A 115343-nucleotide genomic window follows, 5' to 3' on the forward strand; every position below is an offset into this window, starting at 1 on the left:
GCCGCGCCGCGAGCAATGCGAAGAAGGACACGGGGGTGAAGGCATGAGCAAGGCAGGCCAGCAAACCGAAGCAGTGGACAACGGTCACCGGATGGGTGCGACCACAAAGGGAGCTGCCGCAGGCACCGGGGTGGGCGGCGCCATCGGCATCCTCGCCGCGTACGTGCTCATCAAGACAGGTGTCGAGGATGACCCCGCAACCGCGGCAACCATTGGGTCGGCCGTGGCCGTGCTGATCGCAGCGGTCGGTACCCTGATCGGTGGGAAGTTCACCCCGACCGACGCGAAACCGGTGCAGATCAACATCCCGGAGGTAGCCGGCCGCGGTGTGCTCGGGTTCCCGGGGATGCCAGACGGCACCGGGGAGCACCGCGCGCTCGCGCAGCCGGCGGACACGGACCCGCCGCGAGCAAACGCGCCAGAGGAGGATCTCGACCTCATCGATGAGGGGACCGCCCTCGCGGTCGAGAACTCCGAACGATTCGGGGACCCCATCGTGGAGCTCGAGGTCGAGCTCGCACAGCTCGACCGCAACCCCGCCGGCGGGTCCACTGCAGCCTGACCCCACTCAAGACAAAGCGCCCCACGCCATGATGGTGTGGGGCGCTTTTGTCATGTCCGGGTCTTCGTGTGCCGGTGGCTGTCCCGTGGTCGTGGGTAGACTCAGCACGCCCCCCAACTGTTCAGAGGAGAACACGATGCCGGCGATCCCCCCGGAAGATCTCGCCTTAGGTGGTCTGAACGCCCCCGTCAACGAGTGTGGCCTCCGCCCAGAGTTTGAGTGTAGCGGTGAACGTTCCGCAGCTCGGTACCGTCACACGCTCCCTGGTGGGCAGCATCTTGACGCGCTGCTGGTGAACAAAGAATCGGACACCATGGTCGTGGCTTTCCACGGTGCACTGGACAGGAAAACCCACGCGATCCCGCGGTTCGAGCGGCTCCGCACCCTGAACGAGCTCCCCGTCAGCACCCTGTATGTAGGAGACCCCACCTTGTGGATGGGGGAGCACCTGCGGCTGTCTTGGTATGTGGGGTGGCTCGAGTTCGACGCGCAGCGGGTCATCGCCGAGTGGGCGGTGGCGGCGGCTTTGAGGGTGGGCGCTTCACACGTCATCTTCACTGGTTCATCCGGAGGAGGGTTCGCCGCCCTGCAGGTTTCAGCCCTCGTGCCGGGGTCAATGGCGCTGCCATTTAACCCCCAGACAATGGTCTACCAGTACCGGCCCCATGGCAGGTTCTGGATCCAGCGCTCGCTGATGCGGGCGGCGTGGCCTCACCTCGCCCCTGAGGGCGTGGACAAGTTCGATTTCGCGACAGACTGGACAGCTCTGGCAGACGACCGCATGTCCGCCGTCCGCCGGTACTCGAAGCCCGTTCCCAACCAAACCCGGTTCGTGATCAACCGCAACGAGGACCACTACGAGTCGCACTACCTGCCGTGGCTCGAGGCGGCTCACACGGGCGGAAACCAGGACCGCATCGAAAGCGTCGTCTACGAAGGTGGGGAGCTCCACGGGCCACCTTCCCCGAAAGTCTTCCGGGAGCAGCTGAACGAAACCCTCGAGTACGCAGAAACGCTGCCGCCCGCGACGCTGACCAGCCACGAGTGAACCCCCGCCAGCTGCGCTCTCCAGCTACGGGGCGGCAACCGTGAGCGGCCACTGAGTCAGTCCAGCGCCGCAGCCGCGGCCTGGTCCGCGTCATCCGCCAGGTGCCCGTACGTGTCCGACGTCGTCTTGATGGACTCGTGACCGAGCCGCCGCTGGATCACGGTCAGCGGCACCCCGGCCGCGATCAGCCACGACGCGTGCGTGTGCCGCAGGTCGTGCACACGGGGCGTCCCGGGAAGCTGCTCACCGACCTCGGCCAGCGCCGGCTGCCACACGGCCTTGTGGAACTCGCCGTTCCAGATCCGGCCCCCGTGATACCCGGTGAACAGCAGCTCGTCCCGCCCGCGCCCCCTCGCGCGCTCTTTCACCAGCGAGGTGAGCGCCGCCGGCATCACCACGGTGCGCCGCCCGCGCGAGGTCTTGGGCGCCCCGATGACCCACCCGTCACCGTTCTCCTTCCACGCACGGGTCACATGCACCGTGCCGCGCTCGCTGGTGAGCTCGACGTCGCGGACGCGTAGCGCTGTGGCCTCGGACCAGCGCAGTCCGGTGCCGGCGAGGAAGTGGATGAAGGGGCGGTAGTGCTCGGGCATGGCCCCGGCGATTGCGTCTACCTGGTCGCGGGTGAGGAAGACGGGCTCGCGGCGGCTGTTGGACTTCGTGAAGCGGATGCCGTGCGCGACGTTCGTGGGGACGCGGCCGTCCCGCTGGGCATCGCCCAGGGCGGCTGACAGCAGGGAGTGGACGTTCTTCTTGCTCTTGGTGGCCAGGGGTAGCCCGTTGAGCCACCGGGAGACGTCGACGCGGGTGAGGGTGTCGATGGGGATCCCGCCGAGATCGGTCTGCGTGATGTGCCGGTCGGCGAGCAGCCGGTAGCGGTGCCGTGTGCCGGGGGTGACGCTCGTGAGGGTCTCGATGTGGTTGGCCACCGTCGCGGCCACGGTGGGCGCGGGGGAGCGGAGCCGAGCGGCAGCTTGGGCCGCGAGGGCGAAGCTCTGCCCGTTGGCGTTGAGGAAGTCCCGCAGCTCCACCGCGTCCCGCTCGGTGAGCATCGACCGGGACGTCTGCTTGCCGGTCTCGGCTTCGCGCCAGAGCACGGCCCACGTGATCGTCCCGTCCTTGCGCACGCGCTCTCGGATGCTTGCCATGGGGATGAGCATAGGGAGCGCGTCAACGAAAAACGGCCCCGTGTCAACGAGGCCGTTTCTATAGTGCTCTGACTTGGTGTTTCGTCGTGCCCAAGGTGGGACTCGAACCCACACATGTCTCCATACTGCATTTTGAGTGCAGCGCGTCTGCCAATTCCGCCACTTGGGCATGTCCGGGAAGGGGACCGTAGTGCGGGCCACCGCCGCCGGTGCGGATAACAGCATACATGATGGGTCTAGGCTGGAGACCGGTCCGCCCCTTCCGCGCCCGGGGGTGTGATGTGTCCCATGAGGCGCGTTCGCGGCACTCGTGGTTGGATGCCGTGTCGACACGACCAAGTTGTCCCCAAACCTAGGAGTCCCCGTGACGGATTCGTCGAACACCCCGGAGCCCACTGTGCCCGGGGCACAACGGTCGGGCGCCGCAGACCCTGACGCCGCGCAGCCCGACACCGCCCGCGCCGAGACGACCCACGTCGACGCCGCGCCCGCCCAGGACCACGCCGCCCGTTCCGAGGCGCAGGGTTCCGAAGCCAAGACGGTCGTCGTCGCGGAGGACGAGGCGCTGATCCGCATGGACATCGTCGAGATGCTCGAGGACGCCGGGTACCGCGTGGTGGCGCAGGCGGAGAACGGGGAGCGCGCCGTCGCCCTGGCCTCCGAGCACCGCCCGGACCTCGTGCTCATGGACGTGAAGATGCCCGTGATGGACGGGATTACCGCCGCGGAGCAGATCGCGCAGGACCGGATCGCGCCCGTGGTACTGCTCACCGCGTTCAGCCAGCGCGAGCTCGTGGAGCGTGCGCGGGAGGCCGGCGCCATGGCGTACGTGGTCAAGCCGTTCACCGTGGACGACGTGGTGCCCGCGATCGAGATCGCGATGTCTCGTTTTGAGGAGATCACGGCCCTCGAGAGCGAGGTCGCGGACATGAAGGAACAGTTCGCCACGCGCAAGCTCGTGGAACGCGCCAAGTCGCTGCTCCAGACCAAGATGGGTCTGTCCGAGCCCGAGGCGTTCCGCTGGATCCAGAAGACGTCCATGGATCGCAGGCTGTCGATGCGCGAGGTGGCCGAGGCGATCATCAGCCAGGTGGCCTGACGCCCCCGGGGCCCAGCTCGTCCCGGGCCGCACGCGGAACGCGCCCGAAGCTGTCCCTGGCCGTGCGGCGTCCCGCGTCCGAGCCCGTGTTCCGCCGGCGCCTGTGCCTGTCCGGGGGTGGCCCTAGGATGGAGCCGTGACTGAGACGAGCAAGCAGGCCAGCCAGGACGTCCCTGAGACCCGCACCGTGGTGATCGGCGAGAAGACCGAGCACCCGCAGGAGGTCTCGCTGCCCGTTCCGGTGTCCCGGCCCGAGAAGCGCTTGCTACTGATCGACGGCCACTCCCTGGCGTTCCGCGCATTCTTCGCGCTATCCCGCGCTGCCGAGTATGGTGGGGGCCCCGGTTTCGTGACGTCCGACGGCGTCCACACCGAGGGCGTCTACGGATTTGTGAACACCATGGTCAAGCTCGTGCGCGAGGAGAAGCCCACCCACCTGGTCGTCTCCTTCGACCTCGAGGGCCCTACCCTGCGCTCCCAGGAGTACGGGGAGTACAAGGGCGGCCGGGACGAGACCCCGGAGGAGTTCCACGGGCAGGTCCCCAACATCCGACGCATCCTCGAGGCTGTTGGCATTCCGATCGTCACGAGCGAGGGCCACGAGGCGGACGATGTCCTGGCCACGCTCGCCACCACGGCCGCCGCCGAGGACTTCGAGGTGCTCGTGTTCTCGGGTGACCGGGACGCGTTCCAGATGATCACGGACCACGTGACGGTGGTCTACCCGGGCCGCACGCCGTCGGACCTGCGCCGCATGGACGCGCAGGCGGTCTTCGAGAAGTACAAGGTCGCCCCGCAGAACTACCCGGACCTCGCCGCGCTGACGGGGGAGACCGCGGACAACCTACCGGGTGTGCCGGGCGTGGGTCCCGGCTTCGCGGCCAAGTGGATCACGTCCTACGGTCCCGTGGAATCGCTGCTCGAGCACGCGGACCGGATCACCGGCAAGAAGGGCGAGGCCCTGCGCGAGCACGAGGACCTCGTGCGGCGCAACCGCAAACTCAACCGCCTGGTCACGGACCTGCCCCTCGGCGTGGACCTGGATCACGCGGTACTGCCCGAGGCCGATCCCGAGCGGGTCGGCGTAGTCTTCGACGAGCTCGAGTTCGGTGCCCAGTTGCGCGGGCGTCTGCTCGAGGCCTTCGGTTCCCAAGCTTCCGACGACGCCGCCGCCACGGTTCCCGAGGTCACCGACGTCACCCGGGTGCGCACCGCCCAGGAGTTCAGCGATTGGCTGGACGCGGGGGAGAAGGACGTGCCCATCGTCGTCCGCCGCTTGGCGCACGACCCCAAGGCGCCCTCCGGCGCGGAGGTGACCACCCTCATGCTCATGAACCAGGGCGGTGCCGCCGTGGACCTCGTGACCGCGGACCAGGAGCTGACCATCGCCGTCGAGGCATGGCTCGCAGACCCGGCGGCGCCCAAGATCGTGGACGGCCTCAAGGACCTGTACCACGGTCTGATCCAGCGCGGGATCGAGCTCGCCGGTGTCGTGGACGACGTCCAGCTCTCCGGCTACCTCGTGCGGCCCGCGCTGCGTTCCTACGAGCTGGACGCCCAACTGAGCCACCACCTGGAGGTGGAGGTGCCCCGCGCGGACGAGTCCGCGGCGTCGGAGAAAAACGGACAGACCGAACTCGCGCTGGACGCGTCGGACGAACAGGACGAGCTGGCCGGTGTGAGCGACGCCGAACTGCGTCGCCAGGCCACGCTCGGTTCCGCGTGCCGGCAGTTGAGCGAACACCTGCGCGGGCTGCTCGAGGCCGACGGCCAACTGGGGCTGCTCACGGATCTGGAGATGCCCCTCGCCGTGATCCTCGCCCGGATGGAGGCCACGGGGATCGCGATGGACCGCCCAGGTATCGACCGGTTGTTCGACGACCTCCAGCAACCGATCGACCAGGCCTTCGAGCAGGCGCAGGCGCAGATCGACCACGAGATCAACCTGGGTTCCACCAAGCAACTGCAGGCCGTGATGTTCGAGGAACTCGGCCTGCCCAAGACCAAGAAGACCAAGACCGGGTACACCACGGACGCCGCGGCGGTCGCGGACCTGCTCGGACGCGTGGACCCCGAGACCCAGGGTTCGCGGTTCCTCGTGGCGCTCATGAACTGGCGCGAGTACTCCAAGCTCAAGCAGATCGTGGCCGGATTGCGGGACGCGATCGCCGAGGACGGGCGCATCCACACCACGTACCAGCAGACCGTGGCGGCCACCGGACGGCTGTCCTCCACGGGTCCCAACCTGCAGAACATCCCCGTGCGCACCGAGCAGGGCCAGCGCATCCGCGACGTGTTCGTGGTGGGGGAGGACTCCCAGGGCCCGTTCGAATGCCTCATGACCGCGGACTACTCCCAGATCGAGATGCGGATCATGGCCCACCTGTCCGGGGACGAGGGCCTGATCGAGGCGTTCCGTGGCGGGGAGGACCTGCATCGGTTCGTGGGCTCGCGCGTGTTCGACGTGGCCCCGGAGGACGTCACCCCTCAGATGCGTTCCAAGGTCAAGGCCATGAGTTACGGCCTCGTCTACGGGCTGAGCTCCTACGGCCTGTCCCAGCAGCTGAACATCGGCGTGGACGAGGCCCGCACCATGATGAGCGGCTACTTCGAACGCTTCGGCGGCGTGCGGGACTTCCTGCGCGGCGTCGTCGAGGAAGCCCGTTCCAAGGGCTACACCGAAACGATCGACGGGCGACGCCGCTACCTCCCGGACCTCACGAGCGACAACCGCCAGGCCCGCCAGGCCGCCGAGCGCATGGCCCTGAACGCACCCATCCAGGGCTCCGCCGCGGACATCATCAAGAAGGCCATGATCGGCGTGGACCGGGCCCTGCGCGAGGACGACCTGCGCTCGCGGGTGCTGCTGCAGGTCCACGACGAACTCATCGTGGAGGTCGCCCCGGGGGAGACGGAGCGGGTCGAGGAGATCCTGCGCACCGAGATGGCCGGGGCCGCGGAACTGACCGTGCCCCTGGACGTCAACGTGGGCACGGGGCGGACATGGCACCAGGCCGCCCACTGACCGCCTGAGTGCACGGACCACTCAGCCCGCCGCTCGGCTCCGCAGCAGGCCGCGCACCCAGCACGACACCCGCCACCGCGCGGCGGGCCACGGCACACCCGAACCGCCCGAGTCACGACGAGGAGCATCATGAACGCGACACCCCGGCACGAGCAGACCCGCGAGAGCGAGTACAGCGCCCGCGGGAACGACTACGTCCTGCGCCGCTTTCTCGCGAACGAGGGTGGCACGGACGCGAACCCCGAGTTCGTGGAGTGGAACCGGGCGGTCGCCCAGGGGTTCCACGGCCGTGAACCGGGGCAGGAGGCCACCGAGCGCAACCTGCGATCGATGCGCGCCGCTGGCACCCGCTTCCGCGCCGCATACACCGCGGACCCCGTGCCCACAGCCGCGCTGGGGGCCGAGCGACCCGTGGCCACGTTCTGCTCGTGGGACTCGGAGCTGACGCTCGGGGAAGGGCGCAGCGTGCCCGCGTGGTTGGTCTCTGAGGTCACGGTGCGCCCAACCCATGCCCGGCGAGGACTGTTGCGCCGGCTCATGACCACCGACCTGACCGAGGCCCACGAGGCGGGGTTCCCGATCGCGGCGCTCACCGCCTCCGAGGCCACGATCTACGGTCGCTTCGGTTTCGGTGCGGGCACGTTCAACTCCGAGATCACGGTGGACGCGCACACGCGGTTGCAGTTGAAGGCCCCGACCGTGGGCACGGTGGAAATGGCCGACAACCACGCCGTGGCCGAGCTGGCGCCGAGCATCTTCGATCGCTTCCACCGCGTGACGGCGGGCTCCCTCACGCGCACTCAGAAGTGGTGGGACATTACCTCCGGTCGGTGGAACTGGGACCAGGAGGGCGCGGATCCTGAGATCCGCACCGCGGTGCACTACGACGCCCGGGGTGAGGCGGACGGCTACGTGAGCTACAAGTTCGTCTCCACCCAGGGGTTCCAGGGGTACCTGAAGGTCGTGGACCTCGTGTCCCCGAGCTCGCAGGTGCGCATCGCCCTGTGGGAGTACCTGTGCAACCTGGACCTCGTCACGGAGGTGCGCTACAACAGCGCCCAGATGGAGGACCCGCTCATGTGGGGCATGGTGGACATGTCCGCCTACACCGTGCGCAAGCGCTACGAGCGACTGTGGTTGCGCGTCCTGGACCCGGTGGCAGCCCTGTCCGCCCGGCACTACACGTCCCACCGCAAGGTCAGGATGTCGGTCGTGGACTCCATGGGCTTCGCGGACGGGATCTACGAGATCGACACCACCGGTGATGCCCCCCGCGTGGAACGCGTAGCGGACCGCCCGCGCACACAGGACGATCTCGCGGGGAAGTCCATGCCCGCCGTGGAACTGCCCGACGGCGCGGACGTCGCCCTGAACGTCGATTCGCTCGGCTCGCTGTACCTTGGGGCGGTCAAGGCGTCCACGCTGCATTACGCGGGCCTGCTGCGCGTGCGCGACGACGCCGCCCTGCGGGACATCCAGGCGCTCATGTCCACGCCCACCCACCCGTACTGCATCTCCCCGTTCTGAGCGCGGCTCGCGCAGCGCGCGGACGCACCCTCCAGGCTTGAACCGGCACGGTTTCGGGCCTAGACTGGAGCGGTGCGTGTATTCGCACGCCCACATCAAGCGTGACGTCGCCAATCCGGTGCGCCCCACAGGGCGGGGTCGGTGACACCAAACCATCACATCAATTTCATCGGAGTCCCTACTACATGACCACCACCACCCAGCAGGTCGCCGTCAACGACATCGGAACCGAAGAGGATTTCCTCGCCGCTGTCGACGCGACCATCAAGTACTTCAACGACGGCGACCTCGTGGAAGGCACCGTCGTCAAGGTCGACCGCGACGAGGTCCTCCTGGACATCGGGTACAAGACCGAAGGTGTCATCCCCTCTCGTGAGTTGTCCATCAAGCACGACATCAACCCCGATGACGTCGTGGCTGTGGGTGACGAGGTGGAGGCTCTGGTCCTCACCAAGGAGGACAAGGAAGGTCGCCTGATCCTCTCCAAGAAGCGCGCTCAGTACGAGCGCGCCTGGGGCGATATCGAGAAGGTCAAGGACGAGGACGGCGTCGTCACCGGCACCGTCATCGAGGTCGTCAAGGGCGGCCTCATCCTGGACATCGGCCTGCGTGGCTTCCTGCCCGCCTCCCTCGTGGAGATGCGCCGCGTCCGCGACCTCGCTCCGTACATCGGTCAGCAGCTCGAGGCCAAGATCATCGAGCTGGACAAGAACCGCAACAACGTGGTGCTCTCCCGCCGTGCATGGCTCGAGCAGACCCAGTCCGAGGTGCGCGCCAACTTCCTGCAGCAGCTGCAGAAGGGCCAGGTCCGCACGGGCACCGTGTCCTCGATCGTCAACTTCGGTGCGTTCGTGGACCTCGGCGGTGTTGACGGTCTGGTGCACGTCTCCGAGCTGTCCTGGAAGCACATCGACCACCCCTCCGAGGTCGTCGAGGTCGGTCAGGAAGTCACCGTCGAGGTGCTGGACGTGGACATGGATCGCGAGCGTGTGTCGCTCTCGCTCAAGGCCACCCAGGAAGATCCGTGGCAGCTGTTCGCCCGCACCCACGCTCTGGGTCAGGTCGTCCCCGGCAAGGTCACCAAGCTGGTTCCCTTCGGTGCGTTTGTTCGCGTCGAGGACGGCATCGAGGGCCTCGTGCACATCTCCGAGCTGGCGCAGCGTCACGTGGACATGGCCGAGCAGGTCGTCTCCGTGAACGAGGAGCTGTTCGTCAAGGTCATCGACATCGACTTGGACCGCCGCCGGATCTCGTTGTCCCTCAAGCAGGCCAACGAGGGTGTGGACCCGGACTCCACCGAGTTCGATCCCGCCCAGTACGGCATGGCCGCCGAGTACGACGAGCAGGGCAACTACAAGTACCCCGAGGGCTTCGATCCCGAGACCAACGAGTGGATCGAGGGTTACGAGGAACAGCGCGCCGCGTGGGAGGAGCAGTACGCTCAGGCCCAGGCCCGCTGGGAGGCTCACAAGGAGCAGGTGCGCAAGCACCTGCAGGAAGACCAGGATGCGGCGACCACCTCGTCCTCCTCGTCCTCCCCGAGCCACTCCTCCGGCCCCACGAGCTACTCCTCCGAGGCTCCGGCCGAGGACGCCGGGACGCTCGCGTCCGACGAGGCCCTCGCCGCTCTGCGCGAGAAGCTCACCGGTCACTGAGTCGCACGCGGCGGCACGTCGGCCCGTGAGCTCGCCGTGAGGTGAATCCGAAAGGTCCCGCTCCCCGTCACGGGGAGCGGGACCTTTCACATGTCGGGGACGTCCTCCCACCGGGCGGGTCCCTCGTGGACGCTCGCGTGGCCCGCGGTGATGCTCGCAAGGGCTGCCCGGGCGTCGTCGATGGCGCCGGGGAGGTCCGCCACGAGCAGGCGCAGGGTCGCGTCCGCGGAGCCGTAACCGGTGGGCAGGACCGTGAACCCGCGGGCGCGCATCTGGGACTCCACGCGGCCGGCCTCGGCGTAGGGGAGCGGCAGGGTCAGTTCGCGGCAGCGCATCCTGCGCACCAGCGGGGCGGTGTCCAGCGCGGCGGTCACGGCACCGGAGTAGGCGCGCACGAGCCCGCCGGCCCCGAGCTTGACCCCGCCGAACCACCGCACGACCACGCCACACACGTCCGAGAGGTCACCGGCCTCGTCCGCGGTGCGTTGCCGGGTCGTGGCGTGCGCGGTCAGCGCCTGCAGCATGGGCGTGCCCGCGGTACCCGCCGGTTCGCCGTCGTCGGACGAGCGCGTCGTGGCGCGCGTGGGTCCGAGCACGAACGCCGAGCAGTGGTGACGGGCGTCCCGGTGCTCGGCGGCCACACGGGAGATGAACTCGCGGGCTTCCGCTTCCGTGTCCACGCGGGTGAGTAGTGCCAGGAACCGCGACTTCTTGATCTCGAGCTCCGCGCTGTGCACGATGCCCCGGCGCGGGACGGTGTAGGACACGCGCGAGTCCGCGGCGTCGTGGGAGAGGGATTCGGCGGGCACACCACCAGTGTAGGGACGCGCCGATCCGGGGGCTCGTGGCCGCGCGGGGGGCCCGGGACGGTCCCGGGGCGCCCGCTCTGAGCACGGGAGGGCCACTACAGTGAGACCTGCCGCGCCGATGCGGCCACGTGCCACCGCCTCCCATCGGAAAGCTGACCTGTGCTCAATCGTCTTCACGACCGACTGGGGTTGCGCACGACCCCGTCCATCTTCTTCGTCTCGGCCGCGCTGGTCGTCGTCTTCACGCTCGGCATGAGTCTGTTCCCGGGGCCCGTGCAATCGGTCTTCGGCGTGGTCTCCCATGCGTTGCGCTACCAGACGGGATGGTTCTACACCTTCAGCGTGACCGCTCTCGTGATCTTCGCGATCGGTCTCGCACTGAGCCGCTACGGTCGCGTGAAGATCGGCGACGACGATTCCGTCCCGGAGTACTCCGGGATCGCGTGGTTCGGGATGCTCTTCGCGGCGGGCGTGGGCGCCGTGCTGATGTTCTGGGGTGTGGCTGAACCCATCAACCACTACGCGAACCCACCCATGTACGGCACCGAACCCGCCTCGGACCGCGCCGCGGTGGAGGCCCTGAACATCGCCAACTTCCACTTCGGCGTGCACATGTGGGCGATCCTCGCCGTACCCGGTCTGACGTTCGGGTACTTCACGTACAAGCGCAAACTGCCCCCGCGCGTCTCGTCCGCGTTCCACCCGGTGCTCGGGGACGGGATCCACGGCCCGTGGGGAAAAGCGATCGACGTGCTCTCGATCGTCGCGACCGTGTTCGGGCTCGCGGTGTCCGTGGGGCTCGGGGCGCTGCAGATCAACAGCGGCCTCACGTACGTCTACGGCATCCCGATGGAGGGGTGGATCCAGGCGGCCATCATCGCGCTGATCACGGCGGTGGGCCTGGCTTCCGTGCTCGCGGGCATGGAGAAGGGCGTCAAGCGACTGTCGTACGCGAACATCGTCCTGGCCGTGGCCCTGTTGTTGTTCGTGCTCATGGCCGGGGCCACAATGGACACGATGCGCAGCATCGTGGAGTCCGTGGGTGGCTACGTGAACCAGTTGCCCACGCTCGCGTTCTTCAACGACACGTTCGGCGGCGGCACGTGGTCCGGTGACTGGACGGTGTTCTACTGGGCCTGGACCGTCACATGGGCGCCGTTCGTGGGGATGTTCGTGGCCAAGATCTCGCGCGGGCGCACGATCCGCCAGTTCGTGGTGGGGGTGCTCGGCGTCCCGTCGTCGTTCGTGGCGGTGTGGATGGCCATCTACGGCTACAGCGCGATCCGCATCGACCGCGCTCCCGAGACGCAGGGCAGTCTCACGGACACCATCGTCACGCAGGGCAACGTGGAGGCCGCTCTGTTCCAGTTGCTCGGGTCCATGCCGTGGTTCGCGGTCACCGCGCTCGTGGCGCTCGTGGTCATCACGATCTTCTTCATCACCTCGATCGACTCTGGCGCGCTCGTGATGGACGCGATGGCCAATGGGCACGAGGACGAAGGCCCGCGCCGGCAGCGGATCTTCTGGACGCTCGCCGTGGGCGCGGTGTGTGCGGCGATCATCACGACCTCCGGCGAGAACGGGCTCAACGCCCTGCAGGAGGTCATCATCGTGATCGGTGCTCCCGTGATGGTCCTGGAGGTCATGCAGGCCGGGATGCTGTTGCGGGCGTTACGCCAAGATGCCGGTACCGCGCGTCCCATGCGCACGCGGCAGTGGAAGAAGGTGCTGCCCGCGGAGGAGTACCACCGCAGGGCGCAGCAGGACACCGCCGCGATCGAGGACTACGTCATCCGTCCCGAGTACGAGGTGGGCACCGAACCCGATCACGACACCCATCAGCCCCGCACGTGGCACTGGCAGCGGGAGCAGGAGGGCCGGCCGGTGTTCCAGCTCGCGCTCACCGGTGGGCCGTCGGCGGGCAAGCACACCGTGGCCCGCGAGTTCGAGGCGCTGGGCGCCGTCGTCGTGGACAGCTCAGCGCTGTGGGGCGAGCTCCTGAGCCCGGGCACGGACACGCGCGCGGACGTCGAGCGCGTCTTCGGGGAGCAGTTGCGCGCCCGGGGGGGGTCTCTTCGCAGGACAACGCCGCTGCGGCCGAGGCGCTCGACGACCTGATGACTCACAACGACGCCGCCAGGGCCCGCGCCCACGAACTGTTGCTCCCCGCGCTGCGGGAGGCGGCGCGGCGTCGAGCCCGGGACGCGGGACCCGACAGCGTGGTCGTGCAGGTGATCAGGGACCCGCTCGAGGCGGACCAGGGGGACCGGTTCGACCTCGTCGTGGCCGTCGACGCACCCGTGGAGGACCGGGTGCGGAGGTTGCGCGCGGGTAAGGGCCTGCCCGCCGAGGACGCGTGGGACCGGGTGGACGTGGCCGCCGGGCCGGAGGAGATCCGGGCGGTCGCGGACGAGGTGATCGTCAACGACGGTGACCTCCACGGTCTGCGGGAGCGCTCCCGCGAGATCTGGCGCGACCACGTGCTCCCGGCACTGGGCCGGGACCAGGACACGGAAGGACACCGTCATGACTGAGCTGTTGCGCAGACCCGGCCACACCGAGACCCTGCGGGTCGGGCTGACGGGCGGGATCGCCTCGGGCAAGTCCACCGTCTCGCGGCGGCTGAGCGAGCTCGGGGCGCTCGTCGTGGACGCGGACGCGATCGCCCGGGCCCTGCAGGAACCGGGGGAACCAGGCTACGAGGCCATGGTGGCCCACTTCGGTGAGCGGATCGTGCAGCCGGACTCGGGCGCACTGGACCGCGCGGCGGTCGCGACCATCGTGTTCGAAGACCCCGAGCAGCTCGCAGCCCTGAACGGGATCATCCACCCGCTCGTGCGGCGCGAGACCGCGCGGCTCGTGAGTGAGCTCCCGCCGGGGGGAGTGGTGGTCCACGATATCCCGCTGCTCGTGGAGACCGGTCAGTACGGGACGATGGACGAGGTGCTCGTGGTACAGGCCCCCGAGGACGAGCGGGTGCGGCGGATGGTCGAGGACCGCGGGATGAGCCCGGAGGACGCCCGCCGCCGGATCGCGGCCCAGGCCACCGACGAGCAGCGCCGGGCGGTGGCCACGGCAGTCCTCGACAATTCCACGACCATCGAGGACCTGCTCGCGCAGGTGGACGAGTGGTGGCGCACGCGGGTCCTGTGAGCAGTTCCGGAGCGATGCGAGCCGCCCGGATCCGTGTCTGAGTCGGCGCGTACGCTGGGTCCATGTCGCTCGCGCAGAAGATCAATCGTGTGGTCGCCCCGTTCGAGGTCGTGTCTGAGTACCAGCCCGCCGGTGACCAGCCCAAGGCCATCGCGGACCTGTCCCGCCGGATCGAGGGCGGGGAGAAGGACGTGGTACTCATGGGCGCCACGGGCACGGGTAAGTCCGCGACCGCCGCGTGGCTCATCGAGGCCGTCCAGCGGCCCACGCTGTTGCTCGTGCAGAACAAGACCCTGGCCGCCCAGCTGGCCAACGAGCTGCGCGAACTGCTGCCCCACAACGCCGTTGAGTACTTCGTCTCCTACTACGACTACTACCAGCCGGAGGCCTACGTCCCCCAGACGGACACCTTCATCGAGAAGGACTCCTCGATCAACGAGGAGGTCGAGCGGTTGCGACACTCCGCCACCAATGCCCTGCTGACCCGCCGCGACACCGTGGTGGTCTCCACCGTGTCCTGCATCTACGGTCTGGGCACCCCGGAGGAGTACGTCAAGCAAATGGTCACCCTGGCCGTGGGCCAGGAGATGGACAGGGACACCCTGCTGCGTCAGTTCGTGAACATGCAATATGTGCGCAACGACGTGGACTTCCACCGCGGGACGTTCCGCGTGCGCGGGGACACCGTGGAGATCATCCCCATGTACGAGGAACTCGCGGTGCGCATCGAGTTCTTCGGGGACGAGATCGAGGCGATCTACACGCTGCACCCGCTCACGGGGGAGATCGTAAACGAGGAGCAGGAGATGTACGTCTTCCCCGCCTCGCACTACGTGGCCGGTGCGGAACGCATGGCCTCGGCGATCGAGTCCATCCAGAAGGAGCTGCAGGAGCGGCTGCAGGAGCTCGAGTCGCAGAACAAGCTCGTGGAGGCCCAGCGGTTGCGCATGCGCACCACCTACGACCTCGAGATGATGGAACAAATGGGCTACTGCAACGGGATCGAGAACTACTCGCTGCACATCGACGGCCGCCCGCGCGGTTCCGCTCCCCACTGTCTGCTGGACTACTTCCCGGACGACTTCCTGCTCATCATCGACGAGTCCCACGTGACCGTGCCGCAGATCGGTGGCATGTACGAGGGGGACATGTCCCGCAAGCGCACGCTGGTGGAACACGCCTTCCGGTTGCCGTCCGCCATGGACAACCGCCCCCTGAAATGGGACGAGTTCCTGGAACGAATCGGGCAGACCATGTACATGTCCGCGACCCCGGGGCCGTACGAGATGTCCAAGGTGGACTCCGTGGTGGAGCAGATCATCCGCCCCACGGGACTCGTGGACCCCCAGGTGATCGTCAAACCCACCAAGGGTCAGATCGACGACCTGCTGGAACAGATCGAGTTGCGCGTGGAACGCGACGAACGCGTCCTGGTGACCACGCTGACCAAGCGCATGGCGGAGGACCTCACCGAGTACCTCATGGAACACGGTGTGCGGGTCCAGTACCTGCACTCGGACGTGGACACCCTCAAGCGCGTGGAACTGCTGCGGGACCTGCGCATGGGCACGTTCGACGTCCTCGTGGGCATCAACCTGTTGCGCGAGGGCCTGGACCTGCCCGAGGTCTCCCTCGTGGCCATCCTGGACGCGGACAAGGAAGGCTTCCTGCGTTCCACCACGTCCCTGATCCAGACGATCGGTCGCGCCGCCCGTAACGTCTCGGGTGAGGTCCACATGTACGCGGACAAGATCACCAATTCCATGAACGTTGCGATCGAGGAGACCAACCGCCGCCGGGAGATCCAGGTCGCGTACAACGAGGAACACGGGATCGATCCGCAACCGCTGCGCAAGCGGATCGCGGACATCACCGATCAGTTGGCACGCGAGGACGAGGACACCCGCACCCTGCTGGCCCAGCGCGCCGCCGCCAACAATCACACCGCTCCCGTCAAGGGCGGTAAGGGCAAGGCCACAGGCAAGGCCACGGGCAAGGATCAGGCCGCGGCCGCCGCGGAGTCCAAACTGCTGCGCGACGGTGTCGCGGCCGCACCCGCCGAGGACCTCGTGGATCTGATCGAGGACCTCAGTGAGCAGATGCGCAACGCCGCCGCCGAGCTGAAGTTCGAGCTGGCCGGGCGGCTGCGGGACGAGATCGCGGACCTCAAGAAGGAACTGCGGCGCATGAAGGACGCCGGCCACGCGTAAGCCGATCGCACCCCTCACGGCGAGTTGTTAGTCAGGTAAACTTCCCGAGTTACCCAGCCCGTTCCCGGGCTGCTGCATACGTCGTTCTCGCCTAAGGGGTGCTCGTGGAGGTTTCCGGTCTGCAATGGGGGGTCACCATCGCGGTGATCGTGGGGTTGCTCGCGTACGACTTCATCTTCCACGCGCGCAAACCGCACGAACCCAGCATCAAGGAAGCGGCGCTGTGGACCAGCCTGTATGTGTCCCTGGCCCTGATCTTCGGCCTGCTGATCCTGTTCTGGGACGGCCCGGGCTTCGCGGCGCAGTACTACGCGGGCTTCGTGACCGAGCAGGCCCTGTCCGTGGACAATCTGTTCGTGTTCCTGATCATCATGGCGTCCTTCAAGGTGCCCCGGGCGGACCAGCAAAAGGTGCTCCTGTTCGGCATCGTGGTGGCTCTGATCGCCCGCACGGTGTTCATCTTCATCGGCGCGGCCGCGATCAACCGGTGGTCCGCGCTGTTCTACGTGTTCGGTCTGTTCCTGCTCTACACCGCGGGCAACCTGGTCAAGGGTGAGGTCACGGACAAGGACGAGGGAGACGAGGCCAACAACGTGATGGTTCGTCTGGCCAAGCGCTTCCTCAAGACCACGGACGAGTACGACGGCGACAAGCTGTTCACCGAGGTCGACGGCAAGCGCGTGATGACCCCCATGCTGCTGGTCATGGTGGCCATCGGGCTCACGGACATCATGTTCGCCCTGGACTCCATTCCCGCGATCTTCGGTCTCACCCAGGAGACCTACATCGTGTTTACGGCCACCGCGTTCTCCCTCATGGGCCTGCGCCAGTTGTACTTCCTGATCGACGGTCTGCTGGACCGGTTGATCTACCTCTCGTGGGGTCTCGCGATCATCCTGGGCTTCATCGGCGTGAAGCTCATCCTGCACGCCCTGCACGAGAACACCCTGCCGTTCATCAACGACGGCGAGCCCGTGCACGTGGTCGAGGTGACCACCGGGTTCTCACTGGCTGTGATCCTGGGGGTGTTGATCGTGACCGTGCTCGCATCGCTGTTCAGCCCCAAGGGCCGCGCGGTGCGCATCGTCAACGGCGCGCGCGACTGGGCCGAACGCTACCTGGACCTGCCCGAGGACGCGCCCCGGGACGAGCGGGTCAAGGCCGCGGAGAAGATGACCAAGTACCGGGAACTGCTGCCCACCGTGAAGGAGAAGTACCGGGACGAGCTCATCGAGTCCGAGGCCCGCTACCACGACCTGCTCGAACGGGCCCACGGATTGCGTCAGCACCGGCTCGCCCGGACCGAGAACCGCTGAGTTCGCGTCTCGCCCGAGGGCCCGTCCAGGGCCCGCCACCGTGGCCCGCTCACGGATCCGCCACGAGGCCCCGCCGGTGCACCGGCGGGGCCTCGCCCGTCACCGCGTGCCTCCACGCAGGGAACCCGGTACACTCTTACCTGATCAAGGGAGTATCCCATCATTTCCGTGCACGTCAGTACGTCGGGCGCCGTCGCCGGGCCGGGCACGGACCACGCCGCACCCCGTCCTCCGCGTGAGGGCCGGCGCGTGGGGGAGAGACTTGTGCAGTACACCTCACCCACAAGGAGACCCTCCGTGGAGATCACATCCTTCCAATGGGGCATCACGATCGCCCTGATCGTGGGCCTGCTGGCCTACGACTTCATCTTCCACGTGCGTAAGGCGCACGAACCGTCGATCAAGGAAGCGGCCATCTGGTCCGCGGCGTACGTGGGCATCGCGTTGCTGTTCGGCTTCGTGATCCTGTGGCTGGACGGCCCCACGCTCATGGCCGAGTACTACGGCGGCTACGTCACGGAGAAGGCGTTGTCGGTGGACAACCTCTTCGTGTTCCTGATCATCATCGGCTCGTTCGCGGTGCCCCGGGCGGACCAGCAGAAGGTGCTGCTGTTCGGCATCATCTTCGCGTTGATCGCCCGCACGGTGTTCATCTTCATCGGCGCGGCCGCGATCAACACCTTCGCCTGGGTCTTCTACCTCTTCGGCCTGATCCTGATCTTCACCGCGGGCAACCTGATCAAGGGCGAGGTCACGGACGACAAGTCGGACGAGGCCAACAACATCGTGGTGCGCCTGGCCAAGAAGGTCTTCCACACCACGGACTACTACGACGGCGACAAGCTGTTCACGAGGCACAACGGCAAGCGCGCGCTGACCCCCATGCTGCTCGTGATGGTTGCGATCGCTGGCACGGACATCCTCTTTGCCCTGGACTCGATCCCCGCGATCTTCGGCCTCACGCAGGAGCCGTACATCGTGTTCACGGCCACCGCGTTCTCGCTCATGGGTCTGCGCCAGTTGTACTTCCTGATCGACGGTCTGCTGGACCGGTTGATCTACCTCTCGTGGGGCCTGTCCATCATCCTCGCGTTCATCGGTGTGAAGCTCATCCTGCACGCGCTGCACGAGAACACCCTGCCGTTCATCAACGACGGCGAGCACGTGGCCGTCGCCGAGATTGGGATCGGCACGTCCCTCACGGTGATCATCTCCGTGCTCGTGCTCACCGTCCTCATCTCGCTGTACAGCCCCAAGGGCCGCGCGCTGCGTACCATCCAGAAGACGCAGGACCTCACCGAGAAGTACCTGGCTCTCCCGCAGGACGCGGACGCCGAGGAGCGTCACAAGATCGCCGGGGAGCTCGCGCGGCTGCAGAAGCGTTTCCCGCGGATCTCGGAGAAGCACAAGAACGAGCTGATCGATTCCCGCGCTCGGTTCCGTAAGATGCTCGAGACCGCCCGGGGTCAGCACCGCGAGTTCGAGGAGACCGGCCGGGTGCAGACCCCTTCCCCGGACTTTGCCGAAGAGAGCCACCGCGACGACACCGCCTCCCCGGCCGCCCCGGGGGCCAACACGGGCAAGGCCGCTCCGGCGGGTGAAGCGGCCGCGGACGCCACGCCGGGTGCGGGGACCGCCCGCGGCGACTCCTCGGGCGGGGGCTCCACCGCGGCGCGGTAGCCACCCGGCTGCCCGAGGCGTACGACGACGCCGCTCGAACCGGTCCGCGGGGCCCGTTCCCTATCCTGGGAACGGGCCCCGCGGCGTCGTGCACCACAGCGCAGCACCGGCGAACAACGCGGCCCATAGCAGGGACACGAGGGTGCCGATGATGAACTGTTCGCGCTGCTGGGCGTTGGTGAACTCGCCGTAGCGGGCCAGGCCCTTGATCGCCACGACCACGCCGATCCCGGCGACCATGCCCGTGAGCAGCGAGACGATGGCGCCGGCGCGTTCCAGCGCACCGATGACCAGACCTCCGCGCAGCGGCGGGTCCACGGGTTCCGCCGTGGCCTCGGAGTCGTCCCACGGGCTCTTCGCCGGACGCAGGCGTTCGTGGGAGACGTCCGCGAAGCGGAAGACCCCGCGCACCACAGGGTCGCCGGACAGGGCCCCGGCGATCAGCAGCGCGGGATAGGCCCATTCCCGGGGCACGGTCCCCGCGAACACGGTCCAGATCGCGGTGGTCAGCACCAGGGCTGCGGGGAGGACCGCGGTGGTGAGCGGGCGCAGGAAGCTCACGCGTCACCGCCCGAGGTGGTGTCGCCACTCGAGGCGACATCCTCCGGCGAGGAGACGTCCTTCAATGGGTGGGCGTCCTTCGAGGAGGTGGCGTCCTGCGCTGAGGGGGCCGCGGCGTCCGGAGCGTGGCCAGAGGGGGAGTGCTCGTCCGCGAGTCGGAACAACGCCTCGAGGGTCTCGTGGACCGTGTGTTCCTCGTGCCACAGCGCTGCGCTGAGCCGCCGGGACACCGAGGACTGGGTGATCCCGAGCCCCTCGGCGATCTCCTGTTGCGTGAGCCCCCGGTCGGCGAGTTCCGTGGCCTGCGCCCCGGCCTCGGAACGCCGGGCCCGCACGGCGCACACCAGATCCACCACGCTGCCCGCGCGCCGCGCCCACTCGTTGCCGGCCACGACCGGACGGCCGCGCTCCTTCGCGGCGTTCACGGCATCCCGCGCGGCCACGAAGGCCTCGCCCGTAGCTTCGCGCACGGACGACGGCAGGGGGTCGTCCACCGCGCCGATGCCCACGCCCACGTGCCAGTGCCCGGCGTCGGCGAGCGCGAGGACCGCGCGGACGATCGCGGCGGCGTCGTCGTAGAGCGCCTGCAGCTCATCGCCCGCGCTGATCTCCCAATCGAGGACCGGGCGGGGGAGTTCCTCCTGCAGAGCCGTGCGCTGCCGTCCCATGTGCAGCTCGGCGGCGCGGCCGCGGGAATCGCGGCGGTCGATCGTCAGGGCGAACACGAACTCCTCCTCACCCCATGCATCCTAAAGTGCATATTATCCGATGATGCGTCTCCACATGCATGGCTTCCGGGATAACCGGTGCTCAGCGTCTCGTGTCGGTGATGGGACCCACGTTGTCCACGAGGACCACGGGGAAGCCGTCCTCGTCCGACGCCGCGAGGTCGACGCGCGCGTTGATACCCCAGTCGTGTTGCCCGTCCGGATCGTCGAAGACCTGCGTGACGGTCCAGAACCCGGTCATTCCCTCGGGGTCCTCGGTGATGCGGATCAGAGACGGCCCGCGGGACTGGGCGTCCGTGTAGATGTCCTCGTACTCGTCGAAGTACGTGTCCATCGCGTCCGCCCAGCGGTCGCGGTCCCACCCGGTTCTCTCGTCCAGGGCCCCGAGCACCTTGTCCTTCTCCTGCGCGAACAGTTCCACGCGCTGGAACAGGGCATTACGCACCATCACGCGGAACGCACGGGGGTTCGCGGTGACGCCTTCCGGCTGTTCGGCCACGAGTTCCTTGAGGGAGTCCGCGCCCGTGCCCATGGGGGATTCCTCCCCGGAGGCCAGCTTCTCCCATTCGTCCAGCAGGGAGTTGTCGGTCTGGCGGATGCTCTCCCCGAGCCATTCCACCAGGTCGGTGAGCGACTCGGTCGTGGCGTCCACCGGGACCGTCTGGCGCAGGGCCTTGTACGCGTCCGAGAGGTAGCGCAGCAGGATGCCCTCGGAGCGGGCGAGACCGTAGAACTGCACGTAGTCCCCGAACGTCATGGCGCGCTCGTACATGTCCCGCACCACGGACTTGGGAGAAAGCTCGAACTGTGCGACCCACGGGGCGGAGGTTCGGTAGGTCTCGAACGACTGCTCGAGCAGTTCCCGCAACGGCTGGGGGTACGTGATCTCGTCCAACTCGCGCATGCGTTCCATGTACTCGAGGCCGTCGGCCTTCATGGTCGCGAGCGCCTCGCCCTTGACCTTCTTCTCCTGCAGGTTCAGCACCTGGCGCGGTTTCTCCAGCGTGGCCTCGATGACAGAGACGACATCGAGCGCGTACGTCTCCGACTCCGGGTCCAGCAGGGTGAGCGCGGCCAGCGCGAACGGGGACAGCGGCTGGTTCAGCGCGAAGTTCTCCTGCAGCTCGACTGTGAGCCGGTAGCGGCGCCCGGTCTCGTCCGGCTCAGGCAGGCGTACGACGACGCCCGCGCGCAGCAGTTCCTTGAGGATCGCGAGCGCCTGGCGCAGCAGCAGGCGTTGGCGCGGCCGTGGTTCGTCCACGCTCGTGAGCAAGCGGTACCCGGCGCCGATGTTGTCCCCGGGCCGCTGCAGCATGTTCAGGACCATGGAGTGGGTGATCGCGAAGGAGGACGTGAGCTGTTCGGGCTGGGCGGCCACGAGCGACTCGAACGTCTTGCGGCTCCAGGACACGAAGCCCTCCGGCGGCTTCTTCTTGGGCACCTGACGCAGTTTCTTCTGATCGTCCCCGTGCTTGGCCCGGGCCTTGGCCATGGCGCGTTCGTTCTCGATGACGTGCTCGGGGGCCTGGACCACCACGGTCCCCGCGGTGTCGTAGCCGGCGCGGCCCGCGCGGCCCGCGATCTGGTGGAACTCGCGGGCGCTGAGCCGGCGGGTGCGGCGACCGTCGAACTTGGACAGCGCCGTGATCAGCACGGTGCGGATGGGCACGTTGATCCCCACGCCTAGGGTGTCCGTCCCGCAGATCACCTTGAGCAGCCCGGTCTGGGCGAGCTGCTCCACGAGGCGGCGGTACTTGGGCAGCATGCCCGCGTGGTGCACCCCGATCCCGTGCCGCACGAGCCGGTTGAGCGTCTTGCCGAAGCCCGCGGAGAAGCGGAAGTCCTTGATCAGCTCCGCCACGCGCTGCTTTTCGTCCTTGCTGAGGACGTCCACGGACATCAGGTTCTGGGCCTGTTCCGCGGCCTGCAGCTGCGAGAAGTGCACCACGTACACCGGGGCCTGGTGGGTGCTGAGCAGTTCCTCGAGCTCCTCGTGGACGGGGCGCTCGGAGTAGTAGTGGTGCAGGGGGATGGGGCGTTCCGCGGAGGAGACGAGCGCGGTGGAACGGCCCGTGGTCTCGTTCAGGCGGTTCTCGATGCGGGTGACGTCCCCGAGGGTCGCGCTCATGAGCAGGAACTGCGCCTGGGGCAGTTCGATGAGCGGCACCTGCCACGCCCAGCCGCGCTGGGGATCGGAGTAGAAGTGGAACTCGTCCATGATCACCACGCCGAGGTCCGCGTCCGCACCCTCACGCAGGGCCACGTTCGCGAGGATCTCCGCGGTGCAGCACACGATCGGGGCGTTCTGGTTGACCGCGGAATCACCCGTGACCATGCCGACGTTCTCGGCGCCGAAGATCTCGCACAGGTCGAAGAACTTCTCGGACACCAGGGCCTTGATGGGCGCGGTGTAGTACGAGCGAGCCCCGCGAGCGAGCCCCGCGAAGTGCGCGGCCACGGCCACGGTGGACTTACCCGATCCCGTGGGGGTCGCGAGGATCACGTTGGACCCGTTGGCGACCTCCAGCACGGCTTCGTCCTGGGCGGGGTACAGCTCCATGTCCCGTGAGGCGATCCAGCCGAGGAACCCCTCGTAGATCTCGTCCTCGCTCAGGGGGTTGGACGCGAAATCACCGCGCAGGTACCGGTGCCCGGGGGCGGAGAGATCGGGGGCCAGGGAATCGAGGAGTTTCATCCCCGTCAGCCTATCGGCACCCGCGGACACGCATACGGGCGTGTCCTGTGGAGATGCACGGGAACGACGTCGCGACGTCGTCAGATGTTCGCGCGCCGCGCCGCGGCCGAATCCGCCCGGCGGCACAGCAGCGCGAAGACCGCGCCGGAGAGGTTGTGCCACACCGAGAACACCGCGCCGGGCAGGGCCGCGAGCGGGGACATGTACTGCGCCGCGAGACCCGCGGCGAGTCCGGAGTTCTGCATGCCGACCTCCACCGCGGTGGTCCGGCGCACGGGAGCCGGCTGTCCGGTTACTCGGCCGACCGCGTAGCCCAGCAAATACCCGAGCACGTTGTGGATCGCGACGGCGGCGAGCACGAGCAGTCCCGCCTGGATGATCTTGTCCGCCGAGCCAGAGACCACGACCGCCACGATCACGGCGATGCCGAGTACCGAGACCCACGGCAGCACGGGTAGCAAACGCTCGACCACGCGGGGTAGCGTGAGGCGCACCACGAGTCCCGCGAGCACGGGCAGGAGGACGATCAGGGCGATCGACGTGGCCATGGCGGCGCCGTCGAGCGGCATATACGCGCCCGCGAGCCACAGCGTGAGGAACGGGGTGAGCAGCGGGGCGAGCAGCGTGGAGATGGACGTCATGGTCACGGACACGGCCACGTCACCGCGGGCCAGGTAGGACACCACGTTGGAGGACGTGCCGCCCGGGGCGCAGCCCACGAGGATCACGCCGGCCGCGATCTCCGGGGGCAGTTGCAGCAGCCAGGTCACGAGCAGCGCGATGATCGGCATGAGGACGTACTGGGCCAACACACCCACGACGATCGGGACCGGGCGCTTGGCCACGAGCGCGAAGTCCACGGGACGCAGAGTGAGTCCCATCCCGAACATCACGAGACCCAGCAGGGGATTCGTCCAGCCCGCGGCCTGGTGCACCGTGGGGGCGAACGCGTATCCGACCACCCCGCCCGCGAGCACCAACAGGGGGAAGGCCAAGACGGCGACGTACGCGGCCCGGTCCGCCGTGTTACGCGCCGCGGCCCCGGACGAGGCGGCGCTCACCAGCCGCGTTCTTTCCACTCCTGCAGGTGCGGGCGTTCGGCGCCCAGGGTCGTGGGGTCGCCGTGGCCCGGGTGGATCACGGTGTCGTCCGGGAACTCGTCGAAGATCCGCTCGGTGACGTCCTGGTAGAGCTGCTGGAAGTCATCGGGGGAGTTGGTCTTGCCGAGACCGCCGGGGAAGAGGGAGTCACCCGAGAAGATGTGGGCGGGCCCGGACGGGTCCCGGTACACCACCGCGATGGAGCCTGGGGTGTGCCCGCGCAGCTCGATGATGTCCAGCTCGAAACCGTCGAGTTCGGCGGTGTCCCCGTTCTCGAACGTGAGGTCCATGGGCACCGAGATGTCGTTCTCGTCCGCGGCACCGCACGCCGTCATGGCCTCCGAATGCGAGGCCACGGACTCCAGCGCGCGCACGTGGTCCCAGTGCGAGTGGGTCGTGATGATCAACTGCAGGTTCCCCCAGTCGGAGCAGTCCCCGGACCCGGCGGCCACGAGACCGGCGATGGCGCGGGCGTCGTCCGCGGCGTCGATGAGCACCTGCGTGCCGTGCTCCTTGGAGGTGAGGAGGTACACGTTGTTGTCCATCTCGCTCACCGAAATGCGGCGGATGGTGATGTCGGCGAGTTCCGTGATCTCGGTCTGGGTAGCGATCATGCCCACGATTCTAGGCCGCCGAGTCACGCCGGGCTAATACGCGGCCGCGCGTGGGGAGGTGCATGTAGTGCAGACGACACGCCCGGTGATGGACTACCGGAGCGTAAAGATATATAGTTGCGCGAAGCAAATAAATAAGCTGGCGGCGTCCGAGCGCCGCGTACTCGCCCGACCGAGCGGCGTCGACCGCCGAGTCCTGCGAACCCAGCGGATCGCCCGGGTGGGCAGCAACGAACTCATGACCACCCGGACCGGGTGCGGACCGCGCGCTACGGACCCGGCACCCGAGGAACGGGGGAGTGGATGGGCGTGTCACACGCGACCGCCGAGGAGCTCGTGCGCGACTTGTTCGAGCTGCAACGCGTGACCCGCAAGGTGCTCAAGGCAGCGGCGCTGCACCGGGAACTGTCCATGGTGCACACCAACATCCTGAGCTATCTCGCGTGCGTGCCCGGACGCCGGGCAAAGGACATCGTGGCCGAGTCCGGCCTCGGGGCCTCAGGGATGAGCCGACACCTGAGCGCCCTCGAACACCTCGGGTACGTGACCCGCACACGGGATCTCGAGGACGGACGCGCGCAGATCGTGGAGATCACCGCCGAGGGTCGCAAGGCCCTCGAGGCGAACCTGCGCGCGGACGCCGAGACCCTCGTCGCCCGTCTGGGCGACCTGGGCGAGGAGGAGGCAGAACGCACACGCGTGGACCTCAACCGGCTCACCGAACTCTTACTGACATCACTGGGCATGTCCCGGGTCACGGCGGCCACGATCGCGCCGGAGCCCGGGGCGCAGCCCGGATCCCCGCACCCCACGGCGTCCGGTGACCCCGGTCGCGGAAAGGAGAACAGCCCGTGACGGCAGCCCAGGACACGCGCGGTAAGGCGCGTACTACGCGAACGAGCGACCAGGAGCATCGGGACGTCCTGCGGGCGTTGACCGGCATCCTGGCCGCGTTCTTCATGGCCATGGTCACCCTGACCATCATCGGCACGGCACTGCCCGTCATCATGGCGGACCTGGGCGGAGACCAGACGGCACTGTCCTGGACGGTCACGGGCACCCTGTTGGCCAACGCCGTCACGACCCCCATGTGGGGCAAACTCGCGGACCTTTTCGACAAGAAAAAGCTGCTGCTCATGGCCATCGCGATCTTCGTGATCGGTTCCGCCGCCGCGGGTCTCGCGGGATCCATCACCGTGCTCGTGGTGGCACGCGTGATCCAGGGCGTGGGCATGGGCGGCCTGATGGCGCTGGCCCAGACGATCCTGGGCACGATCATCCCGCCGCGCGAGCGCGGCCGGTACGCCGGGTACATGGGCGCGGTCATGGCCGTGGCCACATCGGTGGGCCCGCTCCTGGGCGGGCTCATCGTGGACGCGTTCGGGTGGCGCTGGTGCTTCCTGATCCCCGTGCCGCTGTCGATCCTCGCGGCCGTGCTGATCGTGCGCACGCTGCACCTGCCCGAGACCACGCGTGAGACGGCGCCCACAGTGGACTTCCTGGGTATGGCCCTGCTCGCGGTGGCCACGTCCTCCCTGCTGTTGTGGGTGTCCTTCGCGGGCAAGCTCTTCGACTGGGGTTCGTGGGAGTCCATCCTGCTGATCGTGGTGGGCGTGCTCAGCACCTTGGCGTTCATCCTGGTGGAGCGGCGCGCGAGCGAACCGACCATGCCCCTGCACGTGGTCACCGAGCGCACCACCGTGCTCGCGATCATCGCGGCGATCGCCACGGGTGGCGCCATGTTCGCGTCCACGACGTACCTGGGTCAGTACTTCCAGCTGGGCCAGGGCTACACGCCCACCGAATCCGGGCTGCTCATGCTCCCGCAGGTCGTGGGATCGTTCCTGGGCTCCATGATCGCAGGCCAGCTCATCACGCGCTTCGGCCGGTGGAAGCGGGTGTTGATCGCGGGCGCGGTAATCCTCGCGATCGGTCTGTTCCTGGCGTCCCAGCTGACCCACGCGACGCCCGCGTGGCTCGTGGGCATCTTCATCTGCCTCGTGGGTCTGGGCGTGGGCACGCTGAACCAGAACCTCGTGCTCGCCGTGCAGAACACCGTGGGCCTGAAGGACATGGGTTCCGCGTCCTCCGCGGTCGCATTCTTCCGCACCGTGGGTGGCGCCGTGGCGGTGTCTCTGTTCGGGGCGCTGCTCACGCGTCACCTCTCGAGCGAGATGTCCCAGTTTGCCGCGGACCACGGTCTGGATGCCCACCAAACGCCCGACGCCGCGTCGATCGACCTCGCGGGGCTGCCCCCGGCAGTGTTGGAGGCCATTCGTGAGGCGTACGGCACCGGGACCGGGTTGCTCTTCCTCGTGGCCGGGATCGCATCGCTGGTGACCCTGGTGTGCGTGCTGCTCATGAAGGAGGTGCCGCTGCGCACCACGGTGGACGTCGCGGAGGTGGACCCGGAGACGGGTGAGATCACCATGGTGACCAAGCGCGTCAACCCCGTGGAAGCGGCCGGGCTGCGCATGCAGCACGCGGAGACCGGTGAGCTGCCCGTGGTCGATCCCAAGGCCTCCGGGCTGCGGCGCTCCCACGGCGAGCGCGCCGAGGAGACGGCGCGTTCGGTCCGCGGGGCCCACGCCGCGCCGGTCGAGCCCGACTCCGCGGGGACCGCGCACCCGCATCCCCACCCTAGGCACCGGGCCGAGTAGGGTGCCCCGCTGCCGAGTGAGTTGCCCACTCGCAGGGGACACGACGGACGACGGCGCAGCGCGCGATCCGGCCGGGAGGTCGCATTGCGCGCTGCGCTGATTCGTCCCTGGACCCGCTCGTCGTGTCGGCGGCTAGTAATAGAGTGACTGCCGTGTCTGAGCAAACCCGCCGAACCCCCAGTGACCGTTCGTCGAGCTCCGTGCTCGCGGAACGAGTGGCCCACGACCGTGCCCCGCGCACCCGCGCCTCCGGTGTCTCGGACCTGACCGAGATCGTGGTGCAGGGTGCCCGCGAGCACAACCTCAAGAATGTGGATCTAACCATCCCCCGCGATTCCATGGTCGTGTTCACGGGGCTGTCCGGGTCCGGGAAGTCCTCCCTGGCCTTCGACACCATCTTCGCCGAGGGTCAGCGCCGCTACGTGGAGTCGCTGTCCTCCTACGCCCGGATGTTCCTGGGCCGCGTGGATAAGCCTGACGTGGACTTCATCGAGGGGCTGTCCCCGGCGGTGTCCATCGACCAGAAGTCCACCTCGCGCAACCCGCGCTCCACGGTGGGCACGATCACCGAGATCTACGACTACATGCGTCTGCTGTGGGCGCGGATCGGCCACCCGCACTGCCCGGTGTGCGGTGAGCCCATCACCAAGCAGACGCCCCAGCAGATCGTGGACCAGCTGCTCGAGCTGCCCGAGCGCACCCGGTTCATGGTCCTCGCCCCCGTGGTCAAGGGCCGCAAGGGCGAGTTCCAGGACCTGTTCCAGCAGCTGAGCACCCAGGGATACGCGCGCGCCGTCGTGGACGGCGAGACCGTTCAGCTCGAGAACGCACCCAAGCTCAAGAAGCAGTACAAGCACACGATCGACGTGGTCGTGGACCGCCTCACGGCCAAGCCGGACGCCCGGCAGCGGCTCACCGACTCGGTCGAGACCGCCCTGAACCTCGCGGACGGACGCGTGGTCATCGAGCTCGTGACCCGTGAGGGCGAGCAGTCCCCGTGGCACGAGACCCGCCGCACGTTTTCCGAGAACCTCGCGTGCCCCAACGAGCACGAGCTGCAGACGGACGAGATCGAGCCGCGCTCGTTCTCTTTCAACGCCCCGTTCGGCGCGTGCCCCGAGTGCGACGGCATCGGTTCGCGTCTCGAGGTGGACGAGGACCTCGTGGTTCCCAACCCGGACCTGTCCCTCGTGGAGGGCGCCATCGCGCCGTGGTCCCTGGGCAAAGCCACGAGTGATTACTGGAACCGCTTGCTCGCCGGACTCGGGGAGGAGGCCGGATTCGACCTCGTGACCCCGTGGAAGGACCTGCCGGCCAAGGCACGCAAGGCCATCCTGCACGGCAAGGACTACAAGGTCACCGTGGCCTACCGCAACCGGTGGGGCCGCGAGCGCCGGTATACGCAGGGCTTCGAGGGCGTGTTCGGCTATATCAAGCGCAAGCACGAGGAGACCGAGTCCGATCACGCCAAGGACCGCTACGAGCAGTACATGCGCCAGGTGGCGTGCCCCGAGTGCGGGGGAGCGCGGCTGAACCCCACGATCCTGGGGGTCACCGTGGGCGGGAAGAACATCGCCGAGGCCACCCGCCTGCCCATGCGCGATTCCCTCGCGTTCTTCCAGCAGTTGGATCTTGACACCCGCGAGGCCAGGATCGGTGACCAGGTGCTCAAGGAGATCATCGCGCGCCTGACGTTCCTGATCGACGTCGGGTTGGACTACCTCAACCTGGAGCGGGCCGCGGCCACGCTGTCCGGCGGGGAGGCACAACGCATCCGGCTCGCCACCCAGATCGGTGCGGGGCTCGTGGGCGTGCTCTACGTCCTGGACGAGCCGTCCATCGGGCTGCACCAGCGCGACAACCGCCGACTCATCGACACCCTGCTGCGCTTGCGGGACATGGGGAACACCCTCATCGTGGTCGAGCACGACGAGGACACCATGCGCGAGGCCGACTGGATCGTGGACGTGGGCCCGGGCGCGGGCGTGCACGGTGGGGACGTGGTCCACTCCGGGACCTACGACCAGCTGCTCGAGAACCGCCGGTCCATCACGGCCGACTACCTCACCGGCCGCAAGCTGATCGAAGTCCCCACGACGCGGCGTCCCGTGGACAAGAAGCGGCAGCTCACGGTCGTGGGTGCGCGGGAGAACAACCTGCAGAACCTCACGGTGGACTTCCCGCTCGGGGTCTTCGTGGCCGTCACGGGCGTCTCCGGTTCGGGGAAGTCCACGCTCGTCAACGACATCCTCTACACGAGCCTGGCCAATCAGCTCAACGGCGCCAAGCAGGTGCCCGGTCGGCACAGGCGCATCGACGGTCTGGAGCACCTGGACAAGGTCGTGCACGTGGACCAGAGCCCCATCGGGCGCACCCCGCGCTCCAACCCGGCCACGTACACGGGCGTGTTCGACCGGATCCGCAAGCTGTTTGCGGAGACTCAGGAGGCCAAGGTCCGTGGCTACCAGCAAGGCCGGTTCTCGTTCAACGTCAAGGGCGGGCGCTGCGAGGCATGCTCGGGTGACGGGACGCTGAAGATCGAGATGAACTTCCTGCCGGACGTCTACGTCCCGTGCGAGGTGTGCAAGGGCGCGCGATACAACCGCGAGACCCTCGAGGTGCACTACAAGGGCAAGAACATCGCGGAGGTCCTGGACATGCCCATCGAGGAGGCGGCGGAGTTCTTCGCGCCGTTCACCGCGATCGCGCGCTACCTCACCACGCTCGTGGAGGTGGGCCTCGGGTACGTGCGGCTGGGTCAGCCCGCCACCACGCTCTCCGGCGGTGAGGCTCAGCGCGTCAAGCTCGCCGCGGAACTGCAGAAGCGTTCCAACGGGCGCACGATCTACGTCCTGGACGAGCCCACCACGGGTCTGCACTTCGAGGACATCCGCAAGCTGCTCATGGTGCTGCAGAGCCTGGTCGACAAGGGCAACAGCGTCATGACCATCGAGCACAACCTGGACGTCGTGAAGTCGGCGGACTGGATCGTGGACCTGGGCCCCAACGGGGGATCCGGCGGTGGCACGGTCGTGGCACAGGGCACCCCGGAGCAGGTCGCTCGCAACAAGGACAGCTTCACGGGGCAGTTCGTACGCGAGGTGCTCGAGCACTCCGCCACCCGGGAGGCCGCCCACCGCAGCGACGCGGACGGCACTGCGAGTTCCGGCGAGGCCGCGCGCCCGGGGGACGCTGCCGACCCGGGCAACACCGCGGACGGCGCGGAGGCCCCGGGAGACGCGGAACCGGCCGACGGGACGCAGGAGAACCGGCAGCGCGCCGAGGCCGCGGTGGGGGACCGGGCATGAGCGTCCAGAGCCCCATCGTCCTGTGGGACCTGGACGGCACGGTCCTGGATCCCGCCGGGGCCATCACGGACGGGATCGCCGGCGCCCTGCGCTCGTGCGGTTTCGCCGTGCCCGAGAACCTCGGGCGCTTCGTGGGACCGCCGATCGGGGAGTCCCTGCGCCGGTTCACGGACGTCCCCGAGGACCGGATCGCGGAGGTCGCCGCGGTGTACCGCGCCGGGTACCTCGCGGAGGGCCTGGACCGCTCGCGCGTCTATCCGGGTGTCCGCGAGGTGCTGGGGTCGCTGCGCGAGCGCGGCGTGCGTCAGGCCGTGGCCACCCAGAAGCCCGAACACATCGCCGTGGAGGTCGTGTCGCGTTTCGGACTGGACGAGTACTTCGAGACCGTGAGCGGCGCCGCGGACGATCTCGCGCAACCGAGCGGGTCCGGGCGGCTGCACGACAAGCCCGCGATCATCGGGGAGGCACTGCGGCGCATGGGTGCGCTGCCACCGGACCCCGCACGCACCGTGATGATCGGGGACCGCAGCTACGACGCCGACGGTGCCCGCAGCCACGGCATCGACTGCCTGGGCGCAGGATGGGGCTTCGCGCAACCCGGGGAACTGCGGGACGTGTGTGCCGCTGTCGCTCGTGAGCCCGGGGATTTGGCACACTTGCTCCAGCAATATACGGACCGGTAGGGGAGCGAGCAGTGATCACGAAATACGACCTGACCAAGGCCTCGGTGGCGCGCGCCCTGAGGCTGCTGTGTCGTCCCGTGATCACGGGTCTGGAGAACCTCCCGCAGGACGGCCCCGTGATCATCGCGTCCAACCACCTGTCCTTCCTGGACTCGGTCATCATCTCCGCGTTCATGCCCCGCCGGGTCAAGTTCATCGCCAAGGCGGAGTACGTCAACAGCCCCGGGATCAAGGGCAAGCTCATGCGCGAGGCCTTCGAGTTCATCGACATCATCCCCGTGACCCGCGGTCAGCAGAGCGAGTCCGTGGCGGCCCTGGATCCCGCCGTGGAACACCTCAAGCAGGGCAACGTGTTCGGGATCTACCCGGAGGGCACGCGCTCCCGGGACGGTTACCTGTACCGCGGGCACTCCGGCGTGGCCTACCTGGCCTACGTCACGGGCGCCCCGGTGGTGCCCGTGGGGCTGATCGGCACCCAGCGGTTGCAACCGCCCGGGGCTACCATGATCCGCCCCGCCAAGTTCGAGATGCACGTGGGGGAGCCCATCCCCACACCGGAGTCCCACGGGCACCAGACGGGCAAGCTGCGCAAGATTTACGTGGAGCAGATCATGACCACGATCGCGGGACTATCCGGGCAACCGCGCAAGGACGTGTACAACGTGTCCCCGTCCGTGCAGAGGGACGCCGGGCGTGGCTGACCCGGCGAGCTACAGACCGGCCCGACAGGACATCCCCACCAATCCGGGGGTCTACCGGTTCCGGGACGAACACGGCCGTGTGATCTACGTGGGCAAGGCCAAGAACCTGCGCAACCGGCTCTCGTCCTACTTCGCGCCCCTGCACCAGCTCGCGCCCAAGACCCGCACCATGGTCACCACGGCCGCGGCGGTGCAGTGGACCGTGGTGGGCTCGGAGTTCGAGTCCCTGCAGCTCGAGTACACGTGGATCAAAGAGTTCGCGCCCCGGTTCAACATCGCCTACCGGGACGACAAGTCCTATCCGTACCTGGCGGTCACGATGTCCGAGGACGTCCCGCGGGCCATGGTCACACGCGGGGAGAAGAAACCGGGCAACCGCTACTTCGGCCCCTATTCTCAGGCGTGGGCCATCCGGGACACCCTGGACGCCCTGTTGCGGGTCTTCCCCGTGCGCACGTGCACCAAGGGTGTGTTCCAGCGCGCCGAGCGCAGTGGCCGACCGTGCCTGCTGGGTTACATCGACAAGTGCTCGGCGCCGTGCGTGGGGGAGATCTCCCGCGAGGACCACCGCCGGCTCGCCGACGACCTGTGCCGCTTCATGGCCGGACACGCCAAGCCGTACATCCGGGAGCTCACGCGGCAAATGAACGAGGCCGCCGAGCGTATGGACTTCGAGACCGCTGCGGCACGCCGCGACGACGTCGGCGCGCTCGAGCGGGCTTTCGAGCGCAACACGGTGGTGCTCGCGGACACCACGGACGCGGACTTCTTCGCGATCGCCGAGGACGAGCTCGAGGCCGCGGTCCAGGTGTTCTACGTGCGTGGTGGCCGGATCCGGGGTCAGCGCGGGTGGATCACCGAGAAGGTCGAGGACGTCACGACCGCCCAGCTCATGACCCACCTGTTGCAACAGGTCTACGGCGAGGCGCAATCGGAACTGGCCCCCGCGCCGTCGGCCCGCAGGAAACAGACCGCAGGCGGGAGCACGGACGTGGTCGCCAAGCACCGCCGCACGTCCGAGCTCGCGTACCGTCAGGACACGATCCCGCGCACGGTGTACGTGTCCGCGGAACCGGACGAGGCGGACGAGCTGCGCAACTGGCTCAGTGAGCTGCGCGGTTCCCAGGTGGCCATCCAACGGCCCCAGCGCGGTGACAAGGCGCAGCTGCTCGAGACCGTCGCGGAGAATGCGCGCCAGGCGCTGGCCCTGCACAAGTCCCGCCGCGCGGGGGACCTGACCACGCGCTCGGCGTCCCTGCAGCAGTTGCAGGAGGCCCTGGACCTCCCGGACGCCCTCATGCGCATCGAGTGCTACGACATCTCCCACGTCCAGGGCACCAACGTGGTCGCGTCCATGGTCGTGTTCGAGGACGGTCTGCCGCGCAAGTCGGAGTACCGCAAGTTCTCGATCACTGGCGACGCCGCACGGGACGACACCGCGTCCATGTACGACGTCATCCACCGCCGGTTCTCCCGCCACCTCGAACAGCAGCGCCGCGCCGCGGAGAAGGGCGTGCACAGCGGGGAGGTGGCCCCGGACGCCGACGACGCGCCCGCGCGCGCCTTCGCGTATCCCCCCAATCTCGTGATCGTGGACGGCGGCCCGCCCCAGGTCGCGGCGGCCCAGCGCGCCCTGGACGACCTCGGCGTGGACGACGTCCACGTGGTGGGTCTGGCCAAGCGGCTCGAGGAGGTGTGGGTGCCCGACGACGAGTTCCCGGTCATCCTGCCCCGCGCCTCGGAAGGGTTGTTCCTCATGCAGCGCGTGCGCGACGAGGCCCACCGTTTCGCGATCACGTTCCACCGGCAGAAGCGCTCCAAAGCCATGACGGTCTCCGCGCTCGACGACGTGCCTGGGCTGGGCCCGGCCAAGCAGAAGGCCCTGCTCAAGCACTTCGGCTCGGTCAAGAAACTGCGCGCCGCGACCGCGGAGGAGATCCTCGAGGTCAAGGGCTTCGGGCCCGCGTTGGCCACCAAGGTCGCGCAGACCCTCGGGGGCGGCACCGAGGCCCGGGAGCCCGCTGTGGATACCGAGACGGGCGAACTGCTCGACTGAAACTGGTCTACCCTGGAAACGAACCCTGCAGTCGGAAGATCAGGCGGTCCGTGACCACATGAGCAGCCCACCCCCGGAAGCCACGCCCTCCACCCTGGAACCGGTGAAGCCCCCCACGGCGGAGTTGCTGATCGTGACCGGGATGTCCGGGGCGGGTCGCTCCACGGCGGCCAACGCGCTCGAGGACCTCGGGTGGTACGTCGTGGACAACCTGCCCCCGCAGATGCTCGGGACGCTGGCGGACCTCGTGTCGCGGACCCCGCAGACCCTGCCCAAGCTCGCCGTGGTGATCGACGTGCGTGGCAAGGCACTGTTCAACGACATGCGTGAGACCCTCGCCGCGCTCGAACGCTCGGGCGTGGAGTTCTCGGTGCTGTTCCTCGAGGCCTCGGACGAGGTGCTCGTCTCGCGCTACGAGCTCCAGCGCCGCCCCCACCCCCTGCAGGCGGGCGGCCGGATCCTGGACGGGATCCGCGCCGAGCGCGAGCTGTTGCGCGATCTGCGCGAGACCGCCGACTCCGTGCTGGACACCTCGTCCTTCAACGTGCACGCGCTGACCAAGGCCGTCGCGGACATGTTCTCCACGAGCGGTCCGGTGGTGCTGCGGCTCACGGTCATGAGCTTCGGGTTCAAGTACGGCGTGCCCGCGGACGCGAACTTCCTCGCGGACGTGCGTTTCATCCCCAATCCCCACTGGGTCCCCGCGTTGCGCCCGCGCACGGGCAAGGACCCCGAGGTGCGGGACTACGTCTTCGGCCACCACGGCACGCCGACCTTCGTGGACCGCTTCGTGGCCATGCTCGAACCGGTGTTCGCCGGCTACCGCACCGAGAACAAGCACTACGCGAGCATCGCCATCGGGTGCACGGGAGGCAAGCACCGTTCCGTGGCGATCACCGAGGAGGTCGCGCGGCGGCTCAGCAAGTCCCCCCGCGTGACCGTCAACATCCAGCACCGGGACCTGGGCCGCGAGTAGTCCCGCCCCCCAGAAATTACGGATTCCATGACTAACTTTCCTACGACGGGTGCGTTGCCCCGGTTGCCGCTGAGCAGCCGACGCGACGTGGACCCCTACCACTCGTTGGACGCCTCCGCGCGTGCGTCCCTGACGGATGCCGATTCCGTGGTCGCCCTGGGTGGCGGTCACGGGTTGTCCGCGAGCCTGTCCGCCTTGCGTCTGTTAGCACCGGCCCTCACGGCCGTGGTCACGGTCGCGGACGACGGCGGATCGTCCGGTCGACTGCGCAACGACCTGGGCGTCCTGCCGCCCGGCGATCTGCGGATGGCGCTGGCGGCGCTGTGCGACGACTCCCAATGGGGTCGCACGTGGAGCGACGTGATGCAGCACCGGTTCAGCATCAAGACCCACCCGGACGAGGGTCTGGACAACCATGCCCTGGGGAACCTGCTGATCGTGACGTTGTGGGAGCTGCTCGGCGACCCCGTGGAGGGACTGCGCTGGGCCGGTGCGCTGCTGGGTGCGCGCGGCCAGGTGCTACCCATGAGTTGCCTCCCGCTCGTGATCGAGGGGGATGTCTCGCCCGGGAGCAATCCCACGCAGGAGTGCCCCCCGGAGAAGATTACGCGCACCGTCACGGGCCAGTCACGGCTCGCCAAGGAGGCGGACGTGTGCAACGTGCGCCTGTCCCCGGCGGACGCCCCCGCGTGCCCGGAGGCCGTCACCGCGATCGAGGAGGCCGCGTGGGTCGTGCTCGGTCCCGGGTCGTGGCACACCTCCGTACTGCCGCACCTGTTGCTGTCCGAACTGCGGGACGCGATTTGTCGGTCCCCGGCCAAGCGTCTCGTCACGCTGAACCTCTCCCGGGATTCCGAGACCCTCAGCATGGGATCGGGGGACCAGTTGCGCGTGCTCAAGCGCTACGCCCCGGACCTGCGCCTGGACGTGGTGCTCGCGGACCCGTCCGCCGCGGAGTCCCCCAAGGACGTCGAGGCGGCGGCCGCCCAGCTCGGCGCCGTCGTGCACTGGGACTCGCTGCGGGACACGAGCGGCAGTTCGGTGCACAACCCCTTCAAACTGGCCGCGGCCTATCAACAGATCATGAACGCGCAGCGCTGAGCGGGAGCCCCCGCCGCGCAGCACACGTACTCGGCAAGGAGATCGACAACCATGGCATTGACCGCTTCGGTCAAGGAAGAACTCTCGCACCTGCAGGTGCGCAAGTCCGCGGTGCGCGCGGCGGAGCTCTCGGCGCTGTTGCGCTTCGCGGGCGGGCTGCACATCGTGGGCGGGCGGATCGTGGTGCAGGCGGAGCTGGACACCGAATCTGTCGCGCGCCGCGCGGCACGCGCCGTGGGGGAGGTCTTCGGCCACGAGTGCGAGCTCGGGGTGATCAGCGGCGGTGGTCTGCGCCGGGACCGTACGTGGGTCGTGCGGGTTGCCCGCGACGGTGAGGCGCTGGCCCGGCGCACCGGGTTGCTGGACGCCCACGGTCGTCCCGTGCGCGGTCTGCCGCCCACCGTAGTCAACGGCAGCGTCGAGGAGTCCGCCGCCGTGATCCGAGGTGCCTTCCTGGCCCACGGTTCGCTCACCGAACCGGGGCGGGCCGCGGCGATGGAATTCACGTGCCCCGGTCCCGAGGCGGCGCTCGCGCTCGTGGGTTCCGCGCGTCGGCTGGACGTGCTCGCCAAGGCGCGGCAGGTGCGCGGGGCGGACCGCGTCGTCGTGCGCGACGGGGACACGATCGCCACGCTGCTCACGCGCCTGGGCGCGCACCGCGCTCTGCTGCAGTGGGAGGACCGCCGGATGCGCAAGGAGGTGCGCGCCACGGCCAACCGGCTCGCGAACTTCGACGACGCCAACCTGCGCCGCTCCGCGCAGGCCGCGGTCACGGCGGGGGCCAAGGTCGAGCGTGCCCTGGACCTGCTCGGGGACGACGCCCCGGAGCATCTGCGGGCCGCCGGCCGGCTCCGGGTCGCCAACAAGCAGGCGAGCCTGGATGAGCTGGGTCGGTTGTCGGACCCGCCCCTGACCAAGGACGCGATCGCCGGGCGGATCCGCCGACTGCTCGCCATGGCGGACCGCCGTGCCGAGGAACTGGGTGTGGCCACGACCTCCGAGTTCGCCGCGCACGCTGGGTCGGAACAGCAGCGCGCATAGTAGCACCCGCGGACAACACGCCGGTGCTGTGGGTTTGTGTGGGGTTTACGGGAGAGTCGCCTGAATGTGCGTCGAGCCCCTGTCGGACCGCGTGAATTCTCGGTAGAATAGGACCGGAAGACCCGGCGGGCCTCGAACGACGTCGAGAACAGAGTGTGGGAGTTCTACCGTTTGGTTTGGATCCCACATCTCGACGGACCGGTACCCGCCAACCCCCGACAGACAGAGGAGATCGCAGTGACAGTAAAGGTTGGCATCAACGGTTTCGGACGGATCGGACGCTGCTTCGCGCGGGCCCTGTACACCGAGCACGGCCACGACATCGAGTTGGTCGCGGTGAACGACCTCACGGATCCGGAGACCTTGAAGCACCTGTTCGAGTTCGACTCCGTCATGGGCCGGCTCGGCGCGGACGTCACCCTGGACGGTGACATGATGACCGTGAACGGCCACCAGGTGAAGTTCCTGGCCGAGGCCGATCCCTCCAAGCTGCCCTGGGGCGAGCTCGGCGTGGACATTGTGATCGAGTGCACGGGCAGGTTCACGACCGGCCCCAAGATGCAGGCGCACCTGGACGCCGGTGCCAAGAAGGTCGTGCTCTCCGCACCGGGCAAGGAAGTGGACGGCACGTTCGTCTACGGCGTGAACCACGAATCCTACGACTCGGCCAGCATGAACCTGGTCTCCGCCGCGTCCTGCACCACCAACTGCCTCGCGCCGCTGGCCAAGGTCATCAACGACGAGTTCGGCATCGAGCGCGGTCTCATGACCACGATCCACGCCTACACGGGTGACCAGCGCCTGCACGACGCCCCGCACAAGGACCTGCGCCGCGCCCGCGCCGCCGCGCTGAGCATGATCCCCACGACCACCGGTGCCGCCGCCGCCGTGGGCCTCGTGCTGCCCGAGCTCAAGGGCAAGCTGGACGGCTTCGCCGTGCGCGTCCCGGTTCCCACCGGCTCGCTCGTGGACCTCACCGTGGACGTGGAGAAGGACGTCACGGTCGAGTCCGTGAACGCCGCGATCAAGCAGGCCGCCGAGGGCCCCTTCAAGGGCATCATCGAGTACTCCGAGGAAGCGCTCGTCTCCAAGGACATCGAGGGCTACGACGTCTCCACCGTGTTCGACGCGCCCCTGACCAAGGTCATCGACAACCAGGTCAAGGTCATCGCGTGGTACGACAACGAGTGGGGCTACACCCTGCGTCTCGTGGACTTCGTCTCCTACGTAGCGGATAAGCTCTGAGTCAGACCGCTCAGTGGCGCCGGTGCCCGCGGGTACCGGCGCCATTGTCATCAGTACGGCATCACCACAGGAAGGGATGACGGATATGGCCAAGTCACTGGACGATCTCATGGCGGAGGGGGTCGCGGGTCGCCGCGTGCTCGTGCGCTCGGACCTCAACGTTCCGCTTGACGGTTCCACCGTGACCGACGACGGTCGCGTGCGCGCGTCCTTACCGGTGCTCACCAAGCTCGCCGACGCCGGCGCACGCCTGATCGTCATGGCGCACCTCGGGCGCCCCAAGGGCACCGTGGATCCCAAGTACTCGATCGAGCCGGCCGCCGCGCGCCTGGCCGAGCTCGCGGACGCGGACGTCGTCGTCGCCTCGGACGTGGTGGGTCAGGACGCCCACGAGAAGGCCGAGGCCTTGCAGGACGGACAGATCCTCGTGCTCGAGAATGTGCGCTTCGACCCGCGCGAGACGTCCAAGGACGACGCCGAGCGGGAGGAGTTCGCGGCCGAGCTCGCGTCCCTGACGGGGGAGAACGGTGCGTACGTGGATGACGCCTTCGGGGCCGTGCACCGCAAGCACGCCTCCGTGTACGACATCGCCCGCGCGCTGCCCGGTTACCTGGGTGACCTGGTCAAGACCGAGGTGGACGTCCTGCGCAAGGTTATCTCCGATCCCGAGCGCCCGTTCGTGGTGGTCATGGGTGGGTCCAAGGTCTCCGACAAGCTGGCCGTGATCGACAACCTGATCGGTAAGGCGGACTCGCTGCTCATCGGCGGCGGCATGGTCTTCACGTTCCTCGCGGCCCAGGGTCACGCGGTGGGTTCGTCCCTGCTCGAGAAGGACCAGATCGACACCGTCAAGGGTTACCTGGACCGCGCCGCCGAGGCGGGCACCGAGATCGTGCTGCCCGTGGACGTTGTGTACGCCTCCGAGTTCTCCAAGGACGCCGAGCACGAGGTCCGCCCGGTCTCGGACATCGAGGGTGGGAAGATCGGTGACTCCGGCTTGGGCCTGGACATCGGCCCCGAGTCCGCCGAACTGTTCGCGCGCACGATCGCCGAGGCGAAGACCGTGTTCTGGAACGGTCCTGTGGGCGTGTTCGAGATGCCGGCGTTCGCCAACGGCACCAAGACCGTGGCGCAGGCCCTCGTGGACTCCGACGCCATGAGCGTGATCGGCGGCGGCGACTCCGCCTCCGCCGTGCGCAACCTGGGATACCGGGACGACCAGTTCGGCCACATCTCTACGGGGGGTGGCGCGTCGCTCGAGTACATCGAGGGTAAGGAATTGCCGGGCCTCGTGGCGCTGGGCGCCTGAGCCGCCACACACCGTGATGCGTGGGGCCCGCCGCCGCGGGCCCCACGCGCCCGCCCCCGTCCACAGCCACGCCGCACGACCGAAGGAGATCCAGCCATGACCACCCAGACCAACGGTGTCTTCGACCGCACGCCCCTGATCGCGGGCAACTGGAAGATGAACATGGACCACACGCAGGGCATCGCCCTGCTGCAGAAGCTCGCGTGGACGCTCAAGGACGCCAAGCACGACTTCTCCCGCGTGGAGGTCGCGGTGTTCCCCCCGTTCACCGACCTGCGCTCCGTGCAGTCCCTAGTGGACGGTGACGGACTGCAGATCGCCTACGGCGCCCAGGACCTCTCCGACCAGGATTCCGGGGCGTACACGGGAGACGTCTCGGGCCAGTTCCTGGCCAAGCTCGGCTGCCGTTACGCGCTCGTGGGGCACTCCGAACGGCGCAGCATCCACTCGGAATCCGATGAGCAGTGCCGCGACAAGGTCCGCGCTGCGATCCGTCACGGCCTGACCCCCATGCTGTGCATCGGCGAGGGTCTCGAGCAGCGCCAGGCGGGTGAGCACGTGCAGTACACGCTCGAGCAGTTGCGCGGGAGCCTCGCGGAGCTCAACGCCGGCGAGCTCGAGGGCCTCGTGGTGGCCTACGAACCCGTGTGGGCCATCGGCACGGGTGAGGTGGCCGGGCCCGAGGACGCCCAGGAGATGGCGCACGCCATCCGGGCGGAGCTCGAGTCGCTGTACGGCGAGGACTTCGCGAAGGCCACGCGGGTGCTCTACGGCGGTTCGGTGAAGTCCTCGAACGTCGCGAACATCCTCGGGGGAGCGGACGTGGACGGTGCCCTGGTGGGCGGTGCCAGTCTGGACGCGGAGGAATTTGCTAAGATTGCCCGGTTCGAGCAGCACCTGGTCACCGACCAGTGATCCCCTCCGGTCGCTGAAAGTCGACCCGCCCCCGAGATTCGTGAATCGAGGCTATTCGTGGAGATCCTCCAGATCGCCCTCCAGGTGATCATCGTGGTCACCGGCATCCTGTGCATCATGTTCGTCCTGCTCAACAAGGGCAAGGGCGGCGGTCTGTCGGACATGTTCGGTGGCGGGATGACCCAGTCGCTGAACACCTCCGGCGCTGCGCAGAAGAACGTGGTGCGGATCACCACCGTGCTGGCGATCGTGTGGGTCCTGGCCATCGTGAGCTACGGCCTGCTGATGCGCTTTAACGGCCCGGGGGTCTGAGACCCGCCGGACGCGCACCGGCTGTTCCGGTCGCCTCGACTCGGCGCAGCACAAGAACTCGGCACAGCAGAAGAACTCAGTAGAGCAGACGACGTCGGCCCGGACCGTGAAGGTCCGGGCCGACGTCGTCGTATCCGGGTTGCGATGTCGTCCCGTCCGTACCGGGCGATGGGCCGGATCCGGGGGCGGGATCATGGGCTCAGCCCGCCGTCCCGCCCCCGGGGCCGTGGGCTCAGCCCGCGGTGCCGCCCGCCGGGTCGGGGTCCTCGGGCACGCCCGGGAGGGCGTCCTCCGTGACGAGCCACAGGGTCTCCCGGGTCCCGCGCACCGCGCTGGCCGGGGCCTCGGTCGCGGTGATCCCCGGCCGTCGGATCGTGGCGAGGGCCTCGGCCTTCGCGGCCCCGGCGACCAGCAACCAGACCCGCTGCGCGGAATTGATCGCGGGTAGTGACATGGTGACGCGGGTGGGCGGCGGTTTGGGGGAGTCCTCCACCGCGAACACCGGGGCGTCCGTGCGCAGGACGTCCTCGCGGCCCGGGAACAGGGACGCCACGTGGGTGTCCGGGCCCAGGCTCAGCAGGGCCAGGTCGAAGACCGGCAGGCCCGTGTCGGATCCCTCGTGCTCGGCCGCGGCGGCGAGTTCCTCGGCGTAGTCCTCGGCCGCGGCATCGGCCGAGGCGATCTCGTCCGAACCCGCCACGGGGTGCACGCGGTCCCACGTCAGCTCGTGGGTCTCGTCCCACGCGTCCGCGGCCTGGACACCGTTGCGTTCGCCGTCCGCGCCAGGCAGGAACCGCTCGTCCGACCACCACACGTTCACGCGCGACCAGTCGATCACGGCGGCGTCCGGGTTGCCGGCCAGCTCACCGATCACGCGGGTCCCCATGCTCCCGCCGGTCAGCACGAGGGTGGCCTCCCCGCGTTCGTCCTGGGCGTGCTCGAGCACCTCGAGGACGCGCCGGGCGGTGTCCCGGGCAAGGCGTTCGTCACCCTCGTGCGGGACGAGTCGCGGTTCCGGGCGGGACGGCTCACTCATCGCCGGCCCCCTGGGTCGATGCGGAAACCGAGGCATCGTCGCCCTGCACCGTGGTGTTCTCGGAAGACTCTGGGGCCTCCTCACCGACGGTGCGGGTCGTGATCCGGGCACTCGCGAGCCCCGAGGTGATGACCTCGCCGTAGACCTCGTCCGCGTCCAACCGCCGCAGTTCCTCCGCGAGGCACGCGTTGAGATCCCGCACGGGCATCGCGATTTGCTGATCCGGCTGGCCCGGCTGGGAGAGCACGGCCACGGTGCGGCCGGGGCGGTGCAGCTGCACCGATCCGTCGTCGGTGACCATGCACACGCGGTCGAGACCGCGCCGGGTGTCGTCGGTGATGATGGTCGCCGGGGCATCGAGCTTGCTGGACAGCCACACCCCCAACAGCACCATGGACGGCGCCACCGTGGACCCCTCGAGCACGATCTCACGCACCTTCACGGGCCCCACCTGGTCCAGGACCGCCGCGAGCTGAATGCGCCAGTTGGTGATCCGTGTCCAGGACAGGTCCGTGTCCCCGGGGCGGTACTGCTGGGACAGTTGTGCCAGGGACTCGAAGGGTGCGGGCGCGCGCGAGGAGTCGGTGATCCTGCGGTGGGCGATGCACCCGATCGAGCTCGTGCCGGGATTCTCCGGGAAGTCGTGCGGCCACCACGCCACGATGGGCGCATCCGGCAGCAACAGCGCGGAGACCAGGGTCTCGGTGGGTTCGGCGAGCTCGCCGTAGCCGTGCAGCAGGATCACCTCGGACGCACCGGCGTCCCCGCCCACGCGCAATTGCGCGTCCAAGCGGGTCTCGTCGGTGCGGGAGTGCGCTACGTGCACGATGATCCGGCACGGGTGCTCGTGACTCGCGTAGTTCGCGGCCTCGACCGCGACCTCCGAGTGACCGGCCTGCGCCAGGACCACGAGCGTCAGAACGCGGCCCAGCGTCACCACGCCGTTCTCGTCCCGCAACTGATTGAGTTTCTTCTCAATCTTCGCCGCGGTGGTGTTCTCCATCTGAACGATCACGGTCGCCTCCAAACTCGCCCGTCACGGGCCATCAACTCGTGCGCCGAGTCCGGTCCCCACGAACCCGGTGCGTACGGCTCGGGCATGACGCGCTGCTCGGCCCAGTGCTCCTCGAACGGGTCCAGGATCTTCCAGGACAGCTCCACCTCGGAGTGGTCCGGGAACAGCGGGGGCTCGCCCAGCAGGACGTCGAAGATCAACCGCTCGTAGGCCTCGGGGCTCGACTCCGTGAACGCGTGGCCGTAACCGAAGTCCATGGTCACGTCCCGGATCTCGGACTGGGTGCCCGGGACCTTGGAGCCGAAGCGGATGGTCACGCCCTCGTCCGGTTGGATCCGGATCACGATCGCGTTCTGACCGAACTCGTCGTTGTCCATGTCCCGGAACAGCAGGTTGGGCGACTTCTTGAACGCCACCGCGATCTCGGTGACCCGCCGGCCCAGCCGCTTCCCCGCGCGCAGGTAGAACGGCACGCCCGCCCAGCGGCGGTTGTTGATGTCCACGCGCAGTGCGGCGAAGGTCTCCGTGCGGGAATCCGCGGGGATGTCCTTCTCCTCGTGGAAGCCCTTGACGTAGTCCCCGCCCTGCAGCCCGGACGTGTACTGGCCCAGCGCGGAATGCTTCCCGAGGTCCTCGGGCAGCACCACGGATTCGAGTACCTTGGCCTTCTCGCGGCGCAGGTTGTGCGCCGTGAAGGACGCGGGTTCCTCCATGGCGGTGAACGCGAGCAACTGCAGCAAGTGGTTCTGGATCACGTCCCGGGCCGCGCCCACGCCGTCGTAGTAGCCGGCGCGCGAACCGATCCCGATCTCCTCGGCCATGGTGATCTGCACGTGGTCCACGTAGCGGGCGTCCCACAAGGGCTCGAACATCTGGTTCGCGAAGCGCAGCGCCAGGATGTTCTGCACCGTCTCCTTGCCCAGGTAGTGGTCGATGCGGAACACGCTGTCCGCGCGGAACACGCGTTCCACGATCGCGTTGAGCTCCCGTGCGGATTCAAGGTCATGCCCAAAGGGCTTCTCGATGACCACGCGTCGCCAGCCCGTGCTGTCCTCGCTGTCGGCGAGGTCGTGGTCCGCGAGCTGTTGGCACACCACCTCGAACGTCTTGGGCGGGATCGAGAGGTAGAACGCGTGGTTGCCGCGGGTGCCCCGGTCCCGGTCGAGCTCGTCGAGGGTCTGCGCGAGCCGGTGGTACGCGTCGTCGTCGTCGAACTCGCCGTGGACGAAACGCAGACCCGAGGCGAACTGGTTCCAGAGGTCCTCGTTGTAGGGCGTGCGCGCGTGCTCGGCGACGTGTTCCTTGACGTACTCGGCGAACTGGGCGTCGTCCCAGTCCCGCCGGCCGAACCCCACGAGGGAGAAGGCCGGCGGGAGCAGGCTACGGTTGGCCAGGTCGTACATGGCCGGCAGCAGCTTCTTCTTGGCGAGGTCACCCGTGACGCCGAACAACACGAGGGCCGACGGCGCGGCGACCCGGGTCAGGCGCCGGTCGCGGGGATCGCGTAGCGGGTTGCAGTTCTTGTTGTCAGGCACGCGTGTTCCTGTTCGTTAGCGGTTGGTGGCGGGTCACAGCTCCGATGCCACCCTGAGCAGCTGTGCGACACCCTCGGCCCGGTCCGTGAGCCGCAGCCGCACGACGGGACGGTGGTGATCGCTCAGCACACCAGCGTCGCCGTCGGCCTGCGCGCCGATGAGCTCACCGAACGTGAACGGGATCCCGGGGATGTCCACGTCAGTGCCCGTGGCCGCAGTGATCTGCAGGTAGACACCCTGCTCGGGGCCGCCCTTGTGGTACTGACCCGTGGAGTGCAGGAACCGGGGTCCCCAACCGAAGGTCACGGGACGGCCCGTGTGCCGTGCGAGCAGATCGCGGATCGACTCGAGCTGCGCCCACTCGAGACGGTCGAAGTACGCCTGCACGCTCACGTAGCCGTTCTCGGGCAGCTGGGCGAGCAGAGCGGCGAGCGCCTCGGGCACGGTCGTGGCGCCGTCGAGTAGCTGTTCACTGCCACGGATCTCGATCGCGCCGTCCGTGGCGGCGGCGGGGGAGGGCTCGGGCTTGGCGGCCAGCAGCTCGCGAGTGGCCGCCTTGGCGGATTCCACGTCCGGCTGGTTGAACGGGTCGATGCGCAGCAACTGTCCCACCACAGCGATCGCGACCTCGAACGCCATCATGAGCCCGGCCAGCGAACCGGCCACGCGCACGCCCTCGCCCTGCTCCTCCGTGACGGCCTCGTCGTCCACGAGCGAGACCACCAGGACGTCGGGGGCGCCCGACGTCACTTCGGGAGCGGCGTCGTTCACGACCACGGGCAGCACACCGGTTCCGGACTTGCCCGTGGACTCGGCGATCAGCTGCTCGGCCCAGTCCGCGAAGCCCACGAACGGCGCGCCCTGGTTCACGAGCACGATCTTGTCGCGCAGCGGGGACGTCCCGCCCAGGGCCGCGCCGAGCTGCAGACCGATGTTGTTCTCGTCGTCCTCGCGCAGCATCTCGGTGGACTCTTCGGCGTCGTCGAGCAGCGCTGCGACGTCCACGCCGGCGAGCCCCGACGGCACGAGGCCGAACGCGGTGAGCGCCGAGAAGCGTCCGCCCACGTTCGGGTCCGCGGTGAAGACCTTGCGGTAGCCCGCCTCACGGGACGCGGAGTCCATGGGGGAACCGGGATCCGTCACGACCACCACGCGCGACGGCGCGTCGATGCCCGCGCGCTCGAACGCGTCCACGAACACGCGCCGGGCGGAGTCCGTCTCGACCGTGGACCCGGACTTGGAGGAGACCACGAGCGCGGTGTGCTCGAGGTCCTCGAGCGCCTTGGTGACCATCTCCGGGTCGGTGGAGTCCAGCACGAACAGGTCCACCCCCGCGCTGCGCGTGATCACCTCTGGGGCCAGGGACGAACCGCCCATGCCCGCGAGCACGAAACGGGTCACGCCCTCCCGGGCGAAGTCGTGGCGCAACTGCTCGATCTCGGGCACCAGGGGGCGCGAGACGCGCACGGCGTCGGTCCACCCGAGCCGGATCGCGGCCTCCTCCTGCGCGGCGGAGCCCCACAGCGCGGGGTTCTGGTCGAAGAGTTCGGACGCGAAGTTCTCGGCGACCAGACGCGGGACGTGCGTATCGATCGCCTCACGCGCGGCGCCGGCCGCCTGCAATGACAATGAGCTCACGGGGAGCCTCCTCGGAACTGGGTTTTCGGACAACGACGCCGCGGCGCGGCTCCGACCCGACGCTCACCGGGCGGGTGCCCGGCGCGGGATCGCAGCCGCGACGCAGTGGCTGGGTTCGGCTCAGCGGGCCTCGTCGAGGGCGGTGCGCACCGTGGCGAGCAGCTCGTCCCAGGACTTGTCGAACTTCTTCAGCCCCTCGGTCTCGAGCTGGTCCACGACCTCCTCGTAGGAGATCCCCTGCTCGGCCACGGCGTTGAGCACGTCCGTGGCCTGCTGGTAGGTCCCGGTCACGGTGTCACCGGTGATCTCGGCGTGGTCGTAGGTCGCGTCCAGGGTCTTCTCCGGCATGGTGTTCACGGTGTTCGGGGCCACGAGTTCGCTCACGTACAGCGTGTCCGGCAGGGACGGGTCCTTGACACCCGTGGACGCCCACAGGGGACGCTGCGGGTTGGCCCCGGCCGCGGCCAGGCGCTTCCAGCGCTCGGTCTCGAGCTGCTCCTCGTAGACCTGGTACGCCAGGCGCGCGTTGGCGAGACCCGCCTTGCCCTTCAGGGCCTTGGCCTCGTCCGTGCCCACGGCGTCCAGACGCTTGTCGATCTCGGTGTCCACGCGGGAGACGAAGAAGGACGCGACCGAGTGGATCGTGGAGAGGTCCTTGCCGTTCTCGAGCGCTTCCTCGAGGCCCTGCATGTACGCGTTGATGACCCCGCGGTAGCGGTCCAGGGAGAAGATCAGGGTCACGTTCACGGAGATGCCCTCCGCGATCGTGGCCGCGATCGAGGGCAGGCCCTTCTCGGTGGCGGGGATCTTGATGAGCGCATTGGGCCGGTCGATGGTCTGCGAGAGCTTCTGGGCCATGGCGGACGTGGCATCGGCGTCCTGGGCCAGGCGGGGGTCCACCTCGATGGACACGCGGCCGTCCACGCCCTGGGTGGCCTGGGCGATCGGGGTGAACAGGTCGCACGCGTCGCGCACGTCGTCGGTGGTGATGCGGAAGACGGCGTCGTCCACGGACGTGCCGGCCTTGGCCAACTCGGAGACCTGTTCGCGGTAGGACTCACCGTCCGCGAGTGCCGCGGCGAAGATCGTGGGGTTGGTGGTCACGCCCACCACGTTCTTGGTGTCGATCAGTTCCTGGAGGTTCCCGCTCGTCAGGCGCTGGCGGGAGAGGTCGTCGAGCCAGATGGAGACGCCGGCGTCGGAGAGTTTCTGGGTGGGAGTCGTCATGATGTCCTCACTTCACGTCGAAGGGTTCTGGGGCGTCGCAGGCGGCCCGAGCGGACCGCCTGCGACGTGGGACGGGGTTCACCGAGCGGCGGCGATGGACTCCTCGGCGGCCTGGGCCACGGCCTCGGCGGTGATGCCGAACTCGCGGTACAGGGTCTGGTAGTCGGCGGACTCGCCGAAGTGCTCGAGGGACACGGCGCGTCCGGCATCGCCCAGCAAGTCGTTCCAGGACATCCGGATCCCGGCCTCCACGCTCACGCGGGCCTTGACGTCGGACGGGATCACGGAGTTGCGGTAGTCCTCGTCCTGGGCGTCGAACCACTCGCGGCACGGCATGGACACCACGCGGGCGGCCACGCCCTTGGCCTTGAGCTGTTCACGGGCCTCGACGGCGAGCTGGACCTCGGAACCGGTGCCGATGAGCACTACGTCCGGGGCGCCCTCGGTGTCCGCGAGGACGTATCCACCGCGGGCCACGCCTTCGGCGGAGGCGAACTTCTCGCCGTCGTGATCCGGGTGAAGGTCCTCCCGCGCGAACGTGGGCAGGTCCTGGCGTGTGAGGGCGATCCCGGCCGGGTGCTCGTGGTGCTCGAGGATGGTTCGCCACGCCACGGAGGTCTCGTTGGCGTCCGCGGGGCGCACGACGTCGAGCCCCGGGATCGCGCGCAGCGCGGAGAGCTGCTCCACGGGCTGGTGCGTGGGACCGTCCTCACCCAGGCCGATCGAGTCGTGCGTCCACACGTAGATCGAGGGCACGCGCATGAGCGCACCCAGGCGCACGGCGGGACGCTGGTAGTCCGAGAAGATCAGGAACGTGCCGGAGTAGGCGCGCGTCTGGCTGCTCATCACGATGCCATTGACGATCGCTGCGGCAGCGTGCTCACGGATGCCGAAGTGCAGCACCCGGCCGTACGGGGAACCGGACCACTGGGCCGTGGAGCGTGCCTCGGGGATGAAGGACTTGGCGTCGTCGATCGTGGTGTTGTTCGACCCCGCGAGGTCCGCCGAACCGCCCCACAGCTCGGGGAAGGTGTCCGCGATGGCGTTGATGACCTGACCGGAGGCCTTGCGGGAGGCCACGGCCTTGCCCGCCGGGAACGTGGGGAACGCGTCCTCGTAGTTCTCGGGCAGTTCCTCGTTCTTGATCCGGTCGTACAGCGCGGCCTTGTCCGGGTGGGCCTTACGCCATTCGGCGAAGGACTTCTCCCATTGCGCGCGCTCCTGCTTGCCGCGTTCGCCGACCTCGCGCACGTGCTCGAAGATCTCGGGCTCGATCTGGAAGGACTTCTCCGGGTCGAAGCCCAGGATCTTCTTGGTCGCGGCGACCTCGTCCTCGCCCAGCGCGGAACCGTGCACGCCACCGGTGTTCTGCTTGGTGGGGGCGGGCCAGCCGATGATGGTGTTCAGGGCGATGATCGAGGGCTTGTCCGTGACGTTGGTGGCCGCGACGATCGCGTCGTACAGCCCCTGCACGTCCTCCTGGTACTCGCCGCCGTTGCGCCAGTCCACGCGCGTGGTGTCCCAGCCGTAGGCCTCGTAGCGCTTGAGGACGTCCTCGTTGAACGCCACGTTGGTGTCGTCCTCGATGGAGATCTTGTTGTCGTCGTAGATCACCACGAGGTTGCCGAGCTCCTGGGTGCCCGCCAGCGACGACGCCTCGGAGGTGATGCCCTCCTGCAGGTCACCGTCGGAGGCGATCACGAACACGGTGTGGTCGAACGGGGAGGTGCCCTGAGCGGCGTCGGCGTCGAACAGACCGCGCGTGTAGCGCTGCGCGTACGCGAAACCCACGGAGGACGCGAGCCCCTGGCCCAGCGGACCCGTGGTGATCTCGACACCCGTGGTGTGGCGGTACTCGGGGTGACCCGGGACCTTGGAACCCCACGTGCGCAGGGACTCGAGATCCTCCATCTCCAGGCCGTAGCCGGAGAAGTACAGCTGCAAGTACAGGGTCAGGGACGTGTGACCGGGGGAGAGGATGAACCGGTCACGCCCGGTCCAGCGGTCGTCGGAGGGGTCGTGCCGCATGATCTTCTGGAACAACAGGTACGCGACCGGGGCCAGGGACATGGCGGTGCCGGGGTGGCCGTTGCCCACCTTCTGCACGGCGTCCGCGGCGAGCACACGCGCGGTGTCCACCGCACGGGCGTCCTTCTCGGTCCAGTTCAACGGTTGATCGAGGTTCGGCACGGTGACGCGCCCCTTTCCTAGACGGGTTGTGCGGTCACGATCCGGAACACTCCGCCGCGGACTCGGCCGCGACGATCGGCCCGGAACGCATGTTCCGGGATCAACCTTAGTCCGGTGGGACGCTGCGTGGCAGGGACGACCGCGGCCCGCGCCACGGGCACAAGCGCGTGCCGGACATCACCCCGGCGTGGGCCGGGACCGGCGGCTATACTGATGACCGGGTATCGGTGCGCGTGCGGCGCGCCCGCCCCAGGCACTCCCGGCGCACGGCCGGGCCACCCACGTTCTTTGGAGCATTGATTCCGTGAATCACCTTGACACCGCGACGCACCCGGAATCCCACGGATCCCACGCGCCGCACGGACACGGAGTGACCGGGACCCGCATCGGGACCGTGGAGCCCGTGGGGTATCAGGGCCGGATGACCTTGGGTCGTAAGCTCAAAGCGTACGTGGCGCTCACGAAGCCCCGGATCATCGAACTGCTCCTCGTGGCCACCGTGCCCACCATGTTCTTCGCCCAGCAGGGCGTCCCCGATTTCTTGCTCGTGCTCAACACCCTGATCGGCGGCGCGCTCGCGGCCGGTGCGGCGGGTGCGTTCAACTGTTACATCGACCGCAACGAGGACCGGCTCATGCGGCGCACCGCCAAGCGCCCACTCGTGACCGGTGAGGTGGGGGAGCGTGAGGCCCTGATCTTCGCGTGGGTGCTTTCGGTCGTGTCCGTCGCGTGGCTGACCCTGGGGGTCAGCGTCTTGTGCGGTGTGCTCGGCGTGGTGGCCATCGCCCTGTACGCGGTGTTCTACTCGATCGTGCTCAAGCGCCGCACCGCGCAGAACATCGTGTGGGGCGGGATCGCCGGGTGCATGCCCGTACTGATCGGCTGGGCCGCGGTGCGCGGGACCCTTGAGTGGCCCGCATTCGTGCTCTTCGCGTTCATCTTCCTGTGGACCCCGCCGCACTACTGGCCGCTGTCCATGAAGTACGCGGAGGACTATTCCCGCGCCGGCGTGCCCATGCTCGGTGCGGTGGACACCGCGCGCACCGTGGGCGCCCAGGTGGTGCTCTACGCGTGGGCCACCGTGATCTGCTCGCTGCTGTTGATCCCCGTGGGTGACGCCGGGTGGGTCTACGGTGTGATCGCCCTGATCTCCGGCGGCTGGTTCACGTACCACTGCCACAAGCTCTACGGCCTGGCCCGCGTCGGCAAGCCCACGCTCAAGCAGGCCATGTACGTGTTCCACGGCTCGATCGCCTACATCACCTTCGTGTTCGTGGGCGTGGCCCTGGACCCGTTCGTGGGTGGGCCCATTTTCTGACCCGGGCCGTTACCGTCGGAGCCCTTCGGGCTTGCGTCTCGCCCGGCCCGCTCCAGCGCGCGGGATCCCGTCCGGGCGTTACCACGGACGACGACGCCGTCCGCCCTTCGTTCTCGACGTCACGCACGGGCTGGGTGTCCTGGAAAGCTGGTTAGGGTCACCTAAAATGGGTCCATGTTCTCGATGACCTTCTCCGGTGTGATCGCCTACCCCGTGACCCCCTTGCTCCCCGGTGGCGGGCTGGACCTGGATTCCCTCGAACGTAGTGTCGCGCGGCTCGCGCGCAGCGGAGTGTCCGGGATCGTGGTACTCGGGACCTCCGGTCTGTTCGCCTACCTGGGCCCCCAGGAACGGGCGCAGGTGGTCCGCACGGCCGTGGACGCGGCGTCGGGCTCGGGGACGCCCGTGGGCGTGGGGATCTCCGCTATCACCACGCGGGAGGTCATGCAGTTCGCGTACTCCGCCGAGAACAACGGTGCCGACGGCCTGGTGTTGAGCCCCGTGAGTTACATCCCGTTGGTATCCCAGGAGATCGCGGACCAGGTGGAGACGGTCGCCTCCGCTATGTCCCTGCCGTTGTGCCTGTACAACAACCCGACCACCACCGGGTTCACCTACCCCGTGGAACTGGCCTCGGAGCTGTCGTGGCTGGACAACGTGGTCGCGTTCAAGGACACCGCGGCGTCCGGTCGGCTCTTCCACTCCCGCCAGCTGCTCTTCGCGCAGCAGGCCGAACCGGGCACCGTACACGGTGTGAGCCGCGATCAACTCATCGTGGACGAGTACCCGAGCGCGGCGTGGCACAGCGGCATGGCGGCGTTGCTCGCGCCCGAGTTCGTGGCCTTCCACCGCGCCGTCGCGGAGGGCCGCGCGGACGACGCCGCAGCCTGGAGCGCCGCGCTGCATCCCCTCATGCACCTCATGAGTCAGGAACGGCCCCTGTCGGTGCTCTACGCGTTGGCGGAGGTGTGCGGCGTGCGAACGAGCGCTCCCCGCCGTCCCCTGCTGCCCATCCCGTCCCACAGCAAGCGGCTGCTCTCGGACGCCGTGGAGCGGCTGCGCTCGTCCGCACCCTCGGCGACCTTCGTCGCAGAATAAGCTTGGTGCCTCGCGATCAGCGCACGGTGTGCGCGGGTGTGGCGCGAGCGGCGTCGTCGGCGGGCTCGTCGATGGGTGCCGCGTACTCGTGGGTGTCCTGTGCGAGGTAGACGCTGAACGAGACCACCCGCGTGGCCGCCCAGATCAGCACGGCCGAGAGCACCATGTGCAGGGCCACGGCGGGAACCGGGACCCCGTTGAAGTACTGGTAGTACCCCAGCAGCGCCTGGGCCACGATGACGACCGCCATGATGAGGTACGCGTTACGCAGGATCCGCGGCAGGGACTTCACGACGGTGAGGGCGATGCCCGCGATCACCGTGAACGTCAGGAGGTAGACGGGGATGGCGTGCGCCCGGGCGATCATCACGGAGTCGAACGCGAGCCGCGCACTGTCCTCGTCCCCGGCGTGGGGGCCTGTGCCCGTGACGAGCGTCCCGAGGTAGAGGATCACGGCGGTGAGCACACCGGTCAGCGCCCCCAGCACGCGTGCGGCGGAGCGGGAGCCGTGCAACTGCCCCGGTCGCTGCTCGTATGCGACCACCGACAACCCGTCTCGGCGGGTGTTGAGCACGAGCAGAGTGGCCAGGCTGATCATGATGGCCGAGATCAGGTAGTGCACCCCCACCACGAGCGGGTGCAGGTCCGCGTGGACGGTGATGCCGCCGATCGCGGCCTGTAGGGGAATGCCGATCAGCAGGAACAGCGCCAGGCGGAAGAGCTTGGGGTGCTCGTGACGCAGTTTGAGCACCGAGAGGAACGTGAGCACCGCGACCACGGTGAGCACGAACGTCAGCAGGCGGTTACCGAACTCGATCAGCCCGTGCACGCCCATCTCCTGGGTGCTGGTCCACGAGTCGGCGGTGCAGCGCGGCCACGTGGGGCAGCCCAACCCGGAACCCGTCAGGCGCACGAGCCCGCCCGTGAGGATCAACAGCGAGTTGGTCAGCAGGGATGCGACCGCGAGTCCCCGCACCCACGGGGTCACGGTGGCGGGCCACCAGAACGAATCGGTGGCGGTGCGGCGGGCGACATCAGACATGACGGAGCATCCAAGGGCAGAGGGGATGGGACCCCTCCAGTGTAGCGAGAACACCGTGGGAAACCCCTGGGCGCAGCGGGCTCACGCGGGTGAGCTCACACCCACTTGAACCAGGCGACCGTGGCCGCCCAGCTGAGCGCGGCCCACGCGGCGAGCACGAGCAGCGGCACGGGGGAGACAATACCCATCAGGAAGCATTCCCGCAGCGCCTCACCGGCCGCGGAGGACGGCAGCCACGCCACGAGCCACGAGAGCCACCCGGGCAGCACGCTCACCGGGAAGAGGACGCCGCCGGCGGCCGCGAGCGCGACCCATACGACGTTGAGCACGGCCAGGGTCGCCTCGGCCCGCAGGGTCCCCGCAATCAGCATGCCGAGCCCGGTGAACGCGAGTGCCACGAGGATCAGCAGGGGAACGGACCCCAGCACGGCCTCCCAGGACGGCCGCCAGCCCAGGGGCACGGCCACGGCCGCAATCACCGCGTACTGCACCGCGAGCACGGCCAGGATGGCCAGTAGCTTGCCCGCGATCAGCCCGGCGCGACCCAGGGGAGTGGTCGAGAGGTAGCGCAGCACCCCGTAGCGACGGTCGAAACCGGTCTGGATCCCCTGTCCGGAGAACGCGCTCGAGATCACGCACAGCACCAGGATCCCGGGCACGGCCACGTCCACGCGGGATGCGTCCCCCACGCGGTAGCCGTCCAACAGGTCGGTCACGGTCAGGGCCACGAGTGCCATGACGGGCAGGATCAGCAGAAGCAGCAACTGTTCGCCGTTGCGGATCATGGTCATGGTCTCGAAGCGCGCCTGAGCGAGCACGCGCCGGGGCAGGGATGCGGCCCCGGCGGGGGACGACGGCGCTGCGGTCACCGAGGACTCGTGGGTCGAGGTGCTCACGAGGCATTCCCCCCGGAGACTTCCAGGAAGACGTCTTCGAGGGATCGGGGTTGCACGCTCAGCGCCTCCGGCAAGGTGTCGTTCTGTGTGGCCCACGCAGTCAGTTCGCGGATCCGTGGCGCGTCCAGCGGGCCCGTCAGCGTCACGGTGCGGTCCTGGACGCTCCATTCGACGTCGTCGAACCGCGGGGTGCGCCACGGCGGGTCCGCGCGCAGCAGACCGGCGTGCTCCTTGGCGAGCGTGATGCTCATCACGAGCGGTGCGTGGCGTTCGGCGCTGACCAGTTCCGCAACGGTTCCCTGCGCGGCGATCGTGCCCCGGTCCACGATGTAGACGTAGTCGGCCAGGCGGGCGGCGTCGTCCATGAGGTGCGTGGTCAGGATGATGCACACCCCGCTGTCCCGCAGGCGCCGGATCAGGTCGAAGACGATGTGGCGCGAGCGGGGGTCCAACCCCGCCGAAGGTTCGTCCAGGAACAGCACGTCCGGGCGGCCCACGAGGGCCGCGGCCAGGGCCACGCGTTGCTTCTGCCCGCCGGACAGGCGCCGGATCCCCGTGGTCAGGAACGATTCGATGCCCAGCAGCTCCACGAGTTCGGCCACGGGCACGGGGTCCGCGTAGAGCCGGCTGACGTGGCGCAACAGTTCCCCGGGGCGCACTGACGGCGGTAGACCCCCGTCCTGGAGCATCACGCCCACGCGCGCCCGCAATGCGGGGGAGGCGTGCCACGGGTCCTCCCCGAGCAACCGGACGCTGCCCGAGGTGGGGCGCTGCAGTCCCTGGGCGCACTGCAGTGTGGTGGTCTTGCCGGCCCCGTTGGCCCCGAGCAGGGCGGTGATCTTCCCGTGCTCCGCGGCCAGGCTCAGCCCGCGCACGGCCCGGACGGGCTCACCCCGGCCCTCGAAGGTCTTCACGAGGTTCTCGATGTGCAGGGCGGGACCGGTGTCGGTCGCGGTCGCCGGGGACGTGGGAGCGGGGTCGGGGTGGATCTGCACCCGGACAGTCTAGAACGTCCGTCCCGGTACTGGCTGGAGGGTTCGCCGAAGGGTCTTGGACCCCGGTTCCCCTATCGGAGCCGTTTGGCCGGGAATGGATTAGAACATACCCTCGTTATGTATTGCGTGTCCCACCACGAGGGTTTTTACGCTGCACGGCGCTCACCCGGTGGGATCGACGCGGACGCCGCGCCCCGAGCCAACCGTCATCACTCGAAGGATGTTGCACCGAGAATGAGTTCACCTGCCACGGACCGCGGTGCGGTCCGCACGGACCAGGATGACACCACCCGTTCCCGGGTGCTCTCGTTGGTGCTCGCCCACGGTCCCATCTCCGCCGCCCAGATCGCCAAGGACCTGGGGTTGACCCCCGCCGCCGTCCGGCGCCATCTGGACGCGCTCGAGGCCGAACAGTTCATCGAGGTCTCCGCCCTACGCAGCGCGCAATCGGGCGCGGGGCGCCCGGCCCGGCGCTACGTCGTCGCCCCCGGAGGCCACGAACAGCTCGGCCACGACTACCTCGGACTCGCACACCGTGCGCTGGAGACCATGCAGCGCGTGGGCGGTGAGGAGCTCGTGCGAGCGTTTGTCGCCGAGCAGATCGAGCGCATGCGCGAACGCTACCGCCCGCAGGTCGAGGCGGCCGGGCCCGACGTCGACGACCGCCTCAACGCCCTGACCGCGGCCATGAGCCGCGACGGCTTCGTGGCCTCGCACACCACCGTGACCCCGCGGGGACCCAAGGGCGTTACGCTGCGCTCGGCGCAACTGTGCCAGGGCCACTGCCCCATCCAGGACATCGCGAGCGAGTACCCCGAGTTCTGCGAACAGGAAACCGCACTGATCTCCGAACTGTTGGACGTGGACGTCCGCAGGCTGTCCACCATGGCGGCCGGCGCCCACGTCTGCACCACACACGTCCCGCTGCAACTGCGCACTGCGGGTCACTCGAATTCCACCAACCACACAACCGCACGACAGGGAGGGTTGTCATGACCGAGCGCATTGTGCCCGCGGAGACCGCGGGCAACACGTCAGGTGACACCACGATTTCCGAGATCCTGGAGATGAACCCGGAGCTCGAGGGGATCGGTCAGTACCAGTACGGCTGGGCCGACAAGAACGACGCCGGTGCCTCCGCGCGCCGCGGCGTCAACGAAGAAGTGGTCCGGGACATCTCGGCCAAGAAGAGCGAACCGGACTGGATGACCCAGCTGCGGCTCAAGGGTCTGAAGTTCTTCGACCGCAAGCCCATGCCCACGTGGGGTGCGGACCTGTCCGGGATCGACTTCGACAACATCAAGTACTTCGTGCGCTCCACCGAGCAGCAGGCGGGCTCCTGGGAGGAGCTGCCCGATGACATCCGCAACACGTACGAAAGGCTCGGCATCCCCGAGGCGGAGCGCAACCGTCTGGTGGCCGGTGTGGCCGCGCAGTACGAGTCCGAGGTCGTGTACCACCAGATCCGCGAGGACCTGGAGCGCCAGGGCGTGATCTTCATGGACACGGACACCGCGCTGAAGGAGCACCCCGAGTTCTTCGAGGAGTACTTCGGCACCGTGATCCCGGTGGGCGACAACAAGTTCGCCGCACTGAACACGGCCGTGTGGTCCGGCGGGTCGTTCGTGTACGTGCCCAAGGGCGTGCACGTGGACATCCCGCTGCAGGCCTACTTCCGCATCAACACGGAGAACATGGGCCAGTTCGAGCGCACGCTGATCATCGCGGACGAGGACTCCTACGTCCACTACATCGAGGGTTGCACCGCGCCGATCTACAAGACGGACTCGCTGCACTCCGCCGTGGTCGAGATCATCTGCAAGAAGAACGCCCGGGTGCGCTACACGACCATCCAGAACTGGTCGAACAACGTGTACAACCTGGTGACCAAGCGCGCGATCGCCCACGAGGGCGCCACCATGGAATGGGTGGACGGCAACATCGGCTCCAAGGTCACCCAGAAGTACCCCGCGGTCTACATGACCGGTGAGCACGCCCGCGGTGAGACGCTGTCGATCGCGTTCGCGGGTGAGGGCCAGCATCAGGACACCGGCTCCAAGATGGTGCACATCGCCCCGAACACGTCCTCGTCGATCGTGTCCAAGTCCGTGGCCCGTAACGGCGGTCGTTCCGCGTACCGCGGTCTGGTGCAGGTGCGCGAGGGCGCCAAGCACTCCAAGTCCAACGTGGTGTGCGACGCCCTGCTCGTGGACACGATCTCCCGCTCGGACACCTACCCGTACGTGGACATCCGCGAGGACGACGTCACCATGGGTCACGAGGCCACGGTCTCCCGGGTCTCCGAGGAGCAGCTGTTCTACCTCATGCAGCGCGGTCTGCCCGAGGACGAGGCCATGGCCATGATCGTGCGCGGCTTCGTGGAGCCGATCGCCCGCGAGCTGCCCATGGAGTACGCGCTCGAGCTGAACCGTCTCATCGAACTGCAAATGGAAGGATCCGTTGGCTGATATGTCCACCACTGATCAGACCGCCCAGGACACCACCGAACAGGTGAACGGGGTCCCCACCGGTGAGGACCGCGTGGCGATTCCCGGGATGAGCCAGGAGGGCGAGACACTCCAGGAGGGTCGTAACCAGGCCGGTGAGCCCGAGATCAGGCACACGGAGCACGGTGACATCTCCGGTGTCCCGGATTCCTCGCGCGCGGGTCGTTTCACCTCCTACGACGTCGCGGACTTCCCGCCGCTGAGCACCAAGCTCGAGGACTGGCGATTCACCCCGATCAAGCGCCTGCGCGGGCTCGACGACTCCGCCCTGGACGGGCCCGCCCCGGCCGTGTCGGTCTCCGGCGGCGATGGTGTGGAGCTCACCACGGTCTCCCGCGAGGACTCCCGCATCGGCTCGGTGGGCATCCCCGAGGACCGGGTCTCCGCCAACGCGTGGTCCAACTTCCGCGAGGCCACCGTGCTCAGCGTCCCGCGCGACGCGCAGATCACCGAGCCGGTCATCGTCACGATCACGGGTGAGTCGGCCGAGCCCTCAGCTCAGCACATCGTGATCGAGGCCGGGACGAACTCCCGCGCGCTCGTGGTGCTGCGCCACGTGGGCTCCGCCGTGCTGTCCCAGAACGTGGAGTTCTCGGTCGCGGACGGTGCCAACCTCACGGTCGTCTCGCTCCAGGAATGGGACGACGACTCCGTGCATGCCTCTTCGCAGCAAGCGAGCCTGGGTCGCGACGCGACCTTCAAGCACGTGCTCGTGAGCCTCGGTGGGGACCTCGTGCGGGTCACCCCGTCCACCCGCTTCACCGCTCCCGGTGGTGACGTGGAGATGTACGGTCTCACGTTCGTGGACGACGGCCAGCACCTGGAATCCCGGTTGTTCGTGGACCACTCCGTGCCCCGGTGCCGTTCCCGCGTCACCTACAAGTCCGCGCTGCAGGGCGAGAACGCCCACGGCGTGTGGGTCGGGGACGTGCTGATCCGCGCGGAAGCGGAGGGCACGGACACCTACGAGCTCAACCGCAACCTGATCCTCAACGACGGCCCCCGCATGGACTCCGTGCCGAACCTCGAGATCGAGACCGGCCTGATCGCCGGCGCCGGTCACGCCTCGACCACGGGCCAGCTGGACGACGAGCACCTGTACTACCTGATGTCCCGCGGGATCCCCGAGCAGGACGCGCGGCGCCTCGTGGTGCGCGGGTTCCTGTTCGAGATCATCCAGCAGGTGGGCGTCGAGTCCCTCGAGGAACAGCTGCGCGCGTCCCTCGAGGACGAGCTGGCCCGCACCGAGAACTGAGCGCCCGGCCCACGCGCCGCGGCAGTTCCCATCCACGACCTTCCCGCATCCGGCTCGCGAACCGATCGGGTGCGCACGAACACTAGGAGAATCGCTTCATGTCAACTCTGGAGATCAAGGACCTCCACGCGTCCGTCATCCTGGACGACGAGACCACCAAGCCCATCCTCAAGGGCGTGAACCTGACCATCAATTCCGGTGAGGTGCACGCGATCATGGGCCCCAACGGTTCCGGGAAGTCCACGCTCGCCTCCACGATCGCCGGTCACCCCAAGTACCAGGTGGACTCCGGTTCCGTGACCCTGGACGGTCAGGACGTGCTGGAGATGTCCGTGGACGAGCGCGCCCGCGCCGGGCTCTTCCTGGCCATGCAGTACCCCGTGGAGATCCCGGGTGTGACCACCTCCAACTTCCTGCGTTCGGCCAAGACGGCGATCGAGGGCGAGGCCCCGTCCCTGCGCACGTGGACCAAGGACGTGCGCACCGCCATGGACAAGCTGAAGATCGACAACGACATGTTGCAGCGCAACGTGAACGAGGGCTTCTCCGGTGGCGAGAAGAAGCGTCACGAGATCCTGCAACTCGAGATCCTCAAGCCCAAGATCGCGCTGCTGGACGAGACCGACTCCGGTCTGGACGTGGACGCCCTGAAGATCGTCTCCGAGGGTGTCAACCGCGCCCTGCAGGAGGACAACACGGGCATCATGCTCATCACCCACTACACGCGGATCCTGCGCTACATCAAGCCGCAGTTCGTGCACGTGTTCTCGGACGGGCGCGTGGTGGACCAGGGTGGTCCCGAGCTCGCTGACCAGCTCGAGAACGAGGGCTACGACCGCTACGTGCGGGCCCCCGCCAAGTAAGTCCCCGCACACCACTTCAGAGGAGGTCGCGATGAGCGATTCCACCGAGACCGTCACGGCGGAGACCCCCGGTCCCAATGGCCAGGCGTCGCTTGCCGAGATCACGGATCTGTTGAAGAACGTGATCGACCCCGAGCTGGGTGTCAACATCGTCGACCTGGGGCTGCTCTACGGGCTGGCCTACCAGGATGACGACTCCCTGCGTCTGGACATGACGCTCACCACGGCTGCGTGCCCGCTGCAGGACGTGATCGAGGAACAGGTTGCCCAGAACCTGGCCCCCACCGTGGACGAGTGGCACGTGAACTGGATCTGGATGCCCCCGTGGGGTCCCGAGCGGATCACGGAGGACGGACGCGATCAGATGCGGGCCCTGGGCTTCAACATCTGAGTCGATGCGTGTCGTGAGGGCGCGGGGTGAACCACCCCGCGCCCTCACGCGTACCCGGACCCCTCCCGCATGACTCGGATGCGCAGAGCCCCGGGCAGCCATGTGCTCGGCCCCCATCCGAGGGTTTCATGGCGCGGGCGGTGAGACCGGGGGCGTGCTCACCGCCGACGCCGCCCGCCGGGCCCTGAGCGTGGGCGCCGACGTTCTGGTGGTCTCGAACCACGGCGACCGGCACCTGGGCCGGGCCCCGGTGTCCCTGACCGCGCTGGCCGAGGTACGCGACGAAGTGGGCCCGGACGTGCCGCACCGGATGACGATGTGTGAACGGTTACGTCAGGGCCGCAGGACGGTTCAGGTCCGAGGCGGTGAACGTGTTGCACGCGCGGATGTCCCCGGTCTGGTAGCCGGTGAGGAACCACGCCTGGCGCTGCGTCGAGGTGCCGTGGGTGAAGGACTCCGGGTTCGCGCGACCCTGGGTGGTCTCCTGGATCCGGTCGTCACCGATCGCCCCGGCCGCCTCGATCGCGTCGGCGAGCTGCGTGCGCGTGATCGGTTCCAGCTGGACGGCCCCGCCGGGCTCGGTCGCGTGATGCGCCCACATCCCCGCATAGCAGTCGGCCTGCAGCTCGGTGCGCACGGCGGCCGACGTCGCTCCGTGCGGGTCCTGCTGCGCCCGGCCCAGGGTGCCCTGCAGGTTCTGCACGTGGTGCCCCACCTCGTGCGCCATGACGTACTCCTGGGCCAGGGCGTCGGCGTCCGCGCCGAACTGGCTGCGCATCTGGTCGAAGAAGCCGGTGTCCAGGTAGACCGTGGAGTCCGGCGGGCAGTAGAACGGGCCGGTCGCGGAGGACGCCTGGCCGCAGGACGTGGAATCGGTCCCGCGGAACAGTTCCACCTGCGGCAACGAGTACTTCTTGCCCGTGGCCTCGGGGAAGTACCCTCCCCAGAACTGGTCCAGGGACTGGACCGTGGCCACCATGCGGCACTCGGTGTCCCGGTTGGCGTCCTCGCCCGTTCGGCAGCGGTCCGCGAGCCCGGAGTCCACCTGTTGCGTGCTCTGGGTGTCGTCCTGATTGCCGCCAGTGAGCGCATCGATGCCGTCCTGGCCGAAGAACAGTCCTGCGAGCAGCAGCAGGACGGCGCCGCCCAGCCCGCCTCCCACGGCGATCCCGCGGCCACCGCCGCCCGAACCCACGCGGCCGCCGTTGAGCTGGGAGTTGTCATTGAAACTCATGGGGGAAGCATAGGGCCCCACCGGGGCAACCGCATGGTACGGGGCCGTGGTGCCGCGTCGTGGCGCGTCGGACGGCCTCCGCGTCGCGTGCGCGGGGGCTCACTCGAGTCCGCGCGCGGCGAGCGCCTCCCCGGTGCGGTGCGCGTAGTCCACGGTCGCGATCACGGCCGGTGTCACGAGCTGCACGGGGGACGGGCGCACGGTGCGTGCCGCGGCGGCGTCGCGCAGCCCGGAGAGCACGCCGAACAACCAGGGCACCGAACGGATCATGAGTGAGACCGCGAGCCCCACCCGCTCGGGGTCCACACCCAGCCGGCGCAGCGGTGCGCACAGGGTGACCAGGCCGTCGATGAGTCGGGGCAGCGGTGTGGTGGTGATGAGCAACCGGGTGATCCCCACGACGGCCAGCAGGGAGAGCACGACGTCCGCCGCGCGGGCCGGACCGTTGGCCACGAGGTGGTAGAGACTCAGCACGCCCACGAGCAGCAGGAGTGGGCGCAGGGAGCGGGCCCACCGCCGTAACCCCAAACCACAGACCGCGGACACCACCGCGCTGAGCGCGAATGCCGCGAGGGACACCGGCCACGCGCGCACGGCCATGATCGCCACGCACGCGCCGAGCAGCACCACGGTCTTGAGCCACAGGGGACTGCGATGCAGGATCGAGGTCCCGGGGACGTACGTGCCCAGCAGGTCGTCGGCGCGCGACCTCCTCACGCAGTCTCCCCGGGGAAACCGTGCGCGCACCACGCGCGGTACCGGGGGAGCACGAGCTCGGGCGGACCCTGATCGAGGATCCGCGCCTCGTGGACCACGACCACGTGCTCGGCGCTCTCGGCGAGGTCGAGGTCGTGAGTGCTCACAAGTTGCTGCTGGGGTAATCCGTCCAGCAGCTCTCGCAGCTTGAGGCGATTGCGCAGGTCCAGCAACGTGGTGGGTTCGTCCAGGATGAGCACCCGGGGTTCCACGGCGAGCACGGCGGCCAGCGCCACGAGCTGGCGTTCCCCGCCGGAGAGGTCGAACACGCTGTGGTGTGCGCGGTGCTCAAGCCCCATGCGGCGCAGCCAAGACAGGGCCTGCTCAGCGCGTTGCACCCGGTCCGGGACGCGACGCCGCAGGGACAGTTCGATGTCCTCGAGCGGTGTGGGCATCAGGATCTGGGAGGCCGGATCGGTGAACACGAACCCCACGAGCGAGCGGGCCTCCCGGGGGAAGGCCACGGGGTCCACGCTGCCCGTGAGCACCACGCCCGAGGTGGGTGTCACGAGCCCGTTGAACAGCCGCAGCAGCGTGGACTTGCCGGAGCCGTTGAGCCCGACCACCGCGGTGCGCGGCGCGGTGAACTCACACGTGACCCGGTCCAGGACGGTCACGGGACCCGCGGGTCCCTCCGCCGTGACGGTGACGTCCGCGCAGTACAGGGGCTCGGAGGAGCCCGGTCGTCGTGCGGGCTGCACTCAGAGGACCGCCCCGGCCATCCGGGGGAAGGCACGGTGCACGGCCACCGCGATCAGGGCCGCCACGAGTGCCTTAACCAGGTCACCGGGGACGAACGCGAGATCGGTGAGCAGCGCCGCCCGAAGGGACAGTCCCGCGGTGAGCATCATGCCCACGATGCCCATGACGTGGGAGAGCACGAGACCAGCGAGCGCCGCACCGAAGAGCGTGATCACCAGCCCGCCACGGCGTTCGGGGGCGGCGGAGGTGGAGCCGGCGCGGCGTCGTACGCGTTCGGCGCGCACGCTGCGGTGGGCGAGTGCACCCACGAGGGCGGCGGCGAACGGGAAGGAGAGCAGATAGCCCACGCTGGGCCCGCCCAGGACGGCCGGTCCGCCCACGAAGCCGGCGAACACCGGGACGCCGAGCAGACCCACGATCACGTACAGCGCCAGGGCGGCGAAGCCGCGGCGGCTCCCGAGGATCATGCCGGTCAGGTACACCCCGAGGGTCTGCAGTGTGATGGGCACCCCGAGCGCACCCACGGGGATGGCGGGAGCGAGCGCGAGCACGCACGTCAGCGCGGCGAACACGGCGATGTTGGCCAGGTCGAACGAGGTTACGGTGCGGGTGTCGCGCGCGGGTGCTGTCATGGCCCGCAGTCTAGTGGAGCCCGGTGGTGCGGGCCGACGGCGCCCGCCCACCCTCGCTCGCCCGACCGCTCCTGCTCATCCGGCGGATCACACGGCCCGTGCACCGCGCCGGCACCTCACGGCACGACGTCGCACGGGTCGCGGGTGCCCCGCGCGCCGGCAGCGCCCGCTCGTCGAGTGGATTTGCGACCGCGAGTAGACTGGTGCAGGACCCCGCAGCCACGGGGTTTCTGTCTGTCCCGGGCGCCTCCATCCAGCGCGATCCACGAAGCGCCGCACGCCGAGCACGGTGTGCGGCGTCGTCCCGGGAGCACTCGCTCGACCGCCCCACGAAAGGCCCTGCACCGTTGATCACCGTCACGAACCTCGAACTGCGCGCCGGCGCGCGATTGCTCATGGACGAGGTGAACTTCCGGGTGGACAAGGGCGACAAGGTGGGCCTGGTCGGGCGCAACGGGGCTGGCAAGACCACCATGACCAAGGTGCTCGCGGGGCTCACGCTCCCCGCCGCGGGTGAGGTCACGCGGTCGGGATCGATCGGGTATCTGCCGCAGGACCCCAAGGTCGATGACATGGACCAGCTGGCCCGGGACCGCATCCTGTCCGCGCGTAACCTCGCCGGTGTGATCACCAAGCTGCGCCGCGCGGAGGAGGAGATGGCCTCCGAGGACGACGCCGTGCGGGCCAAGGCCATGCGCCGCTACGACCGCCTTGAGTCCGAGTTCCTGGCCGGCGGCGGCTACGCCGCGGAGTCCGAGGCCGCGACCATCACGAGCAACCTCAACCTGCCCCAGCGCGTGCTTGACCAGCCCCTGCACACGCTCTCCGGTGGGCAGCGTCGCCGTGTGGAGCTCGCCCGGATCCTGTTCTCGGACGCGGACACCATGCTCCTGGACGAGCCCACCAACCACCTGGACCACGACTCGATCGTGTGGCTGCGCGAGTTCCTGCGTTCCTACCAGGGCGGGGTCCTCATGATCTCCCACGACGTGGACCTCATGGAAATGGTCGTGAACAAGGTGTTGTACCTGGACGCCAACCGCTGCGTGGTGGATGTGTACAACATGACATGGAAGAACTACCTCCAGCAGCGCGACCAGGACCAGGCCCGCCGCAAGCGTGAACGCGCCAACGCGGAGAAGAAGGCCGGGGTGCTCATGGACCAGGCCAACAAGATGCGCGCCAAGGCCACCAAGGCCGTGGCCGCCCAGCAGATGATCCGCCGAGCCGAACGGCTCATGGCCGGGATCGAGGGTGAACGCGTGCAGGACAAGGTCGCGGCCATCCGCTTCCCCAAGCCCGCCGATTGCGGCAAGACCCCGCTCATGGCCAAGGGCCTGTCCAAGTCCTACGGCTCACTCGAGATTTTCACCGATGTAGACCTCGCGATCGACCGCGGTTCCCGCGTGGTCGTGCTCGGGCTCAACGGCGCGGGCAAGACCACGCTGCTCCGCATGCTCGCGGGCCAGGCGGACCCGGACACCGGCGAGGTGGTCGCGGGTCACGGCCTGAAACTCGGCTACTTCGCGCAGGAACACGACACCCTGGACACCGAGCGCACCGTCCTCGAGAACATGAAGAGCGCCGCACCGGACCTGCAGGACACCCAGGTGCGCACGATCCTCGGCTCCTTCCTGTTCCAGGGCGACGACGTGGACAAGCCCGCCGGGGTGCTCTCCGGCGGCGAGAAGACGCGACTCGCACTCGCGACGCTCGTAGCGTCGTCGGCGAACGTGCTGCTGCTGGACGAGCCCACCAACAACCTGGACCCCGCGTCCCGGCGGGAGATCCTCAACGCGCTGCACAGTTACGAAGGCGCCGTGGTCCTGGTCTCCCACGACGAGGGCGCCGTGGAGGCGCTCGAACCCGAGCGCGTGGTCATGCTCCCGGACGGCGTGGAGGACCTCTGGAGCCAGGACTACCAGGACCTCATCACCCTCGCGTAGCACGGGCGTCCTGCCGCGGCCGCTGGAGGACCAACGGGCCTGGCGCGCCGCGGGACTTTCCGCGGCGCGTACGGTGCGGGGACGTACGCCGCTCCCGCACCCGGCGCGGCGGGGCTCAGTTCTCGAACAGTACGACCTGGCGCACTGCCCGGCCCTCGGCGAGGGCGTCGAGACCCTCGTTGATCTGCTCGAAACCGATCCGCTGGGAGATCAGCTCCTCGATGGGTAGCTTCCCCTCCCGCCACAGTCCCAGGTACACGGGGATATCCCGCGCGGGGACCGCCGAACCCAGGTAGGAACCCACGATCGTGCGCGCCTGCGCGGTGAGCCCCAGCGGGGAGATCGTGGACCGGGCGTCCGGCGAGGGCAACCCCACCGTCACCGTGATGCCCCCGGGCGAGGTCGCCGCGACCGCCGTCTCGAACGCGCGGGGGTGGCCCGCGGCCTCGATCACCACGGCCGCCGTCACCCCCTGCTCGGCGAGCTCCTCGGGGGAGTACACCGCGCTCGCTCCGAGTTCGACGGCGCGCGCGAGCTTCTCCGGGTTCGCGTCCACCCCGATCACCGGGCCCTTCTCGAGCGAGACCGCGGTCAGCAGCGCAGCCATGCCCACGCCGCCCAGACCCACGATGAGCACCGTGTCACCGTCGTTGGGACGGCCCGCATTGATCACGGCGCCGCCGCCCGTGAGCACCGCGCAGCCCACCACGGCGGCGATCTCCGGGGGCACGTCCTTGTCCACGGGCACGACCGATTGGCGGTTGACCACCGCGTGGCTCGCGAAACCCGAAACCCCCAGGTGGTGGAACAGCTCCTCCTCACCGCGGTGCAATCGGCGCTCACCACCGGGCAACAGCCCGGCGTCGTTGCTGCGAGAACCGGGACCGCACGGCAGCTTCCCGTCCGTGGCGCATTGGTCGCACTCCTCGCAGCGGGGCAAGAACACGGTCGTGACCTGGTCACCCACGGCGATGTCCGTGACACCCTCACCCACCGCCTCCACGATCCCGGAGGCCTCGTGTCCCAGCACCATGGGCGTGGGACGCACCCGGTTGCCGTCCACCACGGACAGGTCCGAGTGACACAGTCCCGCCGCCCGGACCTGGATCAGCAGCTCTCCCGGACCGGGGTCCGCGAGCTCCACCTCCTGGAGGCGCAGCGGATGGGACTCGGCGTACGGGCGCGGCAGCCCGATCTCCTCGAGCACGGCGGCGGTGATCTTCACGGCGACTCCTTCATCACGGGTGACCCGTCCGACAAGGCAACGTCCGCTCGGGCGGACCGCCCGCCTGGACGGCTCCCTCGGGTGCCGTAAGCGGGCGCGGGTCTGCGTCTCAGTGTCGCCTGTCGGCCTCGAGGGCGTCCAGTAGGGCGTCCTCCTCGTCTTCGTTGCTCACGCCGGTGGAGGCCCGACGGCGCTTGGGTCGGTACAGCGACTTCAGATGCGCGGGCATGTCGTCGGCCATCTGCAACTGACGGATGATCAGCGACTCGTCCATCTCCCCGATGTAGTTGCCCTCGGCGTCGTAGTACTGCGCCAACCGGCGTTCCACCTCCGCGGCGTACGCGCGATCCCACTCGAGGTTCTTCACGTGCTGGCGCGCCGAGTACCCGTAGGCCACGAACACCAGCACCGCGAACGCGTACCACTGCAGCGAGTAGGACAGGTGCGGACCGTACTCGATGACCGGTCGTTCACCGGCCTGCGGGGTCACGCTCGAGGGCGGGTCCTCGGAGACCAGTTCTCCGTACCCGCCCGTGGCCAGCGCGCCACCCCAGCGTTCGGCGAACGCGGGCAGGTCGATCGAGGCGGACTGACCCTCGGGTGCCCCGCGGTCCACGGTGCCCTCGGTGGGGCGCAGCCGGGCGGTCACGGTCACGGTCCCGGACCGGGGAGGGGGCACCGCGGACGGCATCCCGTTCGCGGAGTCGTCCGTGGGGATCCAGCCGCGGTCGATCGCGATCACGGGTCCCTCCACGGTGCGGAACGGGACCAGGACGTCGTACCCCACGCGCCCGTCGTGCGGACGGTTGCGGATCAGCACGGTCTCCTCGGGCACATACGTGCCGCGCAGTTCCACGGGGTGCCAGGTCTGCGAGTCGTCGTAGTCCTGGAACAGGGGGATGCCACGGGCGGAGTCATAGGCCGGGGCGTCGTAGTTCTTGCTGATCTTGGCGTTCTCCGCGACCAGGTAGTCGTTGCGGGACATCTGCCAGTGGGCCAGGTAGAGGCACAGCACCGCAGCTACGCAGCACAGCGCGAACCAGCCGAGCCACGTGGGGGTGCCCAGGAACTTGTACTTGCGCATCAGGGTGTGCGCCCCGATTCCTCGGGTCGGACGACGCCGCCGTCCCCGACCTCGGCGCGGCCGTCACCCGCGCCGGGCTCGTGCGGGATGTCCTGGCTCGCAGCGGCGTCGGGCGTCGCGTCCTCGGGGGCCTCGAACGGTGTGATGGTCTTGAGGAAGCCACGCTGGCCCAGGAAGTCGGCCAGGTGCTCCCGGTGCTCGTCGCACGCGAGCCACGCCTTGCGGCGCTCGGGGGTGTGCACGCGGGGGTTGTTCCACAGCAGGGTCCACTGCGCGGGACGCGAACAGCCCCGGCGAGAGCACACGGCCTCGGGTGCCGCCGCGCGGGGTCGGGGTGCGGCGTCGTCGGGCGCGGGGCGTTGCGGGTCCAGAGAGCCGAGCAGATCGAATCCCACGGTGAAAAATCCTCCCAGAAATCGTGCGGTGCGGTGGGCGCGGGGGCGGACCCGCTTCAGTTGCGGCGCGTGACCGCGCGGGGCGGGGGCAGTTCGCGCTGCGGGGGCGGGGCGGTGTACTCCCCGTCCACGACCACGGTCTCCGGATCCGGTGCCCGCTCCTGCGACTCGGCGCTCGTGGGCAACTCGGTGCGGGTGGGCGGGCGGTACGCGGAACCCGAGCGTTCGGAGCGGTCCGCGCCGCGGTTGGCCATCATGACCGCGAGCCACGGCAGGATCGCAGCGCCCAGCACGAGCAGGATCCGCGCGATCAGGTTGTCGATCAGCACCACTCCGATGATGCACACCACGCGCAGCGCCATCTGGAAGGAATAGACCTTCATGCGGTGTGCCATGTCGGTGGTGTGCGGATCCGCCGCCGAGGTGATCGAATGAACCTCGGTGGAACCATGCGACTGCGGCTGGGAACGTGAGATGGGAACCGGTCCTTCGGCGAACGATCTGGGGGTGTACCCGCGGGGCAACACTGCCACGGCTGACTGTGAGCGTTCTGAGCATTGTCTCACCGTTGTGTGTGGCGCCCAAGCGGGGGATGTCCGCCGGTCAGAGGCCGGTTAGGATGCTGTGAGGTCTTGATACGAGGGTGGGCTTCCCCGCCGCGCCCGCCCCTCCACGGAAGGTTCCATCATGTCTGACCAGTCCTCCGCCGCTCGCACCGTGCTCGTCACCGGAGGCAATCGAGGTATCGGCCGCGCGATCGCGGAACGGTTCATCGCCGCCGGGGACAACGTGGTGGTCACCTCGCGCTCCGGTGGGGACGGGCCCGACGGTGCGTACACCGTGCAGGCGGACGTCACCGACACCGCCTCCGTGAACGCGGCCTTCCGGGAGATCGAGGGGAAGTTCGGTCCCGTGGAGGTACTCGTGGCGAACGCCGGGGTCACCAAGGACACCCTGTTGGTGCGCATGAAGGAAGCCGATTTCCAGGACGTGATCGACACCAACCTCACCGGCGCGTTCCGGGTGGTGCAGCGCGCGACCAAGGGGTTCATGCGACTGAAGCATGGCCGGATCATCTTCATCTCGTCCGTGGTGGGGTACACGGGCGCGCCTGGTCAGGTGAACTACGCGTCCTCCAAGGCCGGCCTGGTCGGCATGGCCCGCGCCATCACCCGCGAACTCGGTTCCCGCGGGATCACCGCCAACGTGGTGGCCCCCGGCTACATCGACACCGCCATGACCCATGAGCTCTCCGACGAGGTCAAGGACAACTACCTCTCCATGATCCCGGCCCAGCGTTTCGGGCACGTGGAAGAGGTCGCCGGAGCGGTGGAATACCTTGCCTCCGACGCCGCGGCCTACGTCTCCGGCGCTATCATCCCCGTAGACGGCGGGTTGGGCCTGGGGCACTGATACCGCCGATTCCCGCACCCCTCGAAGGAGAAACCGCATGAGTTCAGTGGCAGGCAAGACCGTGGTCATCACCGGATCCTCGCGAGGCGTGGGCGCGGACACCGCCAAGATCCTCGCCGGTGAGGGCGCCAACGTGGTGGTCAACTACCGTCAGAAGGCCCCCCGGGCCAACAAGGTGGTCAAGGAGATCAGGGAGGCCGGCGGCCACGCGATCGCCGTGCAGGCGGACATCACGGACGCCGAGTCTCGCGCGGGTCTGTTCCGTGCCGCCGTGGACGAGTTCGGTGGCGTGGACGTGCTGATCCTCAACGCCTCCGGGGGCATGGAGACCGAGATGGGTGAGGACTACGCCCTGCGGTTGAACCGTGACGCCCAGAACGACACCCTGACCGAGGCCCTGCGGACGCTTCCCCAGGGTGGCCGCGTGGTGTTCGTCACGAGCCACCAGGCACACTTCATCAACGACGTGGAGACGATGCCCGAGTACGAGGCCGTGGCCAAGTCCAAGCGCGCCGGGGAAGACACCCTGACGGCTCGCGTGCCCGAGCTGCAGGACAAGGGCATCGGCTTCGTGGTGGTCTCCGCGGACATGATCGAGGGCACCGTCACGGCCACGCTGCTCAACCGGGCCCGCCCGGGAGCACTCGATGAGCGCCGCGAGGCCGCCGGGAAGCTCTACACCGTTAATGAGTTCGCCCAGGAGATCGCCGCGATGGTCACTGCGGACGTCCCCACCGGTCACGTGGAACTCGTGGGTGGCGCGGAGGACTTCCTGGCGCAGGCAGGTCGGTAGCACCTGCACCGGGCCGTGCTCCCGCGGAGTGCGCGGTCCGGCCCCGGTCGAGTTCGAACGGACCGCGCAACTGTGGTAGGTTTCTTGTCGTTGCCACGGGCCGAGAAGGTTTCCGGGAGATCGGAAACGCCGCGGTTCGGACACCTGCGCGGGTGGCGGAATAGGCAGACGCGCTAGCTTGAGGTGCTAGTCCTCGTATTAGAGGGTGGGGGTTCAAGTCCCCCCTCGCGCACACGATTCGGGAAGCCCCCAATCCGGAGACATGAGTTCCGGGTCGGGGGTTTTTCGCATGCCCGCCCGAACGCCCGGGGCGGGATGCGTCTCGGGGGCGGGGTGCGCTAAGTACATCTGAGGCCCGAAACCGCACCAGATCAGCCGTGGAACCTGCCGTATCGAGGCGCAGATGTATGTGGGCCGGGGCGGACCCGGTCAGGCGTCGGCGGTGCCCTCCGCCGGCTAGTGCCCTCTGCGGTTCTGCGCGGCCACCGAGCGCCAGCGGCGAAACGCGATGATCGTTGCCACGACACTCACCAGGCACGCCACACCGAACACGATCAGGTGTGCCCACGTGGGATCCGTGGCCAGCGCCCCCAGCCCCACGAGGGCCACCTGTCCGGGGATCACGGTCAGGGCACTCGCGGAGAGGAACACGCTCTGGGGGATTCCCAACGCGCCGCATCCGTAATTGACCGGCCAATAGGGGATCCCGGGGGCCAATCGCAGCGTGGCCACAGCCTCGAAGCCCGCCCCGGTGAGGTAGTTCTCCACGGTGTCCGCGTGCTTGCCCATGATCTTGCGGGTCGTCTGCTTCCCGAGTCCCCGCGCGAGCCAATAGCCACCCCAGCCGCCGATCAGCGCGGCCACGACGGAGAACACGCTGCCCAGGGTCGCACCGAAGAGCACGCCGGCCGTGACCGCCATGATCGTCACGGGGATCGGGGTCATCGCCACGATCGCGTAGATGAGGATGAACACGAGCCAGCCGGCCCAGCCGTAGCCGTCAATCGTGGCCTCGAGTTCGGCCTGGCTCGGCAGGTGCACGGTGAACGCGAGCCACACCATGAGCACGAGCACCAGGATCAGTGCGGCGTTACGGGCCCACGTGACCCAGCTGCTCATCGAGTCGCCGTCGTCCGGGCCGGAGGATGCGCTCGACGCCTCCCCGGTCGAGGAGTCATCCGGGGAGGGTTCGGGCTGGAAACGGGTGGCCACGGGCACCCACTGTACGACCAGCATCCACGGGCGGGCGTTTGTGGCCCCCGATGACCGCGAAGGTGACGGGTGTAACCCCTACGATGGGAGCAGCTGCCCGCAGCGCAGCGTCGTCGGAGTCGGCCCCGCGGGGGCACGACCGGTGACCACCCCCGCGCCGAGACCCCACAGGTGAGACATGCCCAGTAGCCCCACCCGCCCCGTCCCCGAGCACGCGGAGGACACCAAGAGCGCCGGACCGGACGCGGGCGGAAAGCGGCCGGGGTGGGTGCGCAGGCTGATCCCCGTGGTGCTCGTGCTTGCGTGGCTGGGGGTCATGGGCGTGGGCGGACCCACGTTCGGCAAGCTCTCGGACGTGGTGTCCAACTCGCAGACGGACTTCCTGCCCGTGGACTCGCAGGCCACACAGGTCCAGGACCGGCTCGGGGAGTTCCAGGATTCGGACGGTGTGCCGGCCATCGTGGTCATGGAGTCCGAGAACGAGATCACGCCGCGGCAACTACGCGCGATCGGGACGAACGTGCAGGCCCTGGGTGAGATCCAGGACGTCCTGGAGGTCTCCCCGCCCATCCCGAGCGAGGACGGCAAGGCCGTGGAGATCATCGCCCTGGTGAGCTCGGAGGCGGACACCGGCACCGTGGTCGAACACCTGCGCGAGCGACTGGCCGAGGACACCCCCGAGGGACTGTCGGTGGCCGTGACCGGTCCGGCGGGACTCGTGGCGGACCTCTCGGCGGCGTTCGCGGGTATCGACGGGCTGCTGCTGATCGTGGCCCTCGTGGCGGTGCTCGTGATCCTGGTGATCGTCTACCGCTCGCCGCTGTTGCCGTTCCTAGTATTGCTCACGAGCGTGGGCGCGCTGTGCGGGGCGATCATCACCGTCTACTTCCTGGCCCAGCAGGGCTGGATCGATCTCAGCGGGCAGACGCAGGGGATCATGTCGATCGTGGTGATCGGTGCGGCCACCGACTACGGGCTGCTCTACACCGCGCGGTTCCGCGAGGCCCTGCACCACACGCCGTCGCGCTGGACCGCGACCCGTATGGCCTGGAAGGGCACCGTGCCCGCCGTGCTGGCGTCCGGGACCACGGTCATCGCGGGTCTGTTGTGCCTGCTGTTCTCCGCCCTGACCTCCAACCGCGGCGTGGGTCCGGCCACCGCCATGGGCGTGGTCTTCGCGATCCTCGCCGGTCTCACGCTGCTGCCAGCGCTGCTCGCCCTGTTCGGTCGGGTGGCCCTGTGGCCCCAGATGCCGCGCGTGGACGAGAACCCCGAGACCCACGAGCAGGCCATGAACCCCTACGACCACAAGGGGCTGTGGCCCTCCGTGGCGCGCCTCGTGGACCGGAGGTCGCGCGCGGTGTGGCTCGTGTGCGCCGTCGTGCTGGGCGCCGCCGCCGTGGGCGCGAGCCAGCTCGACGCGGACGGCGTCCCGCAGTCCGAATTCGTGCTGGGGGAGTCCGAGGCCCGCGACGGTCTGGCGGTCATCGAGCGTCACTTCCCGGGCGGCGCGGGGGATCCCGTGTACGTCCTGGCCCCGCAGGAGGACGCCCAGGCGGTTGCCGAGCGGTTGTCCCAGGACGACGACGTCGCGTCCGTCGCGTTCACCGCCCAGGACTCCCCGAACGGGACCCTGCCGTATCCCACGCCGCAGGGCGGACCCCTGGCGAACGCGGAACCCACCGTGAGCAACGGGGACGTGCTGATCCAGGCGACCCTCACCTACGCGTCCGACTCCGAGGAGGCCCAGGCCACGGTCACCCGCTTACGCGATGATCTCGCCGGGATCACCCCCGACGCGAAGATCGGCGGGACCACCGCCGTGCAGGTGGACACGATCGCCGCGTCCGAACGTGACCGCGCGCTGATCATCCCCATCATCCTGGCGGTGATCCTGCTCATCCTCATGGTGTTGCTGCGCAGCATCCTGATGCCCGTGCTGTTGATCGCCACCACCGTGCTGTCCTTCTTCTCCGCGCTCGGCGTGGCCACCCTGGTCTTCCACCTCATGGACATCAACCAGGCAGACCCCACCGTGCCACTGTTCAGCTTCGTGTTCCTCGTGGCGCTGGGGATCGACTACAACATCTTCCTCATGAGCCGCGTGCGCGAGGAAGTCGTCACCGCGGGCCACCGCAAGGGCGTGCTGGCCGGACTCATCACCACCGGCGGGGTCATCACCTCCGCGGGCATCGTGCTGGCCGCGACGTTCGCCGCGCTGGCCGTGCTGCCCATCCTGTTCCTGGTGCAGCTGGCCATCATCGTGACGATCGGGGTGCTCATGGACACGATCATCGTGCGCTCGCTGCTGGTGCCCGCCCTGGCCCTGGACCTCGGCCCCCGCTCGTGGTGGCCCTCGCGCGTGGGCACCCCCGGGAAGCACCGCGCCCTGCCGACGACGCCGCGCTGAGCCTTCCTAACGCCGCAAGGCTACGTGCCCTCGGCCCGGGAACGGGCCGAGCGGCGTCGTGCCGGTGCCTTCTTTGTGCGCGCTTCCGCGGGGCCGATAAACTGCGACCATGTCCCTGAACTGTGCTGTCGTCGCCCTGGCCGTGTCCCCGGAGGACGGTGCCACCGAAGCCGTCCTCGACGCCGTGGAACGTGCCGGTGCCGTGGTCGAGACGCACAACTGGGTGCGGGTCACGGGGACCGCGTCGGACGGGCAGGCTGCGGACGTGGAGGGCTACAACGCCCTGACCGTGCGCGTGCAGACCGAGGACCCGCAACAGTTGCGCCGCGCCTTGCAACCGGACCCGCAGCGGCAGTTGCTGCCGGGGATCGACCTCAACGTGGTGCCGCACACCTGGTTCGACCAGTCCCGCAAGAAGCTCGTGGTGCTGGACGTGGATTCCACGCTCATCCGCCAGGAGGTCATCGAACTGCTCGCCGCCCACGTGGGCCGCGAGGCGGAGGTCGCCGCGGTCACGGAACGCGCGATGCGCGGTGAGATCGACTTCGCGGCGTCCCTGCGCGAGCGCGTGGCCGTCCTGGAGGGACTGCCCGCCTCGGCGATCGACGACGTCGCTGCCGCCGTACGGCTCTCGCCCGGAGCCAAGGTGCTCGTGCAGACCCTGCTGCGCGAGGGACACGCGGTGGCCGCGGTCTCGGGCGGCTTCAGCCAGGTGCTGGACCCGCTCGCGGCGCACCTGGAACTCACCCGCGCGGCCGCCAACGAGCTCGAGATCCAGGACGGCGTGCTCACGGGACGCGTGGCTGGGCGCATCGTGGACCGCGCCATGAAGGCGGAGGTCATGGGGCAATGGGCCCAGGAATTGGGCGTGGCACCGGAGGACGTCATGGCCGTGGGGGACGGCGCCAACGACATCGACATGGCCCGCGCAGCCGGGCTGTCCGTGGCGTACCGGGCCAAGCCCGCGCTGCGGGAGGTCGCGGACACCCAGGTGAGCATCCCCAACCTGGACGCCCTGCGCTTCTTCCTGGATCTGTGACCGGGCCGGGTTGCCACGGAGCGCCGGACCGCGAACCGGCGCGCGCGGGGCACTAGAGTTGCCGTCATGAGTTCAGTGCTTGATCTGGTGGACGTCACGGTGGTCCGCGGCGAGAAGACCCTGTTGGACGGCGTGAACTGGACCGTGCGGGACGGGGAACGGTGGGTCATCCTGGGCCCCAACGGCGCGGGTAAGTCCACGCTGTTGTCGATCGCCGCCGCCCGGTTGCACCCCACGCGCGGCATGGTGGACATCCTCGACGAGATCCTCGGCGCGGTGGACGTCTTCGAGCTGCGCCCGCGGATCGGTGTGAGCTCCGCACCCCTGGCCGGTCAGATCCCGCATGCGGAGACCGTGGCCAATGTGGTGCTCACCGCGGCCTACGGCGTCACGGGGCGCTGGCGTGAGGAGTACGACGACGCCGACATCCAGCGCAGTGAGGAACTGCTCGAGGCCTGGGGCTTGGGGGCCCTGCGCGAGCGCACGTACGGCACCTTGTCCGAGGGCGAGCGCAAGCGTGTTCTGATCGCCCGCGCCCTGATGACCGACCCCGAACTGTTGTTGCTCGACGAACCCGCCGCCGGTCTGGATGTGGGCGGGCGCGAGAAGCTCGTGCAGCGCCTCGATGAACTCGCCCGGGACGAGGCCGCCCCGGCCACGGTCATGGTGACCCACCACCTCGAGGAGGTCCCGGACGGGTTCACCCACGCGCTGTTGCTGCGTGAGGGTGCCATCGTGGCAGCCGGTCCGGTGGCGCAGGTGATGACGCAGAAGAATCTCTCCCACACCTTCGACATGCCCCTCAAGCTGGTGCGCGTGTCCGATCGTTACGCGGCGTTCGCCCGCTGATCCGCCTCCATGCTGACACTGTCCTCCGCCATGGTCCCCACGGAGTTCTTCGGTTCCGGCGGGACCGTGGGCTTCGAGTGGTGGCAGGTGCTGCTGATCCTCGTGGCCGGGTTATGGGCCGGGACGATCAACACCATCGTGGGGTCCGGCACGCTCGTGACGTTCCCGGTGCTCGTGACCATGGGGGTTCCCCCGGTCACGGCGTCCATGTCCAACGCCATGGGGCTGATCGCCGGTAACCTCACCGGCGCGTGGAGCTACCGCAGTGAACTGCGTGGGCTGACCCGCACGCTGGTGAAACTGCTGCCGTGCTCGATCCTGGGCGGTGTGATCGGCGCTTCCCTGCTGCTGCACCTGCCCGAGGAAGTCTTCGGTGTGGCCGCGCCCGTGCTGATCGTGGTCGCGCTGCTGTTCGTGGTGTTCCAACCCACGCTCCAGGCCAGGGTCCGCGAGCGCAAGGAACGTCAGGCCCGGGACGCCGCGGCCGGCGGCCTGGATGCCCCGCAGGCGGGGGAGACGGCCACGGACACCGAGGCCGTGGACCGGTCCAAGCAACCCTTGATGTTGTACGTGCTCGTGTTCTTCGCGGGCATCTACGGCGGGTACTTCGTGGCCGCGCAGGGCGTGTTGCTCGTGGGCATCCTGGGTGTGTTCCTGTTGGCCCCGCTGCAATCGGCGAACGCGGTCAAGAACGCCCTGGTCGCGGCGGTGAATATCGTGGCGGCGGTGTCCTACGTGCTGCTCGCATTCGACCGGATCAACTGGTGGGTCGTGGTGTTCATCGCCCTGAGCTCCACTCTGGGGTCGTGGCTGGGCGCCAAGATCGTTAAGCGGCTGTCCCCGGTGGCGCTGCGCGCCGTGATCGTGGTCCTGGGGCTCGTGGCCCTGGCCAACATGGTCTCGCAGCTGTTCTGACCGTTACCCGTTTTATCGTGCCGTCGTTCCGCGGGCCCCGTTCCGCCGCACCCCTTTTCCTCCAGAACCTTGTTCCTCCGATCCCCAGGATGTCCGTGAGCACTTCCGCGCCCCTGTCCGAACGCATCGTCCCGCTGACCGACCCCGCGGACCCGCGCGTCGCCGACTACACGAGCCTCACGGACGTGGCCCTGCGGCGTCGGCTGGAACCCGAGCGCGGGCTCTACCTCGCGGAGTCCTCCAAGGTGCTGCGCCGAGCGCTCGACGCCGGCCACCGACCGCGCTCGTTCTTCATGGCCGAGAAGTGGCTCGAGGGGCTGCGCGACGTGCTCGAACGCTACGACGTGCCCGTGTACGTGGGCTCCGACGAGGTGCTCGAGCGCATCACCGGGTTCCACCTGCATCGCGGCGCGATCGCGGCCATGCAGCGCCCCGAGCCCCTCGAGCTCACCGAGGTCCTCGCACGGTCACGGCGCGTGGCGATCCTCGAGGACATCGTGGACCATACCAATGTGGGCGCAATCTTCCGTTCCGCCGCGGCCCTGGACGTCGACGCCGTTCTGGTCACCCCGCGCTGTGCGGACCCTTTGTACCGCCGCGCGGTGCGCGTGTCCATGGGAACCGTGTTCCAGGTCCCGTGGGTGCGCCTGGAGCACTGGACCGCGGATCTGCAGAAAGTGAAAGACGCGGGGTTCCTCACGGCGGCCCTCGCCCTGTCCGACGACGCCGTCACGGTGGACGAGCTCGCGGCCGAGCACCCGGAGAAGTTGGCGTTGATCCTCGGGACCGAGGGCCAGGGGCTGAGCGCGGCCACGCTGCATCACGCCGAGCGGCACGTGATCATCCCCATGAGCCACGGCGTGGACTCGCTCAACGTGGCCGCGGCGAGCGCGGTGGCGTTCTGGGAGACCCGCCCGCGAGGGTGACCGCCGCGATTTCGTCCGGGTGCCATCCTGGCCCATCTTGCTGCCCCGCACCGCATGCCCACCCATGAACTTTCAGGCACCCTAAGGCCACCCACGAGTCTCTGGGCACCCCGAGGCCATTCGCGGGGGTCTTTCGTGGCCTCGGAGTGCATCAGAGTTGCTGGACGGCGCGGCGGTAGCTGGGAGCCGCGCGAGGCGCAGAGGTGGCAGTACGCCGTCGGCGGATACGGGCCGGGAATGACCGCAGGGCGGTTCCCCGGGAAGGGAACCGCCCTGCGGCGTTGTCGATGTCCCTCACGAGGGAGGGGGCGACCGGGGGAGGGGTCAGCGGGTGGTCCACACGCCGCGCTGGGGGGTCCAGTGGGCGGTCACGCCGTTGGAGAAGCGCTGGAGCACCTCGCCGCCGCTGCGGTACTCATCTGTGACGGGCCAACCCCATCCGCGTTCGAAGCCCGCGCGCTTCCACGCGCCACCGATCCCGCCGGTCTCCTTCACGGCATGAGGGCCCGTGGCGGGGGTCCACAGCACCTTGGTGAGCGAGGACCCGTTGCGGAAGAGCTGGTAGGCGCCGCCGGGGACCCGGCGCTCGTCCGAGCTGGGGTACCCGTAACCGCGCTCGCGGCCGGCGGCGATGAACCTGGAACCGATGGCCGTGGGGTTCTCCACCACGTAAGCGCCCGTGGAGCGGCTCCAGTAAATGGTGGTCTTGTGTCCGTTCTTCACGAACTCCTGGTAGCGACCACCGTTGGCGGCGTTGGCCTCGTTCATCACGGGGTTGCCCCACTTGGCGGCGCCACCGGTGGCACGCCACTTGGAACCGATCCCACCCGCGGCGGTGTAGGACGCCTGAACGGTGGTGCGGGGCATGACGGCGCGCACGGCGGCGGTGGGGTCCAGGTTGAGCGAACCCAGCGGGCCGCTCGCGGTGGAGGTCAGCAGCTGCTCGATCCGCGCAGGGGTGAGCCCGGGGTCCCGCTGCTTCATGAGCGCCACGGTGCCGGAGACCAGCGGGGTGGCCATCGAGGTCCCGTAGAGGTTGCCGTAAGTAGGAGCACCCGGGACCGTGGTGCCGGAGTTGAACGTGGAGAGCATGGGGTTGGCGGCGGTCCCGCCCGGGGCCAGGATGTCCACGACCGCGCCGGTGTTGGAGTAGCCGGCGGTGTAGCCCGTGGTGTCCGAGGCGCCCACCACGATGGTGTTCGCGCAGTTGGCGGGCGCCGTGCCACCGGCGTTGACCGAGCTGTTGCCTGCGGCCACGACCACGGGGACCTTACGGCTGACCGCGGTGTTGATCGCGTTCTGCATCGTGGTGCCGCACTGGCCCGGGTAGTTCAGGGACAGGTTGATCACGGACGCGGGATTGCGGTTGGCCGGCTGTCCGGCCACGGGAGCACCCGCGGACCACGAGATGCCGTCCGCGATGTCCGAGACCCACCCGTTGGTGCACTTGCCGAGCACGCGCACGGGGAGGATCTTGGCGCCGGGTGCCGCGCCGCTGATCCCCGCCCCGTTGTGGGTCACACCGGCGGCGAGACCGGCCACGTGGGTCCCGTGCCACGAGGAGTTGCGGGCTCCAGCGGAGCACTCGCCGGGAGCACTCCAGTCGCCCTCGTCGCGGGGGTTGGCGTCACGCAGGTCGTAGTCTCGGGAGAGGTTCGTGTCGTTGATGAAGTCCCGTCCGGGCACCACCTTGGAGTCCAGGTCCCCGTGCGGGGTGATCCCGGTGTCCAGCACGGCGATGGTCTGTCCGTTGCCGCGGGACATGTCCCACGCGGCGGGGAAGTTCACGCCGCCCTGCTGGGGGAGCAGGCTCCACTGGAACTGGGTATAGGTGTCGTTGGGCACCCAGGACACGGAGGCGAGCCGGTCCGCTTCCGCGTATTCGACGGCGGGGTTGGCCTCGATCTCGCGCACGAGGTCCTTCTGCTCGGACTCGTCCAACTCGCGGTCCAGTTTGATGACGTCCGCTCGCGTGGTGGTCTGCTTGACGTGTTCCTCGACCTCGGGGGTCTTGGTGTCACCCAGCGCCTGGTGGGCGGCGGTGTCCACGACCTTCTCCTTGGCGGCTTCCGGGGCCGCGGTGTCCCGGAACTTCACGATCACGCGATCGGATTCGGTGGGCGGATCGGAGGGCACCGTGGCGGCGGGGGCGTCCGGGCCGGCGGCCGGGTTGGTGGGCGCGGCCACGGCGGGTTGTGCGGTCAGTGCCAATGCGGCGGTGACCGCGAGAGGCAGGACCGCGCGGCGAACCAAGGCGCCCATGGAACCAGTCGACGGGGGAGTTGTGGCAGGGGGCAGGGGGGAGTGCAGGTGTGCAGAACTCATAGGTGGGGGAGACCTTTCGGTGGTCCCGGCACGAAAGAGGGGGGAGCACCGGAACCTGGGGGGATAGAGCCTCGACCATCCTAGGGGAGAGATCACATTTTGATGACGATTACATGTTTCATGTCGTCACGTGCCCGCACACGACGACGCCCGGCCCACCGAAAGGTGGACCGGGCGTCGGGGGAGAAGTTCGGACTTACTTGCCGGACTTCCCGAAGTTCGCGAACCGCTGGTTGAAGCGCTCCACACGGCCGGCGGAGTCCATGATGCGCTGCTTGCCGGTGTAGAACGGGTGCGACTCGGAGGAGATCTCGACCTCAATGATGGGGTACTCGTTGCCGTCCTCCCACGTCTCCGTCTTAGAGGAGGTGGCGGTGGAACGGGTCAGCACGACCTTGCCGGACGCGAGATCGCGGAACAGGACCGGGTGGTAATCCGGGTGAATGTCAGCCTTCATGGTGTCAACCTTCTGTAGGTGTCTGGATTTTGCCAGGCACGGCGTTGCTCGGATGCGGCGCACCCGAACGTGGGCACACCAACGCACTATGATACGCCCGCGGCGACGCACAGTCGATCCGGGCCGCGCGCATCCCGGTACGCTGGGCCCGTGAGGACCTCCCCCCGCCCTCCCGTCACCCCGGGGCGCACCGCACCGTCACCCAATCCGTCCCGTTCGTCGCAGGCCCCCGCGTGCTCCGGGCCGAGCGCATCGTCCCTCCCACACCGCAGGCTCCCGGTACGACGCCGCGCGCTCGCCATCCTGAGCACCGTCCTGTTGTGCGCGACCGCCTGCGCGGGACCGCAGCCCGACCCGTCCGCGTCGTCGGCGCCCGAGCCCACCGGACCCGTTCCCGGGGTGGCCCGTAATGCGCCGTTGCATGCCGTGGACCCGGGTCTCGTGGCGGCCGTCCGGGACCTCCCCGAGACCTATCCGGGGAGTGCACCCCGCAAGAACGATCCCACCGTGCGGGTGACCCTGAGCCGGACGAGTCCCGGGGACGAGGACTACCGGCACGGTTCCGTGGGGCTGTCCTTGGAGTCCACGGATCTGGCGGACCCTCGGCTGGAGGAGGACAATCACGACCTCGTCTCGATCCTGCAGTCCCTCCATGAACCGACCCTGCGCTTCGGGGGCAACTCCACGGACCGGCGCTTCTTCTTCACCTCGACCGACGAACCGATCCCCACCGACTGGCCCCTTGCCAAGGGGGAGAAGATCACGAAGGTCACCCCGACGGACCTGGAACGCGTCGCGGTCCTCGCCCGCCGTACGGGGACGTCCGTGATCCTGAGTGCCAACCTGGCCCGCTACGACCCGGACCGGGCGGCAGATCTGGCGGCGCACGCGCGTGCGGCGTTCGGGGACCGGTTCGTGGGGCTGATGATCGGTAACGAGCCCAACGGGTTTCACCGGGGCTCGGACGATCCCCTCAACGTCAAGGGACCGGAGTGGAACCGGACGGTCTACGCTCGTCAACTCACCGCCTACGCCCGCGCGGTGCACCGGAAGGTTCCGCACCTGCGCATCGTGGCACCGGGGGCCTATTCCGATCCGTGGTGGGAAGTCGCCGCCGAGGCCCCGGGCACGGCTCCCTTCGCGCTCGCACTGCACCAATACCCACTCTCCGAGTGTGGGACGCGGTGGACCCGGCAGAAGCCCACGGTGACCAACGCGGTGGCCCCGCAGACCCGCGAGCGCGTGGACGCCCTGGTCTCCCGCGCCCGCTCCGTGGCGGACGAGCACCGCGTACCGCTGTGGATCACCGAGACCTCGCTGTCCTCGTGCCCCGGCGGGAACCAGATCACGGAGACCCTGGCCGCCGCCGTCTACCAGGCCGACTACTCCGTCCGGGTCCAGGCGCTCGCCGCGGAACGGGTCACCGCGCACTCGTCCCTGGGCCCGTGCCACGGTGGCCCGCCCATGTCCCCGCTGTGCTCGGACGGCACCGTGGGCTCGCCCGGCGAACGCTTCGGGCTGCGCGCCAACGGCCTCGCGCTCGCGTTGATCGCGAGCATTCCGCAGGGCACCATGACTCCGGCGCGCACCGGGTCCGAGGACCTCACGGCGTTCGCGGTGACCCACGCGGACGGGAGCACCTCGCTCGTGCTCTCCGACTTCCGGAACCCGGCCACCGCGGGCCCCCGCACCACCACGGTCACCACGCCCGGGCCGGTGCAGCGCGTCACGCAGTCCCAGTTGCGCGGCGGCTCGTGGCGCGCCACCGCTCCGATGAGCGACGCCGCGGACGCCCCGGGCTCACCCGACGGCGCTACAGCCGGGGAGCAGGCGACGGACGACGCCGCACCGGGGGCGACGTCGTCGTACCCCGCGGACCCGCGCGTGCACCTGAGCGTGGAGAACGCACTACGCCCCTCGGCCGACGGCGCGGTGAGCGTGGACGGCTACGGCCTGCCCATCACCCCGCCCGCCGACCGACCCGAGGTCGCGGGAGTACTGCCGGGAGCGACGTCGTTCGCGGTCTCGATGCCCGCCGGCACCACCACGGTGCTTACCATCGAGACGGAACACGCCACGGCCCGGCCGAGCGCCACCGCGTCGCCCTCCGGGGACGGGACCCCCGCCCCGCAGGTCACACCGGGGGTGCCCCGGGCCACCACACGCAGCGGAGGTCAGTGAATGAACACGACGAGCGCACACGGGGAGTACAAGGTCCCCGGCGGGAAACTGGTGGTCGCGGACTTCGACGTCACGGACGGACACCTGGAGAACGTGTCCATCAACGGGGACTTCTTCCTGGAACCGGACGAGGCGCTCGCGGACATCAATGCGGCCCTGACCGGTCTGGCCGAGGACACGTCGCCGCAGGACATGGTCGAGCGGATCGAGGCGGCCGTGCCTCGCGACGCCGTGCTGTTCGGCTTCGACGCGCGCGCCGTGGTGATCGCGGTGCGCCGCGCGCTGGACCGGGCCACGAGCTGGTCCGATCACGCGTGGGAGGTGATCCCCGCGCAGGTGCGCCCCACCCTCGAGAACCTCGCACTGGACGAGGTTCTCGCCAAGGAGGTGGGCGCGGGACACCGCCATCCCACGCTGCGGATCTGGGACTGGGACGAACCCGCCGTGGTCATCGGATCGTTCCAGTCCGTGCGCAACGAGGTGGACCCGGAGGGGGCCGCGCGTCACGGGATACAGGTGGTACGCCGGGTCTCCGGGGGTGGGGCCATGTTCATGGAGGCCGGTAACTGCATCACGTACTCGCTGTACGTGCCGCAGACCCTGGTGGACGGGATGAGTTTCGCGGATTCCTACCCGTTCCTGGACGCGTGGGTCATGCAGGCCTTCGCGGACCTGGGGGTCGAGGCGTTCTATGTACCACTCAACGACATCGCCACGCCCCAGGGCAAGATCGGGGGAGCGGCGCAGAAGCGCTTCGCCAACGGCGGGATGGTGCATCACGTGACCATGAGTTACGACATCGACGCCGAGAAGATGACGGACGTGTTGCGCATCGGCAAGGAGAAGCTCTCGGACAAGGGCACCCGCTCCGCGAAGAAGCGCGTGGACCCGTTGCGACGCCAGACGGGGTTGGCCCGCCGGGACGTGATCTCGGCGCTGACCCGCACGTTCACGCAACGCTACTCGGCCGGTGTTGGTAAGGTCTCAGACAGCGAACTCGCCGCCGCCCGGGAGCTGGTGGAGCACAAATTCGGGACCGAGGGATGGATTCACCGCGTGCCGTAGGTACTATGTGCGATAGCAATCAACGGCTCCGCTGACCGACGGCCCGCCCCCCGGGACGTGATCCCCAGCGTCGCCGTGGCGGCAGCGTTGTCCGGTGAGTGTCGCTCGATTCCGACCCCCCACCCACGGAGTGCCACGTGTCCATGAACCAGTTCGAGTTCGACGAAGAACAGTCCCGCCCGCGCGGAAAACACACCGGACGCAACATCCTGCTCACGGTGCTGGCCCTCCTGCTGGTCGTGGGCGTGGTCGCCGGTCTGTTCGTGTGGAACCTGGGTCGCAACTTCGACCGTGGGGCCTCGACCCTGGAATCGGCGTTCCCCGAGGAGTCGGCCCGCCCGGCCAAGGGCTCCGCCCAGGACGCCGGCACCACCGTGTTGCTCCTGGGTTCGGACAAGCGCCCCGACGGTGTGGACCCCAACGTCACCGGCTCCCGCGCGGACTCCATCATGCTGCTGCACATCCCCGAGGACGGGGGGCAGATGTACGTCATGTCCATCATGCGCGACACGTGGGTGGACATCCCCGGGGTGGGGGAGTCCAAGATCAACGCCGCCCTGGACCACGGCGGGATGCCGCTCATGGTCGAGACCATCGAGCAGAACTTCGGCACCCGCGTGGACGAGGTCGCGCTCGTGGACTTCGCGGGCTTCGAAGGCCTCACCAATGCCCTGGGCGGGGTGACGGTCAACGTCCCCGAGGCCTTCACTTCCCAGGACGGACACCGCTTCGAGGCCGGGCCCCAGGAGCTGAGCGGGGAACAGGCGCTCGCGTTCGTGCGGGAGCGCTATGCGTTCTCGGACGGTGACTACCAGCGGGTGCGCAATCAGCGCGCGTACCTGCAGGCCATGATCAACAAGCTCGTCAGCGCCGGCACCCTGACCAATCCGCTGAAACTCAACGAGGTGGTCAAGGAGATCTCCCCGTACCTGACCGTGAGTGACGGCCTCACCTCCGGGTGGATCGCCCAACAGGCCCCCAAGCTCGTGGGCCTGAGCAGCAGTGACATCCACATGTTCACGGTGCCCAACAACGGCGTGGGCACCTCCGCGGACGGCCAGTCGATCATCGTCGCGGACACCGACGCCATGCAACGGATCGGCAAGGCCATCTCCGACGGCACCCTGGACCAGTACGCCACGTCCCTGGACCAGCAAGGCCAGTAACCGCTCGACCACCTCCCCTCATCCCGACTCGTGACCCCCCCCGCGAGAGGCCCATGAACAGCACACCATCCCCCGCAACCGGTACCCCACCGGGTGACCAGCCCCCGTTGAAGGTGCTGCTCATGGCCAGTTCCTACTGGCCCGAGCACTCGCCGCCCCAGCGGCGCTGGTACTCGCTCGTGAGCCACCTGCGGGAGCGAGGATGGACCGTGTCCGTGGTGTGTCCCGTGGCGCACTACGGGGCGGGCCCGGACTACTCCACGCGGACCCGCGGCCGGGCGTGGCGGCGGCAGGCGGGGTTCCTGGGTGAACACATCTACCGGGTGCCCTACGTGTTCCTCGGGGACAATCGCGCCGGGAAGTTGCTGGACCAGCTCGTGAGCGCGGCCGCGTCCGTGGCACGCGGGCTGTTCACGGGCCGCCAGAACGTCGTGGTGGTCACGGCGCCGTCGTTACCGTTGCTGGCGTCCGCGTTGCTCGTGGCGCGCGTCAAGGGGATCCCCCTGGTCGTGGAGATGCGGGACGCGTGGCCCAACCTGGCCGAGGACGCCTCCCTGGTGCGCGGCGGGTCCAAGTCCGTGGTCAACCGCGCCGTGGTGTACGTGCAGAACCGCGCGGACCTCGTGGTCACGGTGACCCAGGGCTTCGCGCGCACCCTGCGCGAACGAGGGGTGCACAACGTGGTCACGGTGCGCAACGGCATCCTCCTGGAGCGCACACCGCAGCTGCCCCCGCCTCCGGCACGGCGGCGCGCGCTGCGGGTGCTGTACCTGGGCAACCACGGCGAGTCCCAGTCCCTGGACCGGCTCATCCGCGCCGCCCACCTGGCCGGGGACTCGGTCCGTCTCACACTCGTGGGTCACGGCAGCCGCAAGCCCGCACTGCAGCAGCTGGCGCACAGGCTCGGCGCCAACGTGGAGTTTCTGCCCCCGGAGTACCGCGAACGCGTGTTCGAGCGCTATCGGGACGCGGACTCGGTCGTGATCTCCCTGCGTGACGACTGGAAGTCGTTCGAGGACACCATCCCCTCCAAGACCTACGAGGTGCTCGCCGTGGGCCGGCACATCACCGCGGTCGTTCGCGGCGAGGCCGCCCATGTGCTCACCGACGCGGGCGAGGGGGACATCGTGGCCTCCGATCCCGAGCAGATCGCCGCGCTGTGGCGCGCGCTCGAGGCCGACCGTTCGCGGCTGGTCCCCAGCGGGTCCGGCCGGGAATGGGTGCGGCACAACGCGGACTACGCGGACCTGTCCGTGCAGTACGACCAGCACCTGCGCGCCACCGTCCGCGAGTATTCCCGCGCGTGCGGTCAGGGCGTGCTACCCCGCCTGGGCAGGGTGCTGCGTGCCGTCACGCGCGGCGTCGCGGGGGTGGGTTCGCGCGAGTCGCCGTTCACCGCCCGTCCCGCCGCCGAGGCGGATTCCGGCACCCCTGACACCGACCACGCCTCTCGACATACCGACCACGCCTCTCGACGCCAAGGCGTCGCGGACGGGAGCCTCGGTGGCGTCGAGCGGATGGCCTCGTGAGCTCACGGCGCCGCGAACGGTCCCGTGAACTCGCGGTCAACGCGTGGCTCACGGCTCGCACGATCGGCCAGCACGTCACCGACGACCCCGTGGTCTTCTGGTTGCAGGTCTCCCGCCGGTTGCCGCGGCGCTGGGTCACCCCCGCGGCCCGCATCCTCTCACGGGTCCCCGGCCCGCGTTTTCTCGCCGCCCGGGCCACCGCCCTGCATGTCCTGGGGGACGACGACGCTGCTCGCGCCGCCCCCTCCCGCGCTCTCGCCTCTGCAGGGAATTCGGAGCTCACGACGCAGGACCCGGGTCACGAGCACCGGGAACACGCAGGGCCGGACCAGACGCGTCCGGGCCCGCCGCGGCCGAGAACGGCGCTGAGCTCCCTGGCGCGGGGGGGCAGGAACGGAGACACATCGGCGTCGTTACGCGGCGGCGCGGAAGTGGCCCTGAGCATGGGGGACACCGGCCTCACCGCGAGCTTGCTCGCCGCACTCCCCGCCGACCATCCGGGAGCGGCTGCGACCCGCGCGCGCCTCGAGTGGTACCACGGCAACGTGGACCGCGCCGTGGAGGTGCTGGGCGACGCCGAGGCCCTCCGGCGGGCCACCCGCGGTGAACGAGCCCTCGCGCGCCGCCTGGCCGCCGAGCGGGACCTGCTGGGCGACTTCTTCCCGCGGCTGGAACTTGTGCGCGATTACCGGCCCAGGGACCGCACCGTGCTCTACGCCGTGACCAACTCCCTGCCGCACACCGCGAGCGGCTATGCGCAGCGCTCGCACTCGTACCTCACCGCACTGCGGGACGAGGGGTGGGACGTCCACGCCATGACCCGCCCGGGGTACCCCGTGCAGGTGGGCAAGGTGCTCGCCCGCCACACAGACGTTGTGGACGGCATCCCGTACCACCGCGTGCTTCCGCGGCGGCTGTCCGCGACCGCCACGGGACGTGTGCAGCAACACGCGCACGCGCTACTGGAGCTCGCGCTGCGCACGCGGCCCGCTGTCCTGCACGCCACGAGCCATTATGTCAACGCGTTGGCCGTACACGCGGTGGCCCAGGCTTTGGGTATCCCGTGGGTCTACGAGGTTCGCGGACTCCTCGCGGACACGTGGGCCGCGACCCGTCCGCCGGAGGCCCTCACGTCCGAGCGCTACGAGCGCTTCCAGGCTCGCGAGGCGTGGGCCGTGACCACCGCGGACCGCACCGTGACGCTGGGCACGGAAATGGCCCGGCGACTCGAGGAGCTGCCTACACCGGCATCCGTCTCCGAAAACCCCCTGCGCGTGGATCTGGCCCCCAACGCCGTGGGTGGGGCCCTCGTGGAGAACGCACCGTCCCGACACGACGCCCGCGCCGCCCTGGGCCTCACCCAAGAGACGTTTCTGATCGGCACCGTGACCTCCGTGGTGGACTACGAGGGCATTGATGACCTGTTGCGCGCCGCGGCCCAACTGCGCCCGCACATACCGTCCCTGGAGGTGCTCGTGGTGGGGGACGGCGTGGCCCGCCCCACCCTGCAGCGGCTGGCCCGCGAGCTCGGTCTCGAGGACGTCGTGACCTTCACCGGCCGCGTGGACCGAGCCCTCGCACCGCAGTACACCGCGGCCCTGGACGTCTTTGTGATCCCGCGCAAGGACCGCTCCGTGACCCGCGCGGTGACCCCCCTGAAGCCGGTCGAGGCCATGGCTGCGCGCACCGCCGTGGTCGCAAGTGATCTGCCCGCCCTGCGCGAGAGCGTGCGCCACGACGAGACCGGGCTGCTCACACCGCCCGAGGACCCGGACACCCTTGCCGAGACACTGTTCGGCCTGGCCCGGGACCCCGAGCGCCGCGAACGCCTCGCGAACGCCGGACGGGACTGGGTAGTCGCACACAGGACGTGGCGGGTGATCGCCCAGCAGGCCTCCACGCGGTATGGTGAATTGAATGAAGACGTCCCCCGGACAGCGATCTACCCCCCGAGGAGACCGGAGCATGACTAGCAGCACCGCCCAGGTCAGCGGGGGACTCGGGCAACCGGAGGACCGCACCGTCGAGACCTTCGACCCCACCGCGATGCACGCCGTGGGCGCCCGCCCGCCCTTGCGTAAGTACCTCCAGGACCTGTGGGCCTCCCGTTACTTCATCCTCTACGACGCCCGTGTCCGCCTGGCCGTGAGCCAGGACCACACCCTGCTGGGCAAGGCGTGGATCGTGCTCAACCCGCTGCTACTGGGCTTTACGTTCTATCTCATCTTCGGGCTGCTGCTGCGCACCGGCCGGGGAATCGACAACTTCGTCGCGTTCATCGTGCTCGGACTCACGATGTTCTTGTACAGTTCCCGCTCCGTCGTCTCCGTCTCCCGCTCCATGACCTCCGCCAAGGCGCTTGTGCGCGGCTTCATGTTCCCGCGTGCCGCGCTCACGCTGTCCATCGTGGTGCGGGATGCCATGACACAGCTCTACGCTCTCGCGGCGATCCTGGTGTTCCTGCTGATCGTCCCGCCCCTGGAGCCCATCTCGTGGACGTGGCTGCTGCTGATCCCCGTCTTCGTACTGCAGAGCATCTTCAACTGGGGACTGGGCATGCTCCTGGCCCCGGCGGTGCACCGGATCCCGGACGTCTCCAACATCCTGTCCTTCTTCATGCGGCTGTGGATGTACTCGTCCGGCATCTTCTACGACCCTTCCCGCTTCGTGGACGACGAGCGCATTCTGGCCCTGTTCCACTTCAACCCCCTGTACCAGGTGCTCTACATCAGCCGCGATCTGGTGCTGCGCGCGCAGGTTCCCAGCTGGTCCTCGTGGGCCGTGTTGGTCACGGCATCCCTCGGGATCCTGATCGTGGGGTTCCTTGTGTTCTGGCGCAACGAGGAGAGCTATGCGGATGAACGCTAGGCACGACGGCGTCGCATCGCACGCCCCGGGTACGTCGGGTGTTTCCGCGCAGCGCCTCAGCGGTGTGCCCGCCCCCGGCGACGGCGCTCCCGCACCTGCGCGGGAACCCGGCGCCGGGCCCGCCGTGGTGATCGACCACGTGAGCATGATCTACAACGTCACGTCCACGGGCGGTGGGGACGAGGTCCCGGTCTCCGCGCCGGTGCGATGGGCCCGGCGAGCGCTCGGGCGGCCCCCGATCGTGCGTAACCTGGCCGTCCACGACGTCACGCTCGCGGTACACCAGGGCGAGTTCGTGGGGTTTATCGGGCGCAACGGGTCCGGGAAGTCCACGCTCATGAACATCGTGGCCGGGCAGATAAATCCTACGTCGGGGCGGGTCTACTCAGTGGACACCCCTGTGAAACTGGGGGTCAACGTCTCCCTGGTCCCGGCGCTGTCCGGGGAGAAGAACATTCGCCTGGGCTGCCTGGCGCAGGGTATGCACCCGCGCCGGGTGGACGAGATCCTGCCGGAGCTCGTGGAGGTAGCTGCGCTGGGCAAAGCCATCCACTGGCCCATGAAGGCATACTCCTCCGGGATGGCCGCGCGCTTACGGTTCGCCGTGGCCACCGCCACGGACCCGCACATCCTCATCCTGGACGAGGCTCTGTCCACCGGGGACGCCCAGTTCCGCGAACGCGGGCAGGCCCGCATGGCCCAGATCCGCGAACAAGCCGGGTGTGTGCTGTTCGTATCCCACTCGATGAACGAGGTACGGGAGATGTGCACCCGGGTGGTGTGGCTGGACCAGGGGGACACCCTCATGGACGGTGACCCCGAGACCGTCACGGAGGAGTACGAGCAGTTCATGAAGCAGCTCGCCGCCGGCAACAACCTGGCCGCCCACAAACGTAAGTTCGAGCTGATGGATCGGCTCGTGCGCACCGAACTGCGGGAGGTGCACGCGTGAGTCCCCGCTCGCTGACCGGTGATCTGCGCACCCAGTTGTGGCACCTGCGCCACGGCGGGGTGTCCCAGTGGCGGACCTACCGGCGCCGGGCGGGACTGCCCGCGGGACCGTCCGCGAGCGCCGTCGTCACCGGAGCCGGCCGCGACGCCGCCTCCGCCGGGAACGACGGCGCGCAGCGCACGGTCTCGTTCGCGGCACAGGAGTGGCCCGAGCGCGCACCGGTGCGCGGGGACCTCACCGCCGCGGTGATCCTGGACGACTTCTCCTTGCGTGCCTTCCACTACGAGTGGCACCAGGTGGTGCTCACGCGGCGGGACTGGCGCGCCGAACTGGCTGCGCAGCCCGTGGACCTGCTGTTCGTGGAGTCCGCGTGGCACGGCAACGCGGACGAGTGGCAGTACCAACTCACCGGGACCTCGGGCGTGAAGGAGTCGATGCGCGAGCTCGTGGCCCACTGCCGCGAGCAGGGAATCCCCACGGTGTTCTGGAACAAGGAGGACCCGCCGCACTACGACGACTTCCTGGAGTGCGCGCGACTGTTCGACATCGTGTTCACCACGGACGTCAACAAGATCCCCGACTACCACCGGGACCTGGGCCACGACCGCGTGGGGGTGCTACCCTTCGCCGCGCAACCCGCCGTGCACAACCCCGCGCGGCCCCGCAACGGGTTCCACGAGCGGGACGTGGCCTTCGGGGGGATGTACTTCGCCCACAAGTTCCCCGAGCGGCGCGAGCAGATGGACGTGCTGCTCGGCGGCGCACATGATGCCTCGGCGAAACTTGACAGGGGGCTCGAGATCTTCTCCCGCTACCTGGGCCAGGACGAGCGCTACCAGTTCCCCGAGCCCCTGGACCAGCATGTGGTGGGCTCGCTGGGTTACGACCAGATGCTCACCGCCTACAAGGCGTACCGGGTCTTCCTCAACGTGAACTCGGTCGTGGATTCCCCGTCCATGTGCGCGCGGAGGATCTTCGAGATCACCGCGTGCGGCACCCCCGTGGTCTCCACACCGTCCGAGGCCGTGCGACGGTATTTCTCCCACGACCAACTGTCCGTTGTTGCGGACCGCGAGCACGCCGCGGACGTCATCCGTGCCCTCGTGCGCAGCCCGGAACTGGCAGATCGCATGGTACACCGCGCGCAGCGCGAGATCTGGGCGCAGCACACCTACACGCACCGCGTGGAGACGATCGTGGAACGCGTCGTCCCGCAGCTCGCCGTCGCCCGCACCCGGCCCAGCGTCACCGTGTTGCTGTGCACCAACCGCCCGCATCGACTCCCGGACGCCCTGCGCGGGATCGCGGCCCAGGTGGACGTGGAGCTGGACGTGGTGCTCGTGGCCCACGGCTTCGACCCGCGGGCGCGGGACGTCCAGCGCGTCGTCGAGGACTGCGGGATCCAGCGCGTGACCACCGTGGCCGCGGACGCGTCCCTCACGCTGGGGGAGTGCCTCAACCTCGCGGTCGAGCACGCCACCGGGGACGTGCTGTCCAAGATGGACGACGACGACTACTACGCCCCGCGTTACCTCGCCGACCTCTTGGACGCCCTGCGTTACGCGAACGCGGACGTGGTGGGCAAGCAGGGGCACTACATGTACGTGGAGTCTCAGGACGCCACCCTGGTGCGCTTCCCACACCGCGAGCACCGATACACGGACTTCGTCATGGGGCCCACGATCACGGGCTACCGCCAGGTCTTCCGGCAGATCCCGTTCCAGCGGCGCAGCACGGGGGAGGACACGTCCTTCCTGGCCGCGGTGCGCGAAGCCGGCTACGTCATCTACTCGGCAGACCGCTTCAATTTCGTCCAGTTCCGCGGCTCGGACAGCCACACGTGGCAGGTGTCCGACGCCGCTGCGCTGGCCTCGGGACGTGTCGTCATGTTCGGGGACAGCACCCGTCACGTGACGATATGATCCTAAGGATTCTGCATGTTTACGTTGAAAATGAATGGAAGTTCCGGTCAATCGGAACGAACCAGCAAACGCGTGGTGAGGTGCGTCAATGAGTGAGCCGTTGGAAGTCGTGTTCGTGGGGCTGGGGTACATCGGGTTACCCACCGCCGTGGTCATGGCGAATCACGGGGTGCGGGTCCACGGCGTGGACGTGAACGCCTCCGCGGTGGAGCGGATCCAGCGCGGCGAGGTCACGATCGTGGAGCCGGGGCTCGAGGAGCAGCTCAAGAAGGCGATCGACAGCGGCCAGCTCACCGCGACGACCGAGATGCAGCACGGTGACGCGTTCGTGATCGCGGTGCCCACCCCGTTCAAGGAGAACTACGAGGGCGACCTGTCCTACATCCTCTCCGCGGCCGAATCCATCGCTCCGCAGCTGCGTGGGGACGAGACCGTGATCCTCGAATCCACCTCCCCGCCACGCACCACGCAGACCCTGGCCCGCAAGATCATGGAGCTGCGTCCTGACCTGTCCCTGGACGGCGAGGACGGCAAGCCCGTGGTGTACTTCGCGTATTGCCCCGAGCGCATCCTGCCGGGCAAGGCGCTCGAGGAACTGATCAGCAACGACCGCATCATCGGCGGCAGCACCCCCGAGGCCGCGCGCCGCGCCAAGGAGGTCTACGCGTCCTTCTGTCAGGGTGAACTGCTCGCCACGGACGACGTCACGGCGGAGATGTCCAAGCTCACGGAGAACTCATTCCGTGACGTGAACATCGCGTTCGCCAACGAGCTGTCCCTGATCGCGGACAAGCTGGGCATCGACGTGTGGGAGCTCATCGAGCTGGCCAACCACCACCCGCGCGTGAACATCTTGCAGCCGGGCCCCGGCGTGGGCGGGCACTGCATCGCGGTGGACCCGTGGTTCATCGTGGCCGCGGACCGGGAGAACTCACGCCTGATCCGCACCGCCCGCGAGGTCAACGACGGGAAGCCGAAGTGGGTCATCTCCAAGGTGGAGGAAGCCTGCTCCCACGTGGAGTCCCCGGTGATCGCAGCCCTGGGCCTCGCGTTCAAGGCCAACATCGACGACCTGCGTGAATCCCCGGCCATGAACATCACCAAGGACCTGGCCGAGCACGTGAGCCACGCGACGGTCCTGGCCGTGGAGCCGAATGTCTCCGAGCTGCCGAAGGGTCTGCAAGGCCTGGCGAATGTGGAGTTCGCGGACTACCAGGACGCCATCGAGCGCGCGGACGTGGTCCTGCTGCTCGTGGACCACGACGAGTTCAAGACCCTGCCGGCCACCGCGCTCAAGGGCAAGGCCGTGGTGGACACCAAGGGTCTGTGGCGGTGAGAGCGGCAGAAGCTCGTGGTGTGCGTTCCCGCCTGGCAAGACCTTCACGGCCGGGTTCGGAACCATGCTCGGGCCGGGGTTCGGAGTAACGCGGGAAGTCGATTCATTTCCACGGCGAAGAGTGGCCGTTCCACGGCTCCAGAGACGGCCCCCGATCCCTCATGAACGCCGGATTACCGTTATCCCGCGAATGTCGTTGGGACGGGGCTAGCGCGGGTAGCTAGGACGCGCTCCCCGCCGAAGAATTCACGAATCCACCCACTGGTCAACCACAGAGGAGACATCACATGCCTGGACTCCCTACCGGCAACACCGTCAGTGTCCCTCCTGAGGGCGCGACGGCGGCCATAACTGCCAGCTTGATAGAACAGTCGGCGACCATTGCCAAGCTGTCCGCCGAACTGGTGGCAAGCTACGAGAAGGAACTCGCCTTTTTCGGGGCCCTCGAGTCCCGGGACCGAGCAATGAAAGATCTGGACAACTCCCGCCTCAAGAAGATCTGGTGGCTGGAGGCGGAGCTACGGAAAGAACGTAATCGATCGCGGCAGCTGACCGCCGATCTGGAAAAGCTAAAGGGCACTCGAATGGTCAAATGGCAGCGCAAGCTGTGGGGCGCACGGACGAAGTTGCGGTCATGGCGATGAATGCGGATGAGATTTCCAAGAGGCGCGTGAATGTCAAGGCTCGAATAGCTCAGCTCCGAAGCGAGGAGAAACAGGCACGCGCAGACAAGCACTGGTACAGCTCGAGAGCCTTCCAGCGGCAGGTTCAGAACAACCGGTCAGATCGGTTGCAGCCTGTGCTTTCGCCCGAGCAGTATCGGCAGTGGCTCGGAGGCAATCAGCGACGCGCGCAGGTGGAAGACCTTCTCGCTGCTGTGAACGATCTCCCGAGCACGGCCGGGACTCGAGTCCTCACACCGCATCCTGCCCGGGTGGCCATGGTTGCAGACACATTTCTCTACGAGACTTACGAGGGAACCGCCCGCGTCAGTTACGTGACTCCCGACAATTTTCGGGGCCTCGCTCGCGATGTCGATGTACTAATTGTCACCTCCACATGGCGTGGTCGTTTCGACGAGTGGCACAGCATCTTCGCTCCTGCGGGCCTGCTGCGCTCAGAGGTCATCCCGGCCTTCCGGTCCCACGGGGTCCCCGTGGTGTTCTACTCGAAGGAAGATCCGCCGAACTACGGACGGTTTCGGTCGCTCGCGACGGAAGCAGACGCCGTGTTTACGTCCGCCAGAGAGAAGATCAGTGACTACGCGGCGGCCTGCCCTAGGGCCCAGTCCGTTGACTCCCTCACCTTCGGAGTAAACCCTCTGATTCACACACCGATTGGCTCTCGACGCCACCGCGCGCCGGAAGTCCTTTTCGCGGGTTCCTGGCTGTCGCATAAGTACGCTGCCAGGCAGAAAGCGGCTCGACGAATTTTCGATGGGGTTTTGGATGCCGGTCGGGATCTCTTGATCATTGACCGCAACGCGGCCCTGGGCGATCCAAACTACTTCTACCCCCGGGAGTACATGGACCATGTGGGCCCAGGTGTCGGGCACCTGGAACTCATGAAGCTACAGCGTGCAGTGGACGTTCAGCTCAATCTGAACTCGGTGACCGATTCGGCCACGATGTACGCCAACCGCGTAGTCGAGCTGCAGGCCATGGGATCTTTCGTCCTCTCCAACTACTCATTGGCAGTGAACGACCTCTATCCCGAGGTTCAGCTGGTCGACCGGTCGGAAGAAATTCCGCTCATCCTCGACAACATGACGGGAGACCGGCTCTACCGCGCGCAAAACGACGGTCTTCGCCGGGTGTGGGAGCACGACACGGCGTGGCAGCGCATGCGGGAGATGCTGCTGGCTGTGGGAGCGCCTACGAGAACGCTCAGCGAACGGGTTGCTGTGGTTCCAGAACACGACACGCTGGTGGGCGAGGCAGCCAAGGTGGCCGCGTCACAGACGGTCCACACGGATGTTCTCGCCCCCCACGAAGTCCGCTCACGAGTTGCCGACTACGACGTCATCGTGCCCGTGTCGAACACACATGAATATAGCGCTACCCATGTGCGGGATCTCCTGAACGTTTTCAGATTCGCAGACGTGGACATCGCCGCAAAGAACGGGGAGGAGTTGGACGGTCGCATTATCAGCCGCGATGACCACGAAATCGTCGATGGCGCTTTCAGTAGCGCGAGGGCGGCATTGCGCACCGACGCGGCGGGGGGAGTGCTCGAGACCTGGATCACCACCGGCCGGGCAGCAGGACGGACATACAGCACCGCACCGTTCGGAGCGGGCCGCAAATCCGCCGAGAGCATTCGCCTGTCCACCCACAAGCCGCCTCGACTTTCCGTTGTGGTACCCGTCTACAACAACGGTAAACATCTCGTGTCCAAATGCTTCCGCTCACTGGAGCGGTCCACAATTTTCGACGAGATGGAGATTCTCCTCATCGACGACGGCTCGACGGACCGCGAAACGGTGCAAACCGTTCGAGAACTCGCTGCCCGCCACCCCAACGTGCGTGCCCATCTTTTTGAGACAGGCGGATCTGGGAGCGCATCCAGACCCCGCAATGAAGGTCTCAAGCTCGCATCTGCTCCCTACATCACGTATCTCGACCCCGATAACGAGGCGCTCAACGACGGGTATCAAACGCTGCTGAAGACCGTGGGCGATCTTCGCGTTCAGTTCGCGATCGGCGACATGGTGAAGCTCGCGGCCACGCGCCGGTACGTTTCCAACACCAAGCTCCTTGAGCAACATCTGCCCGCGGACCCGACGGGTGGGCTCCAGGTACCGGACGACGCGTTGGAACGCATCAGGTTCCAGCCCATGAGTATTCAGGCACTGGTGGCGGACACGGAATGGCTCCGATCCATCGGGCTGTACCAACCCGTAGGCGCCCTGGGCCAGGATTCGCTGGCGTTCCAGCAGATGCTCTACGGCGCGCGGCGTATTGCCACGGTTCGGCGGCCCATTCATGTCTATTATGGCGCGGTGTCGAACTCCATGATCAATACGGTGGGCCCAGGATTCTATGGAAAATACCTCGTTTTGGAGGAATACCGCAAGACGTGGCTGGAGTCCGCGGGGTTGCTGGAGACGTACTCCACTTTGCGAGCAGATCCGTTCTTCCGAGGGTGGCTTGTGGCCAAGTTCAATCAGTTTGTGTCGCAGGAGGACAAACCAGAAGCGCGAGAGTACCTAGATGCACTGTGTGCGATCTACGGCGTCACCCTGGAACCCGCCGATCCTGACCTGCCGGACTCACCGTTGCAGGTCCGCATGCGACAAACCGCGTAGCGGTTTCCTGCGTCTCGCCGACCGCACGGAGGCCGCAGCGACACCATAGCTCTGCCGCCCGGGTCTGTTGTGCGTCACCATAGGCCCTGTATCCCCGTATTTTCTGGGGCTTCATCGAACCGCGTGTCAATGGACTGGGGCGGTACCCGAGTCGGTGAGTGTAGCCAAGGGAGTGTGAGATTTTTGGGGAGAGGGTTGTGGCCAGCGACGGGATCCCGGTAAGCGATCGCGCGAACCATATCCCTGAATTCGGGGTGGTTGAGCAGGAACTGGCCCATGATACGGGCGTCGACTTCTCTGTCGTGGTTGGAATCGAGGTTCACCAGGTAGTCCACGGTACGGGGTCCGCGTCCCGGTGCGAGATTGTTCAAGATGTTGGTACGCCGTGGGTTGCGGGACCTTATGGTAGCGGGCAGTGCGTTCTCGAACCTTGCCGCCCGAAGTGCGTTGACACCTCCCGCCATCCACCGGGTCCAGTCGAACTGCGCGTTGTTGATGATTACTCTGCACCCGTTGTCAGAGGCGGCCATGCCAAGCGAGAGGAACCCTCCTGCCGAAGACCCGTAGTAGAGTCGGCCAGCGCCACTCACGACCCCGAGCCGTCTACTCACCGCGCGCACTACAGCCGCCATGTCCGGGACGACCCAGTGGCGTGCGGAAATCTGGCCCCATGCAAGGGGGAGGGCCCCTGGGCCAACCGTCCCGGGATCGCAGACGTAGATCAAGTGGCCCTGAATCTCGGTGTGCCATGAGGAGCGCTGGAACACCGGTTCTCCACCCGACCTCTCGAGGTCGACGGCCCCATTGCTGAGAATCACCGTTCGCGCAGCCCCCGGGCGGCGTACCACGAGAAGTGGCAGCACACCGCGGTCGGTCACGACGTCGAGCCGTTGAGGTGTGTCTGCCTCCAACCGGTGAGCAGGCCAGGTCGCGATCTCCGCCGCGTCAAGTACGAACACAGAGTTGGCGGTGTCGGGCAGGTAGGTGCGATCTGAGGGGTCGATACCCACCACCACACCGCATCTGGTCGCTTCCGTTTCCTCGAACTGCACCTCGCAAATGTTTGCGCGGGTTGCCTCTGACCATGAAGCGAGTCCGGGCTTGTCACGGAGGGCGGCGACTTCGAGACGCACAACTGAGCCAGCACGCAATCCTTTGATACTAACCCGCACCGGTCTTTTGTGGGCACCACCGTCCCACCGAGCTTTCACCACGTTGTCGACGGAAATCCTGTACACCCATGTGCCCACGGAGGCGGGGTGCGCGTAGTTGGTACGAACGGTGAAATACACGTTTCCCGGGGCCGGGACAGGAGCGAGACTGCGCGCCGACACAGAACCGGTTACGAAGGAATCGGGGGAGAGGAACACATCCGAACCGGGTGAATTGCAGACAACCCATCCCTCGGGGGGCGTCAGCCGAGCACACTCCCGGTCGATTTCGATGTCCATCTACACCATCCTGGTAGGGTCACGAGCACTGCTCTGGGACCGGTCATTGATCGGCGCCGCTGGTGTCGTCATCTGGTGCAGCTCCGACGCGTTGTTCACTGTAAGCGACGACCTCCGTGTGGGAAGCCCGGTGCCAGGATTCGGCACTCATAGTCTTCAGCGCTCTGATCTTGACCCACACCTCGTCACCGCGCCGCAGATGGGCTACGTCGACCACCGACGGCAGAGCGGACAGCGCAAGGTCCTGGCAATGTACCGTTCTAGCTCCCGAGCCCACATGGAGCTCCATGTGCCCCGTAGCGCGAGCGTTCTTCCATGGACTGTGCACGACGATGCGTGCGGAGCCCCGGTCCAGCTGGAATTCCCAGCCGAAACCCACTTCACCGTCTTTCACGAAGGTCGCTTCGGTGAATGCAAGTCCTGAACCGCGTGCATTTACTGGGTGGGTCGTTCCGTCCGGGCTGCGGTAGAAGGCGCGGTTTGGCTGCCGTCCCGTGGCATCCTGGAGCAGCTGAGCTTCCTCTGCGAAAAGCTCTGCTCGGCGCGTCATGGATGGCTGGTCGTTGAGATCGAAAGTGTTGAGTACCGGATTCTCCTGGTCGATTACCTGGAATATCGCGGCCTCGTCATATCGATCGTGAAGAGGGTAGGCCATGAAGAGATCGAGTATGCGACGGTGATTGACAGGCATCCACACGTCGAAGGCGACATCCGTTTCATTGCTCACTTCACTCATGAAGCGCCCCATGCGGACCTCCCAGTACGCCATGTCCTCCGGCCGGTAATCGGGTGGTAGGCGGTCGGATTCGAGACGCGCCATTTCCTCCCGGGTGGCAACGCGGCACATTTCCAGGTCCTCGGCAGAGAGGTGTCCGCGGGCGCGATCCAGCAGAAGCGCCTCGACGATCGGGTGCCAATCGGCGCCAGGCGCCACGTAGTTGTGACCCCGGGCCGTCTCCACTAGGTTGCCTCTGTAGAAGAGGGCACGTGGATTCGTGAAATTTTCAAGGTAGAGAGGAAGAAGCCATCTGCCGTGCTTGTGGATCGAGTTCCGGTCCAGAACGCCCTTGTCCAGCGTCTTGGATTTACGGGCATCGAAGTACAGAATCCTGTGCCTCAGCCCGGCGGCTGCCGCCAGGCCGGAAGACCGTACGATGTCGCGGCGGAGGATGTCATTGAACCTGCCTCGTCCTGGTGTCACATCCTTTGGTCCGTAGGTGAAAGCCTCAAATTCGTGCTCGTGTCCCTTGATGAAGGACATGAGCAGTCGCGAATCGGTCCCGGCGGTCACGGACATTATGTTCGGCCGACTCAGCTTCAGAACAGCGTCCAACTGCGCCCGCCACACCCTGCGAATTTCTGCCGAGCGCTGCTCGGCTGTCCAGCTCTTGAACGGGTTTTCATGTTGCGGAAAGAACCGCGTGGCGGTACGACTCTCCAGGTCTAGGAAGTGGTTGGGCAACAGGGCACGGATGTTCTTATCATCAGTGTGTTCCCACCTGCCTCCCAGCCTTAGGCGGGCCAGGGGATGGGTGTCCGGTGTCCCGGTGGCCATTCGAGCGAGGATGTCGTAGTGGGAGGCCACCACGCCGCGGTCCAGCCGCCAGTACACAGTGCGGTTTCCATGGGCATCGTGGTACACACGTGTGCTGCCACCGGCGTGGATGAGCACAGCGTACCGACCCCCCATGTCGTATAGCGCTCGTTCCACAAGCGAAAAACCCTTTGCCTTCACCGCAGCCGCCAGCAGCGTGCTTGCCAGGCCCTCGGTGGTCGCCCTGCCGAGTTCCGGGTCGTAGAGCAGGCCGATCCCGACGACAGCGGCCCAGTCCTCGCCCGTGACGGCAAGATCCCGGTCTGCCCATTCGTGGACGTCGAGGAGTGAGCCACCTGGCAGTTGCATCCGCTGGAATTGGGGAGTGGGAAGGTCAGGTATCCCGTGCTCGACTGCAAGATGGTAGACGAAACCGCGTGGGTACAGCTCGTAGTCACTCATGGGGACCCCCGTCTTCTCTTTTTTGCGTGGCCGCAGACAGGACGAGGGCCCGTACATCCCTCCAGCGGCCATCGGGAATCGGAGCGTCAACTCTCAGACCCACCCAGTACTTGGCCCCACGGGGGACTTCTGGGAGGTTTATGACTTCTATTGGGTTGCAGATTCGTGCGGATATTTCTTTTTCCGTGCTGTCCTCGATGCCCGCGCAGAGAGTCACTGGCAGGTCTCGGGCACTTTGGGGGAAGGAAAGCACAAATCGCGCCGACAGCGCGTGGCTCATGGCTTTGCGCTGGAACCGGTCCGTAACCCCTGGGCGCTGAAGGTCCGTTGGCACCCACAAAAGGTCCAACGGCTCCCTCAGGGAGGAGTGTCGCCGCAGTGGGTCCCCGTGCGCGTCAACGGTAACCGAAATTAGTGGCCGGGGAATGCGGGCCTGCCGATTGTTCCGGTAGTCGTCACGAAGTTTCTTGAAGTCTTGGTACCTTGTCCCGGTCAGCGACCGCATGCTGTCAGTCACCCTGGCTCACCACATCTGACGGGTGAACAGAGGATTCGTGGTCTCCCAGTCCGCGTAGCGCATCCTGGATTTTGGAGAGCGACGACTTTATGGCTGTGAGGTCCTGCCGACGGACGTTCTCCGACACGACACGGTTGAGGCCAGCCAGAGCTGCGATCTGGAGCCTGGACGTGTCAACTGGCCCGGTGCGGGCGGCCCCCAGCGCCTCATGGAACCATGACCTGGTGAGGTCCTTGAGCTTCTGAATCCTCTCCCACCGTGGACCGCGGTCCCCCCAGCTGGCGTCGGTTGCCATCATGACGTCCTCGCTGACGCGCTGTGCGAAGCGTTCATCCATGCGCACCGCGCCGTCGGGGTATCCGAGCAGGTTGAACAACCCGGGCATCTTGTGTCCGTGGCTCTCGGAGTAGATCCCGACACAGGGCACTCGTTGAGCTTCTGCCAGGATGACAGCGTGGAACCGTGAGGTTATCAGCAGGTCGAGAGACCTAAGTTCGTCGAGGTACTCCTGGAACGTCTCAGGATCTCGGAGCTGGATGTTCCCGTCTGGATGCCGTTCACGGAGGGCGTTGTACAGCGCCACCGTGATTTCCCGATCAGCCTGGGTCTGGACCAGCAGCCGGATCGCTCGACCCTCGTTGAGGTGGTGCTCGGCGATGGAATCGAAGACCCTGAGCCCTGTCGAGTCTCTGAACTCGTTGGAACGGCTCTTGGCCTGCATGTAGGCGCTGCGCTTTGAACCAGCACGCAGACCGTAGTCCTCCAGCCGGAATACGAGCCCAATGGTCGTGGGGGTCGTGGGGGAGCTGGCACGTGGGTTCAGACCTTTCGCGAAAAACCCCGGGTCAAGTAGAACGGGCTTCGTCGAGAGGTCCGTGGACCGCATGAGGTCTTTCGAGCTGCTCTCGCGGAAGGCGAAAGCGACTGGAAGCCTGGCGAGGACTCTCGTGAGCTGGTGACCGAGGTTGCTACGAAACGGGCCCAGGGTCGAGGGCATGACCACCAGGGGAGTTGCAGCGCGGTTGGCGCTGATCAGGGGCAAGATGCGCCACAGCAGGTCCTGTAAGTTCTCACCGGTCGAGGACTCGAAGAGATGTTCTCCTGCGTTCAGGACAACAAGGTCTGCTGCTCTCAGTCGATACTTTCGCACGAAATCATCGGGGCTCTCAAAGTACTCGCTCAACTGCATCAATTCGCGAGTAAGATCACCCCCCGTTGACGGAAAATACATGTCTGTGGTTTGCGCGCCGTCAAGACTCTCACGCGAGAGGCGGTCGTAACGGTCCGAGGGACGCATCCGCACGGCGCGGATCTCTGAGGCGGGACGGCCGGCGCATTCTAGTAGCTGGACCACCCCAGAGTTGATGGCCAGGTCCCCCCAGTTCGATGCCGCGTGCCCGTAGAAGATGACAACGTCACCCATGGCTGTTGTTTCCTTTCCTGGCGGTCTCCTCGAGTACATGCTTGAGACTGCTGACAACGGCGTTCCAGCTACGCTCGCGCTCCACCCAGGCGCGAGCGCTTGTTCTCCGCTGTTCCGATGCAGCAGGATCTCGAATGGCGCGCTCCAGGGCCTCGGAGAGTGACAAGGCGTCGTCGTGGGCGAATATCACGGCTCGTTCCTGGTCCCCGGCGATTTCCGCGAGAGGCGGGACATCGGAAACCAGTACAGTTTTCTTCGCCGCCATCGCTTCAAACGGTTTGAGCGGTGAAACCGCTGCAGTGGCAGGAGTCAGCCGGCGGGGATAGGCGCACATATCTATGGCCCTGTAGTAGCGGTCCACTTCATGGTGTGGCACCCGTCCAGTGAAGTGCACCCAGTCAGTGAGATTTCTTTCTTGCGCCCGGAATACGACAGACGAGTGGGTCGCCCCGTCCCCGATAAGCAGTGCCCGGAAAGCGACTCCGCGATCACGAAGCATGGCCAGAGCATCGACCAGAATGTCCAAGCCCTCGTAGTCGACGAAGCTTCCTGCATACCCCACAACGGGCAGGTCCGTGGGCCACCCCAGTTCGGCGATCACCGTGTCGTCTCGAGGGGCTGGAGCAAATCGTTCGGGATTGACCGCGTTAGGCAAGACTGTCGGTGGAGTGACCACTCCGGCGCGTTCGGTGACAATACGAGCCATGGCTTCCGTCAGAGTGGTCACAGCATCTGCATGACGGAGAACGGCGTCCTCCAGGACAATTGTCCGAGCGCGCCTGCCTTCCATTCGAGGAGACTCCGCAGCGGCGTAGACCAGCTCCCACATGCCGGAGACTTCGTAAACGGCTGGGATGCCCAGACCACGGGCCGCGATGAGGCCGGGCAATGCGGAGACGTACGTTGACCGCAGATGCACGACTGAAGGTTTTTCCGCCTGGAGCATTTGCCGGTACCACTGCAGGCTCTCCAGCATGTATTGGTATTCGCCCCGCTTCCGTGCTCGCCCGACGCCGATGCGGCGATAGTCCACACCATCGTGTGCAGCTGGGGCTGTTTCACCGGGATCAAGGTCGTTGTCCGGCTCTGGGAAGCCAGGGCGGGTGAAGGCTACTACTTCCAGCCCCTGCTCAACCATTCCGCTGAGGAGCTGGTGGGCACGATTGGCGTATCCGCCGTTCTGCACCGGCTGACTTGCGTGGAGTATGGACACAACTTTTCCCAGCGTGGCGTCGGGCTTTGGTGGTTCGAGTGTCGGTTCGCAGCTGTCCAGTTGTCGGAGCAGTTCCCACGCGGCCCGCCCCTCGTGTAATTGTTTGGCCTCTGGGGACGACTCCGCTTCTTCCCAGTTGCTTTCCGCCAGACGTTGGAAATCGGCTACGCCGTAGAGAGCCCGGACCATCTCCGGGACGTAGCGTCGATTTGTCGCCTCCGGTGGCACGGATTCCAGGAGGCCCAGCGCCTCATCGAAGTACCCGTTGTCCTGGAGCGCCCCCGCCAGGGCCTGGGAAACGCAGGCCCTGGTTGCAGATGTGTGTCGGCGGCTCACGAGAGCCACGAACAGTCGGCTTCGTCCGGAACGTGGAAGGAGGTGGCCCGCCTCTCTGGTCAGCGCCTGAACCAGGAAATTCACGCGCTCCGCCAACGCCAACGCATCCACCAGCCACACGCAGCTGGCCGCAAGCGCAACGCCGTGCAGTTCATCCGCGCTCAGGAACATCAAAGGAACCGCGGACGCATCCTCCATGCCTGTCTCCCCGACAACGTCCACGGGGCACAAGCAGTCACGCGTCTGCCTTACCGTTACGACTATCGGCTGGTACGTCCAGCCCCAGGGCAGATCTGTCTTCAGGAGAACCGCCCTGGTCTGGGCAACCGTCTCCTCGGTGTCGAAGGTCAGCACCGGTGCGACTGGCAGACAGGACAGCAGCAGCAGCAGCTCTGATAGGTCCTCACGGCGGAACTCAGACGCGCAGTTCACGACCAGGGGGTCCGGGAGCAAGCCGACCGGGGACTCCCCGAGGCTCGGCAACCACGTTCGAAACCACGATTCGACCGGCAAGGGAGGTTCCCCGTCACCGTGTGCACCGCCGTGGTCGAGGTACACGGTGTGACACGTCCGTGGTCCAAAAGTCCGCGTGGAAGGCTTGCGAGTCTTGAGGGCGGAGATTCTCCGTTGCTGCCAGGGCCGGTGAGCGTCCGCCTCCGCCGTCTCCGCGAAAATGCGTGCCAGGTCTAAATCGTTCGTGCTTCTCAGCACGTCGGTCACGAACCGTGCGTTAGCAGGCACCTCTGACGCCACCGCGATTTTCGTGAGCATCCGCGTCACCAGACGTTCTTCGGCGTGGGGACGCAGCGCGTTGGAAAGTTGAGCCGCCCAGGGACGCCGGGGGCTCTCCTCACGCGGTGCCTGGCCCCTCGTGATGTCAATGATTGTCTGCACCAATGCGTCGGTCACAGTCATCTTCTTCCTCCGTTTTCGCGACGCGTCTGCACGATCCATCCAGCGTGGTGGCCGTTTGGTGGGAGGCATCTGCCGAAGCGGCTCAGCACCACCATCACGACACCCGCGCGGCCGGGATGTCGCAGACCACAGCGGGTTCGGTCGCTTCGTGCGTGCCCACCGTTCTGATGAACGCGGCGTCTAAGACCGTGGCCCGGGATGCGGCCTCCCAGGAAGATCCCTGGAGGCGATCTCTGTGTACGACTGCCTGAATGGACACGCGGTGCTCGGGTCGCAGACCCGCCACTGCGACATGCACCGGTCGTCGACGTGAGGGGCCGTCCCATTCGAGGCACGGCTTATCGTCAACGAGCAAGCGGTAGCTCCAGGTGCCCGTTGCTTTCGAATACATGTAGGGCGCGTCGAGAGTGAAAAGGAGGTCGCACGGACCCGGGGCTGCTTGGAAGGTCCGGGAGCACACCGTCCCCTCCAAGAATTCGCGTGCAGGCACCCAGAGCTCTCTGGCGGTGTCGGGGAGGGACCGTAGTTGACCGTTGCTGGTGACTATCTGAAGGTGAGGCTCGAGCCCAGCTTCGGTCTCTTCGGGAGCGAGGCTAGGGGTAGGGGCCTGGGCCTGAGCGGCCATGGTATCTCTCTGCTGTTCGTAGAGGTTGCGCACGTCGTTCTTACCCGGGAAGTTCAGCACGGGGTGGGCGGCGTTGATGAGCTCCGCGAAGAAAAATCCGCTCTTCCGGTCGACCCGCGAGTATGCCAGAGAGATCTCTATCATTGCCCTGCAGTTCAGGGGTACACACGTGTTGAAGGCTATGTCGGTTTCATTAAGGATCTCAGTGAGCCAGCGCCCGCACCGGACCTCCCAGTAGAACAGATCGAAGAGGTGGTAGCCGTACTTCTCCGTGTCGTATTGCCATTCACTGAAACCCCGCCGGAAGTCGGCTTGACGTGCAGCGAGGGGAACGGCATCGCTGTCTTTCTTGGTCCGACGCAGGTAGAGCCTCTCCAGGTCCGCCATGGTGTCGCTGCTGGTTTCCGACCCCCAGTACGCCCGCCCGATTTCGTAGTTGTTCCCCCTCAGATGAATGACGTTCCCCGCAGGGAAAGCTGTCGCGTAGTGCGAGACCAACCACTTGCCGTGGCTTCCGTGGGTGTTCTTGCTGAGCAGCTGGGTAATGAGCTCCTTCTCCGGGTGCGACTGCTGTCCGAAAATGAAGTACCTGTGACGCATCGGCACAAGTTCTTTGAGCTGTTCGACGAGTTGGCGATCGAGATCCATGGACTTGGACCATGTGGAGTTGCCGGCCTGTGCCACGGTGTACGTGAACATCTCAACCTCGTCCAAGTGATCCATGGAAAGCGCCAGGGAAGTTCTGCTGTCAGCCCCTCCGGTGAGGGACATCACTAGCTGCGATCCCCGTGCCGTCAGTTCGGCCATCTGCCGGTCCCACAGGGAGCGAAAGGTCTCGAGCCGCTCCTGGTGCGTGAGATCCTGGTAGCGGTTGGAAGTTCGGGGGAAGAACCGGGGGTGGCTCCAGTCATCCGGATGGAGCACATGATTTGGCAGGAGCGCGGCGATACCCAGGAATGGCGTGCGATCCCATCCGGATAACGCCCCGTTGCAACCCTCGGCGGGAGTGCGCTTCTCGTGAGGGACCAGGTCGTTGATCAGGTGTACGTGAGAGGCAATCAGCGCGGCTTCGGAGGAAAAGTACACGGAGCGCATTCCCGTGGCATCTTGATACAGCTCTAGACCGTCGGGCCCCGGTCTCAGGACAAGGTGCCGCCCCCCCATCAGATCGAGTTCGTCCAGGAATGCTCCTGTACCACGCGCGGACGCCTCGGCCAGTCGTTGGGCCGGGGTGAGATCGCGGTCGTCGGAACCGCAGTACAGGCACAGCCCGTAGACGAGTATCCAGTCCCGGCCCTCCGGAACACCCCCCAGATCAACTGGTTCTTCTGGATCGTGCGCGAAACGCCACACTGTGCCGGGTAATTCCACCACCGGCCACTCACCTGACAGCTCGGGGTCTGTGCGGGTGTCATGGAGGACGAAGCCCCGGGGGTAGGGGTAGAGGGCGACCACAAGGATCCTTTCGGGGGCAAGGACGAAATATTGCTTCAGATGCTCGGCATCGGAAATGTCTCTCGGGGGTCCGGTGTCTATTGGGGGTCTGCGCAGAGATTGATCATACGGGTTTCCGCCCCAGCGCCAGGTACCGCCACCCAGCCTCCCTCCACGCCAACGGATCCAGCACGTTCCGCCCGTCGACGATCGTGGGGGTCGCCACCAGGGACGCGACATGGCGGGGGTCCATGTCCCGGAACTCGCGCCACTCGGTAAGCAGCAGCGTCACCTGCGCACCGGTCACGGCGGCGTCGAGCGAGTCCACGTAGTCCAGGCGGGGGTAGCGCTGGGCGGCGTTGGCGTTGGCTTGGGGGTCGTAGAGACGCACGTCCGCGCCCATCGAGTGCAGCCGGGCGGCGATGTCCAGGGCGGGGGAGTCCCGGACGTCGTCGGACTCGGGCTTGAACGCCCCACCAAGCACCGCGATCTTGGCGCCATGGAGGGACCCGCCGCATTCCTGGACGGCCAGCTGCACGGTGTATTCGCGCCGTCGCAGGTTGATGTCGTCCACCTCGGCCAGGAACCGTAGGGACTGGTCCAGACCCAGCTCGGAGGCGCGGGCGCGCAGCGCGCGGATGTCCTTGGGGAGGCACCCGCCACCGAATCCCACGCCGGCGTTGAGGAACTTGCGACCAATGCGCTCGTCCAACCCGATCGCGTCCGCGAGCGTACGGATGTCCCCGCCCACGGTCTCGGTGATCTCGGACAGCGCGTTGATGAAGCTGATCTTGGTGGCCAGGAAGCTGTTGGCCGCGACCTTCACGAGCTCCGCGGTCGCGTAGTCGGTCACGATGAACGGGATCCCCGCCTCGAGCTGGTGCGCGTACACCTCACGCAGCACGGCCTCGGCGGCCTGCGCCGCGGAGGTGGGGCGACCGGCGTCGTCGTATTCGAGACCCAGGACCATACGGTCGGGACGCAGGGTGTCCTCCACCGCGTGACCTTCGCGCAGGAACTCGGGGTTCCACACGAGGCTCACGCGCGTGCCCGAGGGCGCCGAGGTCAGGGCCAGTTCCTGTAACCGGGCCGCCGAGCCCACGGGAACCGTGGACTTGCCGGCGATCACGCAGTCGTGCGTGGCGGCGCGGGAGATCTGCTCCACGGCCGAGTCCACGTAGGTCATGTCCGCGGCGTGGCCGTTGCGCTTCTGGGGCGTTCCCACCCCGATGAAGTGCACGTCCCCGAAGGCGCCGGCCTCCTCGTAGGACGTGGTGAAGCGCACCGCGCCCGTGGCCACGTGCTTGCGCAGCAGCTCGGGCAGCCCCGGCTCGTGGAAGGGCACCTGCCCGGTGGAGAGTAGATCGATCTTGGCCTGGTCCACGTCCACGCCGAGCACCTCGTGACCGAGCTCGGCCATGGCCACCGCGTGCGTGGCACCGAGGTATCCGGTGCCGATGACTGTCATGCGCATGAAAAGACCGTGATCCTTCCGTTCGAGGCGAGGGGGTCGGGCTTACGCCTGGGAATCGAAGTCCGCCACGCGCCGGCCCACATCGAACATCTGCTCGATCGCGGCCAGGGAGCGCTCGGCGGCCTTGCCGTCACCGTAGGGGTTCACGGCGTTGGCCATATCGTGGTATGCGGCATCGTCGTTGAGCAACCGGTCCACCTCGCTCACGATCCGCTCCTCGTCCGTACCGATGAGCTTCACGGTCCCGGCAGTCACGGCCTCGGGACGCTCGGTGTTCTCGCGCATCACGAGCACGGGCTTGCCGAGCGACGGCGCTTCCTCCTGAACCCCGCCGGAGTCGGTCAGCACCACGTGCGCCACGGACAGCATGCGGGTGAACTCGCCGTAGGCGAGCGGCTCGGTCACGACCACATTGGGCTTGCCCTCGATGGCCGGCAGCACCGCCTCGCGCACCACCGGGTTGCGGTGGGCGGGCAGCACGATGGTCAGCTCGGGTTCCGCGTCCGCGATCCGGGCCAGGGCGCGTCCGACGCCGCGCATCGCCTCGCCCTGGTTCTCACGACGGTGCGTGGTCACCAACAGCACACGCTTACCGGAGGACGCGATCTCCTCGAGCTGGGGGTCCGTGAAGGGCAGCTGCTGCTCCACGGTGTGCAGCAGAGCGTCGATCACGGTGTTACCCGTGACCACGATGTCCTCCTCCGTGATGGCCTCGCGCAGGAGATTCTCCTTGGACGTGGCCGTGGGGGCCAGGTGCAGGGACGTGATCTGCGAGGTGATCTTGCGGTTGGCCTCCTCCGGGAACGGGGAGAACAGGTTGAAGGAACGCAGCCCGGCCTCGGCGTGGATCACCGGGATCCCGCGGTAGAACGCGGCGATCGCCGCAGCGGTGGAGGTGGTGGTGTCACCTTGGACCACCACGGCGTCCGGGGGAGTGTCCTCGAAGATCCGGTCCAGACCCTCGACCGTGCGGGTCAGCACACCGTTGAGGGTTTGGCGGGGCTGGATGATGTTCAGATCGTGGTCCGGCGTGATCCCGAAGATCTCGTTGACCTGGTCCAGCATCTCGCGGTGCTGGCCGGTCACAGTGACCACGCACTCGAACTGATCGCTGTTCTGCAGGGCGGTGACGATGGGAGCCATCTTGATGGCCTCCGGACGGGTGCCGTAAATCGGCATGATCGTGAACACGCAATTCATCCTTACCTCGGCCAATGACGCGTTACGTGAGCCGCGGATCACCCGGCCCGGCCCCACACGCCCTGTACGGCCACAGTCTAGGGGAATACCAGGGTTCACGCGGACAAGATCGGATGATCGTGTCCACCATAGTGGCTACAAATGTACCGGGGGGTAGGGACGATGGCGCTCCTGAGGGTGTCCTACACTGTTTGCATATGAATGCAGGTGTGACGTCGGCGAATACCCCCTAAGAAAACGGTGTTATTGCCGGGAAATGTTCCCCCGAACACCCGGACCTCGGTGACCTGCATTACGGAAAAATGTCTCTGCGAGCTCGATGAAAGGCACCGTGGCACGCAACTATCTGGGCACCGTCCCCCCCAAGGCCCGTGTGATCGTCGTCGTCACCTACCGGGATGGCGACGGCCGGCAGCTGGCCTTGCCGCAGTCACCGTTGCGCGAGAGCTTCACGGGTTTGCAATTGTTGACCCAGCAGTTGCTCGGGGACGCCAGGGGGATTATCTCTGGGTGGGACCAGGACTTCTCTATCGGCCAGCTGGGCCCATCAGCGTTCGAGATTGAGGTTCGGGCCGAGGCCCCGAAGCGCGTCAGTCTGCGCAGGCCGGCTACCATGACGAAGCACTTAATGGTCCTGAGTCTGCTGGAGCACCTCACGGATGTCTTGATCGACCTCGGGGATGTTGCGTGTTTCATGGCTGGTCATCCGACGGCCCACCTGCGGTACATCGACGGGTACCACGGGCCCTATTACGATTTCATCCAGGACGGCCAGGCGGTCAAGACGATCGATGCACGCTTGCTGGAGCTGTTGGTGGCCCCGGGGTCCGTGGACGGAATCCGCGCGGTGGTCGCGAACCTCAAACAACCGGGGGTCGCTTATGCGACAGTGGCCAAGCGCGTTCCTGGCCTGGACTACGTCAGCCGCGTCCAAGTCCCTGCCAACGAGCACTTACGGGACTTCGCGAACGGAGGGCCGCTACCGTTCAGTCAAGCGTGCCTGGATGCGGCGCGAGCCCAGGCCCTGTCGGAGCAAACGGCTGACTCATCCTCGTCGAGGGCATATGACGGGCGGGAGCAGGACTGACCGCCCGGTAGAGCCTCGTGGACCACGTCCGGGCTCAACGCACGGTGCGCTTGGACTTGTTCCCGCGCAGCACCCGCACCACGTGGCGGACGCGTTCCACGTTGGAGGACACGGCGAGATAGCCGCTGAGTGCCGCTACCGTGGACATCCCACCCACGATCAACGGCGTGTGGTACTTCTTCCATCGCTCGGGGTCCGAGGCGATGATGTGCGCGGTGCCGTTGATGGTCGCGGCGATCACGCCGCCGGCCACGACCTGGTGGCCGATCTTGGCGCCGCTCTTGACCAGGGGATCCAGCTCGTCCGTGCGCAGGTGGACGTCGAAGCCGCCGCGTTCGAGCACCACCAGGAAGCGGCGCACGTACTCGGGCACGTCCACGCCCATTTGCACGGCTTCTTCGATCGTGGAGCGCAACCGGTTGAACAGCATGTCCGGGGAGAGCCGGTTGATGATGAACCGCTCCGCGTAGGGCTGCACGGCCGAGACCAGGTCGAAGCCGGGGTCCAGGCCGGTACCCATGGACTCGGCGGTGACGAGCATGCGCAGCAGCAAGGCGGACTCGCGCGGGAGCTGCAGCTTGTGGTGGCGCAGCACGGAGATCAGATCCGCCATGAGCTCGCCCACCCGCACCTCTTCGAGCGGTTTGTTGGCGTAGCGGCGCATCATCACGGAGACGTCGCGTTCCAGGTCCCGCTTGGAGACGTCGTGCTGGCCGCTGTCGGTCAAGCCCAGCAGTCCGGTCGCGGCGCGGCGCGGGTTGTTCTGCACGACGCCGAGCAGCAGGGTGATCAGGTGGTCCCGGAACTCCTCACTGAGGTTGCCGACCATCCCGAAGTCGATGACCGCGATCCGCCCGTCCGGCTCCACGAACAAGTTGCCGGGGTGAGGATCCGCGTGGAAGAACCCGTCCTCGAACACCATTTTGCAGATCGCGTCCGTGGCCTCCTTGGCCAGCAGGTGACGGTTGACGCCCTCGGCCTCGAGAGCGTCGTAATCGTTGATCTTGACCCCGAACATCCGCTCCATGGTCAGCACGCGGGAGGTCGTGGCCTCCCAGTAGATCTCGGGGATGTGGATCCGCGGGTGACCGATGAAGTTCTCGGCCATGCGCTGGGAGTTGCGGGCCTCCTGGATGAAGTCCAGTTCGTCGCGCAGGGAGGCGCTGAACTCTTCCACGAGCCCCTCGAGGTCGTAGTCCTGGGCGGCGGTCCAGTAGCGGGCCACCCACGAGGACATGTCCTGCAGAATCTCCAGGTCGCGATTGACCTCGTCGGTCACGCCGGGGCGGCGGACCTTGACGATGACTTCATGTCCCCGGAACACGGCGGCGTGGGCCTGACCGATCGAGCCGGTGGCCACGGGCTCGGGGTCCATGTGCGTGAGGATCTCCTCCGCCTGGGAATCCGGTTCGGCCTCGATCATGGCCCGGATCTGCTCCACGGGGATCGGTGGGGTGTCGTCCTGGAGCTTGAGCAGTTCGTCCGCGTAGCCGGAGGGCAGCAGGTCCGGGCGGGTCGAGACGAGCTGGCCTAGCTTGATGAACGTGGGTCCCAGTTCCTCCAGGGCCATGCGCAGGTGTTCGGGCTGGGAGTGGATGGTCTGCGGATCGATGAGTTTCACGCGCGCCAGGGGGGCCCGCCACTGCGGTTTCAACCCGCCGAGAGCGAAACCGAAACCGTGCTTGGTGAGCACTTCGATGATCTGGAGGAACCGTTCGCGGCGAGAAATCATACGGGTGAAAGAACCCCTTACAGCGTTCTGTGCAGGTAGAAGGCCATGAATCCGGTGGCCACGGCCACGATCAACACGAGCGTCGTGGCCAATGGTTCCACACCCAGCAGGATGATGCTCACGAGTACCAGGATCATGGTGAGCGCGGCGAGCGCGGTGACCAGGGGCTTCAGCCCGCTCGTAAGTCCGCCCACCAGCCGGGCCGCACTGGACCCGCCGGTTGCGCGGCGGGGTTCACGCGCGGGGGCGGGTGCCGCAGGCCGGGTCTGGGCGCCGGGGCGGTTGCGAGCAGCGTCGTCGTCGGTGTGAGCGGCCCTGAAACCGCGGCGCCATTTCTTGGCGTTGCGCCCGCGGTCCGATTCCACGGGCACGTAGGCCGGGGGCACCTCGAAATCCTCGGCGTCCGGCAGCAGCTCGGGGACGTCGTTGGGCAGGTCCGTGAACCACTGCTGGGGGACCTCGGAGGCGCGGGCGGCCTGCAAGGTCATGGACACCTCGAACGAGGAACCACGAATCGTCCCCCACACGGCGGTGAGCAGATCCTGTTCGAACGCGTAGTGGATGATCGGGATGAACTGCTGGGACATCTGGGTAGAGAGCCGACCCACCTGTTTGCGTTCGTAGAGCACGTCCACGGTGTCGACGGTGAGCCCGTGGGAGTTCTTGACCTTGTTGACCTCGAGGGTGAGGATCACGCGGCCCTCACCGGAGGCTGGCACGATCGAGTGCAGATACTCGGCGAACTCCTGTTCGTCCAAAACCTTGATCGAGGAGCCCTGGGGCAGCACGGCCGATTGCGCGGGCGCGGTGTTGAGGGGGAACAGCAGGTCCGGGGGAGCGATGCCGATCGTCGCGCGCGCGGCGACCTCCGCCTGCCCGTCCTGGCGCTGCAACTCGGCCTCCAGGTGCAGCGGGACCACGGGGGTGTAGCCGGAGGCGATCACGCGTGAGAGGGGGTGCCAGTAACGGTGTGCGTCCCCGGAACTGAGGTGGGCCACCTTGTTCCCGCCCACGCGCACGGACACGGTGTGCGGGTCGAAGGGGTTGTCCGGTTCCAGGACCAGCGCGGCCGTCCCGGTCCACGTCTGCGCCCGGCCCACGGAGAGGCCTCCGAACACCCGCATGATCTCGGTGTCGTAGAAGTTCTCGGTGACGACGTCCAAGGACCCTCGGTCGTTGAGCGCGTAATCCCTCATGGTCTCCCTCGCAATAGCGCCGACGCGTGCTCCGCCGCGGCATCACACCACATGCTAACCGTTGATCCCAACGCATCGATGTTCATCCGCTCGGTGGAATGCGGGCCCCAGGGTTCACCGGGACAGGCACGCCACCTGCAGTTCCACGGCCCTTTCGGCGTCCGCCGCGAGTTCCATGATGATGCGTCGCAGGGCCCCCGGGGCGTCCCGGTGGGCGTCCAACCACGCGTGGGTCTCCCGCACCACGGGGTGTTCCTTCGGGTCAGACGACGCCGCCCGCACCTCGATCGCGCGCGGGTACAGTCCGCGCACCATACGGGTCGCGATCTCCATGGAGTGGGTGTCCCACCATTCGGCGAAGTGGGCGAAGTACTCGGACTCGTAGCGATGCAGCACGGCAGGGGCCGCCAACTGGAAGCCGGAGATCGTGGCGCTCAGCTCGTCGTTGGACAGCTCCCCGGCCACGATCCGCTGCCACGCCTCGTTCTTGGCCCGGTCCGAGCGGATGGCGGCCACGGCCCGGGTGTAGCCCAGCCGGCCGTCGCGGGTGGGATCCTGCGCGTGTTCGGTCTCCAGCTCGGAGACCGTGGCGTGACCCGTGGCGGTGAGCGCGGTGAGAAGGGACCAGCGCAGCTCGGAGGACAGGGGCAGACCGGCCACCGTGCCCTCGTCCCCGAGCCACTCCTGCACCTGACGGGCGTAGCTGCCGTCCCGCGCCGCTTCGCGGGCGAAAGCGCGCGCGAGTACCAGCTGCTCATCGGAACCCGCCTGCGCGGCCAGCAGGGCATTGCGCAGGGCCTCGAAGAATTCACGCCGCGAGGCGGTGCGGTACTGGTAGGGCACGTACTCGCCCAGGGCCTGACCCGCGTGGTCCAGCACGGTCGTGAGGATCGCCGCGTGACGCTCCGCACCGCACTCACGCGCCGCCATGGACACGTACTCCCGCGGGGACAGCCGGGCATCGCGCACCGCGGCCCACACCTGCGAGTGCGCCACCGCTCGCGCGAGCGGGTCCTCGATCGCCCCCACCAGGCGGGTGATGGCCGCAAGCGATTCCGGGTCCGGATGGGCCAGGCAGTACGTGAGGTCAGTGTCGTTGACCAGCAGGAATGACTCGCCGTCCTGGGCCTCGCTGCTCGGGGCGTCGCCTAGACCCGTGACGGGAACGGGCGTGTCCGAGGCCGGCACCCGTACCTCGGTGCGCGCCGTGGTCACCACGGCATCGCCATCCCGCGTGTACCGGCCCACGGTCAGCCCGTGCGGACGCAACGACGCCGCTCGCTGGGTCAGCGTGGCGCTCGCCGCCGCGGTGCCGTCCACTGCGGCGGGGTCGGCGGGGTCACCGGACCCCGCGCCGTCGTGCGTGGCATGTGCACCCGGCGCCGCGGCGTCGTCGTCCACCGAGCCCGGGAGGCGGACCTTCAGGACGGGGACACCCGTGGTGTGCAACCACTGCTGGGCCCACGCGCGGACGTCGTGATCGCTGGCCTCGTCCAGGACCTCCAGGAAGTCGTCCAGGCTCGTGTTCTCGAACGCGAACCGGCGGAAGTACGCACGGCACGCGTCCATGAACGCTTCCTCACCCACGAACGCTACGAGCTGCTTCAGCACGGAGGCGCCCTTGGCGTAGGTGATGCCGTCGAAGTTCTGCCGCGCGGCCTCCAGGTCCGGGATGTCCGCGACGATCGGGTGCGTGGTGGGCAGCTGGTCCTGGCGGTATGCCCACTCCTTACGGGCGAGTGCGAACGTGACCCACGCGTCCGTGTACTCGGTCGCGTGCACGGACGCGTACGCACCCATGAACTCCGCGAAGGACTCCTTCAACCACAGGTCGTCCCACCACCGCATGGTCACCAGGTCCC

90 protein-coding genes, 2 tRNA genes and 1 pseudogene (2 of these 93 running past the window's edge) are annotated in these 115343 nt (G+C 67.8%); 55 read left to right on the plus strand and 38 right to left on the minus strand.

Annotated elements, in window-relative coordinates; translation table 11 throughout:
• From ACW9PK_RS12325 to ACW9PK_RS12335, 3 genes are all read left to right on the plus strand, one after another.
• Window positions 1-47 carry the 3' end of a CHAP domain-containing protein gene (locus tag ACW9PK_RS12325; protein WP_457017227.1) on the plus strand. It extends 1420 nt beyond the left edge of the window, so the window shows 47 of its 1467 coding nt (coding positions 1421-1467); the start codon falls outside the window, past its left edge; it ends in the stop codon at window positions 45-47.
• Window positions 44-562: a hypothetical protein gene (locus tag ACW9PK_RS12330; RefSeq protein ID WP_457016066.1), complete on the plus strand. Its 519-nt coding sequence runs from the start codon at window positions 44-46 to the stop codon at window positions 560-562. The genes ACW9PK_RS12325 and ACW9PK_RS12330 overlap by 4 nt, the downstream gene beginning before the upstream one ends.
• Window positions 563-875: 313 nt before the next feature.
• Window positions 876-1610, plus strand: coding sequence for a hypothetical protein (locus ACW9PK_RS12335; protein WP_457016068.1), 735 nt, complete (start codon window positions 876-878; stop codon window positions 1608-1610).
• A 56-nt stretch (window positions 1611-1666) separates the two neighbouring features.
• Here the strand turns inward: ACW9PK_RS12335 and ACW9PK_RS12340 are convergent, their stop codons facing one another.
• On the minus strand, window positions 1667-2758 hold the full coding sequence (locus tag ACW9PK_RS12340; protein WP_457016070.1) for a tyrosine-type recombinase/integrase: 1092 nt from the start codon (window positions 2756-2758) through the stop codon (window positions 1667-1669).
• An 87-nt stretch (window positions 2759-2845) separates the two neighbouring features.
• Window positions 2846-2927, minus strand: a tRNA-Leu gene (locus ACW9PK_RS12345).
• Between the two features lie 396 nt (window positions 2928-3323).
• On the opposite strand from ACW9PK_RS12345, the gene ACW9PK_RS12350 reads away from it, so the two are divergent.
• From ACW9PK_RS12350 to rpsA, 4 genes are all read left to right on the plus strand, one after another.
• Complete coding sequence (locus ACW9PK_RS12350) at window positions 3324-3857, plus strand: ANTAR domain-containing response regulator (RefSeq protein WP_085108562.1); 534 nt, start codon at window positions 3324-3326, stop codon at window positions 3855-3857.
• A 136-nt stretch (window positions 3858-3993) separates the two neighbouring features.
• The gene (gene polA, locus ACW9PK_RS12355; protein WP_457016072.1) at window positions 3994-6882 is read left to right on the plus strand and encodes a DNA polymerase I; all 2889 of its coding nucleotides are present in this window, start codon (window positions 3994-3996) and stop codon (window positions 6880-6882) included.
• 129 nt (window positions 6883-7011) lie between these two features.
• Window positions 7012-8409, plus strand: coding sequence for a GNAT family N-acetyltransferase (locus tag ACW9PK_RS12360; RefSeq protein WP_457016074.1), 1398 nt, complete (start codon window positions 7012-7014; stop codon window positions 8407-8409).
• 185 nt (window positions 8410-8594) lie between these two features.
• Entirely contained in the window at window positions 8595-10064 is a 1470-nt protein-coding gene (gene rpsA, locus ACW9PK_RS12365; protein ID WP_035962088.1) for a 30S ribosomal protein S1, read from the plus strand.
• An 86-nt stretch (window positions 10065-10150) separates the two neighbouring features.
• Here rpsA and ACW9PK_RS12370 read toward each other — a convergent pair whose 3' ends face one another.
• Window positions 10151-10873, minus strand: coding sequence for an IMPACT family protein (locus ACW9PK_RS12370; RefSeq protein WP_400695661.1), 723 nt, complete (start codon window positions 10871-10873; stop codon window positions 10151-10153).
• A 159-nt stretch (window positions 10874-11032) separates the two neighbouring features.
• Between ACW9PK_RS12370 and ACW9PK_RS12375 the strand changes: the two genes are divergently transcribed.
• The 6 genes from ACW9PK_RS12375 to ACW9PK_RS12400 all read left to right on the plus strand — a co-directional run bounded on the left by ACW9PK_RS12375 (window position 11033) and on the right by ACW9PK_RS12400 (window position 19232).
• Window positions 11033-12991, plus strand: coding sequence for a dephospho-CoA kinase (locus ACW9PK_RS12375; protein ID WP_457016077.1), 1959 nt, complete (start codon window positions 11033-11035; stop codon window positions 12989-12991).
• Window positions 12991-13407: a dephospho-CoA kinase gene (locus tag ACW9PK_RS12380; RefSeq protein ID WP_457016079.1), complete on the plus strand. Its 417-nt coding sequence runs from the start codon at window positions 12991-12993 to the stop codon at window positions 13405-13407. The genes ACW9PK_RS12375 and ACW9PK_RS12380 overlap by 1 nt, the downstream gene beginning before the upstream one ends.
• Entirely contained in the window at window positions 13400-14026 is a 627-nt protein-coding gene (gene coaE, locus ACW9PK_RS12385; protein WP_457016081.1) for a dephospho-CoA kinase, read from the plus strand. The genes ACW9PK_RS12380 and coaE overlap by 8 nt, the downstream gene beginning before the upstream one ends.
• 62 nt (window positions 14027-14088) lie before the next feature.
• Entirely contained in the window at window positions 14089-16236 is a 2148-nt protein-coding gene (gene uvrB / locus ACW9PK_RS12390) for an excinuclease ABC subunit UvrB (protein ID WP_457016083.1), read from the plus strand.
• 104 nt (window positions 16237-16340) lie between these two features.
• On the plus strand, window positions 16341-17552 hold the full coding sequence (locus tag ACW9PK_RS12395) for a TerC family protein (RefSeq protein ID WP_064846601.1): 1212 nt from the start codon (window positions 16341-16343) through the stop codon (window positions 17550-17552).
• Window positions 17553-17849: 297 nt separating this feature from the next.
• Window positions 17850-19232 (plus strand): TerC family protein, encoded by a 1383-nt coding sequence (locus ACW9PK_RS12400; protein ID WP_457016085.1) that lies wholly within the window; start codon window positions 17850-17852, stop codon window positions 19230-19232.
• 60 nt (window positions 19233-19292) lie between these two features.
• Here ACW9PK_RS12400 and ACW9PK_RS12405 read toward each other — a convergent pair whose 3' ends face one another.
• From ACW9PK_RS12405 to ACW9PK_RS12425, 5 genes are all read right to left on the minus strand, one after another.
• Window positions 19293-19793 (minus strand): hypothetical protein, encoded by a 501-nt coding sequence (locus ACW9PK_RS12405; protein WP_064846600.1) that lies wholly within the window; start codon window positions 19791-19793, stop codon window positions 19293-19295.
• Window positions 19790-20518, minus strand: a complete 729-nt coding sequence (locus ACW9PK_RS12410) for a sigma factor-like helix-turn-helix DNA-binding protein (protein WP_206069202.1) — start codon at window positions 20516-20518, stop codon at window positions 19790-19792. The genes ACW9PK_RS12405 and ACW9PK_RS12410 overlap by 4 nt, the downstream gene beginning before the upstream one ends.
• Window positions 20519-20603: 85 nt before the next feature.
• Window positions 20604-23216, minus strand: coding sequence for a DEAD/DEAH box helicase (locus tag ACW9PK_RS12415; protein ID WP_457016087.1), 2613 nt, complete (start codon window positions 23214-23216; stop codon window positions 20604-20606).
• Between the two features lie 80 nt (window positions 23217-23296).
• Window positions 23297-24280 carry a bile acid:sodium symporter family protein gene (locus ACW9PK_RS12420; protein ID WP_457017230.1) on the minus strand — a complete coding sequence of 328 codons (984 nt, stop codon included), beginning with the start codon at window positions 24278-24280 and terminating at the stop codon, window positions 23297-23299.
• Window positions 24274-24930, minus strand: a complete 657-nt coding sequence (locus ACW9PK_RS12425) for an MBL fold metallo-hydrolase (protein ID WP_144996605.1) — start codon at window positions 24928-24930, stop codon at window positions 24274-24276. Before ACW9PK_RS12425 ends, ACW9PK_RS12420 begins: the two co-directional genes overlap by 7 nt.
• Window positions 24931-25233: 303 nt before the next feature.
• On the opposite strand from ACW9PK_RS12425, the gene ACW9PK_RS12430 reads away from it, so the two are divergent.
• From ACW9PK_RS12430 to secG, 13 genes are all read left to right on the plus strand, one after another.
• Window positions 25234-25785, plus strand: coding sequence for a MarR family winged helix-turn-helix transcriptional regulator (locus ACW9PK_RS12430; RefSeq protein WP_457016089.1), 552 nt, complete (start codon window positions 25234-25236; stop codon window positions 25783-25785).
• Window positions 25782-27590 (plus strand): MDR family MFS transporter, encoded by a 1809-nt coding sequence (locus ACW9PK_RS12435; RefSeq protein WP_457016091.1) that lies wholly within the window; start codon window positions 25782-25784, stop codon window positions 27588-27590. Before ACW9PK_RS12430 ends, ACW9PK_RS12435 begins: the two co-directional genes overlap by 4 nt.
• Window positions 27591-27790: 200 nt before the next feature.
• The gene (uvrA, locus tag ACW9PK_RS12440; protein ID WP_457017232.1) at window positions 27791-30898 is read left to right on the plus strand and encodes an excinuclease ABC subunit UvrA; all 3108 of its coding nucleotides are present in this window, start codon (window positions 27791-27793) and stop codon (window positions 30896-30898) included.
• On the plus strand, window positions 30895-31581 hold the full coding sequence (locus ACW9PK_RS12445) for an HAD family hydrolase (protein WP_144996609.1): 687 nt from the start codon (window positions 30895-30897) through the stop codon (window positions 31579-31581). The genes uvrA and ACW9PK_RS12445 overlap by 4 nt, the downstream gene beginning before the upstream one ends.
• A gap of 14 nt (window positions 31582-31595) precedes the next feature.
• Window positions 31596-32282, plus strand: coding sequence for a lysophospholipid acyltransferase family protein (locus ACW9PK_RS12450; protein ID WP_408669513.1), 687 nt, complete (start codon window positions 31596-31598; stop codon window positions 32280-32282).
• Entirely contained in the window at window positions 32275-34338 is a 2064-nt protein-coding gene (gene uvrC, locus ACW9PK_RS12455; RefSeq protein ID WP_064846592.1) for an excinuclease ABC subunit UvrC, read from the plus strand. Before ACW9PK_RS12450 ends, uvrC begins: the two co-directional genes overlap by 8 nt.
• A 58-nt stretch (window positions 34339-34396) precedes the next feature.
• Window positions 34397-35314 carry an RNase adapter RapZ gene (gene rapZ, locus ACW9PK_RS12460; protein ID WP_085107506.1) on the plus strand — a complete coding sequence of 306 codons (918 nt, stop codon included), beginning with the start codon at window positions 34397-34399 and terminating at the stop codon, window positions 35312-35314.
• 27 nt (window positions 35315-35341) lie between these two features.
• Window positions 35342-36415 carry a gluconeogenesis factor YvcK family protein gene (locus ACW9PK_RS12465; protein WP_094067113.1) on the plus strand — a complete coding sequence of 358 codons (1074 nt, stop codon included), beginning with the start codon at window positions 35342-35344 and terminating at the stop codon, window positions 36413-36415.
• A 51-nt stretch (window positions 36416-36466) separates the two neighbouring features.
• A complete protein-coding gene (whiA, locus tag ACW9PK_RS12470) occupies window positions 36467-37456 on the plus strand; it encodes a DNA-binding protein WhiA (RefSeq protein ID WP_239318529.1) in 990 nt (329 codons plus the stop codon).
• A gap of 237 nt (window positions 37457-37693) precedes the next feature.
• Window positions 37694-38701 (plus strand): type I glyceraldehyde-3-phosphate dehydrogenase, encoded by a 1008-nt coding sequence (gene gap, locus ACW9PK_RS12475; RefSeq protein ID WP_064846590.1) that lies wholly within the window; start codon window positions 37694-37696, stop codon window positions 38699-38701.
• An 85-nt stretch (window positions 38702-38786) separates the two neighbouring features.
• Window positions 38787-40010, plus strand: a complete 1224-nt coding sequence (locus ACW9PK_RS12480) for a phosphoglycerate kinase (RefSeq protein WP_206478520.1) — start codon at window positions 38787-38789, stop codon at window positions 40008-40010.
• A 96-nt stretch (window positions 40011-40106) separates the two neighbouring features.
• Window positions 40107-40925 (plus strand): triose-phosphate isomerase, encoded by an 819-nt coding sequence (tpiA, locus tag ACW9PK_RS12485; RefSeq protein ID WP_457016094.1) that lies wholly within the window; start codon window positions 40107-40109, stop codon window positions 40923-40925.
• A gap of 57 nt (window positions 40926-40982) precedes the next feature.
• Complete coding sequence (secG, locus tag ACW9PK_RS12490; RefSeq protein ID WP_162228974.1) at window positions 40983-41237, plus strand: preprotein translocase subunit SecG; 255 nt, start codon at window positions 40983-40985, stop codon at window positions 41235-41237.
• A gap of 232 nt (window positions 41238-41469) precedes the next feature.
• Here the strand turns inward: secG and pgl are convergent, their stop codons facing one another.
• The 6 genes from pgl to tkt form a co-directional block, all read right to left on the minus strand.
• Window positions 41470-42273: a 6-phosphogluconolactonase gene (gene pgl / locus ACW9PK_RS12495; protein ID WP_270450310.1), complete on the minus strand. Its 804-nt coding sequence runs from the start codon at window positions 42271-42273 to the stop codon at window positions 41470-41472.
• The gene (locus ACW9PK_RS12500) at window positions 42266-43288 is read right to left on the minus strand and encodes a glucose-6-phosphate dehydrogenase assembly protein OpcA (RefSeq protein WP_457016096.1); all 1023 of its coding nucleotides are present in this window, start codon (window positions 43286-43288) and stop codon (window positions 42266-42268) included. The genes pgl and ACW9PK_RS12500 overlap by 8 nt, the downstream gene beginning before the upstream one ends.
• Complete coding sequence (zwf, locus tag ACW9PK_RS12505; RefSeq protein WP_064845169.1) at window positions 43285-44823, minus strand: glucose-6-phosphate dehydrogenase; 1539 nt, start codon at window positions 44821-44823, stop codon at window positions 43285-43287. Before zwf ends, ACW9PK_RS12500 begins: the two co-directional genes overlap by 4 nt.
• Window positions 44824-44856: 33 nt before the next feature.
• Window positions 44857-46461 carry a glucose-6-phosphate isomerase gene (locus ACW9PK_RS12510; RefSeq protein ID WP_457016098.1) on the minus strand — a complete coding sequence of 535 codons (1605 nt, stop codon included), beginning with the start codon at window positions 46459-46461 and terminating at the stop codon, window positions 44857-44859.
• A gap of 120 nt (window positions 46462-46581) precedes the next feature.
• Window positions 46582-47688 (minus strand): transaldolase, encoded by a 1107-nt coding sequence (gene tal / locus ACW9PK_RS12515; protein WP_457016099.1) that lies wholly within the window; start codon window positions 47686-47688, stop codon window positions 46582-46584.
• 78 nt (window positions 47689-47766) lie between these two features.
• On the minus strand, window positions 47767-49878 hold the full coding sequence (gene tkt / locus ACW9PK_RS12520; protein ID WP_457016101.1) for a transketolase: 2112 nt from the start codon (window positions 49876-49878) through the stop codon (window positions 47767-47769).
• Between the two features lie 421 nt (window positions 49879-50299).
• Here tkt and ACW9PK_RS12525 point away from each other — a divergent pair, with 421 nt between their 5' ends.
• Both ACW9PK_RS12525 and ACW9PK_RS12530 read left to right on the plus strand, forming a co-directional pair.
• A complete protein-coding gene (locus ACW9PK_RS12525; RefSeq protein ID WP_167319156.1) occupies window positions 50300-51196 on the plus strand; it encodes a heme o synthase in 897 nt (298 codons plus the stop codon).
• A 174-nt stretch (window positions 51197-51370) separates the two neighbouring features.
• Window positions 51371-52294, plus strand: coding sequence for a dihydrodipicolinate synthase family protein (locus ACW9PK_RS12530; RefSeq protein WP_085107486.1), 924 nt, complete (start codon window positions 51371-51373; stop codon window positions 52292-52294).
• A 16-nt stretch (window positions 52295-52310) separates the two neighbouring features.
• Here ACW9PK_RS12530 and ACW9PK_RS12535 read toward each other — a convergent pair whose 3' ends face one another.
• The 3 genes from ACW9PK_RS12535 to ACW9PK_RS12545 form a co-directional block, all read right to left on the minus strand.
• Entirely contained in the window at window positions 52311-53336 is a 1026-nt protein-coding gene (locus tag ACW9PK_RS12535) for a COX15/CtaA family protein (protein WP_098053386.1), read from the minus strand.
• Between the two features lie 95 nt (window positions 53337-53431).
• Window positions 53432-54232 carry an ABC transporter permease gene (locus tag ACW9PK_RS12540; protein ID WP_260850424.1) on the minus strand — a complete coding sequence of 267 codons (801 nt, stop codon included), beginning with the start codon at window positions 54230-54232 and terminating at the stop codon, window positions 53432-53434.
• A complete protein-coding gene (locus ACW9PK_RS12545) occupies window positions 54229-55227 on the minus strand; it encodes an ABC transporter ATP-binding protein (RefSeq protein ID WP_085107480.1) in 999 nt (332 codons plus the stop codon). Before ACW9PK_RS12545 ends, ACW9PK_RS12540 begins: the two co-directional genes overlap by 4 nt.
• Before the next feature lie 234 nt (window positions 55228-55461).
• On the opposite strand from ACW9PK_RS12545, the gene ACW9PK_RS12550 reads away from it, so the two are divergent.
• From ACW9PK_RS12550 to ACW9PK_RS12575, 6 genes and pseudogenes are all read left to right on the plus strand, one after another.
• Window positions 55462-56223, plus strand: coding sequence for a helix-turn-helix transcriptional regulator (locus ACW9PK_RS12550; protein WP_035962038.1), 762 nt, complete (start codon window positions 55462-55464; stop codon window positions 56221-56223).
• Window positions 56220-57695 carry a Fe-S cluster assembly protein SufB gene (gene sufB / locus ACW9PK_RS12555; RefSeq protein ID WP_064845266.1) on the plus strand — a complete coding sequence of 492 codons (1476 nt, stop codon included), beginning with the start codon at window positions 56220-56222 and terminating at the stop codon, window positions 57693-57695. Before ACW9PK_RS12550 ends, sufB begins: the two co-directional genes overlap by 4 nt.
• 1 nt (window position 57696) lies before the next feature.
• Window positions 57697-58989 carry a Fe-S cluster assembly protein SufD gene (sufD, locus tag ACW9PK_RS12560; protein ID WP_457016103.1) on the plus strand — a complete coding sequence of 431 codons (1293 nt, stop codon included), beginning with the start codon at window positions 57697-57699 and terminating at the stop codon, window positions 58987-58989.
• 98 nt (window positions 58990-59087) lie between these two features.
• Window positions 59088-59852 carry a Fe-S cluster assembly ATPase SufC gene (gene sufC, locus ACW9PK_RS12565; RefSeq protein ID WP_064845264.1) on the plus strand — a complete coding sequence of 255 codons (765 nt, stop codon included), beginning with the start codon at window positions 59088-59090 and terminating at the stop codon, window positions 59850-59852.
• Between the two features lie 31 nt (window positions 59853-59883).
• A complete protein-coding gene (locus tag ACW9PK_RS12570; protein WP_035962032.1) occupies window positions 59884-60243 on the plus strand; it encodes a metal-sulfur cluster assembly factor in 360 nt (119 codons plus the stop codon).
• Window positions 60244-60343: 100 nt separating this feature from the next.
• Window positions 60344-60487: pseudogene (locus tag ACW9PK_RS12575) on the plus strand (alpha-hydroxy-acid oxidizing protein); the annotation flags it as partial.
• 84 nt (window positions 60488-60571) lie between these two features.
• On the opposite strand, the gene ypfJ reads toward ACW9PK_RS12575, so the two are convergent.
• From ypfJ to ACW9PK_RS12595, 4 genes are all read right to left on the minus strand, one after another.
• Entirely contained in the window at window positions 60572-61477 is a 906-nt protein-coding gene (ypfJ, locus tag ACW9PK_RS12580; protein ID WP_457016105.1) for a KPN_02809 family neutral zinc metallopeptidase, read from the minus strand.
• A gap of 99 nt (window positions 61478-61576) precedes the next feature.
• Entirely contained in the window at window positions 61577-62194 is a 618-nt protein-coding gene (locus ACW9PK_RS12585; RefSeq protein ID WP_035962028.1) for an energy-coupling factor transporter transmembrane component T family protein, read from the minus strand.
• Entirely contained in the window at window positions 62191-62934 is a 744-nt protein-coding gene (locus ACW9PK_RS12590) for an energy-coupling factor ABC transporter ATP-binding protein (RefSeq protein WP_084117991.1), read from the minus strand. Before ACW9PK_RS12590 ends, ACW9PK_RS12585 begins: the two co-directional genes overlap by 4 nt.
• The gene (locus tag ACW9PK_RS12595; RefSeq protein ID WP_035962026.1) at window positions 62935-63567 is read right to left on the minus strand and encodes a biotin transporter BioY; all 633 of its coding nucleotides are present in this window, start codon (window positions 63565-63567) and stop codon (window positions 62935-62937) included. It abuts the gene before it with no gap.
• 347 nt (window positions 63568-63914) lie between these two features.
• Here ACW9PK_RS12595 and ACW9PK_RS12600 point away from each other — a divergent pair, with 347 nt between their 5' ends.
• Complete coding sequence (locus ACW9PK_RS12600) at window positions 63915-65513, plus strand: ABC-F family ATP-binding cassette domain-containing protein (protein ID WP_098053392.1); 1599 nt, start codon at window positions 63915-63917, stop codon at window positions 65511-65513.
• Window positions 65514-65628: 115 nt separating this feature from the next.
• Here ACW9PK_RS12600 and ACW9PK_RS12605 read toward each other — a convergent pair whose 3' ends face one another.
• The 4 genes from ACW9PK_RS12605 to ACW9PK_RS12620 form a co-directional block, all read right to left on the minus strand.
• Window positions 65629-66738, minus strand: a complete 1110-nt coding sequence (locus tag ACW9PK_RS12605; RefSeq protein ID WP_457016106.1) for an alcohol dehydrogenase catalytic domain-containing protein — start codon at window positions 66736-66738, stop codon at window positions 65629-65631.
• 109 nt (window positions 66739-66847) lie between these two features.
• On the minus strand, window positions 66848-67822 hold the full coding sequence (locus ACW9PK_RS12610) for an SURF1 family cytochrome oxidase biogenesis protein (RefSeq protein ID WP_457016107.1): 975 nt from the start codon (window positions 67820-67822) through the stop codon (window positions 66848-66850).
• Window positions 67822-68217 carry a hypothetical protein gene (locus ACW9PK_RS12615; protein ID WP_239318668.1) on the minus strand — a complete coding sequence of 132 codons (396 nt, stop codon included), beginning with the start codon at window positions 68215-68217 and terminating at the stop codon, window positions 67822-67824. The genes ACW9PK_RS12610 and ACW9PK_RS12615 overlap by 1 nt, the downstream gene beginning before the upstream one ends.
• Window positions 68218-68273: 56 nt before the next feature.
• On the minus strand, window positions 68274-68612 hold the full coding sequence (locus ACW9PK_RS12620) for a DUF3099 domain-containing protein (protein ID WP_241180910.1): 339 nt from the start codon (window positions 68610-68612) through the stop codon (window positions 68274-68276).
• 292 nt (window positions 68613-68904) lie between these two features.
• On the opposite strand from ACW9PK_RS12620, the gene fabG reads away from it, so the two are divergent.
• The 3 genes from fabG (at window position 68905) to ACW9PK_RS12635 (ending at window position 70655) form a co-directional block, all read left to right on the plus strand.
• Window positions 68905-69630 (plus strand): 3-oxoacyl-ACP reductase FabG, encoded by a 726-nt coding sequence (fabG, locus tag ACW9PK_RS12625; RefSeq protein WP_206478511.1) that lies wholly within the window; start codon window positions 68905-68907, stop codon window positions 69628-69630.
• A 37-nt stretch (window positions 69631-69667) separates the two neighbouring features.
• The gene (locus tag ACW9PK_RS12630; protein ID WP_457016108.1) at window positions 69668-70423 is read left to right on the plus strand and encodes an SDR family oxidoreductase; all 756 of its coding nucleotides are present in this window, start codon (window positions 69668-69670) and stop codon (window positions 70421-70423) included.
• A 146-nt stretch (window positions 70424-70569) separates the two neighbouring features.
• A tRNA-Leu gene (locus tag ACW9PK_RS12635) sits at window positions 70570-70655 on the plus strand.
• A 224-nt stretch (window positions 70656-70879) separates the two neighbouring features.
• On the opposite strand, the gene ACW9PK_RS12640 is transcribed toward ACW9PK_RS12635, so the two are convergent.
• Window positions 70880-71635 (minus strand): TVP38/TMEM64 family protein, encoded by a 756-nt coding sequence (locus ACW9PK_RS12640; protein WP_457016109.1) that lies wholly within the window; start codon window positions 71633-71635, stop codon window positions 70880-70882.
• 178 nt (window positions 71636-71813) lie between these two features.
• On the opposite strand from ACW9PK_RS12640, the gene ACW9PK_RS12645 reads away from it, so the two are divergent.
• From ACW9PK_RS12645 to ACW9PK_RS12665, 5 genes are all read left to right on the plus strand, one after another.
• Window positions 71814-74045, plus strand: coding sequence for an MMPL family transporter (locus ACW9PK_RS12645; protein ID WP_457016111.1), 2232 nt, complete (start codon window positions 71814-71816; stop codon window positions 74043-74045).
• 109 nt (window positions 74046-74154) lie between these two features.
• Complete coding sequence (gene serB / locus ACW9PK_RS12650; protein ID WP_239321601.1) at window positions 74155-75084, plus strand: phosphoserine phosphatase SerB; 930 nt, start codon at window positions 74155-74157, stop codon at window positions 75082-75084.
• A gap of 66 nt (window positions 75085-75150) precedes the next feature.
• Complete coding sequence (locus tag ACW9PK_RS12655) at window positions 75151-75933, plus strand: ABC transporter ATP-binding protein (RefSeq protein ID WP_368835322.1); 783 nt, start codon at window positions 75151-75153, stop codon at window positions 75931-75933.
• 9 nt (window positions 75934-75942) lie between these two features.
• Window positions 75943-76848: a sulfite exporter TauE/SafE family protein gene (locus ACW9PK_RS12660; protein ID WP_457016113.1), complete on the plus strand. Its 906-nt coding sequence runs from the start codon at window positions 75943-75945 to the stop codon at window positions 76846-76848.
• Window positions 76849-76943: 95 nt separating this feature from the next.
• Window positions 76944-77774 (plus strand): TrmH family RNA methyltransferase, encoded by an 831-nt coding sequence (locus tag ACW9PK_RS12665; RefSeq protein WP_457016114.1) that lies wholly within the window; start codon window positions 76944-76946, stop codon window positions 77772-77774.
• 324 nt (window positions 77775-78098) lie between these two features.
• On the opposite strand, the gene ACW9PK_RS12670 is transcribed toward ACW9PK_RS12665, so the two are convergent.
• Window positions 78099-80036: a S8 family serine peptidase gene (locus ACW9PK_RS12670; protein ID WP_457016115.1), complete on the minus strand. Its 1938-nt coding sequence runs from the start codon at window positions 80034-80036 to the stop codon at window positions 78099-78101.
• Window positions 80037-80295: 259 nt separating this feature from the next.
• Window positions 80296-80556, minus strand: a complete 261-nt coding sequence (locus ACW9PK_RS12675) for a type B 50S ribosomal protein L31 (RefSeq protein WP_035962003.1) — start codon at window positions 80554-80556, stop codon at window positions 80296-80298.
• A gap of 150 nt (window positions 80557-80706) precedes the next feature.
• On the opposite strand from ACW9PK_RS12675, the gene ACW9PK_RS12680 reads away from it, so the two are divergent.
• The 11 genes from ACW9PK_RS12680 (at window position 80707) to ACW9PK_RS12730 (ending at window position 96882) form a co-directional block, all read left to right on the plus strand.
• Window positions 80707-82737, plus strand: coding sequence for a hypothetical protein (locus ACW9PK_RS12680; RefSeq protein WP_457016116.1), 2031 nt, complete (start codon window positions 80707-80709; stop codon window positions 82735-82737).
• Complete coding sequence (locus ACW9PK_RS12685; RefSeq protein WP_457016117.1) at window positions 82738-83802, plus strand: lipoyl protein ligase domain-containing protein; 1065 nt, start codon at window positions 82738-82740, stop codon at window positions 83800-83802. It begins immediately after the preceding gene.
• A gap of 143 nt (window positions 83803-83945) precedes the next feature.
• Window positions 83946-84968 (plus strand): LCP family protein, encoded by a 1023-nt coding sequence (locus ACW9PK_RS12690; RefSeq protein WP_240505726.1) that lies wholly within the window; start codon window positions 83946-83948, stop codon window positions 84966-84968.
• Window positions 84969-85090: 122 nt separating this feature from the next.
• Window positions 85091-86497 (plus strand): glycosyltransferase family 4 protein, encoded by a 1407-nt coding sequence (locus ACW9PK_RS12695; protein ID WP_457016119.1) that lies wholly within the window; start codon window positions 85091-85093, stop codon window positions 86495-86497.
• Window positions 86494-88470, plus strand: a complete 1977-nt coding sequence (locus ACW9PK_RS12700; protein WP_457016121.1) for a glycosyltransferase family 4 protein — start codon at window positions 86494-86496, stop codon at window positions 88468-88470. Before ACW9PK_RS12695 ends, ACW9PK_RS12700 begins: the two co-directional genes overlap by 4 nt.
• A complete protein-coding gene (locus ACW9PK_RS12705; RefSeq protein ID WP_457016123.1) occupies window positions 88463-89365 on the plus strand; it encodes an ABC transporter permease in 903 nt (300 codons plus the stop codon). Before ACW9PK_RS12700 ends, ACW9PK_RS12705 begins: the two co-directional genes overlap by 8 nt.
• The gene (locus ACW9PK_RS12710) at window positions 89355-90317 is read left to right on the plus strand and encodes an ABC transporter ATP-binding protein (RefSeq protein WP_457016125.1); all 963 of its coding nucleotides are present in this window, start codon (window positions 89355-89357) and stop codon (window positions 90315-90317) included. The genes ACW9PK_RS12705 and ACW9PK_RS12710 overlap by 11 nt, the downstream gene beginning before the upstream one ends.
• A complete protein-coding gene (locus ACW9PK_RS12715) occupies window positions 90314-92239 on the plus strand; it encodes a glycosyltransferase family protein (protein WP_457016126.1) in 1926 nt (641 codons plus the stop codon). Before ACW9PK_RS12710 ends, ACW9PK_RS12715 begins: the two co-directional genes overlap by 4 nt.
• Window positions 92240-92327: 88 nt before the next feature.
• Complete coding sequence (gene wecC, locus ACW9PK_RS12720) at window positions 92328-93575, plus strand: UDP-N-acetyl-D-mannosamine dehydrogenase (RefSeq protein ID WP_131332921.1); 1248 nt, start codon at window positions 92328-92330, stop codon at window positions 93573-93575.
• A gap of 287 nt (window positions 93576-93862) precedes the next feature.
• Window positions 93863-94219 (plus strand): hypothetical protein, encoded by a 357-nt coding sequence (locus ACW9PK_RS12725; RefSeq protein ID WP_457016129.1) that lies wholly within the window; start codon window positions 93863-93865, stop codon window positions 94217-94219.
• Window positions 94210-96882 (plus strand): glycosyltransferase, encoded by a 2673-nt coding sequence (locus ACW9PK_RS12730; protein ID WP_457016131.1) that lies wholly within the window; start codon window positions 94210-94212, stop codon window positions 96880-96882. The genes ACW9PK_RS12725 and ACW9PK_RS12730 overlap by 10 nt, the downstream gene beginning before the upstream one ends.
• A gap of 74 nt (window positions 96883-96956) precedes the next feature.
• Here ACW9PK_RS12730 and ACW9PK_RS12735 read toward each other — a convergent pair whose 3' ends face one another.
• The 7 genes from ACW9PK_RS12735 to wecB form a co-directional block, all read right to left on the minus strand.
• On the minus strand, window positions 96957-97934 hold the full coding sequence (locus ACW9PK_RS12735) for a hypothetical protein (RefSeq protein WP_457016133.1): 978 nt from the start codon (window positions 97932-97934) through the stop codon (window positions 96957-96959).
• A gap of 442 nt (window positions 97935-98376) precedes the next feature.
• The gene (locus ACW9PK_RS12740) at window positions 98377-100329 is read right to left on the minus strand and encodes a hypothetical protein (RefSeq protein ID WP_457016134.1); all 1953 of its coding nucleotides are present in this window, start codon (window positions 100327-100329) and stop codon (window positions 98377-98379) included.
• A gap of 509 nt (window positions 100330-100838) precedes the next feature.
• Window positions 100839-102269, minus strand: coding sequence for a polysaccharide pyruvyl transferase family protein (locus ACW9PK_RS12745; protein ID WP_457016136.1), 1431 nt, complete (start codon window positions 102267-102269; stop codon window positions 100839-100841).
• Window positions 102262-104589, minus strand: a complete 2328-nt coding sequence (locus tag ACW9PK_RS12750) for a glycosyltransferase (RefSeq protein ID WP_457016137.1) — start codon at window positions 104587-104589, stop codon at window positions 102262-102264. The genes ACW9PK_RS12745 and ACW9PK_RS12750 overlap by 8 nt, the downstream gene beginning before the upstream one ends.
• A 238-nt stretch (window positions 104590-104827) precedes the next feature.
• On the minus strand, window positions 104828-106813 hold the full coding sequence (locus ACW9PK_RS12755; protein ID WP_457016138.1) for a hypothetical protein: 1986 nt from the start codon (window positions 106811-106813) through the stop codon (window positions 104828-104830).
• A gap of 103 nt (window positions 106814-106916) precedes the next feature.
• Complete coding sequence (locus ACW9PK_RS12760) at window positions 106917-108266, minus strand: UDP-glucose dehydrogenase family protein (protein ID WP_457016139.1); 1350 nt, start codon at window positions 108264-108266, stop codon at window positions 106917-106919.
• Between the two features lie 42 nt (window positions 108267-108308).
• Entirely contained in the window at window positions 108309-109466 is a 1158-nt protein-coding gene (wecB, locus tag ACW9PK_RS12765) for a non-hydrolyzing UDP-N-acetylglucosamine 2-epimerase (RefSeq protein ID WP_457016140.1), read from the minus strand.
• Window positions 109467-109797: 331 nt separating this feature from the next.
• On the opposite strand from wecB, the gene ACW9PK_RS12770 reads away from it, so the two are divergent.
• Window positions 109798-110553, plus strand: a complete 756-nt coding sequence (locus tag ACW9PK_RS12770) for a hypothetical protein (RefSeq protein ID WP_457016141.1) — start codon at window positions 109798-109800, stop codon at window positions 110551-110553.
• 34 nt (window positions 110554-110587) lie between these two features.
• Here the strand turns inward: ACW9PK_RS12770 and ACW9PK_RS12775 are convergent, their stop codons facing one another.
• The 3 genes from ACW9PK_RS12775 to pepN all read right to left on the minus strand — a co-directional run.
• The gene (locus ACW9PK_RS12775; protein ID WP_457016143.1) at window positions 110588-112285 is read right to left on the minus strand and encodes an ABC1 kinase family protein; all 1698 of its coding nucleotides are present in this window, start codon (window positions 112283-112285) and stop codon (window positions 110588-110590) included.
• 17 nt (window positions 112286-112302) lie between these two features.
• On the minus strand, window positions 112303-113481 hold the full coding sequence (locus tag ACW9PK_RS12780; protein WP_457016144.1) for a hypothetical protein: 1179 nt from the start codon (window positions 113479-113481) through the stop codon (window positions 112303-112305).
• 114 nt (window positions 113482-113595) lie between these two features.
• A protein-coding gene (gene pepN / locus ACW9PK_RS12785) for an aminopeptidase N (RefSeq protein WP_457016146.1) crosses the window boundary here: on the minus strand, window positions 113596-115343 show its 3' portion. 958 nt of this gene lie beyond the right edge of the window; the window shows 1748 of its 2706 coding nt (coding positions 959-2706); its start codon lies beyond the right edge, outside the window; the stop codon is at window positions 113596-113598.

The organism is Kocuria sp. MNB10 (assembly GCF_054073685.1).

Bases quoted from the DNA above. Each gene is read 5' to 3' on its own strand.
- ACW9PK_RS12330 (WP_457016066.1), top strand. From the start codon at position 44: ATGAGCAAGGCAGGCCAGCAAACCGAAGCAGTGGACAACGGTCACCGG.
- ACW9PK_RS12335 (WP_457016068.1), top strand. From the start codon at position 876: ATGGTCGTGGCTTTCCACGGTGCACTGGACAGGAAAACCCACGCGATC.
- ACW9PK_RS12340 (WP_457016070.1), bottom strand. From the start codon at position 2,758: ATGGCAAGCATCCGAGAGCGCGTGCGCAAGGACGGGACGATCACGTGG.
- ACW9PK_RS12360 (WP_457016074.1), top strand. From the start codon at position 7,012: ATGAACGCGACACCCCGGCACGAGCAGACCCGCGAGAGCGAGTACAGC.
- rpsA (WP_035962088.1), top strand. From the start codon at position 8,595: ATGACCACCACCACCCAGCAGGTCGCCGTCAACGACATCGGAACCGAA.
- ACW9PK_RS12380 (WP_457016079.1), top strand. From the start codon at position 12,991: ATGACTCACAACGACGCCGCCAGGGCCCGCGCCCACGAACTGTTGCTC.
- coaE (WP_457016081.1), top strand. From the start codon at position 13,400: ATGACTGAGCTGTTGCGCAGACCCGGCCACACCGAGACCCTGCGGGTC.
- uvrB (WP_457016083.1), top strand. From the start codon at position 14,089: ATGTCGCTCGCGCAGAAGATCAATCGTGTGGTCGCCCCGTTCGAGGTC.
- ACW9PK_RS12415 (WP_457016087.1), bottom strand. From the start codon at position 23,216: ATGAAACTCCTCGATTCCCTGGCCCCCGATCTCTCCGCCCCCGGGCAC.
- ACW9PK_RS12425 (WP_144996605.1), bottom strand. From the start codon at position 24,930: ATGATCGCTACCCAGACCGAGATCACGGAACTCGCCGACATCACCATC.
- ACW9PK_RS12430 (WP_457016089.1), top strand. From the start codon at position 25,234: ATGGGCGTGTCACACGCGACCGCCGAGGAGCTCGTGCGCGACTTGTTC.
- ACW9PK_RS12445 (WP_144996609.1), top strand. From the start codon at position 30,895: ATGAGCGTCCAGAGCCCCATCGTCCTGTGGGACCTGGACGGCACGGTC.
- rapZ (WP_085107506.1), top strand. From the start codon at position 34,397: ATGAGCAGCCCACCCCCGGAAGCCACGCCCTCCACCCTGGAACCGGTG.
- ACW9PK_RS12465 (WP_094067113.1), top strand. From the start codon at position 35,342: ATGACTAACTTTCCTACGACGGGTGCGTTGCCCCGGTTGCCGCTGAGC.
- whiA (WP_239318529.1), top strand. From the start codon at position 36,467: ATGGCATTGACCGCTTCGGTCAAGGAAGAACTCTCGCACCTGCAGGTG.
- ACW9PK_RS12480 (WP_206478520.1), top strand. From the start codon at position 38,787: ATGGCCAAGTCACTGGACGATCTCATGGCGGAGGGGGTCGCGGGTCGC.
- tpiA (WP_457016094.1), top strand. From the start codon at position 40,107: ATGACCACCCAGACCAACGGTGTCTTCGACCGCACGCCCCTGATCGCG.
- pgl (WP_270450310.1), bottom strand. From the start codon at position 42,273: ATGAGTGAGCCGTCCCGCCCGGAACCGCGACTCGTCCCGCACGAGGGT.
- tal (WP_457016099.1), bottom strand. From the start codon at position 47,688: ATGACGACTCCCACCCAGAAACTCTCCGACGCCGGCGTCTCCATCTGG.
- ACW9PK_RS12525 (WP_167319156.1), top strand. From the start codon at position 50,300: ATGACCTTGGGTCGTAAGCTCAAAGCGTACGTGGCGCTCACGAAGCCC.
- ACW9PK_RS12530 (WP_085107486.1), top strand. From the start codon at position 51,371: ATGTTCTCGATGACCTTCTCCGGTGTGATCGCCTACCCCGTGACCCCC.
- ACW9PK_RS12535 (WP_098053386.1), bottom strand. From the start codon at position 53,336: ATGTCTGATGTCGCCCGCCGCACCGCCACCGATTCGTTCTGGTGGCCC.
- ACW9PK_RS12550 (WP_035962038.1), top strand. From the start codon at position 55,462: ATGAGTTCACCTGCCACGGACCGCGGTGCGGTCCGCACGGACCAGGAT.
- sufB (WP_064845266.1), top strand. From the start codon at position 56,220: ATGACCGAGCGCATTGTGCCCGCGGAGACCGCGGGCAACACGTCAGGT.
- sufD (WP_457016103.1), top strand. From the start codon at position 57,697: ATGTCCACCACTGATCAGACCGCCCAGGACACCACCGAACAGGTGAAC.
- sufC (WP_064845264.1), top strand. From the start codon at position 59,088: ATGTCAACTCTGGAGATCAAGGACCTCCACGCGTCCGTCATCCTGGAC.
- ACW9PK_RS12570 (WP_035962032.1), top strand. From the start codon at position 59,884: ATGAGCGATTCCACCGAGACCGTCACGGCGGAGACCCCCGGTCCCAAT.
- ypfJ (WP_457016105.1), bottom strand. From the start codon at position 61,477: ATGAGTTTCAATGACAACTCCCAGCTCAACGGCGGCCGCGTGGGTTCG.
- ACW9PK_RS12595 (WP_035962026.1), bottom strand. From the start codon at position 63,567: ATGACAGCACCCGCGCGCGACACCCGCACCGTAACCTCGTTCGACCTG.
- ACW9PK_RS12610 (WP_457016107.1), bottom strand. From the start codon at position 67,822: ATGCGCAAGTACAAGTTCCTGGGCACCCCCACGTGGCTCGGCTGGTTC.
- ACW9PK_RS12620 (WP_241180910.1), bottom strand. From the start codon at position 68,612: ATGGCACACCGCATGAAGGTCTATTCCTTCCAGATGGCGCTGCGCGTG.
- fabG (WP_206478511.1), top strand. From the start codon at position 68,905: ATGTCTGACCAGTCCTCCGCCGCTCGCACCGTGCTCGTCACCGGAGGC.
- ACW9PK_RS12630 (WP_457016108.1), top strand. From the start codon at position 69,668: ATGAGTTCAGTGGCAGGCAAGACCGTGGTCATCACCGGATCCTCGCGA.
- ACW9PK_RS12645 (WP_457016111.1), top strand. From the start codon at position 71,814: ATGCCCAGTAGCCCCACCCGCCCCGTCCCCGAGCACGCGGAGGACACC.
- serB (WP_239321601.1), top strand. From the start codon at position 74,155: ATGTCCCTGAACTGTGCTGTCGTCGCCCTGGCCGTGTCCCCGGAGGAC.
- ACW9PK_RS12655 (WP_368835322.1), top strand. From the start codon at position 75,151: ATGAGTTCAGTGCTTGATCTGGTGGACGTCACGGTGGTCCGCGGCGAG.
- ACW9PK_RS12660 (WP_457016113.1), top strand. From the start codon at position 75,943: ATGCTGACACTGTCCTCCGCCATGGTCCCCACGGAGTTCTTCGGTTCC.
- ACW9PK_RS12670 (WP_457016115.1), bottom strand. From the start codon at position 80,036: ATGGGCGCCTTGGTTCGCCGCGCGGTCCTGCCTCTCGCGGTCACCGCC.
- ACW9PK_RS12675 (WP_035962003.1), bottom strand. From the start codon at position 80,556: ATGAAGGCTGACATTCACCCGGATTACCACCCGGTCCTGTTCCGCGAT.
- ACW9PK_RS12685 (WP_457016117.1), top strand. From the start codon at position 82,738: ATGAACACGACGAGCGCACACGGGGAGTACAAGGTCCCCGGCGGGAAA.
- ACW9PK_RS12690 (WP_240505726.1), top strand. From the start codon at position 83,946: ATGAACCAGTTCGAGTTCGACGAAGAACAGTCCCGCCCGCGCGGAAAA.
- ACW9PK_RS12695 (WP_457016119.1), top strand. From the start codon at position 85,091: ATGGCCAGTTCCTACTGGCCCGAGCACTCGCCGCCCCAGCGGCGCTGG.
- ACW9PK_RS12705 (WP_457016123.1), top strand. From the start codon at position 88,463: ATGACTAGCAGCACCGCCCAGGTCAGCGGGGGACTCGGGCAACCGGAG.
- ACW9PK_RS12710 (WP_457016125.1), top strand. From the start codon at position 89,355: ATGAACGCTAGGCACGACGGCGTCGCATCGCACGCCCCGGGTACGTCG.
- wecC (WP_131332921.1), top strand. From the start codon at position 92,328: ATGAGTGAGCCGTTGGAAGTCGTGTTCGTGGGGCTGGGGTACATCGGG.
- ACW9PK_RS12725 (WP_457016129.1), top strand. From the start codon at position 93,863: ATGCCTGGACTCCCTACCGGCAACACCGTCAGTGTCCCTCCTGAGGGC.
- ACW9PK_RS12730 (WP_457016131.1), top strand. From the start codon at position 94,210: ATGGCGATGAATGCGGATGAGATTTCCAAGAGGCGCGTGAATGTCAAG.
- ACW9PK_RS12740 (WP_457016134.1), bottom strand. From the start codon at position 100,329: ATGAGTGACTACGAGCTGTACCCACGCGGTTTCGTCTACCATCTTGCA.
- ACW9PK_RS12745 (WP_457016136.1), bottom strand. From the start codon at position 102,269: ATGGGTGACGTTGTCATCTTCTACGGGCACGCGGCATCGAACTGGGGG.
- ACW9PK_RS12750 (WP_457016137.1), bottom strand. From the start codon at position 104,589: ATGCTCACGAAAATCGCGGTGGCGTCAGAGGTGCCTGCTAACGCACGG.
- ACW9PK_RS12760 (WP_457016139.1), bottom strand. From the start codon at position 108,266: ATGCGCATGACAGTCATCGGCACCGGATACCTCGGTGCCACGCACGCG.
- wecB (WP_457016140.1), bottom strand. From the start codon at position 109,466: ATGAATTGCGTGTTCACGATCATGCCGATTTACGGCACCCGTCCGGAG.
- ACW9PK_RS12775 (WP_457016143.1), bottom strand. From the start codon at position 112,285: ATGATTTCTCGCCGCGAACGGTTCCTCCAGATCATCGAAGTGCTCACC.
- ACW9PK_RS12780 (WP_457016144.1), bottom strand. From the start codon at position 113,481: ATGAGGGATTACGCGCTCAACGACCGAGGGTCCTTGGACGTCGTCACC.